At 74.1% G+C, this 109,449-nt stretch carries 113 protein-coding genes and 1 pseudogene (2 of these 114 running past the window's edge); 58 read left to right on the top strand and 56 right to left on the bottom strand.

Annotated elements, in window-relative coordinates; genetic code table 11:
• The 5 genes from ACIBQZ_RS14715 to adhE all read right to left on the bottom strand — a co-directional run.
• Positions 1-173, bottom strand: partial view of a cyclic nucleotide-binding domain-containing protein gene (locus ACIBQZ_RS14715; RefSeq protein WP_396089101.1) — the 5' end (the start) only. It extends 337 nt beyond the left edge of the window; 173 of the gene's 510 nt are visible here — the first part of the coding sequence; the start codon lies at positions 171-173; its stop codon lies off the left edge, out of view.
• A gap of 56 nt (positions 174-229) precedes the next feature.
• Positions 230-637: an Hsp20/alpha crystallin family protein gene (locus tag ACIBQZ_RS14710; RefSeq protein WP_396089100.1), complete on the bottom strand. Its 408-nt coding sequence runs from the start codon at positions 635-637 to the stop codon at positions 230-232.
• Between the two features lie 86 nt (positions 638-723).
• On the bottom strand, positions 724-999 hold the full coding sequence (locus ACIBQZ_RS14705) for a DUF1876 domain-containing protein (protein ID WP_396089099.1): 276 nt from the start codon (positions 997-999) through the stop codon (positions 724-726).
• A gap of 37 nt (positions 1,000-1,036) precedes the next feature.
• Entirely contained in the window at positions 1,037-1,954 is a 918-nt protein-coding gene (locus ACIBQZ_RS14700; RefSeq protein WP_396089098.1) for a universal stress protein, read from the bottom strand.
• A gap of 93 nt (positions 1,955-2,047) precedes the next feature.
• On the bottom strand, positions 2,048-4,687 hold the full coding sequence (gene adhE / locus ACIBQZ_RS14695) for a bifunctional acetaldehyde-CoA/alcohol dehydrogenase (protein WP_396089097.1): 2,640 nt from the start codon (positions 4,685-4,687) through the stop codon (positions 2,048-2,050).
• Between the two features lie 400 nt (positions 4,688-5,087).
• On the opposite strand from adhE, the gene ACIBQZ_RS14690 reads away from it, so the two are divergent.
• Positions 5,088-6,029 (top strand): ABC transporter ATP-binding protein, encoded by a 942-nt coding sequence (locus ACIBQZ_RS14690; RefSeq protein ID WP_396089096.1) that lies wholly within the window; start codon positions 5,088-5,090, stop codon positions 6,027-6,029.
• Positions 6,016-7,644, top strand: a complete 1,629-nt coding sequence (locus tag ACIBQZ_RS14685; protein ID WP_396089095.1) for an ABC transporter permease — start codon at positions 6,016-6,018, stop codon at positions 7,642-7,644. Before ACIBQZ_RS14690 ends, ACIBQZ_RS14685 begins: the two co-directional genes overlap by 14 nt.
• Positions 7,645-7,662: 18 nt before the next feature.
• On the opposite strand, the gene ACIBQZ_RS14680 is transcribed toward ACIBQZ_RS14685, so the two are convergent.
• From ACIBQZ_RS14680 to ACIBQZ_RS14665, 4 genes are all read right to left on the bottom strand, one after another.
• Positions 7,663-8,190 (bottom strand): DUF2202 domain-containing protein, encoded by a 528-nt coding sequence (locus ACIBQZ_RS14680; protein WP_396089094.1) that lies wholly within the window; start codon positions 8,188-8,190, stop codon positions 7,663-7,665.
• Positions 8,191-8,202: 12 nt separating this feature from the next.
• Entirely contained in the window at positions 8,203-8,436 is a 234-nt protein-coding gene (locus ACIBQZ_RS14675; RefSeq protein ID WP_396089093.1) for a dsRBD fold-containing protein, read from the bottom strand.
• 107 nt (positions 8,437-8,543) lie between these two features.
• Complete coding sequence (locus ACIBQZ_RS14670) at positions 8,544-8,816, bottom strand: hypothetical protein (RefSeq protein ID WP_396089092.1); 273 nt, start codon at positions 8,814-8,816, stop codon at positions 8,544-8,546.
• A gap of 88 nt (positions 8,817-8,904) precedes the next feature.
• The gene (locus tag ACIBQZ_RS14665) at positions 8,905-9,363 is read right to left on the bottom strand and encodes a universal stress protein (protein ID WP_396089091.1); all 459 of its coding nucleotides are present in this window, start codon (positions 9,361-9,363) and stop codon (positions 8,905-8,907) included.
• Between the two features lie 167 nt (positions 9,364-9,530).
• On the opposite strand from ACIBQZ_RS14665, the gene ACIBQZ_RS14660 reads away from it, so the two are divergent.
• Both ACIBQZ_RS14660 and ACIBQZ_RS14655 read left to right on the top strand, forming a co-directional pair.
• Positions 9,531-11,129 carry a glycoside hydrolase domain-containing protein gene (locus ACIBQZ_RS14660; protein ID WP_396089090.1) on the top strand — a complete coding sequence of 533 codons (1,599 nt, stop codon included), beginning with the start codon at positions 9,531-9,533 and terminating at the stop codon, positions 11,127-11,129.
• A 130-nt stretch (positions 11,130-11,259) separates the two neighbouring features.
• Positions 11,260-12,759 (top strand): DUF4389 domain-containing protein, encoded by a 1,500-nt coding sequence (locus ACIBQZ_RS14655; RefSeq protein ID WP_396089089.1) that lies wholly within the window; start codon positions 11,260-11,262, stop codon positions 12,757-12,759.
• Between the two features lie 51 nt (positions 12,760-12,810).
• On the opposite strand, the gene ACIBQZ_RS14650 is transcribed toward ACIBQZ_RS14655, so the two are convergent.
• Positions 12,811-13,281, bottom strand: coding sequence for a Crp/Fnr family transcriptional regulator (locus ACIBQZ_RS14650; protein WP_396089088.1), 471 nt, complete (start codon positions 13,279-13,281; stop codon positions 12,811-12,813).
• A 33-nt stretch (positions 13,282-13,314) separates the two neighbouring features.
• Positions 13,315-13,449, bottom strand: a complete 135-nt coding sequence (locus tag ACIBQZ_RS14645) for a hypothetical protein (RefSeq protein ID WP_396089087.1) — start codon at positions 13,447-13,449, stop codon at positions 13,315-13,317.
• A 205-nt stretch (positions 13,450-13,654) separates the two neighbouring features.
• On the opposite strand from ACIBQZ_RS14645, the gene ACIBQZ_RS14640 reads away from it, so the two are divergent.
• From ACIBQZ_RS14640 to ACIBQZ_RS14630, 3 genes are all read left to right on the top strand, one after another.
• Positions 13,655-14,527, top strand: a complete 873-nt coding sequence (locus ACIBQZ_RS14640; protein ID WP_396089086.1) for a universal stress protein — start codon at positions 13,655-13,657, stop codon at positions 14,525-14,527.
• Between the two features lie 94 nt (positions 14,528-14,621).
• On the top strand, positions 14,622-15,185 hold the full coding sequence (locus tag ACIBQZ_RS14635) for a hypothetical protein (RefSeq protein ID WP_396089085.1): 564 nt from the start codon (positions 14,622-14,624) through the stop codon (positions 15,183-15,185).
• Between the two features lie 79 nt (positions 15,186-15,264).
• Positions 15,265-15,738, top strand: a complete 474-nt coding sequence (locus tag ACIBQZ_RS14630) for a universal stress protein (protein ID WP_396089084.1) — start codon at positions 15,265-15,267, stop codon at positions 15,736-15,738.
• Between the two features lie 64 nt (positions 15,739-15,802).
• On the opposite strand, the gene ACIBQZ_RS14625 is transcribed toward ACIBQZ_RS14630, so the two are convergent.
• Positions 15,803-16,141, bottom strand: coding sequence for a Gmad2 immunoglobulin-like domain-containing protein (locus tag ACIBQZ_RS14625; RefSeq protein WP_396089083.1), 339 nt, complete (start codon positions 16,139-16,141; stop codon positions 15,803-15,805).
• 525 nt (positions 16,142-16,666) lie between these two features.
• On the opposite strand from ACIBQZ_RS14625, the gene ACIBQZ_RS14620 reads away from it, so the two are divergent.
• Both ACIBQZ_RS14620 and ACIBQZ_RS14615 read left to right on the top strand, forming a co-directional pair.
• Positions 16,667-17,560: a class I fructose-bisphosphate aldolase gene (locus ACIBQZ_RS14620; RefSeq protein ID WP_396089082.1), complete on the top strand. Its 894-nt coding sequence runs from the start codon at positions 16,667-16,669 to the stop codon at positions 17,558-17,560.
• Between the two features lie 13 nt (positions 17,561-17,573).
• Positions 17,574-18,089: a flavodoxin family protein gene (locus ACIBQZ_RS14615; protein WP_396089081.1), complete on the top strand. Its 516-nt coding sequence runs from the start codon at positions 17,574-17,576 to the stop codon at positions 18,087-18,089.
• A 6-nt stretch (positions 18,090-18,095) separates the two neighbouring features.
• On the opposite strand, the gene ACIBQZ_RS14610 is transcribed toward ACIBQZ_RS14615, so the two are convergent.
• The gene (locus ACIBQZ_RS14610; RefSeq protein WP_396089080.1) at positions 18,096-19,094 is read right to left on the bottom strand and encodes a zinc-binding alcohol dehydrogenase family protein; all 999 of its coding nucleotides are present in this window, start codon (positions 19,092-19,094) and stop codon (positions 18,096-18,098) included.
• 192 nt (positions 19,095-19,286) lie between these two features.
• On the opposite strand from ACIBQZ_RS14610, the gene ACIBQZ_RS14605 reads away from it, so the two are divergent.
• From ACIBQZ_RS14605 to ACIBQZ_RS14590, 4 genes are all read left to right on the top strand, one after another.
• A complete protein-coding gene (locus ACIBQZ_RS14605) occupies positions 19,287-19,508 on the top strand; it encodes a DUF1918 domain-containing protein (RefSeq protein WP_396089079.1) in 222 nt (73 codons plus the stop codon).
• Complete coding sequence (locus ACIBQZ_RS14600; RefSeq protein WP_396089078.1) at positions 19,505-20,395, top strand: universal stress protein; 891 nt, start codon at positions 19,505-19,507, stop codon at positions 20,393-20,395. The genes ACIBQZ_RS14605 and ACIBQZ_RS14600 overlap by 4 nt, the downstream gene beginning before the upstream one ends.
• 48 nt (positions 20,396-20,443) lie before the next feature.
• Positions 20,444-21,442 (top strand): Acg family FMN-binding oxidoreductase, encoded by a 999-nt coding sequence (locus ACIBQZ_RS14595; RefSeq protein WP_396089077.1) that lies wholly within the window; start codon positions 20,444-20,446, stop codon positions 21,440-21,442.
• A 76-nt stretch (positions 21,443-21,518) separates the two neighbouring features.
• Positions 21,519-22,733 carry a hypothetical protein gene (locus ACIBQZ_RS14590; protein WP_396089076.1) on the top strand — a complete coding sequence of 405 codons (1,215 nt, stop codon included), beginning with the start codon at positions 21,519-21,521 and terminating at the stop codon, positions 22,731-22,733.
• Here the strand turns inward: ACIBQZ_RS14590 and ACIBQZ_RS14585 are convergent.
• The gene (locus ACIBQZ_RS14585; protein ID WP_396089075.1) at positions 22,715-23,608 is read right to left on the bottom strand and encodes a universal stress protein; all 894 of its coding nucleotides are present in this window, start codon (positions 23,606-23,608) and stop codon (positions 22,715-22,717) included. The two genes, ACIBQZ_RS14590 and ACIBQZ_RS14585, sit on opposite strands and share 19 nt — an antisense overlap.
• Before the next feature lie 206 nt (positions 23,609-23,814).
• Between ACIBQZ_RS14585 and ACIBQZ_RS14580 the strand changes: the two genes are divergently transcribed.
• Positions 23,815-24,264, top strand: coding sequence for a nitroreductase/quinone reductase family protein (locus ACIBQZ_RS14580; protein WP_396089074.1), 450 nt, complete (start codon positions 23,815-23,817; stop codon positions 24,262-24,264).
• Here ACIBQZ_RS14580 and ACIBQZ_RS14575 read toward each other — a convergent pair.
• The 4 genes from ACIBQZ_RS14575 to ACIBQZ_RS14560 form a co-directional block, all read right to left on the bottom strand.
• Entirely contained in the window at positions 24,248-24,979 is a 732-nt protein-coding gene (locus tag ACIBQZ_RS14575; RefSeq protein ID WP_396089073.1) for a GAF and ANTAR domain-containing protein, read from the bottom strand. The two genes, ACIBQZ_RS14580 and ACIBQZ_RS14575, sit on opposite strands and share 17 nt — an antisense overlap.
• Positions 24,980-25,073: 94 nt before the next feature.
• Positions 25,074-25,922 carry an esterase/lipase family protein gene (locus tag ACIBQZ_RS14570; protein ID WP_396089072.1) on the bottom strand — a complete coding sequence of 283 codons (849 nt, stop codon included), beginning with the start codon at positions 25,920-25,922 and terminating at the stop codon, positions 25,074-25,076.
• Between the two features lie 294 nt (positions 25,923-26,216).
• On the bottom strand, positions 26,217-27,719 hold the full coding sequence (locus ACIBQZ_RS14565) for a long-chain fatty acid--CoA ligase (protein ID WP_396089071.1): 1,503 nt from the start codon (positions 27,717-27,719) through the stop codon (positions 26,217-26,219).
• 29 nt (positions 27,720-27,748) lie between these two features.
• Positions 27,749-29,236, bottom strand: coding sequence for a wax ester/triacylglycerol synthase family O-acyltransferase (locus ACIBQZ_RS14560; protein WP_396089070.1), 1,488 nt, complete (start codon positions 29,234-29,236; stop codon positions 27,749-27,751).
• 120 nt (positions 29,237-29,356) lie between these two features.
• On the opposite strand from ACIBQZ_RS14560, the gene ACIBQZ_RS14555 reads away from it, so the two are divergent.
• On the top strand, positions 29,357-30,247 hold the full coding sequence (locus tag ACIBQZ_RS14555) for an alpha/beta fold hydrolase (RefSeq protein ID WP_396089069.1): 891 nt from the start codon (positions 29,357-29,359) through the stop codon (positions 30,245-30,247).
• 9 nt (positions 30,248-30,256) lie between these two features.
• On the top strand, positions 30,257-30,619 hold the full coding sequence (locus ACIBQZ_RS14550) for a helix-turn-helix domain-containing protein (protein WP_396089068.1): 363 nt from the start codon (positions 30,257-30,259) through the stop codon (positions 30,617-30,619).
• A gap of 51 nt (positions 30,620-30,670) precedes the next feature.
• On the opposite strand, the gene ACIBQZ_RS14545 is transcribed toward ACIBQZ_RS14550, so the two are convergent.
• From ACIBQZ_RS14545 to ACIBQZ_RS14535, 3 genes are all read right to left on the bottom strand, one after another.
• Positions 30,671-30,952 (bottom strand): hypothetical protein, encoded by a 282-nt coding sequence (locus ACIBQZ_RS14545; RefSeq protein WP_396089067.1) that lies wholly within the window; start codon positions 30,950-30,952, stop codon positions 30,671-30,673.
• A gap of 80 nt (positions 30,953-31,032) precedes the next feature.
• On the bottom strand, positions 31,033-31,407 hold the full coding sequence (locus ACIBQZ_RS14540; RefSeq protein WP_396089066.1) for a TM2 domain-containing protein: 375 nt from the start codon (positions 31,405-31,407) through the stop codon (positions 31,033-31,035).
• Positions 31,404-32,456 (bottom strand): hypothetical protein, encoded by a 1,053-nt coding sequence (locus ACIBQZ_RS14535; protein ID WP_396089065.1) that lies wholly within the window; start codon positions 32,454-32,456, stop codon positions 31,404-31,406. Before ACIBQZ_RS14535 ends, ACIBQZ_RS14540 begins: the two co-directional genes overlap by 4 nt.
• 200 nt (positions 32,457-32,656) lie before the next feature.
• On the opposite strand from ACIBQZ_RS14535, the gene ACIBQZ_RS14530 reads away from it, so the two are divergent.
• From ACIBQZ_RS14530 to hypE, 10 genes are read left to right on the top strand one after another with little or no spacing between them, the layout of a single operon-like run.
• Positions 32,657-33,814 carry a 4Fe-4S dicluster domain-containing protein gene (locus tag ACIBQZ_RS14530; RefSeq protein ID WP_396089064.1) on the top strand — a complete coding sequence of 386 codons (1,158 nt, stop codon included), beginning with the start codon at positions 32,657-32,659 and terminating at the stop codon, positions 33,812-33,814.
• On the top strand, positions 33,811-34,290 hold the full coding sequence (locus tag ACIBQZ_RS14525) for a cyclic nucleotide-binding domain-containing protein (protein ID WP_396089063.1): 480 nt from the start codon (positions 33,811-33,813) through the stop codon (positions 34,288-34,290). Before ACIBQZ_RS14530 ends, ACIBQZ_RS14525 begins: the two co-directional genes overlap by 4 nt.
• Positions 34,287-35,144, top strand: coding sequence for an FAD/NAD(P)-binding protein (locus ACIBQZ_RS14520; RefSeq protein WP_396089062.1), 858 nt, complete (start codon positions 34,287-34,289; stop codon positions 35,142-35,144). The genes ACIBQZ_RS14525 and ACIBQZ_RS14520 overlap by 4 nt, the downstream gene beginning before the upstream one ends.
• A complete protein-coding gene (locus tag ACIBQZ_RS14515) occupies positions 35,144-35,956 on the top strand; it encodes an oxidoreductase (protein WP_396089061.1) in 813 nt (270 codons plus the stop codon). The genes ACIBQZ_RS14520 and ACIBQZ_RS14515 overlap by 1 nt, the downstream gene beginning before the upstream one ends.
• Positions 35,953-37,251 carry a Ni/Fe hydrogenase subunit alpha gene (locus tag ACIBQZ_RS14510; protein WP_396089060.1) on the top strand — a complete coding sequence of 433 codons (1,299 nt, stop codon included), beginning with the start codon at positions 35,953-35,955 and terminating at the stop codon, positions 37,249-37,251. The genes ACIBQZ_RS14515 and ACIBQZ_RS14510 overlap by 4 nt, the downstream gene beginning before the upstream one ends.
• Positions 37,248-37,730, top strand: coding sequence for a hydrogenase maturation protease (locus tag ACIBQZ_RS14505; RefSeq protein WP_396089059.1), 483 nt, complete (start codon positions 37,248-37,250; stop codon positions 37,728-37,730). The genes ACIBQZ_RS14510 and ACIBQZ_RS14505 overlap by 4 nt, the downstream gene beginning before the upstream one ends.
• A 3-nt stretch (positions 37,731-37,733) precedes the next feature.
• On the top strand, positions 37,734-40,064 hold the full coding sequence (hypF, locus tag ACIBQZ_RS14500) for a carbamoyltransferase HypF (protein ID WP_396089058.1): 2,331 nt from the start codon (positions 37,734-37,736) through the stop codon (positions 40,062-40,064).
• A 5-nt stretch (positions 40,065-40,069) separates the two neighbouring features.
• Positions 40,070-40,348 carry a HypC/HybG/HupF family hydrogenase formation chaperone gene (locus ACIBQZ_RS14495; protein WP_396089057.1) on the top strand — a complete coding sequence of 93 codons (279 nt, stop codon included), beginning with the start codon at positions 40,070-40,072 and terminating at the stop codon, positions 40,346-40,348.
• A complete protein-coding gene (gene hypD, locus ACIBQZ_RS14490) occupies positions 40,345-41,463 on the top strand; it encodes a hydrogenase formation protein HypD (protein ID WP_396089056.1) in 1,119 nt (372 codons plus the stop codon). The genes ACIBQZ_RS14495 and hypD overlap by 4 nt, the downstream gene beginning before the upstream one ends.
• Complete coding sequence (hypE, locus tag ACIBQZ_RS14485; protein WP_396089055.1) at positions 41,463-42,524, top strand: hydrogenase expression/formation protein HypE; 1,062 nt, start codon at positions 41,463-41,465, stop codon at positions 42,522-42,524. Before hypD ends, hypE begins: the two co-directional genes overlap by 1 nt.
• Positions 42,525-42,543: 19 nt before the next feature.
• Here the strand turns inward: hypE and ACIBQZ_RS14480 are convergent, their stop codons facing one another.
• Both ACIBQZ_RS14480 and ACIBQZ_RS14475 read right to left on the bottom strand, forming a co-directional pair.
• Positions 42,544-44,211 carry an alkaline phosphatase D family protein gene (locus ACIBQZ_RS14480; RefSeq protein WP_396089054.1) on the bottom strand — a complete coding sequence of 556 codons (1,668 nt, stop codon included), beginning with the start codon at positions 44,209-44,211 and terminating at the stop codon, positions 42,544-42,546.
• Positions 44,208-46,496 carry a heavy metal translocating P-type ATPase gene (locus ACIBQZ_RS14475; protein ID WP_396089053.1) on the bottom strand — a complete coding sequence of 763 codons (2,289 nt, stop codon included), beginning with the start codon at positions 46,494-46,496 and terminating at the stop codon, positions 44,208-44,210. The genes ACIBQZ_RS14480 and ACIBQZ_RS14475 overlap by 4 nt, the downstream gene beginning before the upstream one ends.
• Positions 46,497-46,684: 188 nt before the next feature.
• Between ACIBQZ_RS14475 and ACIBQZ_RS14470 the strand changes: the two genes are divergently transcribed.
• Positions 46,685-47,383: a DUF2202 domain-containing protein gene (locus tag ACIBQZ_RS14470; RefSeq protein WP_396089052.1), complete on the top strand. Its 699-nt coding sequence runs from the start codon at positions 46,685-46,687 to the stop codon at positions 47,381-47,383.
• On the opposite strand, the gene ACIBQZ_RS14465 is transcribed toward ACIBQZ_RS14470, so the two are convergent.
• Both ACIBQZ_RS14465 and ACIBQZ_RS14460 read right to left on the bottom strand, forming a co-directional pair.
• Positions 47,361-48,410, bottom strand: a complete 1,050-nt coding sequence (locus ACIBQZ_RS14465) for a hypothetical protein (RefSeq protein WP_396089051.1) — start codon at positions 48,408-48,410, stop codon at positions 47,361-47,363. The two genes, ACIBQZ_RS14470 and ACIBQZ_RS14465, sit on opposite strands and share 23 nt — an antisense overlap.
• A 43-nt stretch (positions 48,411-48,453) precedes the next feature.
• A complete protein-coding gene (locus ACIBQZ_RS14460; RefSeq protein WP_396089050.1) occupies positions 48,454-48,960 on the bottom strand; it encodes a GyrI-like domain-containing protein in 507 nt (168 codons plus the stop codon).
• A gap of 169 nt (positions 48,961-49,129) precedes the next feature.
• Here ACIBQZ_RS14460 and ACIBQZ_RS14455 point away from each other — a divergent pair, with 169 nt between their 5' ends.
• Complete coding sequence (locus ACIBQZ_RS14455) at positions 49,130-49,492, top strand: VOC family protein (RefSeq protein ID WP_396089049.1); 363 nt, start codon at positions 49,130-49,132, stop codon at positions 49,490-49,492.
• 89 nt (positions 49,493-49,581) lie between these two features.
• Here ACIBQZ_RS14455 and ACIBQZ_RS14450 read toward each other — a convergent pair.
• The 8 genes and pseudogenes from ACIBQZ_RS14450 to ACIBQZ_RS14415 all read right to left on the bottom strand — a co-directional run.
• Positions 49,582-49,884, bottom strand: a pseudogene (locus ACIBQZ_RS14450) (hypothetical protein); the annotation flags it as partial.
• A 112-nt stretch (positions 49,885-49,996) separates the two neighbouring features.
• Complete coding sequence (locus ACIBQZ_RS14445) at positions 49,997-50,326, bottom strand: hypothetical protein (protein ID WP_396089048.1); 330 nt, start codon at positions 50,324-50,326, stop codon at positions 49,997-49,999.
• A gap of 103 nt (positions 50,327-50,429) precedes the next feature.
• The gene (locus ACIBQZ_RS14440) at positions 50,430-51,071 is read right to left on the bottom strand and encodes a hypothetical protein (RefSeq protein ID WP_396089047.1); all 642 of its coding nucleotides are present in this window, start codon (positions 51,069-51,071) and stop codon (positions 50,430-50,432) included.
• A gap of 61 nt (positions 51,072-51,132) precedes the next feature.
• Positions 51,133-51,876 carry an SDR family NAD(P)-dependent oxidoreductase gene (locus tag ACIBQZ_RS14435; protein WP_396089046.1) on the bottom strand — a complete coding sequence of 248 codons (744 nt, stop codon included), beginning with the start codon at positions 51,874-51,876 and terminating at the stop codon, positions 51,133-51,135.
• 74 nt (positions 51,877-51,950) lie between these two features.
• The gene (locus ACIBQZ_RS14430) at positions 51,951-52,571 is read right to left on the bottom strand and encodes an SRPBCC family protein (protein ID WP_396089045.1); all 621 of its coding nucleotides are present in this window, start codon (positions 52,569-52,571) and stop codon (positions 51,951-51,953) included.
• Complete coding sequence (locus ACIBQZ_RS14425) at positions 52,568-53,605, bottom strand: zinc-dependent alcohol dehydrogenase family protein (protein WP_396089044.1); 1,038 nt, start codon at positions 53,603-53,605, stop codon at positions 52,568-52,570. Before ACIBQZ_RS14425 ends, ACIBQZ_RS14430 begins: the two co-directional genes overlap by 4 nt.
• 107 nt (positions 53,606-53,712) lie before the next feature.
• Positions 53,713-55,107, bottom strand: coding sequence for a serine hydrolase domain-containing protein (locus tag ACIBQZ_RS14420; protein WP_396089043.1), 1,395 nt, complete (start codon positions 55,105-55,107; stop codon positions 53,713-53,715).
• A 16-nt stretch (positions 55,108-55,123) separates the two neighbouring features.
• Complete coding sequence (locus tag ACIBQZ_RS14415; protein WP_396089042.1) at positions 55,124-55,738, bottom strand: HPP family protein; 615 nt, start codon at positions 55,736-55,738, stop codon at positions 55,124-55,126.
• 213 nt (positions 55,739-55,951) lie between these two features.
• Here ACIBQZ_RS14415 and ACIBQZ_RS14410 point away from each other — a divergent pair, with 213 nt between their 5' ends.
• Positions 55,952-56,536: a hypothetical protein gene (locus ACIBQZ_RS14410; RefSeq protein WP_396089041.1), complete on the top strand. Its 585-nt coding sequence runs from the start codon at positions 55,952-55,954 to the stop codon at positions 56,534-56,536.
• An 88-nt stretch (positions 56,537-56,624) separates the two neighbouring features.
• Here ACIBQZ_RS14410 and ACIBQZ_RS14405 read toward each other — a convergent pair whose 3' ends face one another.
• Both ACIBQZ_RS14405 and ACIBQZ_RS14400 read right to left on the bottom strand, forming a co-directional pair.
• A complete protein-coding gene (locus ACIBQZ_RS14405; protein WP_396089040.1) occupies positions 56,625-57,131 on the bottom strand; it encodes a pyridoxamine 5'-phosphate oxidase family protein in 507 nt (168 codons plus the stop codon).
• 13 nt (positions 57,132-57,144) lie between these two features.
• Positions 57,145-57,672, bottom strand: coding sequence for a universal stress protein (locus ACIBQZ_RS14400; protein WP_396089039.1), 528 nt, complete (start codon positions 57,670-57,672; stop codon positions 57,145-57,147).
• A gap of 174 nt (positions 57,673-57,846) precedes the next feature.
• On the opposite strand from ACIBQZ_RS14400, the gene ACIBQZ_RS14395 reads away from it, so the two are divergent.
• The 3 genes from ACIBQZ_RS14395 to ACIBQZ_RS14385 all read left to right on the top strand — a co-directional run bounded on the left by ACIBQZ_RS14395 (position 57,847) and on the right by ACIBQZ_RS14385 (position 60,684).
• Positions 57,847-59,193, top strand: a complete 1,347-nt coding sequence (locus tag ACIBQZ_RS14395) for a wax ester/triacylglycerol synthase domain-containing protein (protein ID WP_396089038.1) — start codon at positions 57,847-57,849, stop codon at positions 59,191-59,193.
• A gap of 360 nt (positions 59,194-59,553) precedes the next feature.
• Positions 59,554-59,760: a DUF1918 domain-containing protein gene (locus ACIBQZ_RS14390; protein ID WP_396089037.1), complete on the top strand. Its 207-nt coding sequence runs from the start codon at positions 59,554-59,556 to the stop codon at positions 59,758-59,760.
• A gap of 33 nt (positions 59,761-59,793) precedes the next feature.
• Positions 59,794-60,684, top strand: a complete 891-nt coding sequence (locus ACIBQZ_RS14385; RefSeq protein ID WP_396089036.1) for a universal stress protein — start codon at positions 59,794-59,796, stop codon at positions 60,682-60,684.
• 17 nt (positions 60,685-60,701) lie between these two features.
• On the opposite strand, the gene ACIBQZ_RS14380 is transcribed toward ACIBQZ_RS14385, so the two are convergent.
• From ACIBQZ_RS14380 to ACIBQZ_RS14355, 6 genes are all read right to left on the bottom strand, one after another.
• The gene (locus ACIBQZ_RS14380; protein ID WP_396089035.1) at positions 60,702-61,340 is read right to left on the bottom strand and encodes a phosphoribosyltransferase; all 639 of its coding nucleotides are present in this window, start codon (positions 61,338-61,340) and stop codon (positions 60,702-60,704) included.
• Positions 61,341-61,353: 13 nt separating this feature from the next.
• On the bottom strand, positions 61,354-63,042 hold the full coding sequence (locus ACIBQZ_RS14375; protein WP_396089034.1) for a SulP family inorganic anion transporter: 1,689 nt from the start codon (positions 63,040-63,042) through the stop codon (positions 61,354-61,356).
• A gap of 48 nt (positions 63,043-63,090) precedes the next feature.
• Positions 63,091-63,564, bottom strand: coding sequence for a hemerythrin domain-containing protein (locus tag ACIBQZ_RS14370; protein ID WP_396089033.1), 474 nt, complete (start codon positions 63,562-63,564; stop codon positions 63,091-63,093).
• 59 nt (positions 63,565-63,623) lie between these two features.
• A complete protein-coding gene (locus ACIBQZ_RS14365) occupies positions 63,624-64,880 on the bottom strand; it encodes an MAB_1171c family putative transporter (RefSeq protein ID WP_396089032.1) in 1,257 nt (418 codons plus the stop codon).
• Positions 64,873-65,400 (bottom strand): hypothetical protein, encoded by a 528-nt coding sequence (locus ACIBQZ_RS14360; RefSeq protein WP_396089031.1) that lies wholly within the window; start codon positions 65,398-65,400, stop codon positions 64,873-64,875. The genes ACIBQZ_RS14365 and ACIBQZ_RS14360 overlap by 8 nt, the downstream gene beginning before the upstream one ends.
• Before the next feature lie 68 nt (positions 65,401-65,468).
• Positions 65,469-65,939: a hypothetical protein gene (locus tag ACIBQZ_RS14355; protein ID WP_396089030.1), complete on the bottom strand. Its 471-nt coding sequence runs from the start codon at positions 65,937-65,939 to the stop codon at positions 65,469-65,471.
• Positions 65,940-66,112: 173 nt separating this feature from the next.
• On the opposite strand from ACIBQZ_RS14355, the gene ACIBQZ_RS14350 reads away from it, so the two are divergent.
• Complete coding sequence (locus tag ACIBQZ_RS14350) at positions 66,113-68,119, top strand: hypothetical protein (RefSeq protein ID WP_396089029.1); 2,007 nt, start codon at positions 66,113-66,115, stop codon at positions 68,117-68,119.
• 188 nt (positions 68,120-68,307) lie between these two features.
• Entirely contained in the window at positions 68,308-69,294 is a 987-nt protein-coding gene (locus ACIBQZ_RS14345) for an aldo/keto reductase (RefSeq protein WP_396089028.1), read from the top strand.
• A gap of 10 nt (positions 69,295-69,304) precedes the next feature.
• Here ACIBQZ_RS14345 and ACIBQZ_RS14340 read toward each other — a convergent pair whose 3' ends face one another.
• A complete protein-coding gene (locus tag ACIBQZ_RS14340; RefSeq protein ID WP_396089027.1) occupies positions 69,305-69,916 on the bottom strand; it encodes an AAA family ATPase in 612 nt (203 codons plus the stop codon).
• Positions 69,917-70,063: 147 nt separating this feature from the next.
• Between ACIBQZ_RS14340 and uidA the strand changes: the two genes are divergently transcribed.
• Both uidA and uidB read left to right on the top strand, forming a co-directional pair.
• Positions 70,064-71,839: a beta-glucuronidase gene (gene uidA, locus ACIBQZ_RS14335; protein ID WP_396089026.1), complete on the top strand. Its 1,776-nt coding sequence runs from the start codon at positions 70,064-70,066 to the stop codon at positions 71,837-71,839.
• A 4-nt stretch (positions 71,840-71,843) separates the two neighbouring features.
• Positions 71,844-73,232: a glucuronide transporter gene (gene uidB, locus ACIBQZ_RS14330; RefSeq protein WP_396089025.1), complete on the top strand. Its 1,389-nt coding sequence runs from the start codon at positions 71,844-71,846 to the stop codon at positions 73,230-73,232.
• Between the two features lie 2 nt (positions 73,233-73,234).
• Here uidB and ACIBQZ_RS14325 read toward each other — a convergent pair whose 3' ends face one another.
• Complete coding sequence (locus ACIBQZ_RS14325; RefSeq protein ID WP_396089024.1) at positions 73,235-74,569, bottom strand: mannitol dehydrogenase family protein; 1,335 nt, start codon at positions 74,567-74,569, stop codon at positions 73,235-73,237.
• Positions 74,566-75,987 (bottom strand): glucuronate isomerase, encoded by a 1,422-nt coding sequence (gene uxaC, locus ACIBQZ_RS14320; protein ID WP_396089023.1) that lies wholly within the window; start codon positions 75,985-75,987, stop codon positions 74,566-74,568. The genes ACIBQZ_RS14325 and uxaC overlap by 4 nt, the downstream gene beginning before the upstream one ends.
• 97 nt (positions 75,988-76,084) lie before the next feature.
• Between uxaC and ACIBQZ_RS14315 the strand changes: the two genes are divergently transcribed.
• Complete coding sequence (locus ACIBQZ_RS14315) at positions 76,085-77,332, top strand: lactate racemase domain-containing protein (RefSeq protein WP_396089022.1); 1,248 nt, start codon at positions 76,085-76,087, stop codon at positions 77,330-77,332.
• On the opposite strand, the gene ACIBQZ_RS14310 is transcribed toward ACIBQZ_RS14315, so the two are convergent.
• Complete coding sequence (locus ACIBQZ_RS14310) at positions 77,233-78,333, bottom strand: LacI family DNA-binding transcriptional regulator (protein ID WP_396089021.1); 1,101 nt, start codon at positions 78,331-78,333, stop codon at positions 77,233-77,235. The two genes, ACIBQZ_RS14315 and ACIBQZ_RS14310, sit on opposite strands and share 100 nt — an antisense overlap.
• Positions 78,334-78,438: 105 nt before the next feature.
• On the opposite strand from ACIBQZ_RS14310, the gene larE reads away from it, so the two are divergent.
• The 4 genes from larE (at position 78,439) to ACIBQZ_RS14290 (ending at position 82,642) form a co-directional block, all read left to right on the top strand.
• The gene (gene larE / locus ACIBQZ_RS14305; protein WP_396089020.1) at positions 78,439-79,260 is read left to right on the top strand and encodes an ATP-dependent sacrificial sulfur transferase LarE; all 822 of its coding nucleotides are present in this window, start codon (positions 78,439-78,441) and stop codon (positions 79,258-79,260) included.
• A complete protein-coding gene (gene larB / locus ACIBQZ_RS14300) occupies positions 79,253-79,933 on the top strand; it encodes a nickel pincer cofactor biosynthesis protein LarB (protein ID WP_396089019.1) in 681 nt (226 codons plus the stop codon). Before larE ends, larB begins: the two co-directional genes overlap by 8 nt.
• On the top strand, positions 79,930-81,156 hold the full coding sequence (larC, locus tag ACIBQZ_RS14295; protein ID WP_396089018.1) for a nickel pincer cofactor biosynthesis protein LarC: 1,227 nt from the start codon (positions 79,930-79,932) through the stop codon (positions 81,154-81,156). Before larB ends, larC begins: the two co-directional genes overlap by 4 nt.
• 61 nt (positions 81,157-81,217) lie before the next feature.
• Positions 81,218-82,642: a glycoside-pentoside-hexuronide (GPH):cation symporter gene (locus ACIBQZ_RS14290; RefSeq protein ID WP_396089017.1), complete on the top strand. Its 1,425-nt coding sequence runs from the start codon at positions 81,218-81,220 to the stop codon at positions 82,640-82,642.
• Positions 82,643-82,778: 136 nt separating this feature from the next.
• On the opposite strand, the gene ACIBQZ_RS14285 is transcribed toward ACIBQZ_RS14290, so the two are convergent.
• Complete coding sequence (locus tag ACIBQZ_RS14285) at positions 82,779-83,564, bottom strand: ABC transporter permease (protein ID WP_396089016.1); 786 nt, start codon at positions 83,562-83,564, stop codon at positions 82,779-82,781.
• A complete protein-coding gene (locus tag ACIBQZ_RS14280; RefSeq protein WP_396089015.1) occupies positions 83,561-84,541 on the bottom strand; it encodes an ATP-binding cassette domain-containing protein in 981 nt (326 codons plus the stop codon). Before ACIBQZ_RS14280 ends, ACIBQZ_RS14285 begins: the two co-directional genes overlap by 4 nt.
• A 75-nt stretch (positions 84,542-84,616) precedes the next feature.
• Here ACIBQZ_RS14280 and ACIBQZ_RS14275 point away from each other — a divergent pair, with 75 nt between their 5' ends.
• Positions 84,617-84,961, top strand: coding sequence for a PadR family transcriptional regulator (locus ACIBQZ_RS14275; protein ID WP_396089014.1), 345 nt, complete (start codon positions 84,617-84,619; stop codon positions 84,959-84,961).
• On the top strand, positions 84,943-85,518 hold the full coding sequence (locus ACIBQZ_RS14270; protein ID WP_396089013.1) for a hypothetical protein: 576 nt from the start codon (positions 84,943-84,945) through the stop codon (positions 85,516-85,518). Before ACIBQZ_RS14275 ends, ACIBQZ_RS14270 begins: the two co-directional genes overlap by 19 nt.
• Positions 85,519-86,882: 1,364 nt before the next feature.
• Here the strand turns inward: ACIBQZ_RS14270 and arsM are convergent.
• Positions 86,883-87,632 (bottom strand): arsenite methyltransferase, encoded by a 750-nt coding sequence (gene arsM, locus ACIBQZ_RS14265; protein WP_396089012.1) that lies wholly within the window; start codon positions 87,630-87,632, stop codon positions 86,883-86,885.
• Positions 87,633-87,704: 72 nt separating this feature from the next.
• Between arsM and ACIBQZ_RS14260 the strand changes: the two genes are divergently transcribed.
• Positions 87,705-88,097 carry an ArsR/SmtB family transcription factor gene (locus tag ACIBQZ_RS14260; RefSeq protein WP_396089011.1) on the top strand — a complete coding sequence of 131 codons (393 nt, stop codon included), beginning with the start codon at positions 87,705-87,707 and terminating at the stop codon, positions 88,095-88,097.
• Here the strand turns inward: ACIBQZ_RS14260 and ACIBQZ_RS14255 are convergent.
• A complete protein-coding gene (locus ACIBQZ_RS14255) occupies positions 88,084-89,154 on the bottom strand; it encodes an alpha-hydroxy acid oxidase (protein WP_396089010.1) in 1,071 nt (356 codons plus the stop codon). The two genes, ACIBQZ_RS14260 and ACIBQZ_RS14255, sit on opposite strands and share 14 nt — an antisense overlap.
• Positions 89,155-89,254: 100 nt before the next feature.
• On the opposite strand from ACIBQZ_RS14255, the gene ACIBQZ_RS14250 reads away from it, so the two are divergent.
• From ACIBQZ_RS14250 to ACIBQZ_RS14230, 5 genes are read left to right on the top strand one after another with little or no spacing between them, the layout of a single operon-like run.
• Complete coding sequence (locus ACIBQZ_RS14250; protein WP_396089009.1) at positions 89,255-90,439, top strand: hypothetical protein; 1,185 nt, start codon at positions 89,255-89,257, stop codon at positions 90,437-90,439.
• Positions 90,436-91,287, top strand: a complete 852-nt coding sequence (locus tag ACIBQZ_RS14245; RefSeq protein ID WP_396089008.1) for a 3-hydroxyacyl-CoA dehydrogenase family protein — start codon at positions 90,436-90,438, stop codon at positions 91,285-91,287. Before ACIBQZ_RS14250 ends, ACIBQZ_RS14245 begins: the two co-directional genes overlap by 4 nt.
• Positions 91,288-91,298: 11 nt before the next feature.
• Complete coding sequence (locus tag ACIBQZ_RS14240) at positions 91,299-91,553, top strand: phosphopantetheine-binding protein (RefSeq protein ID WP_396089007.1); 255 nt, start codon at positions 91,299-91,301, stop codon at positions 91,551-91,553.
• Positions 91,534-92,676, top strand: a complete 1,143-nt coding sequence (locus tag ACIBQZ_RS14235) for an acyl-CoA dehydrogenase family protein (RefSeq protein ID WP_396089006.1) — start codon at positions 91,534-91,536, stop codon at positions 92,674-92,676. Before ACIBQZ_RS14240 ends, ACIBQZ_RS14235 begins: the two co-directional genes overlap by 20 nt.
• A 14-nt stretch (positions 92,677-92,690) precedes the next feature.
• On the top strand, positions 92,691-93,713 hold the full coding sequence (locus ACIBQZ_RS14230; protein WP_396089005.1) for an HAD-IIIC family phosphatase: 1,023 nt from the start codon (positions 92,691-92,693) through the stop codon (positions 93,711-93,713).
• Positions 93,714-93,720: 7 nt separating this feature from the next.
• Here ACIBQZ_RS14230 and ACIBQZ_RS14225 read toward each other — a convergent pair whose 3' ends face one another.
• Positions 93,721-94,338 (bottom strand): GNAT family N-acetyltransferase, encoded by a 618-nt coding sequence (locus ACIBQZ_RS14225; RefSeq protein ID WP_396089004.1) that lies wholly within the window; start codon positions 94,336-94,338, stop codon positions 93,721-93,723.
• Positions 94,339-94,504: 166 nt separating this feature from the next.
• Here ACIBQZ_RS14225 and ACIBQZ_RS14220 point away from each other — a divergent pair, with 166 nt between their 5' ends.
• The 8 genes from ACIBQZ_RS14220 to ACIBQZ_RS14185 are packed head-to-tail and all read left to right on the top strand — an operon-like array spanning position 94,505 to position 102,310.
• A complete protein-coding gene (locus ACIBQZ_RS14220; RefSeq protein WP_396089003.1) occupies positions 94,505-94,681 on the top strand; it encodes a hypothetical protein in 177 nt (58 codons plus the stop codon).
• Between the two features lie 4 nt (positions 94,682-94,685).
• The gene (locus ACIBQZ_RS14215; RefSeq protein WP_396089002.1) at positions 94,686-95,993 is read left to right on the top strand and encodes a hypothetical protein; all 1,308 of its coding nucleotides are present in this window, start codon (positions 94,686-94,688) and stop codon (positions 95,991-95,993) included.
• Positions 95,990-97,537 carry an L-tyrosine/L-tryptophan isonitrile synthase family protein gene (locus tag ACIBQZ_RS14210; RefSeq protein WP_396089001.1) on the top strand — a complete coding sequence of 516 codons (1,548 nt, stop codon included), beginning with the start codon at positions 95,990-95,992 and terminating at the stop codon, positions 97,535-97,537. The genes ACIBQZ_RS14215 and ACIBQZ_RS14210 overlap by 4 nt, the downstream gene beginning before the upstream one ends.
• Complete coding sequence (locus ACIBQZ_RS14205; RefSeq protein WP_396089000.1) at positions 97,538-98,365, top strand: polysaccharide deacetylase family protein; 828 nt, start codon at positions 97,538-97,540, stop codon at positions 98,363-98,365.
• A complete protein-coding gene (locus tag ACIBQZ_RS14200; RefSeq protein ID WP_396088999.1) occupies positions 98,358-99,533 on the top strand; it encodes a glycosyltransferase family 4 protein in 1,176 nt (391 codons plus the stop codon). Before ACIBQZ_RS14205 ends, ACIBQZ_RS14200 begins: the two co-directional genes overlap by 8 nt.
• Positions 99,526-100,635 carry a hypothetical protein gene (locus tag ACIBQZ_RS14195; RefSeq protein WP_396088998.1) on the top strand — a complete coding sequence of 370 codons (1,110 nt, stop codon included), beginning with the start codon at positions 99,526-99,528 and terminating at the stop codon, positions 100,633-100,635. The genes ACIBQZ_RS14200 and ACIBQZ_RS14195 overlap by 8 nt, the downstream gene beginning before the upstream one ends.
• Before the next feature lie 17 nt (positions 100,636-100,652).
• Complete coding sequence (gene dapF, locus ACIBQZ_RS14190) at positions 100,653-101,444, top strand: diaminopimelate epimerase (protein ID WP_396089138.1); 792 nt, start codon at positions 100,653-100,655, stop codon at positions 101,442-101,444.
• Complete coding sequence (locus tag ACIBQZ_RS14185) at positions 101,441-102,310, top strand: hypothetical protein (protein WP_396088997.1); 870 nt, start codon at positions 101,441-101,443, stop codon at positions 102,308-102,310. Before dapF ends, ACIBQZ_RS14185 begins: the two co-directional genes overlap by 4 nt.
• Here ACIBQZ_RS14185 and ACIBQZ_RS14180 read toward each other — a convergent pair whose 3' ends face one another.
• The 6 genes from ACIBQZ_RS14180 to ACIBQZ_RS14155 are packed head-to-tail and all read right to left on the bottom strand — an operon-like array spanning position 102,311 to position 108,015.
• Positions 102,311-103,375, bottom strand: a complete 1,065-nt coding sequence (locus ACIBQZ_RS14180) for a glycosyl transferase family 90 (protein WP_396088996.1) — start codon at positions 103,373-103,375, stop codon at positions 102,311-102,313.
• Positions 103,372-104,454 carry a glycosyltransferase family 2 protein gene (locus ACIBQZ_RS14175; protein WP_396088995.1) on the bottom strand — a complete coding sequence of 361 codons (1,083 nt, stop codon included), beginning with the start codon at positions 104,452-104,454 and terminating at the stop codon, positions 103,372-103,374. Before ACIBQZ_RS14175 ends, ACIBQZ_RS14180 begins: the two co-directional genes overlap by 4 nt.
• Positions 104,451-105,335, bottom strand: coding sequence for a TauD/TfdA family dioxygenase (locus ACIBQZ_RS14170; RefSeq protein WP_396088994.1), 885 nt, complete (start codon positions 105,333-105,335; stop codon positions 104,451-104,453). Before ACIBQZ_RS14170 ends, ACIBQZ_RS14175 begins: the two co-directional genes overlap by 4 nt.
• Positions 105,332-106,528 carry a 2OG-Fe(II) oxygenase gene (locus ACIBQZ_RS14165; protein ID WP_396088993.1) on the bottom strand — a complete coding sequence of 399 codons (1,197 nt, stop codon included), beginning with the start codon at positions 106,526-106,528 and terminating at the stop codon, positions 105,332-105,334. Before ACIBQZ_RS14165 ends, ACIBQZ_RS14170 begins: the two co-directional genes overlap by 4 nt.
• Before the next feature lie 3 nt (positions 106,529-106,531).
• A complete protein-coding gene (locus ACIBQZ_RS14160; protein ID WP_396088992.1) occupies positions 106,532-107,146 on the bottom strand; it encodes a glycosyltransferase family A protein in 615 nt (204 codons plus the stop codon).
• Positions 107,128-108,015 (bottom strand): hypothetical protein, encoded by an 888-nt coding sequence (locus ACIBQZ_RS14155; protein WP_396088991.1) that lies wholly within the window; start codon positions 108,013-108,015, stop codon positions 107,128-107,130. Before ACIBQZ_RS14155 ends, ACIBQZ_RS14160 begins: the two co-directional genes overlap by 19 nt.
• 215 nt (positions 108,016-108,230) lie before the next feature.
• On the opposite strand from ACIBQZ_RS14155, the gene ACIBQZ_RS14150 reads away from it, so the two are divergent.
• Positions 108,231-109,449: the 5' portion of a B12-binding domain-containing radical SAM protein gene (locus tag ACIBQZ_RS14150; protein WP_396088990.1), read on the top strand. Its footprint extends 308 nt past the window's final position; 1,219 of the gene's 1,527 nt are visible here — the first part of the coding sequence; it begins with the start codon at positions 108,231-108,233; its stop codon lies off the right edge, out of view.

Raw genomic sequence — 109,449 nt, 5'->3', positions numbered from 1 at the left:
CCGGAGCCGAGCAGCAGGAAGCTGTCGGCCGGCTCGTCCTGCCGGAACAGCCGGTGGCCCGTGGGCCGCAGCACCGGGCTGCCCTGCAGCGCCAGCCGGTGCAGCCAGCCCATGGGCAGGTCGCCGAGCAGCGGGTGCAGGACCAGTTCGTCAAAAACGGTCAGCGGTGCCATCGTGTCTCCCTGCCTGGGGTGCGGGATCCGGCGGCAACCGGATCCCGCGGCATCCGTCAGGTCTTGTCGGCCTTCTTGGCGACCGAGATCGGAATGGTCTTGGCGGCCGGGCCGGCCTCGCCGACGAGCGCGCTGATCTCCAGGATCCCGTCGTGGTACTCGGCGCTCAGCGTGTCCGCCTTGGCGCCCACCGGCAGCGGGATCGTGCGGTAGAAGGTGCCGTACCGGAACTCGGAGTGGCCCTTCTCGATGTGCTCCTCCTTGCGTTCCACCTGCAGCCGCAGGTCTCCGCCGGCGAGGCTGACCTGGACGTCCTTGGCCGGGTCGATGCCGGGAAGCTCGGCGCGCACGAGGTAGCGGTCGCCGTCGATCTTCTCCTCGATCCGGATGTCGGGGCCCAGCAGCCAGGACAGGCTGAGGTCGAACGGGCTGCCCGCGGCACGGAATCTGGTGATCGTGGACATCTGTCACCTCCTTGTGACGTGGTTACGACTCCATCCCAGCGCCGGTGACGCGGGCGTCACCAGAGCCGGACGGCCCGGCCCCGCGGTCAGGAGGTCAGGTGGGAGGGCCGGTGGGTGAGCCGCTCGATGTCGCCGGCGGTGGCCTCGAGCAGCTGGTGGGCCAGGTCGGCCAGGGCGCGGGCGACGGCGAGCTCGTCGCCGATCTCGGGCACCTCGCGGTCGTCCGGACGGCGCCGGGCCACCCCCTCGGCCCGCAGCGGCGCCGGGGTGCCGCTGTAGAGCCGGGCTACGGCGTGGGTGCGGCGCTCGTCGTCGTGCTCGTTGATGTCGATCTCGACACGCCAGGTTCGGGTATGGGCCATGACAGCACCTTCTTGCGGTCGTGTTGGATACTACCGGTCACGGGGCCTGTTTTCCGGTCGTGAGCGCCTGTTCCCGGGTCGGCCGGGCCTGCCAGCCCAGCGGCACCAGCAGCACCGGGCAGACGGTGCCCCGCATCCCCGAGCTGCCGAGCGAGCCGTAGACGAGCTCGGCGAAGCGGCCGGTCCGCCCCATCCCGGCCACCAGCAGGCGGCTGCGCCGGGCGGCCCGCTGCAGCGTGTAGCCGACGTCGATCTCCTGCACGATCAGCCGTTCCACGACCACGTCCGGGTAGGTCCAGGCCCAGCCGGCCAGCGCCTCGGCGAGGTGGCGGTCGGCCTGCGCCCGATCGGGCGGCTGGCCGGCGCCGGCCGGCGCCGCCGGGTCGGGACCCGGGGACTCCATGTGCAGGGCCACGAGGTTCGCCCGGTACCGGGCCGCCTCCTCGTAGGCACAGGCCACGGTCGAGGTGGACCGCTGATCACCGGAGGCGGCCAGCACCACGGGGCCGTGCGGCGGCGTGGTGCCGCGGTGCACCAGCACCGGGCAGGCGCTCTGGTGGGCCAGGTAGGTCGCCGTCGACCCCCAGCTGGGCTGGGCCGGCGCGTCGTCACGATGGCCCACCACCAGCAGGCGCGCGGTGGCCGATCGCTTGGCCAGCACGGCGGACGCCCGGCCGCTGAGCAGCTCGGTGGTGACCCGCAACCGGGGTTCCTGGTGCACGGCCCGCCGTGCCGCGAGCTCCAGCAGGTGCCGGCTGTCCGCCTCGGTCGGCAGCGGGCTGCGGTGCTGCGCGGACCCGCTGTACCGGCTCGGCCAGACGTGCACGATCACCAGTGGCGCGTCGCGTCGGATCGCCTCCGCGACGCCGAGATCAACGACGGTCGGGTGTTCCCGGGCCCGGTCGATACCGACCACGACGGGAAACTGCTGCGAGTGCGACACGACGGTGTGCATAACTGGACGGTAGGCGCGGCCGGAAGCGGGCAGAACGGCCGATGGACCGGGATGGCCGGGACCTTTGTCCGCAGCCATCCCGGTCCATCCCCTTCACTTGCCGTAGTACGCGGCCCGCATGAGCTCCTGCATGTCGTCGAGCATCGGCATCCGCGGGTTGGCCGGCGCGCACTGGTCCTGGTAGGCGTTCAGGGACTGTTGCGGCACGGCGTCCAGGAATTCCCGCTCGTCGACGCCGGCCTGCTGGAACGAGTCCTGGATGCCGACCTCGCGGCGCAGCTGCTCCACCGCGGCGGCGAAGGACTCCACGCCCTCCTCCGGGGTGGCGGCGGAGAGCCCGAGCATCCGGGCGATGTCCTGGAACCGCTCCGGGGCCCGGTAGCTCTCGTACTTGGGCCAGCCGGTGAGCTTGGTCGGCACCGTGCCGTTGTAGCGGATCACGTGCGGCAGCAGGATGGCGTTGGTCCGGCCGTGCGCGATGTGGAACGTGGCGCCGAGGGTGTGCGACATGGCGTGCACGATGCCGAGGAACGCGCTGCCGAAGGCCATGCCGGCGATGGTTCCGGCGTTGTGCATCTTCTCCCGGGCCTCCGGGTCGTGCGGGCCGTCGGTGACCGCCCGGCCCAGGTAACCGAAGATCATCTTGATCGCCTGGAGCGCGAGCCCGTCGGTGAAGTCGTTGGCGTAGACCGACACGTACGACTCGACGGCGTGGGTCAGCGCGTCGAAGCCGCTGTCCGCGGTGATCGCCGGCGGCAGGTCGGTGGCCAGCACCGGGTCGACGATCGCGACGCTGGGCGTCAGCGCGTAGTCGGCCAGCGGGTACTTCTTGCCGGTCGCGCCGTCGGTGATGACCGCGAACGGGGTGACCTCCGCGCCGGTGCCCGAGGTGGTCGGGATGCACACCAGCCGGGCCCGCTCGCCCAGGGTCGGGAACGTGAAGGCCCGCTTGCGCACGTCGAAGAACTTCTCCCGCATGTCGGAGAAGACCACCTCCGGGTGCTCGTAGCGCAGCCACATCACCTTCGCCGCGTCCATCGCCGAGCCGCCGCCGAGCGCGACGATGGTGTCCGGCCGGAAGGAACGCATCAGCTCGGCGCCCCGGTCGACGGTGGCCAGGCTGGGCTCGGGCTCGACGTCGTCGATGATCTGCAGGGCGACCCGCTCCGGCCGGTGCTGCAGCACGGTGATGATCCGGTCCACGTAGCCGAGCCGGGTCATGGTGTGGTCGGTGACCACGGTGACCCGCTGCACGTCGGGCATGTCGGCCAGGTAGCGGATCGCGTTCGGCTCGAAGTAGATCTTCGGCGGCACCTTGAACCACTGCAGGTTGTTGCTGCGCCGGCCGATCCGCTTGATGTTGATCAGATCCACCGCGCTGACGTTGTTGGACACCGAGTTGCGCCCGTAGCTGCCGCACCCCAGCGTGAGCGAGGGCAGGAACGCGTTGTACATGTCGCCGATACCACCTTGCGAAGCCGGTGCGTTCCAGATGATCCGGACCGCCTTGACGTGCCGGCCGTACGCCTCGGCGACGGCCTCGTCCTCGGTGTGGATGACCGCGCTGTGCCCGAGGCCGTTGAACTCCACCATGCTCGCGGCGTAGCCGAAGCCCTGCTCGGTCGAGTCGGCGCGGAGCACGGCCAGCACCGGGCAGAGCTTCTCCCGGGTCAGCGGCTCCTGCGGGCCCACCCCGCTCACCTCGACCAGGATGATCGAGGTGTCCGGCGGCACGGTGATCCCGGCCCGCTCGGCGATCCACGCCGCGCTCTGGCCCACCACGTCGGCGTTGAGCTTGTCCCCGGCGCAGTCCACGCTGCCCGCGGCCGCGCCGAAGATGAGCTGCTCGATCTTGGCCTTGTCCTCCGCGGTGGCCCGGTAGGCGTGCAGCCGGGCGAACTCGGCGAGCGCGGCGGGGTAGATCTCGGCGTCGATGATCGCCGCCTGCTCGGAGGCGCACACCATGCCGTTGTCGAACGACTTGGACAGCACCACGTCGTGCACGGCCCGGCCGAGCTTCGCGGTGCGGTGCAGGTAGGCGGGCACGTTGCCGGCGCCGACGCCCAGCGCCGGCTTGCCGGCCGAGTAGGCCGCGCGCACCATGGCGTTGCCGCCGGTGGCCAGCACGACCGAGACGCCGGGGTGGTTCATCAGGGCGCCGGTCGCCGCCACGGACGGGCTGCCGACCCACTGGACGCAGTGCTCCGGCGCCCCCGCCGCGATCGCCGCGTCACGGACGATCCGCGCCGCCTCGGCGCTGCACTGCTGCGCGGCCGGGTGGAACGCGAAGATGACCGGGTTACGGGTCTTCAGCGCGAGCAGCGCCTTGAAGATCGTCGTGGAGGTCGGGTTGGTGACCGGGGTGACCGCGCACACGACCCCGACCGGCTCGGCGATCTCGACGATGCCGTTGATCTCGTCCCGGGCGATCACCCCGACGGTCTTGAGCCCGGCCATGTGGTGCGGCACGTGCTCACACGCGAAGATGTTCTTGACGGCCTTGTCCTCGAACAGGCCCCGGCCGGTCTCCTCGACGGCCAGCCGGGCCAGCTCGGTGTGCTTGCTCAGCGCGGCCACCGAGGCCTTGGCGACGATCGTGTCGATCTGCTCCTGGGTGAACCTGTCGTATGCGGCCAGGGCCTCCAACCCGTGCTCGACCAGCGTGTCGATCGTGCTGTCGATGTCGTCCGGCGCCTCGATGGGCACTCCGGTGACAATGGCGGTGTCGGCCATGGCGGCATTCCTCCGGTTCGGGAGCGGGCGCGTACCGCCCGTTCACGATCCACTCTTGCGAACGCCGCGTGATCACACCCGACCGCAACGACCCCACCTGGTGGGCCGTTGGTCCCGCACCGGGCACATCCGGCAGCCGGGCGGCGCCCCGCCCGGCTCGGTCGCCGGTAGCGCGGAGAGCTCGTGCCGTGGGCCCCGGGACGAGGGGGCAGCCGGATTCCGGGGCCGCTGCGGCGACGAGCCCTCCTGCCTCGATCATCTCCGCGGCCGCCCCACGGTGACAGGGCTGTGCGGCCCGGGTGCCGGGCCGCACAGCCCTATCGGTATCCGGCCGGCGGCGGTTGGCTGAAGGTAAGGCAGCCGGTGCGGTGCCGGTCGCCACGAGCGCCTGGACGGCGTCATGACTATCCCCGGAACCGATACCCGCGAGCCGGCCATCGTCGTCACGGATCTCACCCGCCGGTACGGGACCCTGCTCGCGCTGGACCAGGTCAGCTTCACCGTCGAGGTGGGGCAGATCGTCGCGCTGCTGGGGCCCAACGGGGCCGGCAAGACCACGGCGGTGGAGATCCTCGAGGGCTACCGGCCGCGGGACGGCGGGCAGGTGTCGGTCCTCGGCTTCGATCCGGCCGACGGCGGGCGCCCGTTCCGGGAACGGATCGGCATCGTGCTGCAGACCGCCGGGTTCGAGGAGGAGTTCACCGTCGGCGAGCTGCTCCGGCTCCAGGTGTCGCTGTACCCGCGCCGGTACGACCCGGACGAGCTCGCCGAGCTGGTCGGCCTCGCCGACCGCCGGCGTACCCGGGTCAAGGCGCTCTCCGGCGGGCAGCGCCGCCGGCTGGATCTCGCCCTGGGCCTGGCCGGCCGGCCCGACCTGCTCTTCCTCGACGAGCCCACCACCGGCTTCGACCCGGCGGCCCGGCACCACGCCTGGGACCTCATCGACCGGCTCCGCGGGCTGGGCACCACGATCCTGCTCACCACGCACTACATCGAGGAGGCCGAGCGGCTCGCCGACCGGGTGGCGGTGCTGCGCTCCGGGCGCCTCATCGCCTGGGGCCGGCCGAGCGAGCTGGAGGCCCGGTGCGGGCTGCCCAGCCGGCTGTCGTTCCGGCTGCCCGCCGGCTTCACCGTGGACCTGCTGCCGCCGCTGTCGGGCACCCGGGACGGCGACGGCGCGGAGGTTGTCGTCCACACCCACCAGGCGCTGGCCGACACCCGGCTGCTGACCGACTGGGCCGCCGCGAACCACCTCGACCTGCCGACGCTGACGCTCACGCCGCCCGGCCTGGAGGACGCCTACCTCAGCCTCACCGGGGAGCCGGCAGATGACCACCGTTGAGCACGCGCACCCGGCGACGTGGCCGGTACGGACCATGACCGCGCACGCCCTGCGCGGCTTCACCCGGTCGCCGCTGTCGACGTTCTTCACGCTCGTCTTCCCGCTGGCCTTCCTGGTGATCGTGTCCGCGATCGTCGGCAACGAGACGACCGACGCCGGCGTGCCCGTGGCGCAGTTCCTGGTCGCGCCGTTCGCCGTCTTCGGGGTGGCCGAGGCCGCCTTCGTGGTGCTGGCGACCGACACCGCCGGGCTGCGCGAACGCGGCGTCCTGATGCGGCTGCGGGGCACGCCGGTGCCCGTGGGCACGGCGCTCACCGCCCGGGTGGCGGCGACGGCCGTGGTGTCGGCGGCGGCGGTGACGCTGCTGACCACGGTCGGCGTCGGCCTGTACGGCGTGGAGATCATCTGGCGGAAGGTCCCGGCGCTGCTGCTGACGCTGGCGCTGGGCATCGGGTGTTTCGCGGCGCTCGGGCTGGCCCTGGTGGCGCTGACCCGGACGGTGCTCATCGTGCAGACGCTCACCCAGGGCCTGCTCATCCCGCTGGCGTTCATCTCCAATGTCTTCATCGTCGGCGCGGACCTGCCGGTGTGGCTGGACCGGATCGGCGGGGCGCTGCCGCTGCGGCATTTCGCCGACGCGATGGCGCAGACCTTCGACCCGTACGGCGGCTACGGCTTCCGCCGCGGCGACCTGCTGGTGCTGGCGGCCTGGGGGCTGGCCGGCGCCGCCGTGGCGCTGTGGCGGTTCGGCTGGATGCCGCGCGGGTCCGGGTCCACCGGGGCGGTGGCCACGCCGGCGCCCGTAGGGGCGACGGCACCGGCCGCGCCCGCGCCGCACCGGGTCGACGCCGGCCGGCGTAGCGCCGCGGCCCTGCTGACCACCCAGGTCCGGTACGCGCTCACCAGCCAGTGGCGCGACCCGCTCTCGGTCTTCTTCGCGGTGGTCTTCCCGGTGCTGCTGCTCGCGCTGTTCCCCACCGTGTTCGGCGCCGGCCCGGTGCACGGGCTGACCTCGGCGCAGTACCTGCTGCCCGGCATGACGGCGTACGCGATCGCGGTCGCGGGCTACGTGAACATGCCCGAGGACGTCGCCCAGGCCCGCGGCAAGGGCGTGCTCAAGCGGCTGCTGGGCACCCCGCTGCCGCTGCGCTGGTACCTCGCCGGCCGGATGTCCGCGGTGCTGGTGGTCTCGACGCTGGCCTCGGTGCTGCTCGGCGTGGTCGCCGTGCTGTTCCTCGACGTCCGCCTCGACCCGGCCCGGCTGCCGGCCGTCGCCGTCGGTGTGGTGCTCGGGGCGTGCTGCTTCGCCGCGCTCGGGCTGGCGGCCGTCGCCCTGCTGCGCTCGGCCACCTCGCTGGTCGCGGTCACCCTCGGCACGCTGCTGCCGCTGAGCTTCGTGTCCGACGTCTTCCCGGTGGGCGACGCGCCGCTGCCCGGCCCGCTGGCGGCGATCGGCGCGCTCTTCCCGCTCAAGCACCTGATGGCCGCGCTGCTGGCCGCCACCTCCCCGGACGGGCCGGGCAGCGGCTTCGCCGCCGGCCACCTCGCAGTGGTCGCCGGCTGGACCGTGGCCGGCCTGCTCGTCGTGCGGCTCCGCGGCCTGTACCGCGGCTGACCACGGCGTGCGGGCCGGTTACCGGGCGCTCCAGGCCTGCACGATGCGCAGCTGGCGCAGCGACGAGGCGAGCAGCTGGAAGTACACGTTGCGCACGTCCGGTGCGGTCAGGCCCGGCAGCGTCGGCTCCAGCATCGTGACGGTCTCACTCAGGGTCGCCGCGATCACCTGCAAGGCCGCCGACCGGCCCGCCCGGCCGCGGGCCCGCAGCCGGTCGTAGTCACGCTGCGCCGCGGCGTCGGCGAACACGCCCGGCGCCAGGTGCGTGCCCGGGTCACCCGCCGCGTAACGGTCCAGCAGCAGCCGTACGGCGATCAGCTCGCGGGTCTGCGCCCCGACCAGCTCGGCCGGGAACGGCGTGTACGCGTCGGCGAAGACGGCCAGCAGGTCGTGCACGATCTTGATCCGTACCGCCAGGGCGCGCAGGTGGGCCCGCTGGACCGGGTCGATCGACCCGGCCGGCTGGTCGACGACCTCGACGCCGCAGAACCCGGCCCGGTCCCGCCAGGGCGCGTCCAGCACGGACGTGGTGCTCCGGTCCGCCATGGCGGACTCCTCTCAGGACAGCATCCGCCGGTGGCGGTGGGTGAACTGCTCGAGGTCACCGGTGGCGACGTCGAGCGCCTTGTACGCCAGGTCGGCGAGCGCCCGGGCGGTGGCCGGCTCGTCGCTGAGCTTCGCCGCCTCCTGATCGGACGGCTGCCACCGCAAAGTCGTCTCCCGCCGGGTGCGGCCGTCGTCCTCGTGCTCGATGATCCGGATCTCGACCGTCCAGGTACGCGTGCGGACCATGGCGGCACCTCCTCGGGGCGACGGCGACCGGTCAGCCCGGCCGGCGCCTCTGTCCATCTCAGCGCGGGCCGCCCAAGGTCTGCAGTGCCATAGGTCCCGAACCGGGCTCAGCTCTCCGGGGGCATCGGCAGCGGATGCCGGTCGACGTCACGCTCGGCCAGCCGCTGCATGGCGCGGCGGTACTGCCGGCCGCTGATCTGATCGGCCAGCAGCTGCCGGACGAGGGCGCCCTCCAATGACTCCGGCGGCTCCGGCCGGGCCGATTCCGCCTGCTCCGCCGTGCCGGGCCGGTCGCCGGCCGCCGAGTCGCGCACGGCCGACCAGGTGGTCACCACGAGGATCACCGCCATCGAGATCGTCAGCAACGCCAGGAAGACCATCCCCATCACCCCCTCGCGATCATCATCGGGACCGCCGCGCCGCGATCGACAGGGCCCGAGGTCCCGTCGGGGCGGGCCGGACGCCGGATCAGCTCCGGCCGCGGACCACCACCACCGGGCAGTGCGCGTGCTGCGCGCAGTGCTGGCTGACCGAGCCGAGCAGGGTGCCGGCGAAGGCGCCGTGCCCGCGCGAGCCCACCACGAGCAGGGCCGCGTGCGCCGACATGTCGATCAGCGCCTGGGCCGGGTGACCGGGCACCACGTTCTCCAGCACCGGGACGTCCGGCTCGTCGGCGCCCAGCGCCTCCTGGACCGCGTGGCTCAGGATCTTGCCCGCGGTCCCCGCGAAGTCCTCGTACGGGACGACCGCCCCGATGCCGTAGTAGGCCGGGTACTCCCAGGTGGTCACCGCCTGGACCCGGCCGCCCGTACGCCGGGCCTGGGCCAGCGCCCAGCGCAGCGCCGCCTGCGACGACGGCGAACCGTCCACTCCCACCACGATGTCGGTGTCCCGGACATCGCTGTTACGTGCGTCCTGTGGCGCCATCACGCGCCTCCCCTCGATCCAGGCGGCCCCTGTCCACCGTGCGCCCGGGGCGGGATCGTCGACCAGGGTCGAAATCCCCGCCGCCGGCATGACGGGTCCTTCGGCCCTGCCCGCGCCGCCGCCGGGCGCGGTGCCATCGAGGCATCCCAACCGGAAGCAGGTCGACCATGGAAGGAACAACCGACACAAGACGTCGCCGCATCACCACCACCCTGCTCCGTGCCTTGACCGTGGTGGTGACTGCCGTACCCCTGACGCTGGCAGGCACGGCCGCCGAGGCCGCACCCGCCCCCGAGCCCGGCACCTTCACCGGGTACGGCTTCGACGCCTGCACCGCGCCCGCGAGCGCGACGATGACCGCCTGGCTGGCGTCGCCGTACCGGGCGGTGGGGATCTACTTCGGCGGCAACAACCGGGGTTGCACGCAGCCGAACCTCACCGCGGACTGGGTCGCCACGCAGCAGGCGGCCGGCTGGCACCTGATCCCGCTCTACCTGGGGCCGCAGGCGTCCTGCACCACCTCGACCAAGAAGAACCTGATCGACAACGCCCAGGCCGCGGCGCAGGGCCGGGCCGCCGCCGAGGACGCGGTCGCCCAGGCCACCGCGCTGGGGCTGGCGCGGGAAAGCGTGCTGATCTATGACATGGAGGCGTACCGGACCGACGACACCGCCTGCCGGACCGGGGTGCTGGCGTTCCTGAGCGCCTGGACGGCCCGGCTGCACGACCTCGGCTACCTGTCCGGCTTCTACAGCAGCATGGGCTCGGGCGTGGCCGACCAGGTGGCGTCCTACAACACCGTCGGGTACGCGCGCCCCGATTACCTCGACTTCGCCCGCTGGGACAACGTCGCCACGGTGACCGACTCGGCCCTGCCGGCCGGCTACTGGGAGCCGCAGCGCCGGATGAAGCAGTACCGCGGCGGCCACAACGAGACGTGGGGCGGCGTCACCATCAACATCGACAACGACTACCTCGACGTCGCACCGCTGCCGCCGGCCCAGTTCGCCGACTTCACCGGCAACGGCTGGACCGACGTGCTGGCCATGACGATCAGCTCCGGGATCCTGTTCATCTACCCGGGCAACGGCAACTACATCGACGCCGCCGCTCTCGCCAAGATCGGTGGCGGCTGGCAGGCGATGAACGCGATCGTCCGGATCGGCGATCTGGACCGGGACGGCCACGAGGACGTGGTGGCCCGGCAGAGCTCCACCGGGGAGCTCTGGTTCTACCCCGGCACCGGCACGGCGCTGGGCCCGCGCAAGCTTCTCGCCACCGGCTGGGGCGGGCTGCGGGAGATCTCCGGCATCGGCGACTTCGACCGGGACGGCTACCCCGACGTGCTGGCGGCGCGCAGCAGCGACGGCAAGCTGCTGCTCTACCCCGGGCAGGCGGGCGCGACCCTGGGCACCGCGGTGGTGGTCGGCACCGGCGGCTGGAACACCATGACGGAGCTCGCCGGCGTCGGCGACTTCACCGGTGACGGCTATCCGGACCTGGTGGCCCGGCTCACCTCCACCGGCGTGCTGTACCTGTATCCCGGGCGTACCGGTGGTTTTGCCGCCCGCCAGCAGATCGGCACCTCCTGGACCGGCATGCGGGACCTGGTCGGGGTCGGCGACTTCGACCGGGACGGGCACACCGACCTGGCGGCCGTGCAGAAGTCCACCAGCCGGCTGCTGCTCTACCGCGGCACCGGCACCGGGCTGCGCGCGGGGGTGCAGATCGCGACCAGCTTCGGCGGGCGTTCCCCGGTCTCCTGACCGGCGCGCCGAGCACCGGCCCGGGCCGTCCGGCCCGGGCCGGACCTTTGCCGCCGGGGGTCGGGACGTCGGCCTCTGCCCGGCCGGGACGGACCGGGGTCTGCTCGGGGTGAATCCCTCAGGAGGTGTCATGAACCGCTATCCGTTGCGGGTCGAGGCACGTCGTGACGAGACCCTGAGCCGGTGGCTGTGGCTCGTCAAGTGGGCGTTGCTCATCCCGCACTTCCTGGTCCTGGCTGTGTTGTGGGTCGGCGTGGTGGTGCTCACCCTGGTCGCCTATCTCGCGGTCCTGCTCACCGGCAGGTACCCGCCCGCGATCCGGTCGTACAACCTCGCGGTGCTGCGCTGGAGCTGGCGGGTCAACTACTACGGCTACCAGGCGCTCGGCACCGACCGGTATCCGCCGTTCACGCTCGCCGACGTGCCGGACTATCCGGCCCGGGTGCGGCTCGCCGAGACCGGCCCGCCGCCGCGCTGGCTGCCGCTGGTGGCCTGGCTGCTGGCCGTGCCGCACATCCTGCTGCTCGCGGCGCTCGGCGGCGCGGCGAGCTGGACCTTCGACACCGGCGACGGCACCACCACCTCGGCACCGCTCGGCCTGGTGACCGTGGGCGTCCTCATCGCCGGGCTCAGCCTGCTGTTCACCGCCCGCTACCCGCGCGGGCTGTACGACCTGCTGGTCGGCGTGGGCCGGTGGAACCTGCGGGTGATCGCGTACCTCATCCTGCTCACCCCGGACTACCCGCCGTTCCGCCTGGACCAGGGTGACGACGAGCCCGACGACGACCCGCCCGGGCCGGCCCGGGCCGGCGATCCCGCGGCGGCACCGGCCGCTCCGGACGGCCCGATCACCCCGGCACGGCCGGACGGTCCCGCGCACGGCTCGGTGGCCGGCGCCGTCATCGCCCTGGTGGCCGGCGCGGTGCTGCTGATCCCGGCCGCCGGGCTCGGCGCGGCCGGCACGGCCCTGCTCGTCTTCGACGGGATGCGCGACAGCTCCGGGTACGTGACCAGCCCGGTGGTGCGCGCGAGCAGCTCCACCGCCGCCATCACCGCCGACGGCATCACGATCGAGGGCGGGGACTTCTGGGCCCGCAACCTCGCCGACGTCGGCGGCGTCCGGATCACGGCGTCGAGCACGACCGGCAAGGCCGTGTTCGTGGGCATCGCCCGGCAGTCCGACGTGGAGTCCTGGCTGTCCGGCACCGCGCGGGACAGCATCGTGAACGTCGATGACGGCGTGGCCGGCTACGAGCGGACCACCGGCGCCGTGCGGGCCGTGCCCGCGCCGACCGGGCAGGACTTCTGGCTGGCGGCCACGACCGGCACGGACACCACGACCCTGGAGTGGCAGGCGACCGAGGGCAACTACACCGTCGTGCTGGCCAACGCCGACGGTTCGGTGGACCTCGGCACCCGGGTCCGGGGCTCGGCGCAGATCCCCGACCTGACCGCCCTCGGTGGCGGCGTGCTGGGCGCCGGCATCCTGCTCGGCCTGCTCGGCATCGGACTCATCGTGCTGGGCGGCGTCGCGCTGGGCCGCCGGCACAGCGAGCCCCCGTCCGGGGCGGAACCGCCTCCGCCGTCTCCGCAGCACTTCCCGCCGCCGCCCGCGGTCATCGCGTCGTAGCGGCACGACGGAGAGACCCGTTCCGGGTCTCTCCGTTCCGGCTGCGGCTGATCAGTGGGCCGGGTACGCGTACAGCTCCACCAGCCGGTGCCGCGACGCCTGCAGGCGGCTGCCCATGACGGCGAGGAACCGCGTGGTGAGCTCACGGCCGAGCTCCGGCTCCTCGGCCAGCAGCCGGCGCACCCCGGCGACGTCGAACTCGATGGCGTGGCAGTCCTCCGCCACGATCGCGCCGAGCGTCCACCGGTTCGGCGGCAGCAGCCAGGACCAGCCGACCACGCTGCCGGCGCCGACCCGTTCGATGACGATGTCACCGCGCCCGGCCACGTGGAAGTCGAGCGCCACGACCCCGGTACGCAGCAGCCAGAACCGGTCTGCCGGGCCGCCCTCCCGGAACAGCCGGTAGCCGGTGTGCCGCAACACCGGGCGGCCGTGCACCGCCAGGCGCTGCAGGTGTTCGCCGGGCAGGCCGGCCAGGAAGGGATGCACGACAAGTTGATCAAAGACGGACAACGCGGCCATGACGGCCCTCCCGGTGGTGGCGCTGCCGGTGGGTCAGTGCCGGCGTGGACGATGCGGTGCGGTGCCGTGTTCCGGCGGCCAGACCCGGTCGATCAGGTCCTCGAGCACCGGCCCGGCGACGATCAGCATCGCCAGCACGACGAGGATCACGAGGATGAGCCACGACATGACGGCACCTCCCAAGCTTTCCGACTGGCCTTGATCATCGCTCCGGCCGGCCGGGGGCCGGCAGAGTCCGGGGCACCCCCGGCGCGGGACTTTCGGCCCGTGACAACGGATTCGGGCCGCCCGTCCTGCGCGGGCGGGACCTGACGCCCTTACCCCCGGGCCGGAGCGGCCGGACCATCGGGGAAAGAGCCGGAAGGGGTCTGTCATGAGCACCAAGGAGATCCTCGTAGGCACCGACGGCACACCGGCGAGCCAGGCCGCGGTGCAGTGGGCCGCCGCCGAGGCCGAACGCCGTCACCGGGTGCTGCGCGTCGTGCACGTGTTCGACTGGGAGTGGCGGTCGGCCCGGTACGACAGCGGCACCGAGTACATCGACGTGTCCCGCCAGCTCGCCGACGCCGTCGTCGCCGACGCCTCGGCCCGGGCGCGGGCGGTCGCACCCGCCGTCCAGGTGAAGGTGGCCACCCTCATCGGCAGCCCGGCACCCGAGCTGCTCAACGCCGCCGCCGACGCCGACCTGATCGTCCTGGGCAGCCGGGGCCACGGCGGCTTCGCCAGCCTGCTGCTCGGCTCGGTGGGCCAGCGGGTGGCCACCCACGCGGACTGCCCGGTGGTCGTCGTGCGCGGCCGCGGCGCTGTCGGCGAGGGTCCGGTCGCCGTCGGGGCGGACGACTCCCCCACGGCCGGACTCGTGCTCGGCACGGCCTTCGAGGCCGCCGCCGGCCGGGACACCGGGCTGACCGTGGTGCGCGCCTATCCGCCGCCGCCCCCGCTGTGGATGGCGGGAGTGCCCGTCGTCGACTTCACCACGCCCCAGGACGACGCCGACGAACGGCGCCGGCTGGAGGAGCTGCTGACGCCGTGGCGCGACCGGTACCCCGAGGTGAAGGTCGACGTCACGATTTCGCACGGCAGCCCGGCGGCGGTGCTCACCGGCGTCTCGCACCGCGCCCAGCTGGTGATCGTGGGCAGCCACGGGCACGGCAGCATCGCCGGCGCGCTGCTCGGCTCCACCGGGCTCCAGCTGCTGCACCACGCGGACTGCCCGGTGCTGATCGTGCGGTCCCGGCCCAAGTAGGGCCGAAGGTCCCGGGCCGACCGGTACGCCGCCTCTCCACCCCACGCCATCCACGGCGCTGAATAGACGTGTCACATGAGGATCCAGAAAGGACGTGGAAGCCATGACCGCCGCCACCCACCACAACCCCACCAGAGAGAACGTCGCGGGTACCGCGGCCGAGACCACCGCCGAGAAGGCCACCCGCTACGTGCTCGCCGGGCTCCGGCTGGCGCTCGGCTGGGTCTTCCTCTGGGCCTTCCTGGACAAGCTGTTCGGGCTGGGCCGGGCGACCCCCGCGAAGAACGCCTGGATCGACGGCGGCAGCCCGACCAAGGGCTTCCTCGGCAACGCCGTCAGCGGCCCGTTCGAGGGCATGTACCACAACATCGCCGGCGCCGCCTGGGCCGACTGGCTGTTCATGATCGGCCTCGCCGGGATCGGCATCGCGCTGCTGCTCGGCGTCGGCATGCGGATCGCCGCCGCGGCCGGATCGCTGCTGCTGGTGCTCATGTGGACCGCCGTCCTCCCGCCGGAGAACAACCCGTTCATGGACGACCACCTGATCTACGCGGGCGTCCTGGTCCTCCTCGCGCTCACCGCGGCCGGCCACACCCTCGGCTTCGGCAAGTTCTGGAGCAGCCTGCCCATCGTGCAGCGTCTCCCCTGGCTCAAGTGAATCCGGCAGCGAGCGTGGGGCGGCATCCGACACCGGGTGTCGCCCCACGCGTCTTCACCCGTACGAAGGAGGAGTAGTCATGAAAAGCACCTACCTGATCGTCGTCGGAGTCGACGGGTCGGAGGGCGGGCGCCGCGCCCTGGAGTGGGCGGCCGGCGAGGCCGCCACCCGCGGCGGCGCCGTGCAGGCGGTCGTCGCCTGGTCCTGGGACGGCATGGAGTACGGCCCGATCGCCGCCACCCGCCCGCAGGAGGAGGCCGAGCGCGCCGGCCGGCTGCTGGACCGGGAGATCAAGGCGCTGGTCGCCCGGCACGGTTCCAGCCTGCCGGTTGCGGGCGAGGTCGTCGAGGGCCGCCCCGCGGACGTGCTCAGCGCCGCCGGGCGCGCGGCCGACCTGCTCGTGCTGGGCAGCCACGGGCACAGCCGGGTCCGGCACACCGTGCTCGGCTCGGTCAGCGAGGAGTGCATCCGCAAGGCCGCCTGCCCGGTGGTCGTGATCCCGGTTCCGGTCGAGCGGCAGGAGCCGGCAACCACGCCGGTGCTGACGCAGTGACGTGCCGCGACGAGGCCGGGCCACCTCGGTGCAGGTGGCCCGGCCTCGCCACGTCATCGTCCGCTCAGCCGAAGGCCACCCGGATCGCGGTCACCTTGGTCACCGACCCGTTCAGCGCCGAACGCTCGCCGGCCAGCACCCAGCCGGTGCCGGAGCCGGGCGCGGTGAAGCTCACCGACCCGGTGAACGGACGCAGCACGTCACCGCCGCCGACGACGGAGCCGGTGCCGAGCTGCCGCACGGTCGTCCCGGTCACCTGCACGACGCGTACCGTCACCACGCCCTCGAAGGTCAGCGCCGCCCCGGTCACGGTCACCGGCGAGGTGATCCGGGCCGGCTCGTCGGGGCTGATGGCGCTGCGCGGCCGGTCGACCCGGATGGTCTCGGTGGTGGCGTCCAGCACGGTGAACGTGGTCCGGCCCGCTCGCGAACTGGCGCAGGGTGCCGTCGAGCTCGGCCAGCAGCGCCGCGCTGCCGGCGCTGGAGCTCGCGTTGGGGATCGTCGCGCGCAGGTCCCGGAAGTCCGCGTAGGCCACCCGCCGCTGATCCGGATGCCGTTCAGCATGCCGGCGGTCGCGGCGGAGAAGTGCGACCAGTAGCACGCCTGCCTTGCGCTCGCTCGCCGTCGGCCCGGCCAGCAGCTGCCGCAGCGACGCCTCGGCCACCCGGACGGTGCGGGGCCCGGTCCGCCGGACCGCGACCACCCGGGACGGGTCGGCGCCGGCACCCTTGTGGAAGAACACGGTGACGGTCATCGTGGCGGACGCGGTGGTCGACGACGGTGCCGGTGAGGAACACCCCACCGCCGCCATGTCGCACGGCTCGTCCGCCAGGGCCGAACGCCATCCTTCCCGCCGCACGGGCCGTCGGACTCTGGTGCCTGCGCGCCGCGCTGACGAGCGTGGACGGTGAAGGAAAGGAGACTGTCATGACGGCACGGCTGAGGCTCTCGAGCTGCGGGCTCAGCGCGGGCAAGAAGGCCCGGTTGCACCGCATTCTCTACAAGCACGGGCTCGGCAACGGCACGGCGTTGTTCCTGCCGTACGACCAGGGCCTGGAGCACGGGCCGCGGGACTTCTTCGCCGACCCGATCGCCGCGGACCCCAGGTACATCATCCGGCTGGCCCTGGAGGGCGGCTTCAACGGCATCGCCATCCAGATCGGACTGGCCGAGAAGTTCTACTGGGACTACGCCGGCGAGGTCCCGCTGATCCTCAAGCTCAACGGCAAGACCGACATCCCGGCCGACGACCGCGCGCTCTCGCCGCTGCACGCTTCGGTCGAGGACGCCGTACGGCTCGGCGCGGACGCGGTCGGCTACACCCTCTACGTCGGATCGCCGGCCCAGGACGCCGACTTCGCCCAGTACCGGGTCGTGCGCCAGGACGCGCAGCGGCTCGGGATGCCGCTGATCGTGTGGGCGTACCCGCGGGGTGAGGCGATCGAGCACAAGGGCGGCAAGGACTCGTTCTACGCGGTGCACTACGCCGCCCGTACGGCCAGCGAGCTCGGCGCCGACGTGGTCAAGGTGAACTTCCCGCACCCGGAGAAGCACGCCGACGTGCCGGCCGCGTACACCGCGGACTTCAGCAGCCAGCAGGCCATCGACGCGGTCGTCCGGGCCGCGAACCGCACCATGGTGCTGGTCTCCGGCGGCTCCCGGGCCGGCGACGACGTGATGATCACCAAGGCGGAGGAGTCCATGTCGGCCGGCGCCACCGGCCTCATCTTCGGCCGCAACGTGTGGCAGCGCGACCACGACGAGTCGCTGCGCTTCGTCGACCGGCTCCGCGAGATCCTCGCCAAGTATCCGACCGCGTGAAGGAGGGGCCGTCATGCAGGCGCTCGTCGTCTACGAATCGATGTTCGGCAACACCGAGCAGATCGCCCGGGCGATCGCCGACGGCCTGGCGGAGCGGTGCGAGGTCACCCTGGCCGACGTCAGCACCATGCCGCCCGCGCTCGGCACGGACCTGCTGGTGATCGGCGGGCCGACGCACGCGTTCGGCATGAGCCGGCCGTCCACCCGCGAGTCGGCCGCCCAGCAGGGCACGGTCCGGCCCGGCGCCACCGACGTCGGCATCCGCGAGTACCTCGACTGCTCGCCGCTGCTGCCGGGCATCGCGGCGGCCGCGTTCGACACCCGGATCGACAAGCCGTTGCTGCCGGGCTCGGCAGCGCGCCGGGCGCAGCGCCAGCTGCGCCGACTGGGCTGCCGCATCGTGCTGCCGGCGCAGAGTTTCCTGGTGCGGTCGTCGGCCGGGCCGCTCGAGGTGCACGAGGAGAAGAACGCCCGGCAGTGGGGCGCGACGCTGGCGGCGACCGTCGCGGCGACGCAGCCCGCGACCTGAGCGCGCTCAGGTCAGCAGGACGGCCGCGCCGTTGACGCGGTCCGCGGCCAGGTCGGCGAGGGCGGCGCCGGCCTGCGCCATCGGGTACGGGGTGACCGCCACGGTCAGCTTGTGGCCGGCGGCGAAGTCGAGCAGCGCCCGCCCGTCCTCGCGGGTGTTCGACGTGACGCTGCGCAGGGTGCGCTCCTGGAACAGCTCCCGCTCATAGTTCAGCGCCGGGATGTCGCTCAGGTAGATCCCGGCCACCGCCAGCGTGCCGCCCCGGTCGAGCGCCCGCAGCGCCACCGGGACCAGGTCACCGACCGGCGCGAACAGCACGGCGGCGTCGAGCGGTTCCGGCGGCGCATCGGATGCCCCGCCCGCGGAGGTGGCCCCGAGCTCCAGCGCCAGCTCCCGCGCCCGCGCCGACCGGGTCAGCACGTGCACCCGGGCGCCCTGCGCGAGCGCCACCTGCGCGGTGAGGTGCGCGGAGGCGCCGAAGCCGTAGATGCCGAGCCGTCCGCCCGGCGGCAGCTCGGCGCGGCGCAGCGCGCGGTAGCCGATGATCCCGGCGCAGAGCAGCGGCGCGAGCTCGGCCACGGAGTAGCCGTCCGGCAGGGCGTAGGCGAAGTCCGCGCGCACCGTCGTGCAGTCCGCGTAACCGCCGTCGGCGTCCCAGCCGGTGTACCGCGACCGCGGGCAGAGGTTCTCCGCCCCGGCACGGCAGTAGCGGCAGGCGCCGCACGTCTCGCGGAGCCAGGCGATGCCGACCCGGTCGCCCGGCCGGAACCCGGTGACCCCGGCCCCCGGCTCGAGCACGTGACCCACCACCTCGTGGCCGGGGACCACCGACGGCCGGCGCACCGGCAGCTCCCCCGCCGCGACGTGCAGGTCGGTGCGGCACACCCCGCAGGCCTCGACCGCCACGAGCAGCTCACCCGGCGCCGGCCGCGGCACCCGCATCGGCACCCGCCGCAGCGCCCGGGCGATGTCGGGGCCCGGGGACCGCACCTGCCAAGCCTGCACGACGACCACTCCTCCCCGGCGCCTACCGGTCCATCCTCGCGCTCCCCGGCCCGCCGGGCCAGGCCCGGATGAAGCGGGACCAATGGCCCTTTCTGCTGCCTGCGGCCCCGGCGATGCTTTCCTTGACGCCCATCGGAGCCCGGTGGGCGCCCCCACCGGCCAGCAACCGGACGCACCCAAGGGAGGCTCGCCATGCACGCTCACATCGGTGACCGGCTCGTCCTCGAGGGCACGCACCTCGGCGACGGGCGCCGCACCGCCGTCATCACGGCCGTGCACCACGGCGACGGCACCCCGCCGTACGAGGTCCGGTGGCTCGACGACGGCCGGGCCTCCCTCATCTTCCCCGGGCCGCAGGCCCACATCGAACCGGCCGCACCCCGCAGCCGCGGGGCGGCCCAGCCGCCGTCATGACCGCCCTGGCCGGCGCCCCCGTGGTGGCCGGCGTCGACGGCTCCCGGCGCAGCCTCGACGCGGTCGAGGTGGCCGCCGCCGAGGCGGTGCTCCGGCGCCGTCCGCTGCGGCTCGTGCACGCGTTCGCGTGGCCGACGCTCGGCACCGCGGTCGCGCCCGGCCTGGCCGGGCCGTCGCTGCGGGCGTTCCGCGACGCGGCGCACGAGATCGTGAACGAGGCGCTGCTGCTCGCCGCCAAGGTCGCCCCCGACACCCGGATCACCGCGGAGATCCTGAACGGCGGACCCGCCCAGATCCTGCGGGACGAGACCAGGCGGGCGGTCCTGCTGGTCCTCGGTGATCGCGGGCTCGGGGGCTTCTCGGAACTGCTCATCGGCTCCGTCGCCGCGCAGACGGCCACCCACGGCTCGTGCCCGGTGCTGGTCGTACGCGGCGACCGGCACAGCGCCGGCCCGGTCGTGGCCGGCGTGGACGGCACCGCCGGGTCGGCGCGGGCCCTCGACTTCGCCGTCGAGGAGGCCGCGCTGCGCGGCACCGACCTCGTCGCGCTGCACGCCTGGGGCGGCACCTCGATCACCGAGCTCAACGACACCCTGCCGATGTCCTACGACTCCTGGTCCGGCGACCGGGAGGAGCGGCGGGTGCTGGCGGAGGCGCTGGCCGGGGTCGCGCAGCGGTATCCCGACGTGCCGATCCACCGCGAGGTGATGCACGGTTCCGCCCGCCGGCTGCTCGTGGAGCGGTCGCGGTCCGCCCAGCTCGTGGTGGTCGGCACCGGCGGCCACACCGGCGTGGCCGGGCTGCTGCTCGGCTCGGTCAGCCAGCACCTGATCCACCACGCGGCCTGCCCGGCCGTCGTGGTCCGACCCGACGCCTCGCACCCCTGACACCCGGAACTCCCGGCAGGGACAGGCCCAGAGCAGGAGGTGGTCAGCATGACCACGTCGTCCGGCCGGGTGACCGGCAGTGAAGCACGCACCGTCCTGGAGTCGGCCGCGCGCGCGTCCCTGCGGGCGCCCTCGGTGTTCAACACCCAGCCGTGGCGCTGGCGCATCACCGGCCACGCCATGGAGCTCCGGACCGAGCCCGTCCGCCGGCTGGAGGCCACCGACCCGGACGGGAACCTGCTGATGCTGAGCTGCGGCGCGGTGCTGCACCACGCGCGGATCGCGCTGGCGGCCGCCGGCTGGGCGGTCACCGTGGTGCGCCTGCCCGACCCGGACGACGGGGACCTGCTGGCCGTGCTGACCCTCGCGGGCCGGCAGCCGGTGGACCCGGAGGACCTGGCGCTGGCGGCGGCGATCGAGCACCGGCACACCGACCGGCGCGCGTTCGGCACCCGGGAGGTGCCCGGCGCGGCGCTCGAGGAGCTGCGCCGGCTCGTCGAGGACGAGGGCGCCCGCCTGCACATCGTCCGCCAGGACCAGCTGGCGATGCTGGCCGTCACCACCGATCTGGCCGCCGCCGCGGAGCTCGACGACCCGGAATACCGCGAGCAGCTGCGGCGGTGGACCAACCGGCCGCCGGAGAGCGGCGACGGGGTGCCGCCGGCGACCGCGGTGCAGCCGGGCCTGCGGCCGGTGCCGGTGCGTGACTTCGACCCCGAGGGCGGGCACGCGATGGCCGCCGGCGAGGGCCGGGACCAGGGCGCGGCGTACGTCATCGTGTTCGGCATCGGGTACCGGCCCGTCGATCTGCTGCACGGCGGCGAGGCGCTCTCGGCCCTGCTGCTCAAGGCCACCGCCGAGGGACTGGCCACGGCGCCGCTCAGTGACGCCGTCGAGGTGACCTGGCCCCGTCACCTGCTCCGCTACCTGCTGGCCGGCCAGGGCGAGCCGTACGTCGCCGTGCGCCTCGGCTACGCCGGCTCGGCCGAGCCGCTGCCGCCGACGCCCCGCCGCGACCCCGGCGACATCATCGACGTCGGCCAGTAAACCCACGACGGTCACGGCCGCCCGCTGGCGGTGCTGCCCGCGCGGGCTTTCCTCACCTCCAGTTGAGAGGACGGTCATGAACAGCTCTTCCGGGACGAGTCCGGGCCGGTTCCGGGTCGTCTCCACCCTGGCGCTGGCTTCTTCGCTGGGTTTCCTGGTCCTCACCGGACCGGCGGCGGCGACACCGGCGGCCGGGCCCGGCTGGTCCGCGGCGGTGACGGCGCTGGACCCCGGTTGCCAGCCGGACGTCTCGACCGCCGCCGCCACCGCCGGCCCCGACGGACGGGTTCACGGGTTCGCCGGCTACGTCCGCGGCACCTGCACCGACGATCCGCTGTGGTACTTCCAGGGCCGGGCCGGCCGGTGGGCGCAGGCCCGCAGCCCGTACCACGGTGACGTGCTGGCCACCGCCGCCGACAGCACCGGCAGCTGGCTGCTGTACCTGGACTCGGCCGGCTACGACCGGGTGATGCTGGGCCGGCGTACCCGGGCCGGCGGCTGGGCCGCGCCCCGGACGATCTCGACGCTGCGGGGCTCGGCGGTCGGCAGCGGTGTGCAGGGCGCGGCCCTGGTGGCCCGCGGCGGGCGCTGGTGGGCGGTCTGGGCCCAGGCGCTGCCGGACCCGGACTCCTCGTCGCCCGCGACCCGGCTGTTCCAGGCCGGGACCCTCGGCGGACCCCGGCCGGCCCGGCCGATCACCACGCCGCCGGCCGGGAGCCAGGAGACCAACCCGGCGCTGGCGCTGCTCCCCGGCCGGGCGGGCGGCGCGGTCCTGGTCTGGGCGCGCGACGTGCGGGGAGCCGCAACCGGTACGCAGAACGACGAGCTGCGGTTCGCCACGTCAGCACCGGACGGCCGCTGGCGGGCCACAGTCTCCGTTCCCGCGGGCCCGGGCCCGGCCGCGCTGCACCCGGTGCTGTCCCGGGCCGCGGGGACGACCTGGCTGGCCTGGCAGCGGCAGGGCCTGGACCCCGACGGCCCGGCCGACAGCGCGGTGCTGATCACCCCGCAACCCGCCCGGCCCCGCGAGCCGGCGGTGTTCACCGCCGCGGGTGGCGCCCCGGTCATCGCCGCCGGACCCGGCCGGGTCGACGTGGCCTGGCCGTCCGCCGACCGCACCGGCATCGTGCTGGCCACCCGGGCGGGCGGCGGCTGGTCCACGCAGACGGTGCGGCTGTCGAACGCGGCACGCTCCCTGCGGCCGCTGGCGATCACCGCGGCCGGCCGCACCCGGACCCTGGTCGTGCAGAGCCGCTCGGCGGCCGGCCGGATCTACGCGGTGACCGGGTGACCGGCGGGCGGGACGTCCTCGTGCGGCACGACCAGGACCGGCCGGTGCGAGTGGTGCAGGGTCGCCATCGCGACCGACCCCAGCAGGACCTCGCGCATCAGCGACCGGCCCCGGGACCCGACGACGAGCGCCGCCGCCTTCCGGGTGCGGGCGTAGCCGACCAGCGTCTCGGCGACGGCCGACGCCGAACCCTCGTGCCGGCTGTCGAGGTGGATCACGGTGACCTTGCCGCCGGTGGCGTCCACGTCGTCGGCCGGTTCCGCGGTGGCCCGGTCGACGGCGGTGAGCAGCAGTTCCCGTACCGGGAAGAGGGATCGGGCCGCGGTGAGCGCCTGCCGGGCGCCCGGCGATCCGTCCCAGCCGACCACCACCGGGCCGCCGGCCAGGGCGGCCGTCTCGGCCGACAGCAGCGGGTGCGGCACGACCAGCACGGGGCGCGGGCTGTAGTGCACCACCATGTCGGACACGCTGCCCAGCAGCGCCTTGGTGCCGCCCAGCCCGCGCGAGCCCAGCAGCACCAGGTCGGCGTCCAGCTCGGCGGCGAGCTGACCGAACTCGAGCCCCTCCCCGCCGTAAGTGCGCCGCACCACCGCCTCGGCCTCCCACCCGGCGGCGCGGGCCAGGGTCACCCCGTTCGCCGCCAGGCGTTCGGCCTCGCGCTGGCCCTCGCGCTCGACCGCCGCGACGAACTCGTTCAGCTGTCGCCGGCCGGTCCACAGCCGCCGGCGCAGCGGCTCGCTGGCGAACGGCGGTGTCCACAGGTGGGTGATCCACGCCAGGGCGCCGGGGAACAGCGCGGCGCCGGCCTCGATCGCCGCGGTGGACTGCGGTGATCCGTCGTAGCCCAGGATCAGTCGGACTGGTGTGATCGTCATGGCCGGCTCCTGACTGTGCCCGTCGACGAGGCCCTGCTGCTGATGACCTCTCCTCCAGCCTCCTCCTCGGCGGCCCCGGCCGCCCAGGGCTTTCGACACTTACCCGGCCGGCGGACCTGTGTTCCGGGCAGGGTCCATCGCCTCTGCCGGGCCGGGGCACCGGAGATGTGCACTGGGACGGGACCACCGGTGACCTGGAGGCGACGATGAGGCGCGGTGAACGGCTCAGGATGCGGATCGAGCACACCATCGACACCCGGACCGTCCGCTTCGGCGCCTGGGTGCTGCGCCGGACCCGCGGCCGGGCCGCCCGGCTGTGGCACCGCCGGGCCCTGGTGCTGACCACCCGAGGCCGCCGGTCCGGGCGGGAGCGCACGGTGCCGCTGCAGTACTTCCCGGACGGCGAGAGCATGATCGTCGTCGCGGCCAACAGCGGGCTGCCGGCCCCGCCCGGCTGGTACCTCAACCTGCTGACCGAGCCCCGGGCCCGGGTCGAGGTCGAGGGCCGGACGCTGACCGTACGCGCGGAGCGGCTGAGCGACGCGGAAACGGCCACGCACTGGCAGCAGGTGCTCCGGGCGGCGCCGGACTACGCCCGGTACCCGCGGCGGGCCGGCCACCCGCTGCCGCTGATCCGGCTCACCCCGGTGCCGTAGCGCCGGACCGCCGCCGCCCTTCCTCGGGCACCTCGCCGGTGAGCTCGATGTCGGCCGCCACGTCGCGGACCTTGCGGTGCTGCCGCTGGGCGCACCGGCGCAGCACGTCGAACGCGTCCCGCGAGGTCACCCGGTGCCGCGCCATGATGATGCCCAGCGCGATGCCGATCGACCGGCTGGAGCGCAGCGCCTCCCGCAGCTCAGCGCAGCTCCTCCGGCAGTCCGCCGCGGCCAGCGCCAGGGCGGCGTGTGCCGCCAGCGGGCCCGCCCGGGCCACCGCGGTGGCGCCGAGCGCGTCCGGCCGGCTCGCGTACAGGTTCAGGGCGCCCAGCACGTCGTCGCCGGCGGCGAGGCGGACCGCGAGCATGCAGCGGATGCCGGCCTGCCGGGCGGCCTGCCGGCCGAACTCCGGCCATTCCTGGTCGCCCAGCAGGTCGTCGATCCGGCAGAGCGGGCGGCCGTGGACGGCGTCGTGGCTGGGGCCGGCGCCGAGGTCACGCTGGATCTCGCCGGCCAGGACGGCTGCCCGGCCCGTCGCCGCGGCCGTGACGATGCCGCCGTGCCGGTCCAGCAGCGAGAGCGCCGCCTGCTCACAGCCGGGCACCAGCCCGGTGGCCGCCGCGGTGATCCGGCCGCGGACCGCTTCGGCGTCGGGCAGGTACAGCGAGCCGGCGAGGCGGGCGAAACCCTGTGCCAGTTCCTCGTCCGCGCCCACGGTGTGCACCTCCCCGACCGGTTCCGCACCTTGACGATCACGCGGCGCGCGGACCGGGGGTAGAGGAGGACGGCCCGCGGTGCCCGGCCGGCTGTCAGTCGGGCACCGGCGGGAAGAGCGGCCGCAGGAACCCCGGCGGCCGGAACGGCTGCCACGAGTCCTCCGGCTGGGCCAGGCGGTCGGCGATCGCCCACAGCACCGCGGGGTGCTGGCCCAGGCCGAAGTGGCTGCTGACGGTGGCGATGTTCTCGTGGCGCTCGCGCACCGGGTGCAGCGAGGCCCGGTACGACACGATGCCGTCCCAGCGCGACAGGATGGACGTGGCCGGCACCGGCAGCGGCGGCTGGACCAGCTCCGAAGGCGGCAGCAGATGGTCGGGGACGTGCCGGTGCACGTGCCGGTTGTAGTACGCCATCGCGTGGGTCTGGGCGGGGTGCGAGATGCGGATCGGGCTGCCCAGCGTGATCACCTGCCGGACCCGGCGGGGATGGGCGCGCGCCGCGGCGTGTGCGTAGATGCCGCCCAGGCTCCAGCCGACCACGCTGACCCGCCCGCCGTGCCGCTCGGCGAGCTCGACGACGAGGCGGGGCACGTGTTCGACCACCTCGGCGGTGGGGCCCCGGTTACGGCCCAGGTTCCAGCCGTACACCTGGTAGCCGAGCCGTTGCAGCGCGCGGCGCAGCACGATCGTGGAGCCGTTCCCCCCGCCGAGCCCGGGCAGCACGAGCACGGGATGCCCGTCGCCGCGCGGCGCGGCCCGCAGCACCGTGCGGCCCACGGCGCTCAGCCCGGAGCTGCCGATGGCGCGCCCGGCGTCCGTGCAGAACAGCAACCAGTTCGGCGGGTTTTCGTGGGGTTCGGGCGCGCGGCCCGGGTGGGCGGCACCGGGCCGCCACGGCTCGCCGCCCGGAACGGGATGGTCGGACACGGGTGAGGTCACCATGCTGCCGCCTCTCGCGGCGCGCCGGCCTGCGCAGTGGGCTCTGGCCTACCGGACTATCCGAGGTTAACTCACGATCACCGGCACCGGCAGCCCCCGCACGACGGACCCACCGACGGGCGCTCCTCGAGCCCTGTGGCGGGAGGAGCGAGCGCCGCGGGCTTTCGCCGCCGTGGCCGGTCACCCGTTCCGCCACCCGGGGCTTTCACCCCGGTACCGGTGGGTCTCCTTCATCGTGCACCCGGGCGCGGCCCGCGACCAGAGCCGTTGGTCCCTGGTCGGCGGGACGCGCGACGCTCAGGTGAGCAGCTTCTTGAGGACCTTGCCGGCCCCGCTGAGCGGCAGGTCGTCCCGGAACTCGACCAGGCGCGGGTACTTGTACGCGGCCAGCCGTTCCCGGCAGTACGCGATGATCTCGTCGGCCGACGGGTCACTGCCCGGCCGGGTCACCAGGAAAGCCTTGACCTCCTGGCCGAGCCGCGCGTCCGGCACCCCGACCACGGCGGCCTGGGCGACGGCCGGGTGCCGGTGCAGGACCTCCTCGATCTCCCGCGGATACACGTTGTACCCGCCCCGGATGACCAGTTCCTTCTTCCGGTCGACGATGAACAGGTAGCCGTCCTCGTCGGCGTAACCGAGGTCGCCGGTGTGGAACCACCCGTGGCGGAACGCCTCCGCGGTGGCCTCCGGCTTGCCGTGGTAGCCGCGCATCGTGTGGTAACCCCGGGTGACCAGCTCGCCGACGTGGTCGCGCCCGGGCGGCAGCGGACGGTCCTCCTCGTCCCACACCTGGACCTGCACGCCCCAGACCGGCCGGCCGACGCTGTAGACGCGGCGCTCGTCGGGCCCCTCGTTGAAGGTGATCGTCGAGGCGGTCTCGGTCATCCCGTACCCCTCCAGGATCGGGACGCCGAAGCGCTGCTCGAACGCGTCGAGCACGGTGGCGGCGATCGAGTCCCCGCCGGAGACGCAGACCCGCAGCGAGGACGTGTCGTAGCGGTCCAGCTCCGGGCAGGCCAGCAGCGCGCCGAACATGGTGGGCACGCCGTCGAAGATGGTCGCGCGGTCGCGTTCGATCGTGGCCAGCACCTGCTGCGGGACGAACCGCGACACCAGCGACAGGCAGGCGCCGAAGCGGATGCCGATGTTCATGGCGCTGGACATGCCGAAGACGTGGAACAGCGGGAGCACCGTGAGAATGACGTCGTCCGGATCGATCGTGAAGAGCCGGCCGGGGATGTCAGCGTTCATGTAGAGCTGGAAGTGGGTCAGCTCCGCGCCCTTGGGCCGGCCGGTGGTGCCGGAGGTGTAGACGATCGCGGCGGTGTCGCCGGGCTCCGTCTCGTACAGGGTGACCGGCTCGGTGACCGGCGCCATCAGGTCGGTGAACGGGTGCACCGGGTCCTCGGCGGGGCCGGCCACGTACACCTCGGTCAGGCCGCATTCGGCGGCGGCCTTCGCCGCGTCCGCCAGCGTGCCGGCCCAGGTGATCAGCAGCCGGGTGCCCGAGTCGGCGAGCTGGTACGCCACCTCCGGCGCCCGCAGCAGCACGTTGAGCGGCACCACCACCGCGCCGGCCTTGAGGATGCCGTAGTACGCGACCGGGAAGTCGGGCACGTTCGGCAGTTGCAGCGCCACCCGGTCCCCGGGGTGGATGCCCCGGGCGCGCAGGCCCTCGGCCACCGCGTCGGAGCGGGCGTCCAGTTCGGCGTACGTCATGGTCGCGCCGTTGTGGATCAGGGCGGGCGCGGCCGGGCGGGCTTCCGCCGACTCACGCAGGATCACGGCAAGGTTCAACATCGTCGGCTCCCTTCCGGCGTTCGGGCTGCTCAGGACAGTGGCGCGCGAGCGGGGGTGCTGGTGCTGCGGCGGCGCGCGGGCTGCCGCTTCGGCTTCGGCTCCGGCTCCGGCTCGGCCGGTCGGCAGGCGTCGTGCAGGGCCGCCACCTCGGCGGTGAGGTATCCGGCGAACCGGTCGGCCTCGGGCACCGACGCGAAGTCGGTCGTGACGCCGAAGGTGGCCTGACCGCCGTAGGTGAAGATGGCGACGCCGATGCGGATCCGCTCGGCGATCGGCACGTACGGCAGGATCTCGCGGATCGGCCGCCCGAGGATGTAGAGCTGCTGGGCGGGACCGGGCACGTTGGTGGTCACCGTGGTGATGGCGTGCTGGGGCAGCCGCAGCGCGGTCCGGATGATCAGCGACACCGGCGTGAACGGCTCCCGGTCGGCGAGCGCCACCAGGGCGGCCGCCGCCTCCACCTCACCGCCGGCCCGCAGCTCCAGGACCCGCTCGTGCACGGCCCGCAGCCGCTGCTCCGGGTCGTCCAGCTCCACCGGCAGGAGCAGCAGCATCGACGCCACCCGGTTGTCGAGCAGGCCCTCCTGGTCGCGGCCGCGCACGTTCACCGGCACGAGCGTGCGGATGCTGCCCGGCACCGGTTCCTCGCCGCGATCCAGCATGAGCCGGCGGAACGCGCCGGCCGCGGCGGCCAGGTAGACGTCGTTGATGGTGACCGACCGGGCGGCGGCGACCGCGGCGATGTCCGCCAGCGGGGTCCGGGCCACCGCGTACCGGCGGGCCCGGCCCAGCCGGCCGGACAGCGAGGTCGGCGCGGTCGGGATCAGCCCGCCGGCCAGCGCGGTCAGGCCGCGGGCCGTGTCCCGCAGCCACCGGGTCGCGGTGGCCGGCGAACGCACCGCCCGGGCCACCACGCGGGCCTGGTCGAACGGGATCCGGGCGAGCTGGCCCAGCGCGTCCAGGGACAGGTCGAGCGATCCGGCGCCCGGGCCCGGCTCCCAGTGGTCCGCCACCGGCCGGTGCGGACGGGTGCCGGCGTCGCAGATGAGCCGGTAGAGCTGGTTGCCCGACACGCCGTCGATGAGACAGTGGTGCACCTTGGACAGCAGCGCCCAGCGGCCCTCGGGCAGCCCCTCGATGAGCCAGTCCTCCCACAACGGCCGTTCCCGGTCCAGCCGCTGGGTCATCACCCGCCCGACCAGCCGCTGCAGCGCGGCGTCGTCGCCGGGCTCGGCCAGCGCGGTGCGGCGCAGGTGGAAGTCCAGGTCGAAGTCCGGATCGTCCACCCAGACCGGCCGGCCCAGGTTGAACGGCACCCGGCGGACCTTCTGCCGGTAGCGCGGGACCAACGGCAGCCGGCCCCGGATCGCCGCGGCGAACTCGGCCTGGCTGGGTGCCGGTCCGTCCAGCACGGCTATCGATGCGATCGCCAGCGAGGCGTGCGGGTCCTCGTCCTCGGCGTCCAGAAAGGACGCGTCCAGGGGGCTCAGGTATTCCACGGCTTCCTCCTCGGTCACGGCTCTGCACCCACCGTCACCGTGCGCCCCGCGACGGCCCCGGAGCCAGGGCCGGACGACCCGCAGGCGGGACACGTCCGGCCCTCGGTGCCCGGCGCCCGCGGCGGGCAAGCTGGAGGCATGACCGAAGGTTTCGCCCGGCACGGTGCGGTGCGGATCGCCTACGCGGCCGAGGGGCCGCCCGACGGCGAGCCGCTGCTGCTGATCATGGGCCTGGGCCTGCAGATGCTGTTCTGGCCGGAGTCGTTCCGGGAGCTGCTCACCGGCGCCGGCTTCCGGGTCGCCCGGTTCGACAACCGCGACGTGGGGCTGTCGACCCACCTCCGCGAGCTGGGCGTGCCGGGCCCGCTGGCCTTCGCCCCGCACCGCGGGCCCGGCTACCGGCTGGCCGACATGGCCGGCGACGCGCTGGCCGTGCTGGACGAGCTGGGCTGGGAGAGCGCCCACGTGGTCGGGGTGTCGCTGGGCGGCATGATCGCGCAGACCCTGGCCGGCGCCCGGCCGGACCGGGTCCGGTCGCTCACGTCCATCTCCTCCACGCCGTCGCCCCGCATCGGCCGGCCCCACCCGCGTGCCATGGCGGCGCTGCTGCGCCGGCCGGCGTCCAGCCGGGACGCCGCGGCCCGGCAGGTCGTCGACATCTTCCGGGTGATCGGCTCCCCCGCCTATCCGCACGAGGAGGAGTGGCTGCGTGACGTGGCCGGGCGCTCGTACGACCGGGCGCACGACCCGGCGGGCATCCGCCGGCAGCTCGCGGCGCTCGTGTCCGCCGAGGACCGGCGGCCGATGCTGCGGACGCTGCGGCTGCCCACGCTGGTGATCCACGGCGACGCCGACCCGCTGGTCCGGCTGCCGGGCGGGCTCGCGACCGCCCGGGTGCTGCGCGACGCCAAGCTCGTCGTGCACACCGGCATGGGGCACGACCTGCCGACGGCGCTCCTGCCGGGCATCGCCGAGGAGATCTCCGCGGTGGCGCGCCGGGCGTACGAGGCGGGCCCGGCCACGCGGTAAGCTGCGACGGTGACGGACAGCTCCCGGACACCGTTGCACGTCGGCGAGATCATCCGGAGCCGGCGCGAGCTGGCCGAGCTGTCCATGCGCCGGCTCGCCGCGATGGTCGGCATCTCGGGGCCGTACCTGTCGCAGATCGAACGCGGTCTGCGCGCGCCCTCCGACCGGGTGCTGCACGCCATCGCCTCGTCGCTGCGCACCACCGCGGACGCCCTCGTCGACCAGGCGTCCCCGGAGCCCCCGGCGCCCGTCGCGGTGCTCGCCGCGATCTCCGCGGACCCCGACCTGACCGCGCGCCAGCGCCAGGCCCTGGTGGAGGTCTACACCGCCCTGCGGGAGACGACCATCGCCCGCCGCCGGCGTGGCCGGTAGCGGGCACACGAGGACCGGCCCGGGTGCTGACACCCGGGCCGGTTCCGCCGATCACCGAAGGACTTGCCGTGCCGTCTTGACGTAGGCGGCGCCGACGTCCTCGATGAGGCCGGCGCTCAAGGAGAGCGCGCTCTTCGCCCACGGGTACGGGGCGACCTTGGCGACGTCCTTCTCGAACGCGACAACGTCCGCGACGCCGCGCTCGTAGACGTTCACGGCGAGCGTGCCGACCTCGCGGCCGATCCGCCGGGTCCGTTCCCGCCGCGGCTCCGTGTGCAGCGCCGGCTTCGCCGGGCCGGTCTCACGAGCCGGCTTGGTGCTGGTGGTGGTCATGACAACCTCCCTCCGACCATCGACCTACTTAGCACGTTAGCCGCGCACTGCTAACAGCGTCAGGGCCGGGCGCCCCCTCCTCACCGGTGACCCGCGGCCCGATCCGCGCGGGACCAACGGCCCGGGGGCAGGTCCTCGACGATGCCGCAGCGGGCCATGATCGCGGCGCGGCGGGAGCGGTTGACCGCACGGACCCGGCGGCCCACGAAGAACACGTCGAGCAGCGTCCACCCGCCGAGCCCGCCCAGCGTGAACAGCATCGCGATCGACCGGCCGGTGTCGCCGAGGTAGAAGCGGTGCCCGCCCAGGATGCCGACCACGCACCACAACGCGTACGCCACCCGGGGATCCTTCTTGACGGACTCGTACTCCGCCTCGGCCTTCAGCACGCGGAACCGCTCCCAGCCGGGCAGGGCGGCGGCGTCGCGGGAGGGAAGAGACGCACCCTGGCTCATCGGCGCAACGATAGCCCGGACCCGGCGAGCACCACGGCCACGGTGGCCACGGCGACGAGCAGCGCCGCGCCGCCGATGGCGATGCGGGGCGGGCCGGTGGACCGGTCGGGTTCCCCGGCCGGCGCGACCTCGTCGCGCGGCTGCTTCGACCGCCGGGCGGCCAGCACCGCCACGGCGACCAGCAGCAGCCCGGCCAGCAGCAGCGCCAGCGCCGCGCCGATGGTGCCCGGGAAGTACCGGGTGACCACCTCCGGCACGACCAGCAGCGTCCCCACCGAGCCGACGGCGAGCACCACCAGGTCCCGGATCAGCACCGCGGCGGCGATCACCAGCGCCACGGTGCCCACCGCCGGGACCGCCCCCCAGCCCTCACCCGCGATGGCCACGGCCCCGGCGACCGTGCCCAGCGCGCCGAGGGTACGGCCCAGCGACGCCGGCCGGACCACGGTCCCCCAGGCCAGCAGGCCCCACACCAGCCCGGTGACGCCGACCGCCACGCCCGGCAGGCTCCCCGCCGAGGACAGGTGCGTGACCAGCGACGCGGCGAGGGCCGCCGACAACACGAAGACAGCGACGTGCTGGACCGGGTGGCGGTGCAGGAACCACAGCACCCCGGCGCACGGCAGCACCCCCAGCGCCGCGAACGACACCGCGGTCCGCCCGCTCCACCCCAGCGGGTCGTCGGCCAGCAGCACCAGGAAGCCGAACAGCGCGGCGCAGGCCATGAGCCACAGCACCGCCCGCAACCGCCGGGCGGTGCCACCCGAGCGCCCCGGCACGACCGCGCCGGCGGCCACCAGCGCGACCGCGGCGCCGCCCACGATCCCGAGCCGGCCGGCCGGGCCCAGATCCGCCCAGTACCAGCCGGTCGCCAGCGACATCGCCACGATGACGAGCGCGCCGCCGAGATAGCCCACGCTCTCCGCCACCAGCGACCCGCGCCGCCCGGACGACGCCAGCTCGGCGCGCATCCGGCCGGCCTGCGCCGCGGTGAGCACACCCTCGGCCGTCCAGCGGTCGATCAGTCCGGTCAGCTCCGTGTCTCTCATCGCCGTCACCACTGTTCCGTCTCCCCCACCATCCACCGTCGGGCTTCCGGCGCTTTCCGGACAGGGGCGTCCGGCCTCCACCCGCCGGCCGAACGCCACCGAACCGGCCACGGCGGGACCTTCGCCTCTGGCCGCTCCTGCTGCCGGCCTCTAGCTTCGGCGTGGACGCCCGGCTCACCGACGAGCGCTGAGGAGGCGCGATGACGCCGCAGATCCGTGAGCGAACCGAGCCACCGGCCCTGATCGAGGCGACGGCGCTGCCCCGCCTGTTCGAGGTGCTGCGGACGCGTGGCTACACCGTCGTGGGTCCCACCGTCCGCGACGGCGCGATCGTGGTCGCCGAGCTCACCTCCGCCGGCGAGCTGCCGTACGGGATCGGGGTCGACGCCGACGCCGGCCGGTACCGGCTGCGCGACCGCGGCGACCGGGCCGCGTTCGGCCACTCCGCCGGGCCGCAGTCGTGGAAGAGCGTGCTGCATCCGGCCCGCGCCCCGCTGTGGTCGGCCGACCGCTCCCCCGACGGCACGGTCACCGTGCACGAGCCGGCGGAGCAGCACCGGTACGCCCTGCTCGGCGTCCGCCCCTGCGACCTCGCCGCGATCGGCGTCCTGGACCGGGTCCTGACCGGCGGCCGGCACCGCGACCCGGTCTACGCGGGCCGCCGGGACGGCAACCTGATCATCGCCGTCGAGTGCACCGAGCCCGGCGCCACCTGCTTCTGCGCCTCGATGGGGACCGGCCCGGACGCCGGTCACGGCTTCGACCTGGCGATGACGGAGCTGGTGGACGGCGACGGCCACCGCTTCCTGGTCCGCGCGGGCACCGCGGCCGGCGCGGAGGTGCTGGCCGAGCTGCCCCGGCGCCCGGCCGACGACGGGACCAGCGCGCGGGCGCGGGAGGCCGTCGCGCACGCGGCGACCCGGATGACCCGTTCGATGCCCGGCCACGGCCTGCCGGACCTGCTCGCCGAGAGCCGGGAGTCGCCGCACTGGGACGACGTCGCGGCCCGCTGCCTCACCTGCGGCAACTGCACCATGGTGTGCCCCACCTGTTTCTGCACCACCACCGAGGACGTCACCGACCTCACCGGCGACCACGCCGAGCGCTGGCGGCGCTGGGACTCCTGCTTCGACCTGGACTTCTCGTATCTGCACGGGGGCAGCGTGCGGACCAGCGGCCAGGCCCGGTACCGCCAGTGGATCACCCACAAGCTCGGCACGTGGCACGACCAGTTCGGCTCGTCCGGCTGCGTCGGCTGCGGCCGGTGCATCGCCTGGTGCCCGGCGGGCATCGACATCACCCAGGAGGTGGCCGCGCTCTCGCAGGCGGCCGGCGACGGGACGGCGGCGCCCTCATGAGCGCCGACGTCCTCGCCCTGGTGGCGGGCCTGCCGGTGGTCGCCGGCCTGACCCGCGAGCAGCTCCGGTCGCTGTGCGCGGCCGGCCGGCCGGCCGGGTATCCGACGGGCGCGCGCATCTTCGCCGAGGACACCACCGCGGACCGCTTCTGGCTGCTCACGAAGGGCTCCGCGGCGCTGGACCTGCGAGTGCCGGGCCGGGGCCCCCAGGTGATCGAGACGCTGGTCGCCGGGTCCGTGCTGGGCTGGTCCTGGCTGCACCCGCCGTACCGCTGGCAGTTCGGTGCGGTGGCCCGGGAAGAGCTCGACACCGTCGTGTTCGACGCCGGCGCCGTCCGCGACCGCTGCGACGCCGACCCGGCCTTCGGGTACGCGGTGCTGCGCCTGTTCATCCCCGTGCTCACCACCCGCCTGCACGCGACCCGCCTGCGGTTGCTGGACCTGTACGCCACGGCGGCGCAGGCCGGGCAGCCATGAGCACGGCCACGGCCCCGGCGGTGGCCGGCCCGGCGGTCCCCCAGCCGTACCGGGTGGTCTCCCGGCGGGCGGACACCGTCGACACCGTCACCGTCGAGCTGGCCCACGACGCGGGTCCGCTGCCGGCCTTCGCCCCCGGCCAGTTCGCGATGCTCACCGCGTACGGGATCGGCGAGGTGCCCATCTCGCTCAGCGGCCTGCCGGGGCCGGGCGACGACCGGGCCCGCCGGCTGACGCACACACTGCGCGCGGTCGGGGCGGTGACCCGGGCGCTGCACGCCGCCGCGCCGGGCACGGTGATCGGCGTCCGCGGCCCGTTCGGCACCGGCTGGGACGTCGCCTCGGCCGCGGGCCAGGACATCGTGATCGTGGCCGGCGGCATCGGGCTGGCCCCGCTGCGCCCGGTGCTGCAGGCCGTGCTGTCCGACCGGTCCCGGTTCGGCAACGTCGTGCTGCTGGTCGGCGCGCGCACCCCGGCCGACCTGCTCTACCCCGATGAGCTGCTGCGCTGGGGCACGGCCGGCGTCCAGGTCGGCATCACCGTGGACCGGCCCGCGGACGGCTGGAGCGGGCACGTGGGCGTGGTGCCCGGGCTGCTCCCGCTCGCCCGCTTCGACCCGGCCCGCAGCGTGGCGTTCGTCTGCGGTCCCGAGGTGATGATGCGGTTCACCGCCCGCGCGCTGCTGGACCGGGGCCTGCCGGCCGCGCGGGTGCGGGTCTCGCTGGAGCGCTCCATGCGGTGCGGGGCGGGCTGGTGCGGGCACTGCCAGCTCGGCCCGCTGCTGGTGTGCCGCGACGGCCCGGTCGTCGACTACACCGTGGCCGGACCCCTGCTGACGGTACGGGAGCTGTGATGACACCGACCCTCGCTGTCTGGAAATTCGCCTCCTGCGACGGCTGCCAGCTCAGCCTGCTCGACTGCGAGGACGAGCTGCTCGCCGTCGCGGGCCGGGTCCGGATCGCCCACTTCCTGGAGGCGAGCCGGCGGGTGGAGCCGGGCCCGTACGACGTCTCGCTGGTCGAGGGCTCGATCACCACGGCCGCGGACGCCGAGCGCATCCGGCGGGTCCGCGAGGTCTCCCGCACCCTGGTCACCATCGGCGCCTGCGCCACCGCGGGCGGCGTGCAGGCGCTGCGCAACTTCGCCGACGTCGACGAGTTCCGGTCCGTGGTGTACGCCCACCCGCAGTACGTCTCGACCCTGGCCACCTCCACCCCGATCGCCGCCCACGTCGAGGTCGACTACGAGCTGCACGGCTGCCCGATCGACCGGCGCCAGCTGCTCGAGGTGATCACGTCCCTGCTGGTCGGGCGCCGGCCGGACCTGCCCGCGCACAGCGTCTGCTTCGAGTGCAAGCAGCGCGGCAACGTCTGCGTGGTGGTCGCGCACGGCACGCCGTGCCTGGGCCCGGTCACGCACGCCGGCTGCGGTGCGATCTGCCCGGCGTACCAGCGGGGTTGTTACGGCTGCTTCGGTCCGATGGAGACACCCAACGCCGCCGCGCAGGCCGGCCTGCTGCGGGCCACCGGCATGTCGGCGGCCGACATCGAGCGGGCCTACCGGACCTTCAACGCCGCGGCGCCCGCGTTCATCGAGCTGTCCCGGGTCACCGTGGGACCACCGCCGGGTTCCGGACCCCGCGACACCGGATCGGAGGAGCGATGACCCATCGTGCCGATCGGATCCTGGACGTGCGGTCGCTGGCCCGGGTGGAGGGCGAAGGGGCCATGCACGTCAGCGTGCGCGGCGACACCGTCGAGGAGGTGCGCCTGGACATCTACGAGCCACCCCGGTTCTTCGAGGCGCTGCTGCGCGGGCGGCGGCACACCGAGCCACCGGACATCACCGCGCGCATCTGTGGCATCTGCCCGGTCGCGTACCAGATGAGCGCCTGCGCGGCGATCGAGGACGCCTGCGGGGTGACCGTGGCGCCGGCGGTCGCCGACCTGCGCCGGCTGCTCTACTGCGGCGAGTGGATCGAGAGCCACACGCTGCACATCTATCTGTTGCACGCGCCCGACTTCCTCGGTTACCCGAGCGCGCTGGAGTTGGCCAAGGACCGTCGCGACCTGGTGGAGCGCGGCCTGGCGGTCAAGAAGGCCGGCAACGACATCGTCGAGATCCTGGGCGGACGGGCGATCCATCCGATCAACGTCCGGGTCGGCGGCTTCTACCGCACGCCGTCACCGCCGGAGCTGGCGCCGCTGCGCGCACGGCTGCGCATCGCGCTGGACCAGGCGCTGGAGACGGTCCGGTGGGTCGCGGGTTTCGAGTTCCCCGACTTCGACCACGATCACGAGCTGCTGGCGCTCGTGGAGCCCGGGCGCTACGCCATCGAGTCGGGCACGGTCGCGACCACCGGCGGCCTCACCTTCACCCCGCGGCAGTTCGAGGAGCACGTCATCGAGGAGCAGGTGCCGCACTCCACCGCCCTGCACGCGCGGCTGGCCGGCCGCGGCACCTACGCAGTCGGGCCGGCCGCCCGCTACACCTTGAACCAGCGATGGCTCTCGCCGCTGGCCCGGCAGGCCGCCGACGCCGCCGGCCTGGGCGCCGACTGCCGCAACCCGTACCGCAGCATCGTGGTCCGGGCGGTGGAGGTCGTGTACGCCCTCGACGAGGCGATCCGGCTGATCGACCGGTACGAGCCGCCGGCCCGGCCCTTCGTGGCGGTCCCGCCCCGGGCGGCGGTCGGCTACGGCGCGACCGAGGCCCCGCGCGGCATCCTGTTCCACCGCTACGGCCTGACCGCCGACGGCCTCATCACCTCGGCGCGCATCGTCCCGCCGACCTCGCAGAACCAGGCGTCCATCGAGGACGACCTGCGGCGCTTCGTCGGCGGCCGGCTGGGCCTGGACGACGAGCGCCTCACCTGGCAGTGCGAGCAGGCGATCCGCAACTACGACCCGTGCATCTCGTGCTCGACGCACTTCCTCGAGCTCACCGTGGAGCGCCGGTGACCAGCCGCGGCGCCGGCCGGCGGGTGGTGATCGGCGTCGGCAACGAGTACCGCCGCGACGACGGGTTCGGCCCGCTGGTGGTCAGCGGGTTGATCGGGCGGCAGGCCGCCGACCGCCGGCTGGCGGAGGTGGAGCTGCGGTTCAGCGACGGCGAGCCGACCCGGCTGCTCGACCTGTGGACCGGCGCCGCCGTCGCCGTGGTCGTCGACGCGGTCCTGGACGACGCCGGCCACGCGGGCCGGCACCACGAGCTGGTCCTGGACGCCCTGGACGCGCTCGGCGCCGGCGGCCCGGCCGGCTCGCACGCGGTCGGGCTGGGCAGCACGGTGGCCCTCGGCCGGGCGCTGGACCGGCTGCCCGGCCGGCTGGTCGTGCTCGCGGTCTCCGGCACCGACTTCGGCTTCGGCCAGGGGCTCACCGCGCCGGTCGCCGCCGCGGTCCCACCCGTCACCGAACGCGTCTGCGTCCTGGTGGGCTGAGCGATGACCGGCCTCGTCGACCCGCCCGGCGGCCGCCGCTGGCACGTCCTGGTCCGCGGCACCGTCCAGGGCGTCGGCTTCCGGCCCTTCGTCCACCGGGTGGCCACCCGGCTGGCGCTGGACGGCACCGTCCGCAACCTCGACGGCAACGTGCTGATCGAGGTCAACGGCGGCCGGCCGGCGGTCGCCGAGCTGATCAGCGTCCTCCGGGAGCAGGCGCCGCCGAACGCCGTGGTGGCCGACGTGACCGTCACCGCGGCCCCGGCGGGCGGGCCGCGAGCCGGCTTCACGGTGCTGCCGAGCACGGCCCGGGCGGCGGCGCCCGCCCACGGGTTCACCGGCCTTCCCGTCGACCTCGCCGTCTGCGACGACTGCCTGCGCGAGCTCTTCGACCCCGCCGACCGCCGGTACCGCTACCCGTTCATCAACTGCACCGCCTGCGGTCCGCGCGCCACCATCATCGACGAGCTGCCGTACGACCGGACGCGCACCGCGATGGCCGGGTTCGCGATGTGCGCGCGGTGCGCCGCCGAATACCACGACCCCGGCGACCGCCGGTTCCACGCCGAGCCGATCGCCTGCCCGCAGTGCGGGCCGCGGCTGAGCTGGCAGGGGCCGGCCGGGTCCGGCCCGGTCGGTGCGGACGCCCTGGCCGCCGCCGTGCAGGCGATCGGCGCCGGCCGGATCGTGGCGCTCAAGGGCCTCGGCGGCTACCAGCTCGTCTGCGACGCCACCGACCCGCAGGCCGTCGAGAAGCTGCGGACCCGCAAGCGGCGGCCCCGCAAGCCGCTCGCGGTGATGGTCGCCGACGTGCCCGCCGCCGAGCGGCTCGGCGAACTGACCGCCGCGGACCGCGCGCTGCTGGTCACGCCGGCCCGGCCGATCGTGCTCGTCCCCGCCCGCCCCGGCGGGCCGCCGGCGCCCGCGGTGCACCCCGGCACCGACCGGCTCGGGGTCTTCCTGCCGGTCACCCCGCTGCATCAGCTGCTCGTCCGGGCGCTGGCCCGGCCGCTGGTGGTGACCAGCGGGAACCGCTGCGACGAGCCGACCGCCATCGGGAACGCCGACGCCGTCGCGCGGCTGTCCGGCATCGCCGACGGGTTCCTGCACCATGACCGGCCGATCCGGGCCCGCTACGACGACTCGGTCGTGGCCGCGGTCGCGGGGGCGCGCAGCACGATCCGGCGGGCGCGCGGGTACGCCCCGCAGCCGCTGCCGCTGCCGGTCCGCGCCGACCGCCCGGTGCTCGCGGTGGGCGCGCAGCTCAAGCACACGTTCACGCTGGCCCGGGCGGACCGCGCGCTGGTCGGCCCGCACGGCGGCAGCCTGGACGACCCCGACGCCCTGACCGCCTTCCACGACACCCTCGCGCAGCTGTGCCGGCTGCACCGGTTCACGCCGGACATCGTCGCCCACGACCTGCATCCCGGCTACGCGTCCACCCGCTACGCCGCACAGGCCGTGCCCGCCGACCGGCGCGTCGCCGTGCAGCACCACCACGCCCACGTCGCCGCGTGCGCCGCGGAGAACGGCGTCGAGGGGCCGTTCATCGGCGTGGCCTACGACGGGCTCGGCCTCGGCGCCGACGGCACGCTCTGGGGCGGGGAGATCCTGCTCGCCTCGTACACCGGCTTCCGGCGGGTCGCCCGTTTCAGCACGGCGCCGCTGCCGGGCGGCGAGGCGGCGGTGCGCCGCCCGGCGCGGATGGCCCTCGGCCACCTGTACGGCAGCGAGTTCCCGCTGCCGGCGACGGCGGCCCCGGCGCTGCTGGCCCGCGTCGGCGACCGGGAACACGACGTCCTCCGCCGGATGGTGGAACGCGGGGTCAACAGCCCCCGGGCGTCCAGCGCCGGCCGGTTGTTCGACACCGTCGCCAGCCTGCTCGGCGTCTGCGACGACGCCGGCTACGAGGGCGAGGCCGCGATCATGCTGGAGGCCGCCGCCGCCGGGGCTCGGACGGCGCCGGCCGCCCTGCCCTGGCGGCTCGCCGACGTGGACGGCATCTGGGTCTACGACTCCGCCGTCACCCTGGGCGCGCTGCTGGACCGCGCCGCGGCGGGAGAGCCCGTCGCGGCCCTCGCCGCCGCGTTCCACCGCACGATCGTCGACGTCACCGTGGCGCTGTGCGAGCGGGCCGCGGAGGCGAGCGGCGTCCGGGTGGTGTGCCTGTCCGGCGGCTGCCTGCAGAACCGGATTCTGGCCACCGGGATCCCCCGGGCGCTCGCGGCCGCCGGGCTGGACGGCCGCCTGCACCGCGAGGTTCCCGCCGGGGACGGCGGCATCAGCTACGGGCAGGCGGTCGTGGCCGCGGCCCGCATCGGGAAGGGGCGCTGATCACCGTGTGTCTGGGGATTCCGGGCCAGGTCACCGAGGTGTACGAGCGCGACGGCCTGCGGATGGGCACGGTCGACTTCGGTGGCCTGCGCAAGGAGGTCTGCCTGGCCTACGTGCCCGGCACCGAGGTCGGCGGGTTCGTGATCGTGCACGTCGGCTTCGCGATCACCGCCGTGGACGAGGCCGAGGCCGAGCGCACGCTGACCGTGCTGCGCGCGATGGGCGACGCCGTGGCCGCCGAGCTCGGCGAGCCGCTGCCGGCCCCGGAGGGCGGGCCGCGATGAAATACCTCGACGAGTACCGCGACCCCGCTCTCGCCGGGGCCCTGCTCGCGGAGCTGCACCAGGTCGCGACCCGGCCGTGGACGCTGATGGAGGTCTGCGGCGGGCAGACCCACACCATCGTCCGGCAGGGCATCGACGAGCTGCTGCCGGCCGGCATCCGCATGATCCACGGTCCGGGCTGCCCGGTCTGCGTCACCCCGCTGGAGACCCTGGACCGGGCGCTGGCCATCGCCGCCCGGCCGGACACGATCCTCACCAGCTTCGGCGACATGCTGCGGGTGCCCGGCTCGGCCACCGACCTGCTGTCGCTGAAGGCGCGGGGCGCGGACGTCAGGGTGGTGTACTCCCCGATGGACGCGGTGCGGCTGGCCCGGCAGCGGCCCGACCGGCAGGTCGTCTTCCTCGCCGTCGGCTTCGAGACGACGGCGCCGGCGAACGCCATGGCCGTCCTGCACGCCGAGGCGCTGGGGCTGACGAACTTCAGCATGCTGGTCAGCCACGTGCTGGTGCCACCGGGCATGACCGCGATCCTCGACGCGCCGGGCTGCGCGGTGCAGGCCTTCCTGGCCGCCGGGCACGTCTGCGCGGTGATGGGCTGGACCCAGTACGAACCGCTGGCCGCGACCTACCGGGTGCCGATCGTGGTGACCGGGTTCGAACCGCTCGATCTGCTGGAGGGCATCCTGATGGCCGTGCGCCAACTCGAACAGGGCCGGCACGTGGTGGAGAACCAGTACGCTCGGGCCGTGCACCGCACCGGCAACGGGCCCGCGCAGGCCGCGATCGAACGGGTCTTCCGGATCACCGACCGGGCCTGGCGCGGCATCGGGACGATCGGCGCGAGCGGGCTGGCGCTGAGCGACGCGTACGCCGCGTTCGACGCCGAGATCCGCTTCGACGTGGGCCGGCTGTCCGCCGTGGAGGATCCCGCCTGCATCGCCGGCGAGATCCTCACCGGCGCGAAGGTCCCGACCGACTGCGCGGCGTACGGCGGGTCCTGCACGCCGCGCTCGCCCCGGGGCGCCCCGATGGTCTCGAGCGAGGGCACCTGCGCCGCCTACTTCACCGCCGGACGCCGCCCGGCGGCTCCCGCGGGCGGACGGGGTGACCGGTGATGACGGCCCCGGACCCGGCCGCGCTGACCTGTCCGGCGCCGCTGCGGGAGGTCGAGCGGGTGCTGCTCGGGCACGGTTCGGGCGGCCGGCTCTCCGCCGAGCTGATCGGCGACGTCCTGGTGCCCGCGCTGGGCCGGGCGGCGCCGCCGGGCCCGCTCGAGGACGCCGCGGTGTTCACCGTCGGGGACACGGACCTGGCGATCAGCACCGACGCGTACGTGGTGAGCCCGCTCTTCTTCGCCGGCGGCGACATCGGCAGCCTGGCCGTGCACGGCACCGTCAACGACCTGGCGATGCGGGCCGCCATGCCGCTGGCGCTCACCGTCGCGTACGTCGTCGAGGAGGGTTTCGCCCTGGCGGACCTGCGCCGGGTCGCCGCCTCGGTGGGCGCCGCCGCCTGCGCCGCCGGGGTGCCGGTGGTCACCGGCGACACGAAGGTGGTCGGACGCGGCGCCGCCGACGGCCTGTTCGTGGTGTCGACCGGCGTGGGCCGGCGGCTGCCCGGTGCGGCCCCCTCGGCGGCCGGCGCCGCGGCGGGTGACGCCGTCCTGCTGTCCGGGCCGATCGGCTGCCACGGCACCACGGTGCTCAGCGCGCGGGAGGGGCTCGGTTTCGACGCGGAGATCGGCTCGGACACCCGGCCGCTGCACCGGCTGGTCGAGGCGATGGTGGCGGCCGGCGGCACCGCCGTGCACGCGTTGCGCGACCCCACCCGCGGCGGCATCGCCTCGGCGCTGAACGAGATCGCCCGGGACTCGCACATCGGCGTCGAGGTGGTCGAACGTGACCTGCCGGTGCCGGAACCGGTGCACGCGGCCTGTGAACTGCTCGGCCTCGACCCGGCCCAGGTCGCCAACGAGGGCTGCCTCATCGCGTTCGTCGCGCCGGACCGCGCCGACGAGGTGCTGGCGGCGATGCGCTCGCGGCCCGAGGGCCGCGAGGCGGTCCGGATCGGCACCGCGACCGGGGTGGACCCGGGCCGGGTCGTGATCCGCACCGGCGTCGGTTCCCGGCGGGTGCTGGACATGCTGGTCGGTGAGCAGCTCCCGCGCATCTGCTGACCGGGCGCCGCCGGCCGGCTCAGCCGGGCGGCGGCGCCGGGAAGGTGGTGCGGTACGAGACCAGGACGTCGTTGCGCCAGGTGCGGCCGGCCAGCTCGACGCCGACCCGGGACGTCGCGTCGTCGGTGATCGTGATGGTCCCGAACTGCCCGCCGCCCGGGAACGTGCCGTGACTGTACGGGCCACCCTTGACGCTGCCGGGCCGGTCGAGCGCCCCGGCCTGCAGCACCGGGAATCCCGGGTAGCCGGACCCGCTGTAGCCGCTGTGGCTGCCGTCGTCCAGCGCGATCATGTGGGCGTCGCCGGCGATCATGATCAGATTGTCGATGCGGGCGGCGGCGACGACGTCGGCCAGGGCGCGCCGTTCCCGGGGGTAGCCGCCCCAGTCGTCGGCCCCTCGCGCCGGTGCGGCGATCCACGGATCCGGGTTCACCCACACCACGACCGCGTGGGTGCGGGCGGCGGTGACCAGCTCCCGCTCCAGCCAGGCGAGCTGCCGGGCGCCGAGCAGCGAGGTGCCGGTGCGTTCCGAGCGGTTGTCGGTGAGCACGAACCGCACCCGGCCGATGGTGAACGCCTGGTACACGGCCTGGCCGGGCTCCGGCTGCGGGTAGTGCGGCACGTAGGTGCCGTACGCCCGGCGCGCTGCGGGCCGGGTGGCAGCGGCGGCGTCGGCGTCGTTCGGGCCGTAGTCGTGGTCGTCCCAGACGTAGGCGACGGGCACCGACCGGTACAGGGCCGCCTGCGCCGGGGAGGTCAGCGTGCGCCGGTACAGCTCGCCGAACGTGGCGACGTCGTTGCGCGACGGGTTGCCGTAGTGCAGGTCTCCGGCGTTGATGTAGAGCAGCGGGGCAACGGCACGGATGGCGTCGAAGACGGCGCCGCTGGAGCCGGTCCGGGCGCAGGAGCCGACCGCGACCGTGAACGACGCCGGCCCATCCGGCATCGTGCGGAACCGGCCGGCGCCCCGGGCCCGGTCGGCGACCGCGTCGACCTCGATGACGTACCGGTAGGCGGTGGCCGGTCGCAGCCCGGTCGCCGGCAGCCGGACGACGCCGTCGTCGCCCACCGGCACCGCCGTGGCCGGCGGGACGGCGCCGGGCCGGTCGGGGGTGATCAGGAGGCGGGCGCGCCGGGCGGGCCGGACCACCTCGGCGACCACGGTCGCCGAGGTCGTGGTGACGGCGCCGGCCCAGGTCCACACCACCCGGTCGACCGCCGGCGCGGCCTGCGTGGACACCGGGTGGGCGGGGCCGAACCAGCGGGTGTGGACGCGCGACGCGCCGGCCCAGGTGCCCGTGAGCAGCACCGCGGTCGTGGCGGCGAGGGCCAGCACCCGGCGCCCGCTCCGGCCGTGCCGCCAGCCCAGCCACAGGCCCACCGCCGGCGGCAGGAACACGGCGAGCACCAGCACGCTGACCGCCGGGTGATAGGCCAGCGCCGCGAGCACGCCCAGCCCGTTGCCGGCCACGGCCACCAGCACCGCCGCGACTCCCTGCCCGCGGCGCGGCAGCAGCCCACCCACCAGGGCGAGGGCCAGCAGGGCGAGCTGCGCCGGCAACTCCGTCCGCGCGGCGAGGCCCTCACCCTCCGGGTTGCGCGGCACCCCGATCGTCACCGCCAGCACGGCGAAGCCGCCGACGGCCAGCAGCAGCCAGATCCGGCTCGCTCGCCGGAGCGTGGTCATGGCGTGCTGGGATCGGGTACGAGGCTGAAGGCGCCCTCCTCCTCCTGCGCGTTGTGCAGCCGCAGGATCGCGTACAGCCCGTAGAGCAGCCGCCGTACGTCGGTGACGTCCTCCGCCTCCGCCTCCAGGACCAGGTCGTCCACCGTCCGGCGGAGCCGCCCGATCTGGTGCTCGATCTCGGCGTGCGTACGGCTCAGCCCGCTCGTCGCCTCGACCCCGCCGAGCGCCCGCGCCATGATCGGCAGCAGCTCGGCCTCCTCGGCGTGCTCGTGGGCCAGCAACCGCACCTCGAGGTGCTCCAGCAGCTCGCGCACCGGCCCCAGGTCGTACGGCGGGTGGTGCAGCGCGTCGGCGACCGTGCGGACCTGCTCGACCAGGACGCGGACGTCGCGGTGCTCGGCGTACAGGCGGCGGGCCGTGGCGATGTCGGCGGGCGGGAGCACCACGGTGTGCGACGGCGCCGGCAGCAGGGCGGTCAGCGCGATGGCGATGGCGGCGACGTCGATGCCCTCCTGGAGCAGCGCGCCGGCCGCGGGTGGCAGGTAGCCCGCCGCCGCCGCCAGCATCGCCGCGGCCGACAGCCCCATCCCGACACCGACCGCCCAGCCGGCGATGATCCGGCAGCGCCGGGCGGTCAGGATCGCGTCGGCCAGCGCGTCGAGCCGGTCGACGGTCAGCACCACGTCGGCGGCCTCGGCCGAGGCGGTGGCCCCGCGGGCCGCCAGGGCGACCCCGACACCGGCCGCCGCCAGCGCCGGCGCGTCGTTGATGCCGTCGCCGACCATGATCGTCGGGCCCGCCTCCTGCTCCGCGCGGACCAGCGCCAGCTTGTCGCCGGGGTCGCAGTCGGCGTGCACGGCGTCGACGCCGACGATCCGGCCCACCGCCTCCGCGGTGTCCGCCCGGTCGCCGGTCACCAGCACCACCCGGGTGATCCCGGCCGTGCGCAGCCGCCGGATCATGCGGGGCGCCTGGGGCCGTACCGGATCCTCCAGCAGCAGCACGCCGGCCGGCGCGTCGTCGATCGCGGCGAAGACCGTCAGCGACCCGTCCAGCGCGGCCCGCCGGCGGGCCTGGCGCACCCACGCCGGCGGCGGACCGGAGACGATCCACGCCGCCTTGCCCAGCCGCACCCGGTGGCCGTCGACCACGCCCTCCACCCCGTAGCCGTGGCGCTCGCGGACCTGCTCGGGCGCCGCCAGCCGCAGGCCGCGGTCGTGGGCGGCGGTGACGATGGCGCCGGCCAGGACGTGGGCGGAGCTCTGGTCCAGGCTCGCGGCCAGGCGCAGCACCTCACCGGCGGACGGGCCCACCCCGGCCGGGGTGACCACGTCGGTGAGGACCGGCCGGCCGGCGGTCAGCGTGCCGGTCTTGTCGAACAGCAGGACCCGGCCGGCGGCCAGCTGCTCCAGCGCGGCGCCGCCCTTGACCACGACCCCGCTGCGGGCGGCCCGGGAGATCCCGGACATGATCGCGATCGGTACGGCCAGCAGCAACGGGCACGGCGTGGCCACCACCAGCACCGCCACCGCCCGCACCGGATCACCGGCGACCGCCCAGGCGGCACCGGCCAGCACCAGCGTGGCCGGCACGAACGCCAGCGCGAACCGGTCAGCGATCCGCACGAACGGCGCACTCGCCGCCTGCGCCTGCGCCACCAGGCGCACCACACCGGCATACGTCGACGCCTCCGCGGTCGCGGTGGCCGTCAGCCGCAGCGGCGAGCCCGCGTTCACCACCCCGCTGCGGAGGTCCTCGCCGGCCCGGCGCTCCACCGGCAGCGGCTCACCGGTCAGCGCCGCCTCGTCCAGCACCGCCGGGCCGAGCAGCCGGCCGTCCACCGGCACGATCTCGCCGGAGCCGACGACCAGCCGGTCACCGACCACGACCTCGGCCACCGGCACCTCGACCGGTCCCGAGGCGGTGTCCCGCCGGGCCGTCCGCGGCGCCCGGGCGGCCAGCGCGCTGAGCTCCCGGCGGGCCCGGGCCGCGGCGCGGGCCTCCAGCAGCACGCCGCTGGCCAGCATGACCGCGATGACCGCACCCGCGAACGCCTCGCCGACGGCCAGCGCGCCCACCAGCGCCAGCCACGCGATCACGTCGACGGTCGCCGCCCGCCGCCGCGCGGCCGCGATCAGCGACGCCGTCGAGTAGACCAGGCCCAGCACCGCCGCGGCGATCCACGCCGCGTCCGCCGCGCCCGGGGCGTCCGCCGCGGCGAGCGCCAGCCCCGCCAGGGCCAGCACCGTCGTCGCGGCGAACAGGGCCTGCTCGCGTCGCTGCATGACGTCCTCCCGGCACCGGCGACGGAACGCGCGTCCGCCCGGCGCCCTTCCACCGTGCGGCAGCGGCAAGATCCTCGGCAGGGCCGCAAGACCCGTTCCGGCGTCGCCATCCCGCCTCCACACCGCATCCACACCTTCCGCACCACCCGGCGCGACGATGCGGGAAGAGCACGAACCTGGGAGGAATCATGAGAACCACGACCACCCGCCGGACCGTTGTCCTGGTCGCCGCCGGCACCCTCGGGCTGGCCGGGATCGTGGCGGCCGGACCGGCCCTGGCCGGCGCCGACCTCTTCCCGGCCACCCGCACCACGCTGGGCCAGCCCGGCCCGGGCGACGGCAGCGGCTACGGCACCGGGATGGGCATGGGCGCCGGGATGGGCATCGGCATGGGCGCGGGGATGGGCGCGGGCGGCTGCCTCGGCGCCGGCCTGACCGCCCCGCAGGGCACCCTGACGGATCAGCAGAAGACCACCCTGGCCGCGATGGCGCAGGAAGAGAAGCTCGCCCACGACCTCTACACGACGTTCGCCGACAAGTACCAGCTGCCGGTCTTCGCGCACATCGCCGCGTCGGAGACCACACACCTGAGCGTCGTGCGCACCCTGCTCGACCGCTACGGGCTCAGCGACCCCACGGCCGGCGTCGCCGCCGGCACGTTCAGCGACCCCACGGTGCAGGCCACCTACGACCGGCTGCTGGCCCGCGGCACCACCGGCCGGGCCGCCGCCCTGCGGGTGGGCCAGGAGGTGGAGCGCACCGACATCGCCGACCTGCGGAAGGCGCTCACCGGTCTGACCGCCCCCGACGTCACCCAGGTCTACCAGCACCTGGTGGCCGCCTCCCAGCACCACCTGGCCGCGTTCACCGCGTGGGCGGCCCGCTGACCGAGCGGCCGGCGCCCGGCAGGAAGAGCGCCGCCGTCGCGGCCTCGCCGGTGGTGTCCGGCACGGTGCCGATGATCGCGCCCCGGTTGTTGAGATCGGCCGCGCTGTTCGGCACGCCCGCGGCGGACAGGTCACGGAAGACCCCGCGCCGCCACAGGAACGCGTGGTCGTCCGCCGAACCGGGCGCCACGTTGCCCGCGCCGAGGATCACGCCGCGGTCGTCGACGGCGGTCGCCCCGCCGGCGTTGCCACCGGGCAGGTTGCCGAGCAGTTCCAGCCGGGCCTGCCGCCACCGGGCCGCCTGGGACGACTCGGCGAGGAACACGGCTCCCACCACGTCACCGCGGTCGTTGATCGCCCGCGCCTGGCTGCCGTACGGCGTGCCGGGCAGGAACGTGGTCGTCCCGTGCTGCCACACGTACGCGGCGGACGGGCCGTCGTCACCGGGCGCCCGCCAGCCGGCGATCTGCCCGCGGTTGTTGATGTCCTCGGCGAACACCTCACCGGCCCCGGGCACACCCAGGTCGGTCATCCGGCCGGCACGCCACACGAACGCGTGCAGCGAACCGTCGGCGGTCGTGCTCGCGCCGACGATCGCCCCGTGGTCGTTGATCGCCGTGGCGAAGCTGGCCGTGCCGCCGAGCGTGCCCAGATCGGTGATCTCGCCGTGCTGCCAGCGCACCGCGTGGGTGGTGGCACCGCGCCGGCTCTGCCCGGCCACCGTGCCGGACCGGTTGATGTCCGCGGCGATCCCCCAGCCGCCGTCGACGCCGTCCAGCGTGCCCAGGTCGGCCATCCGCCCGTCCCGCCAGCGGAACGGGTGCGTCTGCCCGCCGGCGGTGGCCGACCGGCCGACGACCTCGCCCCGGTCGTTGAGCGCGAGCGGGGTGCTGCTCGGCCCGCCGAGCGTGCCGAGCAGGACGGTGCGGTACCCCACCGCCGGCGGGCCGCCCAGCGCGGGCGCGCCGACGAACGCCACCCCGGCCACCAGCGTGGCCACGGAGCCGATCCGCGTGCAGGTTCTCATGATTCGCACTCCTTCCCCACCCGGGCCTTTCCGGTGCGGCGGGTCAGGGCAGCGGATAGACGACGCGGGTGCGGTACTCGGTCTCGTTCACCGCTCCGGGCCCGGCGAGGTATTCCTCCCACATGACCGTGGGCGGGTGCAGCTTGCGCTGCGTGAACCAGTTGCCCAGCCCCGCGTACGCCTGCGTCAGGGTCTCGTAGGGGCCGACGTGCACCGCGCGTACCGCCGGGCCGCCGGGCAGCACCTCACGCACCAGCGCGTCGGTGGACGGCGGCTCCTCGGTCACCGGGAACCCGACCGTCACGTCGAAATGGTGGTCCTGTTCGTGGCGGTACACCGCGACCGGCGGACCCGCCGGGTGGGTGCCGGCCCGGGCGAGCTCGCCGGCGACGGCCGGGATCGCACGGGCGAAGAAACCGCTCATCTCGTCCAGCCCGACCCGCTGGCGCAGCCCGAGGATCGTGCGGGGTTCCAGGGTGACTCTCTCGACATGGTCAGTGCCGGTCGCGTTCATCGTGACCTCTCCCTCGAAGCGTTGCTGCCACCTCATCTCCACGCTCCCGCGCGCCGGCCGGCGGCGACAGAGCAGAAGGTCCGCCGGCGGCCGGACCTCCGCCGGGCGGCTCCCGGACGGGAGGACCTGCGGCCCTGGTCCGGCCGGTATCCACGGCGGACAATGCGGGCGAGGGGGCGTCAGGAATCAGATCGGGGTGATCACCATGGCGCATCCGGTGGTGCACTGGGAGATCGGCGGCAGGAACCTGGCCGGGCTCCAGGACTTCTACGCCAAGGCGTTCGGCTGGTCCATGCAGGAGGCGGGCGCGGACTACCGCCTGGTGCAGGCGGCCGAGGGCGGGTTCGGCGGCGGCCTGATGCGGGCGCACCCGCCGATGCCGCCGTACGTGACCGTCTACGTGCAGGTCGAGGACCTGGCGGAGGCGCTGAGGTCGATCGGCGAGCTCGGCGGCACCACGCTGGTGCCACCGACCGCCATCAACAAGACGGCGTCCTTCGCCCTGTTCCGCGACCCGGAGGGCAACACCGTGGGCCTGCTCCAGGCAGTCGGGCCCATCGCCGGTTGAGCCGGCGGCCCGAGGTCCGGCGCGACGGCCTCGCCGCCGCGCCGGATCGGTCAGGGCACGCCCGCGGGGCGGTACACCGCACCGGCTGATCAGCCGACGGCGGCCCTGGGCTTCCATGAGGTGCGTCGGGGCCGATCGTGGAGTGCCGCCCTTCCGGTGCACCAGAGGAGGACCTCGACGGGGTCTCCGGCCGGTGCGTCGGGAAAGAGCCGCCGCAGCACGGCGGCGCAGAGCGACGAGGGCGGCTGCCAGGTGACTCGCAAGCCCTCGGCGATGTCCCGCGTGTGCATGAGGATCTCGTTGACGCCGAGCGCGGCGAACCCGGTCCGGCCAGCGCTTGATCGACATCTGGCGATCCCATCACCCGCACCCGGCGAAGCATGCCACAGCCGGCGCTGCCCGGATCTCGTCCGGCTCGGTGGAGACCGGCCGGCGGTTCTGACACCGCCCACGATCAAGCGGGGTCAGAACCGCCGGCCGAAGCCACCCGGGCGACCGAACGGCTCAGCCGATCATCAGGGCGCGGGGGCCCGCGTCGTAGCGGCGGCGGATCCGGCGCAGCCGGGAGCGGAGGCGCTCCTGCATCAGGTCGGTCGCCTCCTGCAACGTCGCACCGACCGCGTGGACGTGCACGCCGATGCCGTTGACGTCGACGTGGGCGTCGACCCGATCGCCGGGGGCGGCGGCGTCGAGGGTCAGCGAGGTGCGCAGGACCGGGCCGGGTGCGTGGTGCAACGCCGCGGTCAGCTTGCCGACGGCGTACTCGGTGGCCTCCGGGCCGACGTGGCCGTGGGTGTGCACCTGAGGACTGATGACGTGCTCGAAGCTGGTCATGACGCCTCCTCCGCTCGTCCGGCCGGGCCGGCCGGGGCACTCCTCATGATCAGGTGGTGGCCGAGGGGCCAGTAGGGTCCAACGACCCGTGCCGCGACGGACCTCAGGGCATCAGGCGGCGCAGGGCCACGCCGGTGACGGCCGAGGTCACCGCCGCCATCAGCAGGCCGCCGGCGGCCCCGATCGCGGCGACGAGCACGATCGGCTGCCCGGGGTGCCACAGCGGCATGGTGAAGACCAGGAAGACCGCCAGGCCGGCCAGCCAGGCCAGCGCCGTGGTCACGATCCAGCTCGCCGAGCGGGGCAGCACCGTGCGCAGCACCAGCCATTGCGCCGTACCGATGGTGGCCAGCAGGGCGACACCCAGCACCAGCCCGCCGAGCGCCAGCACGGCGGCCGGCAGCTCGGCCCACCGGTCGGCCAGCGTGGAGGGCAGCATGCCGATGACGTACGCCAGCACGGCGCCACCCGCCGTAGCCAGGACCCACCGCCGCGCCGGGAGCCCCGGCAGCGCCTGCCGCAGCACACTGGCCTGGGCGAGCCCGAGCGCCGTGCCCTCCACCGCGCCGGCCGCCAGGATCACGCCCAGCGCGGCGAGGGTCGACCAGCCCGCCGTGACCGCGCCGGCGACGGCCGGCACGGAGAAGCCGAGGAACTCGCCGATCGTCACCACGAGCAGCCAGCGCCGGAACAGCGGTCCCCCGCGCAGCACGGCCGGCCTGGCCTGCGGTTCGGCGTACACCATGGTCCTGTCCTTTCGTGCTCGCGCCGGGCGGGCCGCCGCCCGTCCGGCATCCCGGAGCTGCTCACTGCGCGGTGTAGCCGCCGTCGGTGAGCAGGTACGAGCCGGTGGTGTTGGACGCCTTGTCCGAGGCGAGGAAGGCGGCGAGCTCGGCGACCTCCGCGGACCGGCCCATCCGGCCGATCGGGTGCAGGGCGCTGACGCCCGCGATGACCTCCTGGTCGGCGGCGGCCAGCAGCGGCGTGTCGATGAAGCCCGGGCCGATGCTGTTGACCCGGATGCCCTGCTGGGCGTAGTCGATGGCCGCGGTCTTGGTCATGCCGACCACGCCGTGCTTGGCGGCGACGTAGGCCACCGCCTGGCCGAAGCCGACCGAGCCCAGGATCGACGCCATGTTCACGATCGACCCGCCGCCGCCCGCCAGCATCGCCGGGATCTCCGCGCGCATGCAGTAGAAGACGCCGTTCAGGTTGACGTCGATGACCTGGCGCCAGCCGTCCAGCGGGTACTCGCCGGCCGGCGCCTGCGGCCCGCCGATGCCGGCGTTGTTGACCGCCACGTCCAGCCTGCCGAACATGTCCACGGCCGCCCGGACCATCGCCTCGCACGCCGCCGGGTCGGACACGTCCACGGTGTACGGCACCGCCGCGTCGCCGATCTCCTTGGCGACCCGGCCGGCGGCGTCCGCGTCGAGATCCGCGACGATCACCTTGGCGCCCCGCGCGGCGAGCAGCACCGCGGTGGCCTCCCCGATGCCCGACCCGGCGCCGGTCACCACCGCCACCTTGCCCGCGAAGTCCTGATCCATGATCTCTCCTCCGTTCCCCGGACCCGGCGGCCCGGTCGGCCGGCGGCTCGGCGAGCCGCCGAGGGTCGCGCCGATCAGCCGACGGGCGTGCCCTGCGCCCGGTCCCGGATGCCGATCAGCATCTTGCGTTCCATCACCAGGCTGCCCGGCTCCATGATCAGCCGGTCCGCCAGCTTCCGGGCGGCGGAGGCGGCGGCGCCCTCGGCGATCCGGTTCCGGCTGATCAGGCGGGTGCGACCGGACCGCTCGGCGAGCGAGAAGATCCACACCCAGCGGCCGTCCTCGGACCGGAACACCAGCGTCCGTTCCGGGTCGCAGATCGCCACCCGCATCCCCGGCCCGCCGTTGCCCATCGGCAGCACGTCACCGACGGCCAGCTGCTGGAATTCCGGCAGGATCCGATCGGCGCTGTGCATCCCGAGGCCGAACAGGTTCTCGATCCAGTCGTACGTGTAGGCGCCGCCCCGGCCGCTGCCCATCTGCACCAGCCACGGCCAGACGCGCTCCGGCGGCGCGTCGATGGTCACCGCCCGGGTGCTGAGCATGTCCGGCTCCGGCAGCAGCTCGTCGCCGGGCAGGGTCGCCTCGGCCTCCTCCGCCGTCGCTCCCCAGGTCAGGTACCAGCGGCGCAGGGCGGGCGCGTACACCGCGGCCGCCAGCGCGAGGCCCCCGCCGAACCAGGCTGTCCTGCTCATCGCGACAGCACCACCTTGAGCGCACCGGTCTCGCCGGGCCGCGCGAAGGTGTCGTACGCCGTCATGATGTCGCCGAGCGGGAACCGGTGGGTCACCATGTTCCCGGTGGCGAGCTGCCCCGCCACCACCATGTCGAGCAGCTTCGGCGTCGAGTACGTGTCGACCAGCCCGGTGGTGATGGTGATGTTGCGGATCCACAGGTCCTCGAGGTGCAACGTGGCCGGCTTGCCGTGCACGCCGATGTTGGCGACCCGCCCGCCGGGGCGCACCAGCGAGGTGCACAGCTCGAACGTCGCGGGCGTGCCGACCGCCTCCATCACCACGTCGGCGCCGAGCCCGCCGGTCAGCGACTTCACGACCGTCATCGGGTCGGCGTCGGCCAGCACGGTGACGTCCGCGCCGAACACCTTGGCGGCCTGCAGGCGGCTCTCCGCCTTGTCGATCGCCACGATGTGCGCCGGGGAGAACAGCCGCGCGGTGAGGATCGCCGCGAGACCGATCGGGCCGGTGCCGACCACCACGACGGTGTCACCCGGGCGTACCCGGCCGTTGAGCACGCCGACCTCGTACGAGGTGGGCAGGATGTCGGCGAGCAGCACGGCCGCCTCGTCGGACACCTGGGCCGGCAGCCGGTACGTCGACAGGTCGGCGAACGGGATCCGGGCGTACTCCGCCTGCACCCCGTGGATCAGGTGGCCGAGGATCCAGCCGCCGCCGCCCAGGCACTGCCCGTAGCTGCCCTCGCGGCAGAACCGGCAGATGCCGCAGGCGGAGATGCAGGACGCCAGCACCCGGTCGCCCTCGGCCAGCCCGCTCACGCCGCTGCCGGTCTCGACGACGGTGCCGACCGCCTCGTGCCCGAGCACCCGGCCGGGCTCCACCTCGGGCACGTCACCGCCGAGGATGTGCAGGTCGGTGCCGCAGATGGTGACCGCGTCGACCCGGATGACGGCATCCCGTGGGTCGGTGATCACCGGGTCCGGCAGGTCGGTCCAGGAGCGCTTGCCCGGGCCTCCGTACACGAGTCCTTTCATGACGCCTCCTCCTCTTGTCCTGTCTCCGACGTTGCCTGTCGGGCGGACCGCCGGGCAGGGCCGTCCGGCCCTACTGAACGGGACCGGGTCCGTGCGAAGCGGCGGTTCTAGCCCTGCACGAACGACAACGGGGCAAAGTCCAGGTAGATCGCGGTCCGGCCGGTGCCGGGCGGCCGGCTGAAGACGACGCGGCCGGTGCCGATGCCGAACCAGGGCAGCTCGATCCGGAAGACCTCCGGGTCCCGGTCGTCGTCGGGGTGCAGGACGAAGCCCCGGCGCAGCGCGGGTATCGGGCTCAGCGCCCGGATCACCAGCTCGCCGCGCCGCACGACAACCTGCACGGCGGGGCCGACGGCGAGCCTGGCCGGGTCCGTCCGGTGCGCGGTGAACCGGTACCACCCGCAGAGGTCGCCCCACGTCTCCGGGCGCTGCGGCAGGTCGGTGCGCACCGTGGCGGCCGGGACGCCGAGCAGCCGCCGCATCAGGTTCGCCGTCTCGGGCCCCAGCCAGTGCATGCCGCGCTTGGCCCCGTTCGCGAACGCGAGCACCGCCACCCCGGCGGCGGGCGCGAGCAGGATCTGCGCGTCGAAGCCGGGCAGAACCCCGTCGTGCTCGACGGTACGGTGGCCGCCGAGCTCGCCGCGGAAGAACGCCAGTCCCATCCCGGGGATCCGCGGATCCGGCTGGTACTGCGGCGCCGTCATGGTGGCCACCGTGCCCGGGGCGAGGACGGCGCCACCCCCGCCCAGCAGTGCGGCGACGTAGCGCGCCATGTCCCGCGGCGAGGACAGAACGGCGCCGCCGCCCACCGTGACGACCTCGTAGCCGGTGATCGGCACGGGCCCGCGGGCGCGCAGCTCGTAGCCGGTGGCCAGCCGTCCGGAGCACGCCAGGTCCGTGCTCGTCATGCCCAGCGGCGCGAAGATGTGCTCGCGGAAGTAGCGGTCCAGCGGCTCCCCGCTGACGTCCTCGACGATCTGGCCGAGCGTGGCGAACCCGTGGTTGGTGTACGCGAACGAGGTGCCCGGCTGCACGTCGACCCGCAGCCGACCGCCGTAGAACTCGGCGAGCGACGGCACCGGCCGGCCGGCCGGCACGGTCTCGCCCAGGTCCCGCATCCGCAGCAGGCCGGACGGGTGCAGCACCTCCCGGATGCCGGCGGTGTGGGTCAGCAGGTGCCGCAGCGTGACCGGGCGGAAGCCGGCCTTCGCCGGGACCAGCCGGTACGCGCGCAGATACGCGCCCACCGGCGCGTCCAGGTCGACGAGTCCCCGTTCCCACAGCTGCAGCACCGCGACGGCGGTGAACGTCTTGGTGACCGAGGCGATCCGGAACACGGTGTCCTCGGTGACGGGCGTGCCCGTGGCGATGTCGGCGAGCCCCGCGCCGTGGAAGGACTCCAGGGCCCCGCCGCGGACCGTGCCGACCGCGAGGCCCACCACCGGCCGGCGGTTGCGGATCCGGTCGACCTCGGCCGCCAGCTGGATCTCGTCGACGGGCATGCCGGTACCCCTCCGGTCAGGACGCCGCCGGCGCCGCCAGCTTGACCGCGGAGACGCCGGCCACGGTACGGGTCAGCACGGTGACCACCGTCCGCTCGGTCTCGTCGTCGAAGTCGCCCGCCACGGTCGCGACGCCACCCTCGACGGTGGCGGTCCACCGGCGCCGGCCGTCGGCGTACTCGTCGAGCCGGTGCTGCACCTCACGGGTCAGCAGGCCGTCGCTGCGGACCAGGGCCCGCAGGATGTCACGGCGGCTGATGATGCCCACGACCGTGCGGGCGTCCAGCACCGGCAGGCTGCGGACGTCGTTCTGCAGCATCACCTCGGCCACCTCGGCCACGTCGGTCCGCGGCGTGGTGGCCAGCGGATACGCCGACATGACCTGGACGACCATGGTCTGCCGGTCGACCGGATCGAGGGCCGGCACCGTCTCGGCGCCGGTCGCCGGGTCGGCCGGGACCTGATGCCGCAGCAGGTCACCCTCGCTCACCATGCCGACGAGCGCCCCGTCGGCGTCGACCACCGGGAGCGCGGTGACCGAGCGTGCGGTCATCAGCTCGGCGGCGCTCTCGACCGACGCGTTCTGCCGGACCGTGTGCACCGGACTGGTCATGATGTCTCGCACGCGCATGATGTCACCCCAGGTGTCGTCGTCCCTCCCAGCCTCGCGCCCGCCGCCTTCGCGGGTCAGGGCCGCAGGTCCCGGTGGCGCGGGCGAAGCGTCCCGTACCGGGCCGCCGCCGGACCGGGTCTTCGGTCCGGCGGAGTCGGGCGATCGGACCCGGGTGCTCGCGCCGCGGACCGGGCATCGTCGAGGTGTTGACATCTACTTCAGGAGGAAACGATGACAACGTCCGGCCGCCTGACCGCGGCACACCTCGAGCACGTCGAGGCCCCCGGCGCGATGCTCACCAAGCCGGCCGCCCGGGCACTCGCCGTCTTCCGGATCTCCCTCGGGTTCGTGTTCCTGTGGGCGTTCCTGGACAAGACCTTCGGCTGGGGCTTCGCCACCACGTCCGAACGCGCCTGGATCAACGGCGGTTCCCCCACCAAGGGCTTCCTGTCGTCGGTGGCCGTCGGCCCGTTCGAGGGTTTCTTCCACTCCATCGCCGGTGACCCGTGGGCCAACTGGCTGTTCATGCTCGGCCTGCTCGGCATCGGCCTGGCGCTGATCGCCGGCATCGGCCTGCGGATCGCGGCCGGCGCCGCCACCGCCATGATGGCCCTGATGTGGATCGCCGAGTGGCCGCTCGCCCGGCACACCAGCAGCGGCGAACCGACCTCGTCCACCAACCCGATCACCGACTACCACTTCCTGTACGCCGTCGGCGCCATCGTGGTCGCCTTCACCTACGCGGGCCACACCTGGGGCCTCGGCCGCTGGTGGGCGCAGCTGCCCTTCGTGCAGCGCCACCGCTGGCTGATCTGACGACCCGGCCGGCGCCCGCACCCGGGCACCGGCGGCACCGCGAAGCCGCCCGAGCGGGACCTCACCCGGGCGGCTTCTCCGTGCCCGCTCAGTCCACCGGCACGCGGTTGCGGGCCAGGGCCGGGTCGCGCATCTGGCGCAGGGAGACCCCCAGGCCGTACGTGACGAACTCCCCCGCCGGGCGGATCTCGATCACGGCCGTGGAGCTGCGGAGCTCCGCCGGCAGCACGGCGGACAGCTGCGCCGGCAGGTCCCGGCCGGCCCCGGGCGGATGGACCAGCGCCGTCCCCCGGAAGCTCACCGCGGCGGGCGGGATCGGGAACAGCACCGCGAGGATGCCGCCCCGGCGGACCGGCACGGTGACGGCGACGTGCCCGTCGGCCGCGATGTGCCGGGCCTTCCAGCTCTCCGGGGCGACGGCCACGTACAGCCGGTGATCGGCGACGGCGTAGAGCACGCCGCTCGACCGGGGTTCCCCGGCGGGGGTGACGTGGCTGAGCACCGCGAACGAGGCCTTGGTGAGCGCCCGCCACACCTGGGCGGTGGTCAGTGTCGGTGCGGCACGGCCGACTGCGGCCGGTCCGGTGGTGGGCATGGTGATCTCCTCCTCATCCGGCGGGGGCGCGGTGCGGGACCACGGCGATCGGGCACCGGGTACGCGCGACCAGCTCGCGCGTGGTGTCGCCGAGCAGACCCCCGGGGCCCGGCAGGCTGCCGGCCCCGAGCACCAGCAGTGAGGCCGAGGCGCTCAGCTCGGCCAGCGCCTGCACCGGGTCGGCGGCGTGCAGGACGTCCCGTTCGACCTCGTTCGCCTCGTCGGGCGGCAGGCTCTCGCCGATCAGGTGCGCCAGCATCCGGACGGCGCCCCCGAGGTCCCGGTGGCAGGCGCGGTGGTGGTCGCAGTCGGGCGGCCGGCAGTCGGTCCAGACGTACACCGTCCGCAGGGCGACCCCGCGGCGGCGTGCCTCGGCCCGACCGTAGGCGGTCAGCGCGGCGGCGTTCCCGTCGTCGTCCAGCGCCACCAGCACCGGTCCCGAGCTGTGCCCCGGTGCGTCGGCGCGCCCGTTGCCGGGCGCATCCGAGCCGGCGCCGACGACCATGACGCCGAGACCGGCGCCGTCGTCCGTGGATCCCATCAGTACTCCCCTGTTCCGAAAATCCTTCACTTCCGAGCATCCTCGGCTCCGCGCCGCCGAACCCGGGTCTCCGGCACCGCTCCGGCGGGACCAACGGCCTGCTCCGGCGCGGGGCGAGCCCGGAAGGGCCGGACGACTCTGGCCGCGCGGACCGGCCGCGGGCAGGCTCGCGGCATGGGCGTCGATCGCGCGAGCAACTCCGATCTGGCCTTCCTCGCGATGGACGGCGGCAAACGCCCGCTGCAGTTCGCCGCGGTGCTCCTGCTCGACCGGCCGCTCGACCCGGGCGTGGCCGAGCGGTTCCTCGCCGGGCGCACTGCCGCGGTGCCGCGGCTGCGCCAGAAACTCGTCCGCACCCCGCCTGGCTGCGGCCGGCCGATCTGGGTGGACGACACCGCCTACGACATCCGCCGCCAGCTGACCCGGATCTCCTGCGCGCCGCCGGGCGACGAGCAGGCCCTGCTGGATGCCGCGCTCGCCCTGCTCGCCACGCCGCTGCCCCGGGACCGGCCGTTGTGGCGGGCCGCGCTCGTCGACGGGCGGGCCGGCGGTGCCGGGGCCGTCGTCCTGGTCCTGCACCACGTGCTCACGGACGGCCTGGGCGGGCTCGCGTTGCTCGCCCGGCTGCTCGACCCGCGCGACGAGCCCTCGGCGGTCGCCGAGCCGCGCCGGCCGCCGGCCGTGCCGCGGCTCGCGGCCGACGCCATCCGTGGCCGGCTGCTGGCGGTGCGGCGGCTGCCCCGCACCTGGCGCCTGCTGCGCGCGTCGATGACCGCCGGCGGCGGCCTGCTGCCGACGCGCGCCGCGCCGTGCTCCCTGCTGCGGCCGACCGGGCCGCGGCATCAGGTGGTCGCGGCGCACGCGGACCTCCGGCGGCTCCGGGCGGCGGCGCACGCGCACGGCGGTACGGTCAACGCCGCGCTGGTGGCCGCCGTGACCGGCGCGCTGCACCGGCTGCTGACCACGCGAGGTGAGCGGCTCGAACGGCTGGCCGTGGTGCTGCCCGTGGCCGGCCGCTCGACCACCACCGCCGACCGGCTCGGCAACGAGGTGAGCCCGTTGCTCATCGACGTGCCGGTCACCGGGACCCTCGGCGACCGGATCAGCCGGATCGCCGGCACCGTGCGGCAGCGCCGCGACCTCGCGACCGGCCCGCCGCCGATCGGCCTGCTGGGACCGCTGTTCCGGGCGGCCGCCGCGCTGGGCGGCTACCACTGGTTCATGAACCGGCAGCGCCGGGTGCACACGCTGGTGAGCTATGTGCGCGGCCCGGAGCAGCCGGTGCGCCTCGCCGGCGCGACGGTCGACGCCGTGGTGCCGATCAGCATCGGGGAGAGCGGCAACATCAGCATCAGCTTCCTGGCCCTGTCCTACGCGGGCACCCTGACCGTCACGGCCGTCGCCGACCCCGACCGCTGTCTCGACCTGGCCGTCCTGTCCGCAGCCCTGCGGGCCGAACTGGACGCGGTGGTGTCGAGCACCCCACCGCCGGACCGGTCGGAGGGGCTTGTTCCTCGGTGACAGCCGGCGGCCTGCGACACACCACGAACGGCCCGAGGCACGGGTCGAAGCCGGGGAAAGGCCGCCGGGGCTCCGCCGGGCGCTGCCCGTCCACCAGGCACAGGCCGGCCACGGCGACCACAAGAACGGTGAGCTTTGCCATGGGATCCTCCACCCCGAGGATCACCCCGCGCGGCCGCGCCGGGCAGGGCCGAAGGGCCCGAGTGCCGCCCGGGGCCGCACCCGCGCCGGCGGCCCGGGACCTTCGGCCCTGCCCGGCGGACGCATGGCGCGCCATCCTGGGCGTGATACCCACCGGCCGCCGAGCACGTCGTCGCGGCCGCGTCCCGGCAACGATCATGTGAGCACCCGGAGGACACCATGATTGCGCACGTAGGCGATCGGATCGTCGTGGAGGGCAAGCACCTCGGCGACGCCCGGCGGCAGGGAGTCATCCTCGAGGTCAGCCACGCGGACGGCGCGCCGCCGTACCGGGTGCGGTGGCTCGACGACGGGCGGGCGACACTGATCTTCCCCGGCCCGGAGGCGCACATCGAGCCGCCGGAGCCACCGGCCGAGGACGCCTGAGCGCGGCGCGGCCCGGAAGAGGGGAGCACGCCCATGACCACCATGACCGGCGCGCCCGTGGTCGTCGGGGTCGACGGCTCGGCACGTGCCCTGGCGGCGACCGAGACAGCCGCCGCCGAAGCCGCCCTGCGGCACCGGCCGTTGCGGATCGTGCACGCCTTCGTGTGGCCCACGGTCGGATCGGCGATCCCGCCCGGCGATTTCGGGCCGTCGCTGCCCGCGTTCCGCGAGCGGGCCGACGAGATCGTCGCGGAGGCCGTCCGGGTCGCCGGCAAGTGCAGCCCGGGAATCGCCGTGACCAGTGAGGTGACGACCGGCGCCCCGGTGCCGGTCCTGCTCGCGGAGAGCCGCCGGGCGCACCTCATGGTGCTCGGCGACCGCGGGGTGGGCGGCTTCGCCGGGCTCTTCCTCGGCTCGGTCGCGATGCAGCTGGCCACCCACGGCGAGTGCCCGACGCTGGTGGTGCGCGGCGAGCAGCCGTCGGCGGGACCGGTCGTGGTCGGCGTCGACGGCTCCGCGGTCTCCGCGCACGCCTGCACGTTCGCCGCCGAGGAGGCGTCGCTGCGCGGCGTGGGCCTGGTCGCCCTGCACGTGTGGCGGGCCCCGGTGATCGGCACCCCCGGCGGCACCATGCCCCTGGTGTACGACGTGGACCTGCTCGAGGAGGAGGAACGCCGGGTCCTCGCCGAGAGCACCGCCGGGCTGGCGGAACGCTACCCGGACGTGCCGATCCGCCAGGAGATCATCCGGGGCGCGCCCGGCCACGAGCTGGCCCAGCGGTCCCGTTCGGCGCAGCTGATGGTGGTCGGCTCGCGCGGGCACGGCGGGTTCACCGGCCTGCTGCTGGGCTCGGTCAGCCAGCACCTGATCGGTCACGCCGGGTGCCCGGTGGTGGTCGCCCGCCCGCAGGACCCGCCCGGCTGAGCCGGCGTACCGCCGCCCTACCGGTCCGCCAGCAGGGCGGCGACCTCCTCCTCCGTCGTCGGCTCGAAGTCCGCGTACCAGGCGCCGACGGCGCCGAGCTCCGCCGGCTGCTCCAGGACGATCACCTCGTCGGCCTCCCCGGCCAGCAGCGCCGCCGCGCCGGGCGCGGCGACCGGCAGGGCCAGCACCACCCGGGCCGCCCCGCGGGCGCGGGCCACGTGACAGGCCGCGCGGGCGGTCGCGCCGGTGGCGGCGCCGTCATCGACGATCACGACCGTACGGCCGGCCCAGCCCGGCCCGGGACGACCCGCCCGCAGGTTCCGCAGCCGCCGCTCGACCTGGGCCGCCGCCACGGCCGTCGCCTCCCGGAGCTCACCCGGCTCGACGCCGGCCGCCCGCACCACGTCGGGGTTGGCGACCCGGACGCCGTCCTCGCCGACCGCGCCGAGGGCGAGCTCCGGATACCGCGGCACGACGATCTTCCGCACGACGATCACATCCAGCGGCGCGCCCAGGGCACGGGCGACCGGGGCGGCGACCGGCACCCCGCCGCGGGGCAGGGCCAGCACGACGGCGTCGGCGCCGGCCAGCTGTGGCAGCGCGGCGGCCAGCCGGCGTCCGGCGTCGGCGCGGTCAGCGAAGGCAGGCATGGTCATCGCGCTCCTCTCGTCAGCGGATCCGGGCCCACTCGCGGTACGCCTCGACGGCCGTGGGCAGGGTGGGATAGATGCGCTCCGGCCCGACGGCGGCGCTGAGCCCGTACGCGTCCAGCGCGGCGCGCAGGTCCTGCTTGACCCGGGCCAGCGCGAACACGATGCCCCGGCCGGTCAGCTCCGCCCGCAGGTCGTCCAGCGCGCCCAGGCCGGTGGTGTCCACCTCGACGTTGGCCTCCACGTTCAGGACGAACCAGGCGACCGGCTCGGGCTGGGCGTCGACCGCGGCCAGCGCGCGGCGGCGGAAGTCCTCGGCGTTGGCGAAGAACAGCGGCGAGTCGTACCGGTAGACGAGCAGGCCCGGCACCAGCGTCGCCTCCGGGTAGTCGTCGACGTCGTGCATGCCGGCCAGGCCGGGCACAAAACCCTGGACGGCGTCGTGCGGCCGGGCGACCCGGTGCAGCATCTCGGCGACGGACAGGCCGACGGCCAGCAGGACGCCGTACAGGATGTCGAAGACCAGCACGCCGCCGAGCGCGGCCAACGCCAGCAGCAGCTCGGTGCGGCGGAACGCCGCCAGCCGGCGGAACCCGGACACGTCGACCAGGCGGGTCGCGGCGTACACGACGATCGCCCCGAGCGCCGCGGCCGGGAAGTGGGCGAGCAGCGGCCCGGCGAACACCAGCACCGCGACCACGGCGGCCAGCGCGACCAGCGAGTAGAGCTGGGTCCGCCCGCCCGCCGCCACCGCCAGCGCGGTGCGGCTGCCGCTGCTGCTGACCGGGAAACCGTGCGTCACCCCGGCGCCCAGGTTAGCCGCGCCCATGGCCAGCAGCTCCTGGTTGGCGTCGACCGGGTCACCGCCGCGCACCGCGAACGCCCGGGCGGTCAGCACCGTGTCGGTGTACCCGACGACCAGAACGCCCACCGCGGGCAGCAGCAGGTGCCGCAGGTCGTCGAGATCGGGCAGCGCCGGGCCGGGCAGCCCGCGCGGCACCGCGCCGACGACATCGATGCCGTGCCGCTGGAGGTCGAACGCCACCACCGCGACGGTGGCCAGCGCCACCACCAGCAACGGCGTCGGGAGCCGGGGGAACAGCCACTGCCCGGCGAACAGCAGGGCCAGCACGGCCGCGGCGAACAGCGCGGTCCCCGGCGCCATCCGGTCCAGGTTCCGGACGAACGAGGCCAGCTCGGCCGGGATCCCGTCGCCGTCGACGGGGACGCCGGTGAGCTTGCTCAGCTGCCCGACGATCATCGTCACGGCCACGCCGGCCAGGTAGCCGATCAGGATGGGTTTGGACAGCAGGTCGGCGACGAACCCGAGCCGCGCGGCGAACGCCACCAGGCACAGCAGCCCCACCACGACGGCGAGCGCACCGGCGAGCACGGCGAAGCGCGCCGGGTCGCCGCCGGCCAGCGGGGCCACCGCCGCGGCCGTCATGAGCGCCGTCGTGGACTCCGGCCCGACCGAGAGCAGCCGCGACGAGCCGAGGATCGCGTACAGGATCAGCGGCGCGAGGATCGCCCACAGGCCGGCCACCGGCGGCAGGCCGGCCAGGCCGGCATAGGCCATGACCTGGGGTACGAGGTACGCGGCCACGGTCAGCCCGGCGAGCGTGTCACCGCGCAGCCAGGACCGCTCGTACCCGTGCAGGGTCACCAGGCCGGGCAGCAACCGCGTCGCCCACCGTGGCATGCCCATGCCCGATCTTCGCATCCCGCGGCCCGCGGCGGGGTCGCCGGACGCGGCTCAGGCGGTCGGGGCCGGCAGCGCCGATCCGACGCCGGACCGGACCGCGTCGACGGCCTCCCACTGCTCGGGGCTGAGCCCGGCGAGCGCGGCGGGGAACACCCCGTCCTGTTCCTTCAGGATGTGCTCGCGCAGCAGCTCGGCGGTCTGCACCAGCCGGTCCGGCCAGGCCGGGTCGGCCGGGGTGCCGCCGGCCGCCTCGCCGAGCACCGCCTCGATCCGGCGGTGGTCGGCGTGCAGCGCGGCCACCTGGTCCGGGAAGTCGTCGACCAGCGCCGGGAACAGCCCGCGCTCCTCGACCGCCGTGTGCGGTTCCAGGACCGTGGTGATCGCGCGGGCCAGCGCGGCCAGCTCCGGGACGTCGTGCAGCCCGTGCGCGGCCCGGATCCGGCTGATCAGCCCGACCACGGTGTCGTGCTCCCGGGTCAGTTCGCCGATCGCCTCCACCGCCTGGCAGCCGCAGTATTCGCACACGCCACTCAGCTCCCGCCGCCGTCTCCCGCCGGCCCATTGCCGGCACCTGTCAGAGTCGCCTACCCGAAAGCCCCGCGGACAGGGCCGTTGTACCCCATTTGCCGCGGTCGCCGCCCGGCAACCGGGGGCAGCTGCGCGGCGACCGCGATCAGCCACGCCACCTCCGTGCCCGCGTCACCGGCGGTCGCCGCCCGGGGTGACGGCAGGTCGACGATCTCGGTGTCCCCGGCTGCGGGCGGGTCCGAGCCGGCCGCCGCCACCGCCTCGGCCACCACCCGGGCTTCCACGGCCGCCTCCAGCCGTTCCCCGGTCAGGCCGAGGCGGGTGGCCGCCGCGCGGGCCTCGGCGGCGACCCCGCGGTTGGTCCACGGGCACAGCTCCGCGTAGCCGTCGAGGATCTCCGTGGTCATCCTGATCAGCCGCATCCGGGCGCCCGACAGCGCGCCGGGCCGGCCCCGCGGCCTCGGCCAGTCGCCGAGGGTGACCTGCGGCGCCGCACCGGACACCAGCACCCAGAGCGGCCGGAGCCGCCGGCACGCCCGCCAGGCCTGCACGTGCTCGGCGAGCTGGTCCAGCCGCAGCCAGCGCCCCCAGGCCAGGATCATCACGCCGATCACCAGCGCCAGCACCGCGACCGCATAGGTGCCGAAGGTGAGCCGGTAGAGCGCCGCGGAGACCGCCGGCCGGTCGCGGACGGCCAGGTTGGCGAGCTTCAGCCCGACGTTGACGAAGTTGAGGAGACAGCCGGCCGCGATCATCCGCAGGGCGAGCCGCACCGGGCCGCGGCGGGCCACCCGGGCGTACCGGGCGCAGAGCCGGCCCACCTGGGGCAGCCACCACAGCATGTAGCCCAGGTAGACGACGAGGTACGGCGCCGGCGGCGGATGCACCGAGGCGTAGTAGTCCCCGCCCCGCACGAACGGGTCGTCGGTCCGGTACGGCGCCGGCGTCAGCGCGTACGCCCCGATCAGCGCCGCCGCGCACGCCACCATGATCAGGTACTGGTTCCGGACCCGCCGGCGCGTCGCCGGGCCGGGGTGCAGGGTGTGCAGCAGGAAGGCGTGTCCGGTGGCGACGATGGCCACGGCCAGCACGTTGCCGACCAGCCGGCAGACGTCGAGCAGGCCGAGCAGCTGGTCCACGCGCGCACTGACCGGTTGCAGCGACACCGCGAAGGCGCCCATCGCGAGCGTCACCCCGAGCAGCCGGCGCAGCCGGTCGTGGCGGTGGTGCACGAGGTCCCACAGCTTGCCGACCGCCAGGCCGAGGCTGATCAGGGCCGTCGCGGCGCCCGCGGCGAGCAGGACGTCAGCCACTCTCGTCCGTGCTCTCCAGCAGGCCGGTCAGGCGTTGCAGGGCCGCCTCGTCGCCGTCGGTGGCCTGCGACGGCGGCCAGGACCAGTCGGTGATGCGCTGGGCCACGAGGGTTCCGAAGATCTCCGCCCGCCGCTCGGGCAGTTCCTCGTAGGAGCTGCGGGAGCGGAACGCGGGAGCGGCCACGGCCGCCGGAGCCACGTCGTCGAAGAGCATGTGGCCGTACTCGTGCCCGACGATCACGTGGCGCCGCACCGGCGAGGCGGCCGCGGGGTAGAAGACGTAGTCCGCGTCGCGGCCGGCCACCCACAGCCCGTGCGGGCCGCCCGCGGGCAGCGGCCGGGCGAGCAGGTGCACGGGACGGCCGCGGTGCGCCTGCATCGCCTCGTGGAGCCGGTCGGCGGTGAACCGGCCGCGCAGGCCGAGCCGGTCCAGCCCGCGCCGGGCCTGCCCGATCAGCTCGGGGAAACCGTCCGGGCGGCGCCGGGCCGACGGCCTCGGTAGCCACCTTGGCACTCGCATCACCGGCCCCGCCTCACCGCGTCACCCCTACCGGCCGGGCGTCGCGGCCCGGGCCGTCGCGCGGCAGTCTAGCCGACCCCACCATCCTTTGTAGATGTGTCGGGCCCGGCCGGCTGGTGCCGCTGCCGTGCCGCCTGCTCCAGCAGCACCACCTGCTCGACCATGGCGGCGACGGCGGCCTTCCCGGCGGCGGACATCTCGGCCTCGCCCATCCGCATCGCGACCGCCTGGATCGCCGGATCGCCGAGGGCCCGGGCGAGCCGCCGGTCGGTCTCGCTGTCGTCACCCTCGTCCTGGGTGAAGTAGGCCAGGCTGACCCCGAAGAGGGTGGCGAACGCCTGCATCTCGGAGCGGCGCGGGTCGGCCTCGCCACGGCGCAGCTTGCCGACGTGCGTGTGGGAGACCGGACACCCCAGCCGCGCCAGGGCGGCAGCCGCCGCCCGCGTGCTGTACAGCCGCCCGTCACCGGCGACGACCGTCCGGAACAGCTCGTCCAGCCGGTCGGCGAAGGTGCGGTGCGCGTGCCGGTCGCCAGTCACCGTGCGAACCCCTCCCACCCATGTCAATGACAAGTTACATCGTACGGCTCCCTGGAATCAACTGTTGACACGCATCGATGCCCTGCCCACTATGGAGCCCGACGTTGGCAGCGCGTTCCATAGTGGAGCTGCCTGTTTACATTTGATGAGGGGAAATCATGAGGATGGGCACGTTGGGCCGTGCTGTCACGGTCAGCACCGCGCTGGTGGTGGGCGCCGCGGGCGGAACGGTGGTGGCCGTCCTCGGCGCCCCGGTCGCCGCCGCGGCATCCGGCGTCGGCGGGGCGATCACCCGCTCGGAGACGTTGCAGCGGTCGCAGTACTGGGTCGACCGCGGCTTCACCTACACCCAGACCGGCCCGTGGGCGCCCGATCCGCAGGGCCGGACCTACCGGCGGGACTGCTCCGGCCTGGTGTCGATGGCCTGGCACCTCTCCGACTCACGCAGCACCGCGACCTTCCGGAACTGGGGTGGCAAGTTCGACCTGCCCAGCCTGCACGACCTCAAGGCCGGCGACGCGGTGCTGCGGGTCGGGCACATCGAGCTGTTCGCCCGCTGGATCAACGAGAACCGGCACGAGGACGGCGCCCTGGTGTACTCGTTCAACAACAACGGTGAGACCGTCCAGAACCCCAACGCCGTCAACAACTACGGCAAGCTCGGCAAGGACACCTGGAGCGAGCTGACCACGTACACCCCGATCCGGTACCGCAACATCGCCGACGACGGCCCGCCGCCCGGCAGCCCGGACAACTCGGTGCTGCGCGAGCCGAACGGCGCGATCAGCCTGGTGGTCGGCGGCGTGCCGTTCCACCTGACCCCCGCCGAGTACGCCGAGCTCGGGTCGCCGCCGGCCAGCGCGGTGCCGGCCGGCACCTTCGCGAGCATGCCCGGCATCATCGCCAACGGCACGTACGTGCGGACCACCGCCGACGGCGCCATCTACGTCATCGCCGGGAGCGCGAAGTACCACCTCAGCCCGGCCGAGTACGCGGCGCTGGGCGGCCCACCCGCCCGCAACGTGCCGGCCCGGCTCGTCGCCGGGCTCGGTGCCGTGCCGGCCGACAACACGTTCCTGCGCGACCCCGCCAGCACCGCGATCTACCAGGTGGTCAGCGGCGCCAAGTACCACCTCAACCCCGCCGAGTACGCCGGCCTGGGCAGCCCCGCGGCGACCAACGTCCCGGCCGGCTTCATCAACCGGGTGACCGCGTCGGTGCCGGTCGACTCGGTGTTCCTGCGCGACCCCGGCACCACCGCGATCTACCAGGTCGTCGGCGGCGCCCGCTACCACCTGAGCCCGGCCGAGTACGCCGCCCTGGGCGGCCCGGCCGCGATCAACGTGCCGGCCGGCTTCATCAACCTGACCGCGGCGGTGCCCCGCGACGGCAGCTTCATCCGGGACATCACCGACGGTGCCATCTACCAGATCGTCGGCGGCGCCAAGTACCACCTGTCCCCCTCGGAGTACAGCGACCTGGACAGCGCACCGTCGACGAACGTGCCGCACGGCCTGATCCTGTCGATCACCCGGACGCTGCCGTCCACCGGTTTCGTGCGCAACCAGGACAGCGGCGCCATCTACCAGGTCATCAACGGCGCGAAGGACCACCTGACCCCGGCCGAGTACGTCGCGCTCGGCAGCCCCGCCGCGGTCAACGTGCCGGTCGGCCTCCTCGACCGGCTCGGCGCGGTGCCGGCGGACAACTCGTTCCTGCGCGACCTCAGCGACACCGCGATCTACCAGATCGTGGGCGGGGCCAAGTACCACCTGACCCCGGCGGAGTACACCGCGCTCGGCAGCCCGGCCTCGGTCAACGTCACGCACGGTTTCGTCGCCGCGGTGACCGGCACCCGGCCGGCCGGCTCGCTGGTCCTCCGCGACCCGGTGTCCACCGGCATCTACCAGGTCGTCAACGGCGCGAAGTTCCTGCTGAACCCGGCCGAGTACGCCGCCCTGGGCAGCCCGGCCGCGATCAACGTGCCGGCCGGCCTGCTGGCTCGGCTCGGCGCGACGCCGGCCGACGGCACGCTGCTGCGCGACAAGGTCAGCACGGCGATCTACGCCATCACGGCGGGCCGGAAGGACCACCTGACCCCGGCGGAGTACGCGGCCCTGCCCGATCAGCAGTACACCGACGTGCCGGCCCGCTTCCTCGCCACCTTCCCCGACGCCTGATCCACCGGCCCGGCCGCCGCCGGCGCGAGGACCGCTCCTCGCGCCGGCGGTCGGTCGTGCGCGCTGGCAGGTAATGACAGAGCCTCCCTGATCGGGCCGGGGCGGGGTTACCGTTCATCGGCTACCCCCGCACCCTCAACGCGATCCGCGTGCTCAACGAGGTCACCGGAGAGTAAGGAGTTCCACCCGTGCAGAAGCGCATTCTCGGCAAGGATCTTGAGGTCTCGGCGATCGGCTTCGGCGCGATGGGGATGAGCCAGAGCTACGGCCCCGGGCCGGACCGGGCCACCAACATCGCCCTGCTGCGCACCGCCGTCGAGCGCGGCGTCACGTTCTTCGACACCGCCGAGGTCTACGGGCCGTTCGTCAACGAGGAGCTGGTCGGCGAGGCCCTCGAACCCGTACGCGACCAGGTGGTCATCGCTACCAAGTTCGGCTTCGCCTTCGACGCCGACGGCAGGCAGACCGGCCTGTCCAGCCGCCCCGAGCACCTCGGGCGGGTCGCCGACGCCTCGCTCAAGCGGCTGCGCACCGACCGGATCGACCTGTTCTACCAGCACCGGGTCGACCCCGAGGTGCCCATCGAGGAGGTCGCCGGCGCGGTCCGGGACCTCATCAAGGCCGGCAAGGTCAGGCACTTCGGCATGTCCGAGGCCGCCGCGGCCACCGTCCGGCGGGCACACGCCGTGCAGCCGGTGACCGCCCTGCAGAACGAGTACTCGCTGTGGTGGCGCCGGCCCGAGGCGGAGATCCTGCCGCTCTGCGCCGAGCTGGGCATCGGGCTGGTGCCGTACAGCCCGCTGGGCAAGGGCTTCCTGACCGGCACGATCGACCAGCACACCGCCTTCGCCGACGGCGACATCCGCGGCAGCATCCCTCGCTTCGACGCCGACGCCCGGCGGGCCAACCAGGCGCTCGTCGACCTGCTCGGCGCCGTCGCGGCCCGCCGGCACGCCACGGTCGCCCAGGTCGCGCTGGCCTGGCTGCTGGCCCGGCAGCCGTGGATCGTGCCGATCCCGGGCACCCGCCGGCCGGCCCGGCTGACCGAGAACATCGGCGCGGCCGAGGTCGAGCTGACCGCCGAGGACCGGCACGAGCTCGACACCGCGACCGCGACGATCGAGGTGCGCGGCGCCCGCTACCCGGATCACCTGGAACGCATGACCAACCGCTGACCGGGGAGGGTCAGGGGCTACCCGCCGCCTTCACCCGGCTGGCGTGCACGATGATGTCCGCGCAGGCGTCCGGGTGCAGCGTGCCGGTGTTCAGCACCAGGTCGTAGCGGGTCGGCTCGCGCGGGTCCCAGCCGTACAGCTGGATCGACATGTCGGCCCGGATGCCGTCCTCGCGGCGCTGCCGGCGGGCCGCCCGCTCCGGGGTGATCCCCGCCGTGCGGGCCGCCCGCTCGACCCGGGCGGCCACCGGCGCGTCCAGCCGCACGTGCAGCGCGCCCGGCCAGGCCGCCAGGATCAGCGCCCCGTTGCGGCCGACGATCACCCCGCCCGGGCGGGCCGCCTCGGTGACCCAGCGGGTGTTCCGCAGGATCAGCTCATGGTCGTCGCGCTGGGCCATCGCCACGGCCGGTCCGTCCAGGGCCGCGTACGACCCGCCCATCGCGGCGAAGACCCGGGACAGGATCCCGTCGTCGTGCTGCTGCGGTGACTCCAGCTGCTCGGAGGAGAACGCCTGGGCGTGGAACGCCACCCCGAGCGCCTCGGCCACCCGGGGTCCGACCTCCTCGGCGCCGGACCCGTAGGCCTCGAAGAGCGTCACGACCGGCGGCACAGCGGATGACATGTGACCTCCCACCCGAGCAGGGCTGAGCCACTCCATCGTGCGCCGCCCCGGCCCGGCGGGCAACAGATGGCAACACGTTGACCCCGATGTCCCGGAGCGCGCCCAATGGAGTAACAACCCGGAAACACATGACCATGGAGGACCGTCGTGCTTCGACCCCAGGACACCGCCACTCGTGAGCGCAAGCGCCTCGACGGCCTCTGGCGCTTCGCCCTCGACCCGGCCGGCGAGGGCCGCGCCGCCCGGTGGTTCGCCGGCCCGCTGGCCGACGCCCGCGAGATGGCGGTGCCGGCCAGCTTCAACGACATCGCCGCCGACCCCGCGGTCCGCGACTACTTCGGCGACGTCTGGTACCAGACCGTGGTGCGGGTGCCGCGCGGCTGGGACGGCCGGCGGATCGTGCTGCACTTCGAATCGGCCACCCACCGGGCCACCGTCTGGGCCGGCGACGCCGAGGTGGTCTCGCACGAGGGCGGCTACACGCCGTTCGCGGCGGACATCACCGCCCATGTCAGCGCCGGCGAGCAGGTCCGGGTCACCGTCGTGGTCAACAACACGCTGAGCTTCCAGTCCATCCCCCCGGGCGTCATCGAGCAGACCCCGGCCGGCCCGCGGCAGCGGTACTGGCACGACTTCTTCAACTACGCCGGCCTGCACCGCCCGGTGTGGCTCTACCAGACCGCCCCGGAGCACCTGACCGACGTCACCGTGGTGACCGGCCTGGACGGCGCCACCGGCACGATCGGCTACACGACCGCGGCCACCGCCGGCGCCGCCGAGACCAGTGTGGTGCTGCGCGACGCGGACGGCCGGACGGTGGCCGAAGCCGGCGGGGCGAGCGGGACGCTGACGGTGCCGAACGTGCACCGCTGGGCGCCCGGCGACGGCTACCTCTACGACCTCGAGGTGCGGCTCACCGCCGGCGGCGAGCTCGTGGACAGCTACCACCAGAGTGTCGGCGTCCGCACGGTCAAGGTCAGCGGCAACCGGTTCCTGATCAACGGTGAGCCGTTCTACTTCACCGGCTTCGGCAAGCACGAGGACCTGGCGGTGATCGGCAAGGGCCACAACGACGCGTGGATGGTGCACGACTTCGAGCTGCTGGAGTGGATCGGCGCCAACTCGTTCCGGACCTCGCACTACCCGTACTCCGAGGAGGTCCTCGACTACGCGGACCGGCGCGGCATCGTGCTCATCGACGAGACCGCCGCGGTCGGGCTCAACATGGGTCTCGGCGGCGGCATCTTCGGCGCCCAGGGCTATCGGACCTTCAGCCCGGACACCGTCAACGACAGCAGCCGCGAGGTGCACGCGCAGGCGATCCGGGAGCTGGTCGACCGGGACAAGAACCATCCGAGCGTGGTGCTGTGGTCGATCGCCAACGAGCCGGAGAGCGACACCGAGGGCGCGGAGGCCTACTTCCGGCCGCTGTTCGCGCTGGCCCGGGAGCTGGACCCGAGCCGGCCGGTGGGCTTCGTCAACGTGATGCTCGCGCCGCACGGCAAGTGCCGGGTGTCGCAGTTCGCCGACGTGCTGATGCTCAACCGCTACTACGGCTGGTACACCCACACCGGCGACCTGGCCGGCGCCGAGCAGGCCTGGGAACAGGAGCTGCGCGGCTGGGCCGGCGACGGCAAGCCGATCATCATCACCGAGTACGGCGCGGACACCTACCCCGGCCTGCACTCCATCGGCGCGGAGCCGTGGAGCGAGGAGTACCAGATCGCCTACCTCGACATGAACCACCAGGTCTTCGACCGGGTCGACGCGGTCATCGGCGAGCAGGTCTGGAACTTCGCGGACTTCGCCACCACCTCCGGGGTGATGCGGGTCGGCGGAAACAAGAAGGGCGTCTTCACCCGCGACCGGCAACCCAAGGCCGCGGCGCACGCGCTGCGGCGGCGCTGGCGGAAGGACATCTGACGCCATGAGTGCCACGACTGCCGTACCCGCTGCGATCCCCCGCAAGCTCGGCCCGCTGCAGTTCGTGGGCTACGCCGCGGGGGACGCGGCGAACAACCTGGCGTTCTCGATGACGTCGTTCTTCCTGCTGATCTACTACACCGACGTGGTGGGGATCAGCGCGGCCGCCGCTGGCACGCTGTTCCTGGTGATCCGGCTCTGGGACGGCTTCGCGGACATCTTCGCCGGCCGGACCGTCGACCGGACGATGACCCGGTGGGGCAAGTTCCGCCCGTTCTTCCTCTTCGCCGGCCCGCCGGTGCTGCTGCTGAGCGTCGCCACGTTCACCCTGCCGGGGCAGGTGTCGGGCAGCGGCGCCAAGCTGCTGGTCGCGTACCTGACGTACGGGCTGCTCGGGCTGGCGTACAGCCTGGTGAACATCCCGTACGGCTCGCTGGCCGCGGCGATGACCCAGCAGCCCGGCGAGCGCGCCAAGCTGGCCAGCTTCCGGATGATCGGCACCGCGCTCACCACGATCATGCTGGCGTTTGTCGTCTCGCCGCAGATCCAGCAGTACAAGGGCGACCCGGACGGCTTCCAGCGCTCGCTCATGATCACCACGGCGATCTTCGCGGTGGCCGGCATCGCGCTGTACCTGTTCCTGTTCGCCACCGCCCGCGAGTCGGTGCAGCGCGACGTCGAGCAGGTCAGCGCCCGGCAGAGCTTCGCCACCCTCAAGGGCAACAAGCCGCTGATCATGCTCTGCCTGGCCTCGCTGGCGTTCCTGACCGCGCTGTTCTCGCTGCAGACCGTGCAGGTGTACTACGCCCGGGACGTGCTGGGCAACGCCAACCTGCTCACCGCGCTGACCGTGCTGAGCGTCGGGGCGATCTTCGTGGTCGCGCCGCTGGTGCCCCGGCTGGTCCGGGCGATCGGCAAGAAGACGGCGTTCCTGTCCTTCGGCGGCATCGGGCTGCTGGCCGGCGTCGGCATCGCGGTGTCACCGCCGTCGACGCCGTGGGTGTCCATGACGTTCTTCGGGATCATGGGCGTCTCCACGGCCGGGCTCAACACGCTCATGTGGGCGCTGGAGGCCGACACCGTCGAGTACGGCGAGTGGAAGACCGGGGTCCGCACCGAGGGCATCACGTACGCGCTGTTCTCCTTCACCCGCAAGCTCGGCCAGGCGGTCGGCGGCGCGGTCGCCGCGTACGCGATCGCCCTGGGCGGCTACGCCGGCGGCGCGGCGGTCCAGGACGAGACCGCGCTCAACGCCATCCGGTACGCCTCCGGCCTCATCCCGGTCGTGTTCATCCTGATCGGCATGCTGATCTTCTTCCGGTACCCGCTGACCGAGCAGACGTTCACCACGATGGTCGCGGAGACCCAGGCCCGCCGCCTGGCGCAGCAGTGACCTCACCCGCCGAGGACGTCCGTCAGCTCCGCCATCAGGGCGTGGTCGGCGGCGAGGCCCGGGTCGAGCAGCGTCAGCACCTGGCGGGAGGCCGCGGCCGGTGAGCCGGCGGCCGCGGCCAGCACGGCGTCGGCGGCGGCGTCCCGGACCGGCGCGCCCGCGCCGCGCAGGTGGGCGATCCAGGCCGCGACGGCGCCGACCGCCCCGGCGGGCATCCGGCCGGCGGCCCGCTCCGCGCGCAGCACGGGCAGGATCCGGACCGGCAGCTTCAGCGAGCCGTCGGCGGCGATCTGCGCCAGCCGGTGCTGGATCCGCGGGTTCGACCACCGCTCGATCAGCGCCACCCGGTACGCGGCGATCTCCTCCCCCGGCAGCGGAAGGTGCCCGGCGGCCTCGTCCCACCACTGCTCCAGCCGGCGCCGGCACTCCGGGTCCGTCACGGCCTGCGCGACGGTCTCGTGCCCGCGCGCGCTGCCGGCGTACGCGAGCAGCGAGTGCCCGCCGTTGAGCAGCCACAGCTTGCGCTGCTCGTACGGGGTCACGTCGGCGACGAACCGCGCGCCGGCGGCGTCCCAGGCCGGCCGCCCACCGGGGAAGTCCCCGCTGATCACCCACTCGGCGTACGGCTCGGTGACCACCGGCGCCGCGTCGGCGCGGCCGGTCTGCCCGGCCACCGCCCGGGCGTCGTCGTCGGTGGTGGCGGGCGTGATCCGGTCGACCATCGTGGTGACGAAGGAGACGGTGGCGCGGATCCAGCCGGCCAGGTCCGGGTCGAGCCGGGTGGCGAAGTCGGTCACCACGCCGGCGGTGACGCCCCCGTTGTCGGGCAGGTTGTCGCAGGACATGATCGTGAGCGGGCCGGCGCCCGCCGTCCGCCGCGCGGCCAGGCCGGCGACCAGGCGGGCCGGCACGGTCGCCACGGCCGCCCGCGGATCGCAGCGCAGCGCCGCCAGGTCCGCGTCCAGCCGGCTGTCCGGGCCGCGCACGTACGCGGCCTCGGTGACGGTCAGCGTGAGGATGCGGACCTCGGGCCGGGTCAGGTAGTCGTACCAGCTCGCGAGGTCGGCGCCGGGGTGCGCGGCGACGACGCTGCCGATGACCTCGCAGACGTCGCCGTCGGCGGCCCGCCGGATCAGCGTGTACAGGCCGTCCTGGCCGGTCAACGCGTCGGCGAGGGCGGTCGAGCGGCCGGTGAAGGCGGCGATGCCCCAGTCCGCGGCGTCCGGCGCGTGGGCGGTGTACCAGGCCTGGTGGGCCCGGAAGAAGTTGCCGAGCCCGAGGTGCACGATGCGCACCGGCGGCGCCGCCGCGGTGCGGGTCAGCCGCGCGGCGCTCACAGCTTGAACACCTTGCGGGGCTGGCCGGCGACCAGGCCGGCCAGGCTGTCGTGCGCCTCGTCCTCGTCGAGGCGGTGCTCGGCGACCAGCCGGGCGAGGAAACCGGCGTCGAGCCGGCGCGACATGTCGTGCCGGGCGGGTATCGAGCAGAAGGCCCGGGTGTCGTCGATGAACCCGGACAGCCGGCTCAGCCCGGCGATCTCGGTGACCGCGCCCTGGAACGCCCGGATCGCCGTCGGGTTGTCCAGGAACCACCACGGCGCCCCGGCGTACACCGACGGGTAGAAGCCGGCCAGCGGGGCGATCTCCCGGCCCAGCACGTCGGGGTCCACGGTGAACAGCACCAGGTGCAGGTCCGGGTGGGTGCCGTAACGCTCCAGCAGGGGTTGCAGGGCGCGGGTGTACTCGACCGCGACCGGGATGTCGTGCCCGGTGTCGGGGCCGTAGCGGGCCAGCGTCGGCGGGTGGTGGTTGCGGTGGATCCCCGGGTGCACGGTCATGACCAGACCGTCCTCGCAGGACATCCGGGCCATCTCGAGCATCATGTGCCGCCGGAACGCCGTCGCCTCCGCCGCGGTGATCTGCCCGGCGAGCGCGCGGCCGTAGAGCCGGGCGGCCTCGGCCGGGTCCAGCGGCGCCACGACCGCGTCGGCGTGACCGTGGTCGGCCGAGACGGCGCCGTGCGCGACGAAGTACCGGCGGCGGTTCTCCAGCGCGGCGAGGTAGCCGGCGTAGTGCCCGGTGTCGGTGTCGGCCATGGCGCCGAGGCGCTTGACGGCGTCCGCCCAGCCCGGCGCGGCCGGCTCCAGGTACCGGTCCGGGCGGAAGGTGGGCGCGACCCGGGTGGTGACCGCCGGGTCGGCCGCCAGCGCGGCGTGCGCCGCCAGGTCGTCGGCGGGGTCGTCGGTGGTGGCCAGGAAGCTGATGCCGAACCGCTCGAGCAGGGCCCGGGGCCGGTGGCCGGGCTCCGCCAGCGCGGCGGCGACCTGGTCGTAGAGGGCGTCGGCGGTGGCCGCGCTGGGCCGCCGGGTGACCCCGAAGATCTCGGCCAGCTCGGTCTCGAACCAGAACCGTACCGGGGTGCCGCGCAGCAGCTGCCAGTTCTCGCAGAGCAGCCGCCAGGCGGCCCGCGCCCGGTCCTCGGGCAGCGGGCCCGCGCCGACGCCGAGCGCGTCCAGGGACACACCGCCGGCGTGCAGCAGCCGGGTGACGTAGTGGTCGGGCTGGATCAGCAGGCTCGCCGGGTCGGCGAACGGCTCGTCGTCCAGCAGGACCCGCGGGTCCACGTGCCCGTGCGGCGACACGATCGGCAGGTCACGGACCGCGGCGTAGAGCCGCCGGGCGACCGGGCGCACGCCCGGGTCGGCGGGCAACAACCGGTCGGGGTGCAGGGTGAGAGGTGCGTTCTCGGTCGCCATGGCTCCAGCCTCGTCCCGGCCGGCCCCGGCGGCAATCGGTTGCCATGTCTTGCCGTGGCTGCTTGCGCCCGCCCCGCTCCCGGCGCAGGGTGCAGGTATGAACAACACCGTGGTGGGCGCGGACCGCATCGGCGGCCCCGGCGAGATCCTCGACGACGCGCAGGTCCGCGAGTTCGTGCTCCGTTGCCTGGCGGGGGCGGAGCTCGACGGCCGCAGCGTCTGCGTGATCGTGCCCGACGCCACCCGCAGCTGCCCGCTGCCGCTGCTGCTGGCCGCGGTGCACGAGGCCCTCGACGGGCGGGCCACCCGGGTCACCGTGCTGGTGGCGCTCGGCACCCACGCCGAGATGACCGAGGCGCAGCTGCGCCTGCACCTGGGCGGGCCGTACGCCGGCTGCACCGTGCTCAACCACGAGTGGTGGAAGCCCGAGACGCTCGTGACGCTGGGCGACATCAACGCGGACCGGGTCGCCGAGCTGTCCGAGGGGCGGCTGAGGCAGCCGGTCCGGGTGGCGCTCAACCGGGCCGTGGTCGAGCACGACGTCTGCCTGGTGGTCGGCCCGGTCTTCCCGCACGAGGTGGTCGGCTTCTCCGGCGGCAACAAGTACTTCTTCCCGGGCGTCGCGGGCCAGGAGATCATCGACTTCTCGCACTGGCTGGGCGCCCTGATCACAAGCGCCGACATCATCGGCACCCGCGGGATCACCCCGGTGCGGGCGCTGATCGACCAGGCCGCGTCGCTGATCCCCAGCCGGCGCCTGGCGCTGTGCCTGGTGGTCCGGTCGGGCACCGGCGAGCTGCACGCCGCGTCGTTCGGTCCGCCCGAGGCGGCCTGGGCCGCGTGCGCCGACGTGTCCGCGCAGACCCACGTGCGCTACCTCGACGCCCCGGCCCGCCGGGTGGTGTCCGTGGTCCCGGTCAAGTACGACGACATGTGGACCGGCGCCAAGGGCTTCTACAAGGTCGAGCCGGTGGTGGCCGACGGCGGCCAGGTCATCGTGTACGCCCCGCACATCACCCGGATCTCGGCGATGCACCCGGAGATCGAGCAGATCGGCTACCACTGCCGCGACTACTTCCTGAAGCAGTGGGACCGCTTCTCGCACCACCACTGGGGCGTGCTCGCGCACTCCACCCATCTGCGCGGCGCCGGCACGTACGACCCCGAGCAGGGCGAGCGCGGCCGGGTCACGGTGACGCTGGCCACCGGCATCCCGGAGGACGTGGTGCGGGCGGCGAACCTGGACTACCTCGACCCGTCCTCGGTCGACCTGGACCTGCTGGCCGCCGAGGAGGACACGCTGGTGGTGGCCCAGGCCGGGGAGGTCCTGTACCGCCTGCGCTGAGCGGTCGAGGCGCGGACGACCAGCCGGCACGGCAGGCTCACCGGCGCCTGCGAATGCGGCCGGGCGCCCCGCACGATCGCCAGCAGGTTGCCCACCGCGGTGCGGCCCATCGCCAGCAGCGGCGCGGCCACGGTGGTCAGCGGCGGCGTGACCAGCTCCGCGGCGAAGATGTTGTCGAAGCCGACCACGCTCACGTCGCGCGGGACGCTCGCCCCGAGCGCCGTCAGCGCCCGGATCGCCCCGATCGCCACCAGGTCGTTGTAGGCGATCACGGCCGTGGTCGGGTTGGCGGCGAACTCCACCGCCGCCCGGGCGCCGCCCGCGACGGTCGGCGGGAACGGCCCGATCCGCCGGGTCTGGAGCTCCAGCTCCAGCGCCGACTCGCGCAGCGACCGCCACCGCATGCCGTCGGACCAGGACGCCTCCGGCCCGGCCAGGTAGGTGATCCGCTGGTGGCCCAGCTCGGCCAGGTGCTCGACCGCGCGGCGCATCCCGCGGGGGATGTCGGTGACGACACACGGTACGTCGTTGACGGCCCGGTTGAGCACGATCACCGGCCGCTGCTTCGCGGTCATCCGGATCGCCGAGTCGGGCATCCGGGTGGTGGCCAGCACGATGCCCTCGACCGCCGACACCGCCCGGTCCAGGGCGGTCCGCTCGTGCGTGCCGGACTCCTGGGTGTCGGCCAGCAGGATGGTGTAGCCGGCCTCGGAGGCGGCCGTCTGGGCGCCCCGGATGATTTCGTTGTAGAACGGGTTGGTGATGTCCGAGATGGCCAGCGCGATCATCGAGGTGCGCGCGGTCGGCAGCGCCCGGGCCAGCGACGTGCTGCGGTATCCCAGCTCGGCGGCGATCCGGTGGATGCGCTCGCTGGTCTCGAAGCTGACCCGCCCCGGCCGGGAGAACGCGCGGGATACGGTGGACGTCGCGACCCCCGCCGCCCGGGCGACGTCGTCGATCGTCGGCGACCGGTGCGGCCGGCCCGGCCCGGCTTCCGCCACAGCGCACCTCCGGCTCCGAGGGCGATCCACACCGACGCTAGTGACCGGCACCACTTCCGGCAACCGCTCCCGGCGGGATGCCCGGGACGCGACGAGGGGACAGCCATGATCGACACGGCAGGCGTGACGGACCGGCTCGCCGGCATCGGCCGGCTCGGCGTTGCCTTCTCCGGCGGGGTCGACTCCTCGGTGCTGCTGGCGCTGGCCGCCCGGGCGCTCGGCGCCGACCGGGTGATCGCGATCCTGGGGGTATCGCCGAGCCTCGCCGACGACGAGCGGGCCGCCGCACACCAGGTGGCCCGGCACATCGGCGTGGCGGTGGTGGAGGTGGCCACCCACGAGGGCGACCGGGCGGCGTACCGGGCGAACGGGCCGGACCGGTGTTTCCACTGCAAGGACGAGCTGTTCACCCGGATCACCGACGAGGTCGTCACCGCGCACCGGCTGGACGCGGTCGCGTACGGGGAGAACGCCGACGACGCCCGCCGCCCGGACCGTCCCGGCGCGCGGGCCGCCGTCGCCCACCGGGTGCTGCGACCGCTGGCGGAGGCCGGCCTCGACAAGGCCGCGGTCCGCGCCGTCGCACGCGCCCTGGACCTGCCGTGTGCCGACAAGCCCGCCGCGCCCTGCCTGGCCTCGCGGATCCCGCACTTCGCCGACGTCACCCCGGACAAGCTCCGGCAGATCGAACGGGCCGAGGCCGCCCTGCGCCGGCTGGGCTTCGCCGACCTGCGGGTGCGCCACCACGGCGAGATCGCCCGGATCGAGCTGCCGCCGGCGGACCTGCCGCGGGCCGTCGCCGAGCCCCTGCGCGGCGCGATCCGCGACGCCGTGCTGGCGGCGGGCTTCCGGTTCGCCACCGTCGACCTGGCCGGGGTGCAGTCGGGCGCGTTCACCCTGCCGCTCGTCCGGGCCGCCCGTGCCTGACGACGTGGCCGGCTTCGCCGAGCTCGACCTGGGCCGGACCGCGCGCCGCGGCTACCCCGAGGCGGTGTACTGCGCGGGCAAGTCACCCGGGCAGGTCGGCGCCATCGCCGCCGCCGTGCGCGCCCGGCCCGACCTCGTCACGCTGTTCACCCGGGCCGGCCCCGAGCACGCCGCGGCGGTGCTGCACGAGCTCCCGGACGCACACCACGACGCCGACGCGGCGCTGCTGGCCTGGCCGCCCCGGCCGCCGGAACCGGCCGGCGGGCTGGTGGTCGTGGTCGCGGCCGGCACCTCCGACCTGCCGGTCGCCCGCGAGGCCCTGCAGACGGCGCGCTACCTGGGCCGCCGCACCGAGCTGATCGTCGACGTGGGGGTGGCCGGCCTGCACCGGGTGCTGGCCCGCCTCGACGACCTGCGCCGGGCCCGGGTGGTCGTGGTCGCGGCCGGCATGGACGGCGCCCTGCCCAGCGTGGTCGCCGGCCTGGTGGCCGTGCCGGTGGTCGCGCTGCCCACCTCGGTGGGGTACGGCGCCGCCTTCGGCGGTCTGGCGCCGCTGCTGGCCATGCTGAACGCCTGCGCGCCGGGGGTCGCCGTGGTCAACATCGACAACGGGTACGGCGCCGGGCACCTCGCCGCCCAGATCGCCGCCCCGGCGCCGGCCGGTGACGCGTGACGGGCCACCGGCACGCCTGGCTCGACGCGTCCGCGGGCGTCGCCGGCGACATGCTGCTCGGGGCCCTGGTCGACGCGGGCGCGGAGCTGCCGGCGCTCCAGTCCGCCGTGGACGCGGTCGTGCCGGGCGCCGTCCGGCTCTCCTCGGCCCCGGTCACCCGCGCCGGCCTGCGGGCGGTGCGGGTACGCGTCGAACCGCTGGTCACCGACGCGTCCCGGCGTACCTGGGTCACCATCCGCGATCTCCTGGCCGGCGCCGCCCTGGCGGACCGGATCCGCGACCGGGCCACCGCGGTCTTCGCCCGGCTGGCCGACGCCGAGGCGCACGTGCACGGCATCCCGGCGGACGACGTGCACTTCCACGAGGTGGGCGCGTGGGACTCCATCGCGGACGTCGTCGGGGTCTGCGCGGCGCTGGAGCAGCTCGGCGTCGCCACGCTCAGCGCGGGCGAGGTCGCGGTCGGCGCCGGCCGGGTGCGCACCGCGCACGGCGACCTGCCGGTGCCGGTGCCCGCGGTGGCGCAACTGGCCCGGGGCTGGCGGGTCCGCGCCGGGGGCACCGGCGAGCTGGCCACGCCGACCGGGATGGCGGTGATCCGCGCGCTCGCCGCCCGCGACGAGGACCTGCCGCCGATGCGGGTCGAGCGGACCGGGGTCGGCGCCGGCGGCCGGGACACCCCGGAACGGGCCAACGTGGTGCGCGTCGTCCTGGGCACCGCCGCACGGGCACCCGGCCCTCCCGCCGAGCCGGCGGTGCTGCTCGAGGCCAACATCGACGACCTGGACCCGCGGCTGTGGCCGGAGATCCTCGCCGGCCTGCTCCGGTCCGGCGCGTCCGACGCCTGGCTGGTGCCGATCACCATGAAGAAGGGCCGCCCGGCGCACATCCTCAGCGTGCTGTGCCACCCCGGCACCGCCGGGACGCTGCGGGAGCGGATCTTCCGGGACACCAGCACGCTCGGCGTCCGCGAGAGCGAGCTGCGCAAGTACGCGCTGCCCCGGGCGTTCGTCGACGTCGAGGTGGCCGGTGGCACCGTCGCGGTGAAGGTGGGCCACGACCACGGCGTCATCGTGCAGGTGATGCCGGAGTTCACCGACGTCGCCGCGCTGGCCGCACGGCTCGGCCGCCCCGAACGGCAGGTGCTCGCCGAGGCCGCAGCCGCCGCAGCAGCAGCCGGGCTCACCGTGGGCACCACGCTGCCTGCGCACGCCCGCCCCGCCTGACCCAGGGCAACAGGTGGCAAGTGATTGCCGCCCCTCGATGCCGGGCCGGATTCTCAGCGTCATGAGACTTTCGGTCAGATCGATCATCGGCTATGGCGCGGGCGACGCCGCGAACAACCTCGCCTTCACTCTCGGCACCGCGTTCCTGCTGCTCTACTACACCGATGTGGTGGGCCTGCCGGCCGCCGCGGTCGGCGCCATGTTCCTGGTCGTGCGGCTGTGGGACGCGTTCGCCGACCTGTTCGCGGGCCGCGTCGTCGACCGCACGATGACCCGGATGGGCAAGTTCCGGCCGTTCATCCTGCTCGGCGCCGTACCGCTGCTGGTCCTGAGCGTGCTGACGTTCGCCGTGCCGAAGGGCTGGTCCGGCGGCGCGCAGCTGCTCTACGCGTACCTGACCTACGCCGTGCTCGGCCTGGTCTACTCCCTGGTGAACGTGCCCTACGGCTCGCTGGCCAGCGCCATGACCCAGCTCTCCCGGGAACGGGCCAAGCTGGCCACGGCCCGCGGCCTCGGCGCGGCCTCGGCCGGCCTGCTGCTGACGTTCATCATCGCCCCGCAGATCCAGTCCATCACCCGGGACAAGACCCTGTCGGCAGCGGTACGCGCGGAGCAGCTCCAGTCGGTCTTCCTCACCACGACGATCCTGTTCGTCGGCGTCGGCGCCGCCCTGTACTTCCTCACCTACAAGTGGTGCCGTGAGGTGGTCGTCCGGGTCCAGCCGCGGGTCTCCATCCGCGAGACGTTCGGCACGCTGCGCACCAACAAGCCGCTCGGCATCCTGTGTGGATCGAGCTTCTTCTACCTGATCGGCCTGTTCGCCGTCGGCGGCGCCACCGCCTACTACGCGATCTACGTGCTGGGCGACGCCCGCTACATCATCTGGATGACGCTGGTGACGGTCGTGGTCCAGTTCGCCACCGCGCCGTTCATCCCCCGGCTGGTCGCCCGCTTCGGCAAGAAGAACCTCTACCAGTACTGCGGCCTGTTCACCGTCGCGGGCGGCGTGGCCCTGTTCTTCACCCCGGGCAGCCTGCCGCTGCTCGCCCTGCTCTTCGTCGCCGTCAAGGGCTTCGGCGTCCAGCTGATCAACACCCTGATGTTCGCCCTCGAGGCCGACACCGTGGAATACGGCGAATGGCAGACGGGCCGCCGCACCGAGGGCGCCACGTACGCCATCTTCTCCTTCACCCGCAAGATCACCCAGTCGATCGGCGGCGCCCTGGGCGCCTTCGCCCTGGCCCTCGGCGGCTACGTCAGCACCCTCGGCCCGGCCGCGGCACAACCGGAGACGGCCATCATCGCGATCAAGGCGTCCCTGGGCCTGATCCCGGCGGCGGCGGCTGTCCTGGCGATGCTGGTCTTCATCCGCTATCCGCTGACGGAGGAGCGCTACAGCGCCATGGTCGCGGAAACCGACGCCCGCAAGCTGGCCCTCCTCGAAACGCCGACGATCAGCCGCATCCCGGTCCCCGCAACGGCATGAGATCCCCGAACAGCGGCAGCAGTCGGTGCCGGCGCTCAGCGCGCCGGCACCGCCTCGCCCGTTCCTTGCCCGCTCCGGGCGTTCCGCCCGGTGCCGGCACGACGACGTTCCGCCCGGCGCCGGCGCGACGACCGGCTCAGCCCGCCGAGGCCCGCCGGTAGCGGATCACCGCCGCCGGCACCACGATCGCGAGCACCCCACCGAGCCAGACCAGCGCCGCCCCCGCCGCCCCGGCGGTCGGGCCGCCCAGGCACAGCGCCCGCAGCGCGTCGACCCACACCGTCACCGGGTTGACCGTCGCGAACGCCTCCAGCCAGCCCGGGAACGTCGCGATCGGGACGAACGTCGAGCTTGTGAAGATCAGCGGGATGACCGCCAGCAGGCCGCCGATCCCGGCCGACTCGGCGTCCCGGACCACCAGGCCGAGCAGGGCGAAGGTCCACGAGAACGCGACGCCGACGGCGAGGGCCAGGCCCACCGCCGCGAGGGCCGCCGCCGGGCCGGCGTGGAACCGGAAGCCGATCGCGTGCGCCACCCCGGTCATCAGCGCCAGCACGAACACGTTGCGCAGGGCGTCCGCCGTGACCCGGCCGGCCAGCACCGCGGCGCGGGCCGTCGGCAGCGCGCGGAACCGGTCGATCATGCCGGTGGTCAGGTCGTCGGCGATCGCGACGCCGGTCTGCGACGCGCCGAACGCGATCGCCAGGACCCAGATCCCGGGCAGCGCGTAGTCGATGTAGCGGTCCACGCCGGGCGGGTGCACCGCACCGCCCCAGGCGTACGTGAACAGCAGCACGAACAGCACAGGTTGCGCCGTGGCGAACGCGATCAGCGTCGGCACCCGCACCAGCCGGCGCAGGTTCCGGCCGGTCACGGTGGCAGTGTCGGCCAGCAGCCGCCCCGGCAGGTCCACGGCGGTCATCGCTGCCCTCCTGAGGGGACGGTCAGGGCCGGCTCGCCGGTCAGCGCGAGGAACACGTCGTCCAGGCTGGGCCGGCGCAGCGTCAGGTCGGAGATCCGCAGCCCGGACGCGGCGAGGCGGGCGGCGACCTCGGGCAGGATGCCCGGCCCGTCGCTGACCGGCAGCACCACCAGCCCGGTGCCCGGATCCACGCTGGGCGCCGCGGCGCCCAGCCCGGCCATCGCCGCCGCCAGCGGCCCCGGATCGTCGCCCGGCCGGGCCCGCAGTTCGAGGCGGTCGCCGCCGACCCGGGCCTTGAGCTCGTCGGAGGTGCCGGTGGCGAGCACCCGCCCGCGGTCGAGCACCACGATCCGATCGGCCAGCTGGTCGGCCTCCTCCAGATACTGGGTGCTCAGCAGCACGCTGGTGCCGGCCGCGGTCAGGCCGCCGATCAGCCGCCACAGGCCGAGCCGCCCGCGCGGGTCCAGGCCGGTCGTGGGCTCGTCCAGGAACAGCACCGCCGGCCGCGCGACCAGCCCGGCCGCCAGGTCCAGCCGGCGGCGCATCCCGCCGGAGTAGCCGCGCACCGTCCGGTCCGCCGCGCCCTGCAGGTCGAACAGCTCCAGCAGCTCGCCGGCCCGCCGCCGGGCGGCGGCCCGGCGCAGGCCGGAGAGCCGGGCGATCATGGTGAGGTTCTCCCGCCCCGTCAGGTACGCGTCAACCGCGGCGTACTGCCCGGAGAGCCCGATCACCCGGCGCACCGCGGGCGCCTGGCGGACCACGTCCAGCCCCGTGATCCGGGCGTGGCCGGCGTCCGGCGGCAGCAGGGTGGTCAGGATCCGGACCGCCGTGGTCTTGCCGGCGCCGTTGGGGCCGAGCAGGGCGAGCACCTCACCGGCGGGCACCCGCAGGTCCACACCGGCCAGTGCGGTCACCGTGCCGAAGCGCTTGACCAGCCCGTACGCGTCGATTGCCGGCTGTGCGCCCACCGCGACCACCCGCCTATGACTAGGTAAACTACCTATGGGGCGGACAGTAGCATAGCTACTTATCGGAGGGCTAGACTGCGCCTCATGAAGGCCGGTGCGCAGGAGCTCAAAGGACACCTGGACGTGCTGCTCCTGGCCGCCCTGGCCGGCGGGCCCCGGCACGGGTATGCGGTCAAGGAGGCCCTGCGCGAGGGCAGCGGCGGCCGCTTCGACCTGCCCACCGGCACCATCTATCCGGCCCTGCACCGGCTCGAGGACGCCGGCCTGATCAGCGGGTCGTGGTCCGCGGTCGACGGCCGGCGCCGGCGCACGTACCGGATCACCGCCGCGGGCGAGCGGCGCCTGCACGCCGACCGCGGCAACTGGCACGAGTTCGCCACCGCGATGACCGCCCTGCTGGAGCCCGGGCCATGGCCGGCCACCAGCTGATCGACGCCCACGTCGCGGCCCTGGCCCGCCGGCTGCCGGCCGGCCCGGTCGACGAGCTCGCCGACGGCCTGACCGAGACCTGGCAGCGGCACGTCGCCGCGGGCCTGGCGCCGGCCGCGGCCGCGCACGCCGCGATCGCCGAGTTCGGCACCCCCGACCAGATCACCGAGGCGTTCGTGGCGGAGTCACCGGGCCGGCGCACCGCCCGGATGCTGCTGGCCACCGGCCCGCTCGTGGGCGCCTGCTGGGGCGCCGCCCTGCTCACCTCGGACGCCCGGTCCTGGCCGGTGCCCGCCCCCGCGGCGGCACTGTTCGCGGCGACGCTGCTGGCCGTGGTGGCCACCCTGACCGCGGCGGCGACCAGCCGGCACAACTACCGCCGCACCCGCCTCGGCGCGGCCGGCGGCTGCGGCCTGATCGCCCTGGACACGACGATGCTGCTCACGGCCCTGCTGCTCGCACCGACCACGGCGGGCCTGCTGCTCGCGGCGGCGCCGGCCAGCCTGGCACGCATCGCCCTGACCCTGCGAGCACTACCCGCGGCCCTCACCCGATAGCCACCGGACGCCGCAAGCGATCCCCGCGGCCTCACCCGACGAGACCCAGCGCCGCCAGCACCACCCACAGCCTCACCCGACGAGACCCAGCGCCGCCAGCACTACCCGCGGCATCGCCCGACGAGACCCAGCGCCGCGAGCACCACCCGCGGCATCGCCCTACGAGACCCAGCGCCGCGAGCACCACCCCGCGGCATCGCCGTGGCGGCGCAGGGCACTACCCGCGGCATCGCCCTACGAGACCCAGCGCCGCCAGCACCACCCGCGGCATCGGCGTGGCGGCGCAGGGCGGTGAGGCGCCGGGTCGCCCCCGCAGCGGCACCACCAAGATCCATCTCGCGGTCGATGGCCGCGCCCAGCCCCTGTCGGCGCTGCTCACGGCTGGTCAAGCCGGCGACAACCCGCGCCTGTCCACTGCGCCGGACGCGATCCGGGTGCGCCCCGGCACGCCGGGGCGACCCCGCCAGAAGCCCGCCATGCTCATCGCGCCGACCAGGCCTACCCCAGGACCCGGCCGCGAACGGCGACAACGCGGTATCCGCCACCCCATCCCGGTCGACTTTCGTCATTTCATCGCCGTCGCAGCCTCAGCGACAGCCTCCCCGCAGATCTTGATGAGCTAAAACGTTCCAGAGTCTTTTGCGTGGTTGGTGTATCGGGCGATGGCAATAGCCCGCCGGAGTGACGTGGGCCGCGCGCCGACCGCCACCGACGCGCAAGATTTCGATCTTGTTGATGTGGGGTGAGCTCCGAACCTTAAGTCCACAAGATCGACAATTCGCTGCTCGCTTCGTGACTTTTACGCCCTTTGTTACCTTAGGATTCCTGCGATGTGAGAATCCTGCTCAATATGTGGGCCAGTGCCGCGGGTTCGGCGGTGGGCAGGCCTCCGGCAATGCTTGGCGCGGCCGTTTCGGCGCGGCAGAAGCGTGTCGCCCGTCCGGGGGATGGCGATCGATCATCACAACAGCCATGCAAAAGACTCTCCAGCCACACCGCACCGCAACAAGGTCCACCACTCGCACCCCTTTCCTCCTGAGATGACCCCTCAACCTCCACGACCGCCAATCCCGCATACCGGACGAACCCGGCAACGGGCTGGATCAAGGAGGACCGTGATCCAGAAATGAGTCCTCTTCTTGGCTGCCCGACGTCTCGCTGTCAAGCGCCCGCGGTGGGGACGCTGTCGGGACTTCTGGCGCCGAATTCCCGTTTTGTCAGGTTGGCCGGATCACTCAGCTGGGCTATTGCGGAGCGTCCACCAACCACCCAAGAAGAAGATTCGAATGGCGAACGCCAGGATCCCGGAACGCATCGACCGCCAGGGGCAGCCACGGCGCGCCCTCACCGGACCGGCACGGCGGTCAGGCGGTCGGCTTGGTCGCGCGGATGATCGCCGAGGACATCCCGTCGGCCACCGTGTGGGTGGGCGTGATGGCGATGTCGGTGAAGCCGGCCGCCGCCAGGCCCGCCCGGTACTCCCCCGTCGACAGCGCGCCCGCGATGCAGCCCGCCCAGCCGCCCCGCTCGGCCCGCTCCGCAGCCGTGAGCCGGTCGTCGGCCACGATGTCGGACACCCCGATCCGGCCGCCGGGCCGCAGCACGCGGTTCATGGACGCGAACACCGCCGGCTTGTCCACCGACAGGTTGATCACGCAGTTGGAGATCACCACGTCGATGCTCGCCGGGGGCAGCGGGATGTCCTCGATGCGGCCCTGGACGAACTCCACGTTGGGCACCCCGGCGGCGTTGCGCCGGGCCAGCTCGAGCATCTCCGGGGTCATGTCGAGGCCGTACGCCCGGCCGGTGGGCCCGACCCGGCGGGCCGAGAGCAGCACGTCGATCCCGCCGCCGGAGCCCAGGTCCAGCACGGTCTCGCCGGGGTGCAGGTCGGCCACGGCGGTCGGGTTGCCGCAGCCCAGGCTCGCCGCGGCGGCCGCGGCCGGCAGCCCGGCACGGTCGGCGGCGTCGTAGAGGCCGGAGCCGAACGCTTCCGGCGTCGCGGCGGTACCGTCGCAGCATGTCGCCGTCGCGCAGCAGTCGCTCGCGGGAACGGCCCGCGCCGCGGCGGCATAATGGTCGCGGACCTGCTCAAGGATGTGATCGGTGGTCATCGTTCCTCCCGACGTCGGTACTGATACAACAACTATTACACGGACCAGTTGTAAAGTGGTAGAGGCGGACCGATGACCAGTGACCGACCCACGCTGCCGGTTCTCGATCAGCTCACCTGCGCGCCCCCGCTGACCGACCGGCCGCAGCTCGACGCCGAGCAGGCGGCCGGCATCGCGGCCCTGTTCAAGGTGCTGGCCAACGACACCCGGCTGCGGCTGCTGCACGCGCTGGCCCGCCGCGGCGAGGTCCGGGTCGGCGACCTGGCCACCGAGCTGGGGATGAGCCAGCAGGCGGTGTCCAACCAGCTCCAGCGCCTGGCGGACCAGCGCATCCTGGCCACCCGGCGGGCCGGGAACAGCATCTACTACCGGATCGTCGACCCCTGCGTGCCCGCCCTGCTGGAGCTCGGCTGGTGCCTGCTGCCCACCCAGCTCCCGGCGCGGAGCCCGGTCAGCGACGGATGACGGCGGCGGCGTTACGCCGGGCGTCCGCCAGGCCGGCAAGACCGCACGTCTGCAACGCGACGCGCAGCTCCTCGACGAGCAGGTCGGCCGCGTCGGCCACACCCTGTTCCCCGCCGGCTGCCAGGGCCCACAGCACCGGCCGGCCCAGCAGGACGGCGTCGGCGCCCAGCATGATCGCCTTGAGCACGTCGGTGCCCCGGCGGAAGCCGCTGTCCACGAGCACCGGGACCCGGCCGGCCACCGCAGCGGCGATCTCCGGCAGGATCGCGATCGTCGACATCGTGGTGTCCAGCTGCCGGCCGCCGTGGTTGGACACCACGATCCCGGCCACGCCCAGGTCGAGCGCGGGCGCCACGTCGAGCGGATTCAGCACGCCCTTGAGCAGCACCGGCAACCCGGTGCGGCCGCGCAGCCACTCGAGGTCGCGCCAGGTCACCGACGGGTCGAGCGCGGCGCCGGCGACGGAGTGGACGGGGTTGTTGTGCACCACCACGGCGCTGCGCCCGAAGTTGGCGGCCGTCACGCCCGGCGGCAGCACGAAGCGGTTGGTGATGTTCCGGTCGCGCTTGCCGGGGACCGGGCAGCCCAGCGTCACCAGCACGCACCGGTAGCCGGCCTCCTCGGCCCGGCGCACCAGCCGCTCGGTCAGCGCCCGGTCCCGGAAGATGTAGGTCTGCAACCAGAGATCCCCGTGGCCGGAACGCTCGGCGATCTCCTCCAGCGCGATGCTCGACATGGCACTGACCGCCATCGGTACGCCCGCCGCCCGCGCCGCCCGCGCCGTCGCCACCTCACCCTCGTCGTGGACCATCCGGTGGAACGCCGTCGGGCCGAACCCCAGCGGTACGGGGAACGACCGCCCGAGCAGGCCCACCGACAGGTCCGGCGTGCTGACGTCCCGCAGCGCCAACGGCAGCAGCCGGATCGCGGCCAGGTCCCGCCGGTTGGCGCGCACGGTGATCTCGTCCCCGGCCCCGCCGTCGATGTAGTCGGCGATCCCCGCCGGCAGCCGCTCACGGGCCAGTTTCCGGTAGTCGTCGATCCGCACCGGAGCCATGGACACCTCCCTGGGCTCACCGAGCGTATCCACGATTGCCTTCAGAGTTACCGGTTTCTATAGTGAGCCCGAGGATGCCCACCGAGGGGAGGCGTCTCCCGTGGTCGCCGACTCCGTACCGCTGCGGGCTCTGTTCTTCGTTTTTGACGGTGGCATCGGCGTGGGTCATCTGCGGCGGCTCGCGTGTGTGGCGCGCCGCCTCCAGGGCCGCTTCGCCTGCCTCGTGGTCACCGGCCAGCGGGCCGCCGCGCCCTGGTTCGTGCCCGAGGAATGCGAGTACGTCCACCTGCCCAACTGGGAAAGTCTGCTGGAGTCCAAGGCCGGATACTGGGGCCGGCGCCCGTTCCTGACGCTCGACGTGGCGGAGGCGACCCGGCTGCGCGGCCACATCCTGGCCGGGGTCGTGCGGGCGTTCCAGCCGGACGTGATCTTCGTGGACCACCTGCCGCTCGGCGCGCACGACGAGCTGGCCGGGATCATCGCGCGCACGCCGTGCCGGAAGTACCTGGTGACCCGGGGCGTGCTCAACGGCACCGAGGACCTGCGCCGGCTCATCCTCGGCGGCCGGGCCGGTGAGTACCTGCACACGCACTACCACCGGGTGCTCGTCGCGTGCGACCGCAAGGTTGTCGACTTCACCCGGCAGTACAACATCGCGCCCGGCGTGCGCCGCAAGACGGTCCACACCGGATACGTCACCGAGCGGCTCCCACCGGAGGCGATCAAGCAGACCCGCGACGACCGTGGCCTCGCCGCGGGCGACACCTGGGTGGTGGCCTCGGCGGGCGGCGGCCAGCTGGGCGAGGAGCTGGTCGAACGGTGCCGCACGCTGGCCCGGGCCCGCCGCGACGTCACCTTCGACGTGGTCCTCGGCCCCCGGTCCCGGCTGCCCTGGGCCGACCCGCACCGCAGCGTGCTGACCGAGGGCAACCTGCGCCTGCACCGGGAGACCCGGGAGATGCCGTACCTGCACGCGAGCGCGGACCTGGTGGTCACCTCGGGCGGCTACAACTCGCTGCTGGAGACGCTGCAGGGCAACGCGCGGATCGTCTGCTTCCCGAAGCGCCCGGACCACCGCGACGAGCAGTACCGGCACACCGCGAGCCTGCGGCGGTGGGTCGACATCACCGTGTCGACGGACTATGCCGAGCTGCCCGCGCTCGTCGACGAGGCGCTGGCCGCGCCGCGTACCGGAGCAGCCCCCGACCGCCGCCGGGAGCTGGACTTCGACGGCGCGGCCGCGATCGAGCAGGTGGTCGTCGACGACCTGAGGGTGGGCCCGTGAGGGACATCGGTGTGGTCGGCGCGGGCACGATCGGCGTGGGCGTGGCGCAGACGCTGGCGCAGACCGGGCACCGGGTGGTGCTGGTCGACGTCGCCGGCGACATCCTGGACCGGGCCCGCCGCGACATCGGGCGGGGCCTGCGGCTCGCCGCCCTCTTCGACGCCGCGGCCCGCCGGGAGGGCCACCCGGAGATCCTGGCCCGGATCACCTTCACCACCGACTACGACCGGCTGCGGGACGCCGAGCTGGTGGTGGAGAACAGCACGGAGGACTGGTCGGTGAAGGAGGCCGTCTATCCGGTGCTCGACCGGACCTGCCGGGCGGAGTGCATCCTGGCGGCCAACACCTCGGCCGTACCGATCGGCCGGCTGGCCGCGCTGACCGCGCGGCCGGACCGGGTGATCGGGATGCACTTCATGAACCCGGTGCACCGCAAGCCGGTGGTCGAGGTCGTCCGGGGCCGGCAGACCAGCGAGGAGACAGTGCGGGCGGCCCGGTCCTTGCTGGACCGGCTGGGCAAGCGGGCGATCGTGGTGCGGGACCGGCCCGGCTTCGTGTCCAGCCGGGTGCTCATGCTGACCATCAACGAGGCGGTGTTCGTCGTGCACGAGAACGTCGCGTCCCCGGCCGACGTCGACGAGATCTTCGTGCAGTGCTTCGCGCACAAGATGGGCCCGCTGGCGACCGCCGACCTGATCGGGCTGGACACCGTGCTCCGCACCCTCGACGTGCTCACCGAGAGCTACGCGGACAGCAAGTTCCGGCCCTGCCCGCTGCTGCGGCAGATGGTCGACGCCGGCCGGCTGGGCCGCAAGACAGGCCAGGGCTTCTTCGAGTACGGCGACTAGCGGGGACCCCGATGGACGTACGGAGCAGGATCAGGCGCTACCTCGACAAGGCGATCACCGAGGAGTTCCGCGACGAAGACGACATCTTCGCCCTCGGCGTGGTCGACTCGCTGTTCGCCCTGCAGCTGGTGACGTTCGTCGAGAGCGAGTTCCCGATCACCGTGGAGCTGCCGGACCTGGACATCGACAACTTCTGCTCCGTCGACGCGCTGACCCGGCTGGTCCTCGGCAAGCTGGAGGCCGGACATGAGCGTCCGGCTGACTGACGGCCAGCTCGGCCACCGCGACCGGGCGCGGGAGTTCGCCGCCGCGTCGATCACGCCGTGGGCCGGCGAGATCGACCAGCGGCAGAGCACCCCCGAGCACGTGCTGGCGGCGATGCGGAGCAGCGGCTACCTCGGCGCGGCCCTGCCCGAGCGGTGGGGCGGGGGCGGTCTCGACCCGGTCAGCTACGGCCTGGTGACCGAGGAGATCGGCAGGGCCTGCTCGTCGGTGCGCAGCCTGATGACGGTCCACAACATGGCGGCCCAGGCGATCTTCCGGGCCGGCGACCCGGACCAGCGCGCGGAGCTGCTGCCCCGGCTCTGCACCGGCGAGCAGCTCATCGCCTTCGCCCTGACCGAGCCGAACGCGGGCAGCTCGGTCGACGTGCTGGAGACCGAGGCGGTGCCGCACGGCGGCGGCTACCGGGTGAACGGCGTCAAGAAATGGACGACCTACGGCCAGATCGCCGACCTCTTCCTGGTGCTCGCGCACTGCGACCACCGGCCGATCGCCCTGGTCGTGGACCGGCACAGCGACGGCCTGACGGTGACCCCGGTACGGGACCTGCTCGGCACCCGCGGCTCGATGCCGGCCGAGCTGCGCCTCGACGACGTCGTGGTCCCCGCGGCCCGCCGCCTCGGCCCGGCCGGCACGGGCACCGGCTTCGTGGCCCACACCGCCCTCGACCACGGCCGGGCCTCCGTCGCCTGGGGCAGCACCGGCATCATCCAGGCCTGCCTGGACGCCTGTGTCTCGTACACCCGGCAGCGCCGGCAGGGCGGGCACGCGCTCAAGGACTACCAGCTGGTCCGCCGGCACCTGACCGACATGCTGGTCGCGTACACCGCCGCCCGCGCGCTCTGCCACCGCAGCGCCTGCCTGCGCCAGGACGGCGACCCGCGGGCGGTGATGGAGACCTCGATGGCCAAGTACTTCGCGGCCGGCGCGGCGCTGCGGGCCGCCACCGACGCGGTCCACCTGCACGGCGCGAACGGCTGCGGGCCGGACTACCCGGTGGGCCGCTACCTGCGTGACGCCACCGTCATGGGCATCGTCGAGGGCACCGCCGAGATCCACCAGATCTCGCTGGCGAACTACGCCTTCCAGCGGCCGTACCGGGACTAGGGATCGGGGCGGTCTTGTTGATCAAATGTGTGGTCTGGGACCTCGACGAGACGCTGTGGCGCGGCACGCTGGTCGACGGTGACGAGCCCGTGCTCACGCCCGGGGCCGGCGAGGTGGTGCGGGAGCTGGACCGTCGCGGCATCCTGCAGTCCATCGCCAGCCGCAACGACCACGAGCCGGCCTGGGCGCGGGTGGTGGCGTTCGGGCTCGACGAGTTCTTCCTGCACCCGCAGATCTGCTGGGCCGACAAGTCCCGGTCGGTCCGGGCCGTGGCCGACCGGCTCGGCATCGGGCTCGACGCCGTGGCCTTCGTCGACGACCAGGCCGTCGAGCGCGACGAGGTGCGTCACGCGCTGCCGATGGTCACCACCATCGACGCCGCCGACCTCGGCGGGCTGCTCGGCCTGCCGGGGATGCGCCCCCGCTTCGTCACCGCCGAGTCGCGGATCAGACGCACGATGTACGTCACCGACGAGGTGCGCAAAAGGGACGAGAGCGAGTTCCCGGGCACCCGGGAGGAATTCCTCGCCACGCTCGGCATGCACGTGACGATCCGGCCGGCCGGCGAGCCGGACCTGCGCCGGGCCGAGGAGCTGACGGTGCGGACCCACCAGCTCAACACCACCGGGCGGCCCTACTCGTACGAGCAGCTCTGCGCGCTGACCCGCTCGCCCGACCACCTGCTCCTGGTGGCCGGCCTGACCGACCGGTACGGCACCAGCGGCACGGTCGGGCTGGCCCTGGTCGACCGGGGCCCGCACGCCTGGCTGATCAGGCTGTTCATCACGTCGTGCCGGGTCGTGTCCCGCGGGGTCGGCGGCATCATGATGACCCACATCCTGGAGTCCGCGCAGCGCCGGGGCGTGTCGCTGCGCGCCGAGTTCGTGCCCAACGACCGCAACCGCCTGATGTACCTGACCTACAAGTTCCACGGCTTCCGGGAGATCGGGACGGACGGCGGCACCGTGCTGCTGGAGCACGACCTGGTGCACATCCGGCCGCGCCCGCGCGGGGTCACGGTCCACACCCCCGGATAGCACCGGCTCAGCCGACCGCGATCGCGTCCGCCGGGTAGCCGAGCCGGCCCAGCAGCCGGTCGCGCACGTCCGGCCACTCGCCGCTGATGATGCTGAACAGCACGGAATCCCGGACCCGGCCGTCCTTGTAGATCAGGTGCCGGCGGATCACCCCCTCCTCGACGGCGCCCAGGATCCGCATCGCGGCCCGCGAGCTCAGGTTGCGCGGGTCGGTGATCAGCTCCACCCGGTTGACCGCCAGCACGTCGAAGGCGTACGTGAGCGTCAGCAGCCGGACCTCCGGGTTGATCAGCGTGCCCCGGGCGTCCGGGGTGTACCAGGTCGACCCGATCGCCAGGCGCCGGTGGTCCGGGACCATGTCGTAGAAGCGGGTCGTGCCGACGACCCGGTCGCCGTCGCGCCGGCGCACCGCGAACGGATAGTGCTCATCGGCGCGGCGCCGCGCCATGGTGTAGTCGAACCATTCGTCGAAATCCTCGCCGGCGCCGTTGTAGTTGATCGGGAAGTACGTCCAGATCGACTGATCCTCGGCCGCGGCCAGCCGCAACGGCTCCCGATGATCGTCATTCAGCGGCTCCAGCAGCACGCGGGGTCCCCGGAGCGGACCGGGCGCGGCAAAGCTCATCGACCCTCCCCTTTCCGGTGCCTTTCAAGATCCCGAAAGGCCACCATTGGACCCGAGCCCGAAAGCCGACAGATGGCGTCTCAGGGTCGGCTCCGATGCTACGTTGAGGAGGTTTCCCGGGAAACAGCCATCGCTAAACATCCCAATTCCCACAACGGAGGAAAAGATGGACAAGTATTCGTCCGCGATCCAGCCGGCGGCCAGAACCCGCGTGCTGAAGATTGCGCAGGAGCGCTTCGCCTCCACCGACGAGGCGCGGGCCGCCCTCACCAAGGCCATCGCGGACATCTCCGACGATCAACTGCGCTTCGCGCGGGGATTCAACATTCTCGTCATGGCCTGATCCCATGGGCACGGCCGCGCTGGAGGATCTGGTCTCCGACGAGCTGCCGCCGGACAGCCCCGGCATCAATCTCCGATTGGCGTACGAAGCATATCCGCGGTGGCTGGAAAGACTGGGTCAGCCGGAACCGATGCGGTCGTTCCTGGCGAACTGCACGTCGACCGTGCCGTTCTACCGGCGTCTCTTCGCCGGCGACGTGCCCCCTCTGCGGCGATTCCCCGTTGTCGGCCGGGCCGATCACGACGCCGATCGCCGGCAATTCGTCAGTGTTCCGTTCGACGACCTTCTCGCCAAGAAAATGGCGATTCATACGAATGGCACGCTCGGGCCCAGCCTGCGGGTCGCGTGGGACCTCCCGACACTCTTCGAGTTCAATCACGCGAGCTATCTGCGGTTCTCCACGGCCCTGCCGGAATTCCTGACCTCGCTGGTCCCGGGCGCGCCCTCGGTGTTCGTGGTCTCGGACCTGCCCGGCGACCGCCGCTTCTCGCTGGTGATGCCCGCCCTGGAGGGGACGGTCCTGCGCCGGCTGGTGCTCAGCCGCGACGCCGCCACCGACGAGGCGCTGGTCCGCTATCTCCGCGGCGCCCCGGTCGCGCTGCTGCACGGCAAGCCGTCCGTGCTGCTGCGCCTGATCGAGCTGGACGCCCTGCTGGCCCCGGAGCGGCGGATCACGCCGACGGCCGTGGTGTGCAGCGGGGAAAACCTCTACCCCGACGACCGCGACCGGCTGGCGGCCTGGTTCGGTTGCCCGGTCGCCGACGCGTACGTGGCGAGCGAGTCCGGGATGATCGCCCTGGAGTGCCCGCACCGCACCGGCCTGCACGTGCAGGCCGATGCGCTGGCCGTCGAGGTCGAGACGGCCGACGGCAGCACCGCCCCGGTGGGCACCGGCCGCCTGCTGATCACCAACACGATCAACTGGCGGCACGCCTTCGTCCGCTACCGCCTCGGCGACCGGGCAACGGTGACAACCGGCGCCTGCGCCTGCGGGCACGACGGCCAGACCATCGTGGCCCTGCCCGGGCGCGAGCGCGCCGCGTACGGCACCGGCGGCGAGCCGATAGCGGCCGCCGACCTGGCCGCCGTGATCGAGGCCGCCGGCGCGGGCGCGGTCCGGCAGTATCAGGTCGCGCCCGGCGACGACCGGCAGATCGTCGTCTCGTGGCTGCCCGAGCCGTCCGCCGACGAGCGCCGCACGTCGGCCGCCGTGGCCGGCAGCCTGCGCAAGCGCTTCCCGGGCGCCCGGTTCGCGGTGCGCCGGGTTCCCGTGATCAACACGCCAGGGGGTAAATTGCGGCGGTTCCTATGAGCCACGGCCCCGTTGCCCCGGCGCTCGGCTACACCGCCGGCCTCGATCGGATCGAAGAGGCCGTCATCAGCGCGCACTGCATGCAGGGCCTGGCCCGGGACGGCCGGCTCGCGCTCTACGACGACGACCGGTTCACCGCGAGCGCGCTCACCATCACCGCGGAGGCCGTCGAGCAGACCCTGATCCCGGCGCTGCTGCGCGCGTGCGAGGCGTTCTCCCGCGAGCGCGCCGAGGCCGCCACCGCCCGCGCCCGGGAACAGTACCGGGCCTACGGGCTGGGCGATCCGCGCGAGGTCGGCCCCGCCCAGGTCGTCACGGAGGTCCTGTTCGACCGCCAGTACCAGCGGGGCACGCGGCAGACCTGCTCGCGGGAGCTGCTCTGCCGCACGGTCGCGGCGCACGTCGACGCCGACCGTCCGATCAGGATGGTCATCCCCGCGCTGCCGTTCAAGTTCTCCTCGCCGCTGCGCACCCGCGGCCGGCTGCCGGACCTCGCCGAGCTGAACTTCCTGCTGGAGCTCTACGAGATCGCGGCCACCGTCGAGCTGGTCTACCGCGCCGCGCGGCCCGGGCTGACCGGCCGGCTGGCCGGGTTCACGGTGGTCTCGGACGGCAGCCGGTTCAACCGGATCGTGCACGAGCCGGACAGCGCCGTCGACCGCTACCGGGCCGGCCTGCAGCGGTGGGTGCGGCGGCTGGGCCTGGACCAGTACATCACGCTGGTGGACTACCGGTCGCTGCTGCGGGAGGCGTTGCCGCCGGCCGCGCGGGAGGTCAAGGCCGCGATCGCCGCGGACGCGCGGATCGAGTACGCGAAGGTGCTCTGGCCGGTCCTCGACCCGTACGAGCCGGCCACGATGCTGCGCACCGCCGCCGCCGTCGAGCCCGACCCGGAGTACGCCAACCCCGAGGGCCGGTTCGTGTCGCTGCTGAAGTCGCTGGTGTTCACCGTCCACTACCGAACACTCGACCGGGTCCCACGGCTGAGCGCCCCGGCCTACCGCGCCCTCTACCGCGAGCTGACCGCGCATCTGTTCGAGCCGTACGCCGTGCTCTCCCCCGCCGAGCTCGCGGAGGCCGGCGCGGCGCTGGCCACCGCCGCCCGGTTCGCGCCGACCGACGCGACCCGGGAATACCTGCGGCAGGCGATGCTCCGGGAGGCCTGGGCCACCGCGATCGACTACCTGGCCGAGATCAAGAGCGACCGGGAGCTGGCCGAGGACCCCATCCTGACCTGCCTGCCGGGGCAGGTCCGGTGGACGATCCACGCCAAGCCGGGGCAGCTCGCGATCGCCACCGCGACCGCGAACGGGCTGCGCGTCCAGGCCTGGGCCGGGGTCGCGGTCTTCAAGCTCACCAAGCGGAAAGAGATCAAGCTGTGCACCCTGCCGGTGCTCGCCGTGGAGGGCGCCGGCGCGGTCCCGGTGCGCGTCGCCGGTGCGGAGCAGCCGCTGTTCTACCTCCACCCCGACCTCCCGCACGCGGACGCCGCCGCCTTCCTCGGCGCCCTGGGCGGCTCGCTGGCGCGCAGAAGGGTGTCCTAGATGGCCGGCCTGACCCATCTGCTGCACGGCTGCGTGCCGTCGTGGCACCCGTCCGTGCAGACCGAGCGGAACTACGTGCCCGAGGAGGCCCTGAAGCGGCACCTCGACGAGCGCCGCGTGCCGTACCGGAGCATCGCCGGCGCCGCGGACGGCGACGTGCTCACGATCGACGACTCGACGTGCGGGGCGGCCCGGGCCTGCCGCCTCGCCCGCGCCGCCGGGCACGAGGTGACGCTCTTCGTGAACCCGGCGCAGATCGACCGCCGCCGCACCTACTGGTTCAGCAGGTTCGACGTGATCATGGACCAGCGCCGGGCCGGCTCCGCGGTGTTCGACGGCCGCGAGTTCGAGCTGCGGCCCGGCCGGGCCCTGCGCGCGTTCCGGCTGGCCGTCAAGGCGCGGCTCATGCCGCTGCCCGAGGAGGCCACCGACGACCTGCTCGACGAGGTCGCCGGGCTGCTGCGGCCGGCGTCGGAAGCGGTGCCCGAGCACGCGCGGACGATGACCGTCGACGATCTGCGGGACCTGGTCGCCCGGGATGTGCGGATCGGCAGCCACGGCTGGGACCACCGCGACATCGCCGCCATGACCGAGGCGGAGCTGGTCGCCGACCTGCGCGGCGCCCAGGAGTGGTTCCACGACCGGCTGGGCTCCCGCCCCGAGCACTACGCCGTCCCGTACGGCCTCGCGCCGCTGACCGGTCGCGCCGCGCGGGAGGTGCCCGGGCGCATCCTGCTGGCCCACGCCGGGCTCGCGGACGGCTTCCTCGGCGACCGGCAGTGGAACCGCCGCGACCTGACCACCCCGCTGCAGGCCGGCCATGGCTGACCCGGCCGTGCACATCGCCACCAGCCGGTTCGCGCCCCACGGCGGCGGCCTGGAGCGATGGACCGGCGAGCTGGCCACCGCGCTCGGCGACCGCGGGCTCCGCCCGGTGGTGTACGCGTGCGAGGACCCGGTCGACCCGCGGCAGCACCGCGGCCGGCCGTTCGAGATCGTGGACGTGGCGAGCCTGCGCGCGCCGTGGGAGGCCCCGCTGCACGCCGCCGGCCTGGAGCGCCGGCTCTTCGAGCAGGAACGCTCACGGCTGAGCTTCGCGTGCCTGCGCACCGAGCTCGGCAAGCGGCTCGGCGCCGGTCCCGCCGTGGTGCTGTCGACCTTCGCCACGACCGTCGGCTTCACCGCGCACCTGGTCACCGAGGCGCTCGGGCTGCCGCACGTGCCGCTGCTGGCCGGCACGGACTTCACCCGGGGCTTCCGCAACAAGATCGATCGGCTGGCGCTGCTGGAGGTCTGCCGCGCGGCCCGCGTGGTCGTGGGCAAGAGCACGGAGCAGGTCCGCGAGCTGCGCCGCCACCTGCCCGGCACGGCGTTCGAGGTGATCGAGACCTCGGTGGAGCCGCCCGGCCGGCGCCGGCACCGGCCCGCCGGACCGGGGATCGGCATCTTCTCCGACGGCGGGTTCAGCTTCAAGAAAGGTACGGGCGTGCTGCTCGACGCCTTCGCCGCGCTGCGGGCGGGTGGGGTCGACGCCCGGCTGACCGTCTGCGGCACCGACCAGGGCGGGCAGGAGGACTACTGGGCCGCCCGCCGGCGCCGGGCCGAGCAGGAGGCGGGCCCCACGGTGTGCTTCCCCGGCCCGCTCGACCGCGCCCAGATCGTCGACCGGCTCCGCGCCTCGGACATCTACGCCTCGGCGACCCTGGGCGAGGGCTCGTCGGCGGCGCGCGCCCTGGCGTTGTGCCTGGGCGTGCCCATGGTGACCACCCGCTGCGGCGAGCTCGCCGACGAGGCACCACCCGGGCACCTCCGGCTGGTGCCGGTGGCCGACGCGCCCGGCTTCCACGAGGCGCTGCGCACGCTGGCCGGCGACCTGCTCGGTGGCCGTCTGCGGATCGACGACACCGCGGTCGACGGGTTCCGCCGCCGCTTCGCCCCGGACCGCGAATGGGCGGCCTGGGCCGGCCTGCTCCGGAAGGTGGCCGCCGATGGGTAGCCCGCGCGTCCTGCTCTTCTGCCATGACGGCACCGGCCTCGGCCACCTCCGGCGGATCTCCCGGCTCGCCGGCGTGCTCCAGGAACGCTTCTCGACCCTGGTGGCGTGCGGCATGCGCGAGGCGGGCTGGATCGTGCCGCCGCAGTGCGGTCTGGTGAAGCTGCCCGACTGGGAGGGCATCGACCGGTGGCGGGCCGACCGGGCCGGCCGGACCCCGTGGATCGAGCTCTCCCGGGAGCAGGCCACCCGGTTCCGCGCGGAGGCGATCCGGGACGTCGCCCGGCTCTACCGGCCCGACGCGATCATCGTCGACTACCTGCCGTACGGCCAGCGGCGCGAGCTGGACGTCCTCTTCGGCACCCGGGACAGCCTGCGGTACTTCCTGCATCGCGGCACCACGGACACCGCGGACCGGGAGGCCCTGCGCGGGGCCGCGACCCAGGAGATCGCCGACACGTACGACCGGATCGTGGTGGCCGCCGATCCGCGGGTCGTCGACCTCGCCGCCGAGGACGGCTACTGCGCGGACGCCCGGGCGAAGCTGGCGTACGTCGGGTTCGTGGCCCCGGCGCCCGGCGCGGCCGGGGACCGGTCCCGGACGGTCGTGTGCTCGGGCGGCAGCGGTCATCAGGCCGAGGAGCTGATGCGCCGCTGCGTGTCCGTGGCGCGTGACCATCCCGACATCACCATGACGGTCGTGCTCGGCCCCCGGTCCCGGCTGTCCCCGGCCGAGCTCACGATCCCCGCCAACTGCGCGGTGTATCCGACCCGCGAGGACCTGCCGGAGCTGCACCGGACCGCGGCCGTGGTGGTGTCCAGCGGCGGCTTGAACTCGCTGCTGGAGTCGGCCCTCGGCGGGGCGCGGCTGATCGTCCACCCCAGCCGCACCGGCGACGAGGACGAGCAGCGGCGGTTCGCCGACCGGCTGGCCCGCTACCACCCCGTGCAGCGGCTGGAGAGCCTGGACGCGCTGGCGGGCGCCGTCCGGGCGAACTGGTCGGCCGCGGCCGCCGGCCCGGTGCCGGCCCTGGCCCTGCGGACGGACGGGGCGGTGGGCGTCCGCACGTTGCTCGAGAAGGACCTGGCGGGTGCGCTCCGATGAGGATACCGGTGGCCAAGATGCACGGGGCGGGCAACGACTTCCTGCTGTTCACCGGCCCGCTGCCGGCGGACCTGCGGTTGCCGCCGCTGATCGCGTACGCGTGCGGCCGGCGCACGGGCCTGGGCGCCGACGGCGCGCTGTTCCTCGATGCGGAGTCGCCCGGCGCGCCGCTGCGGGTGCGGTACTTCAACGGCGACGGCAGCGCGGCGAAGATGTGCTTCAACGGCGCCCGGTGCGCCGCCCTGCGGGCCTGCCAGCTCGGCTGGCGCCCGGACGCGATCCTGCTGCGGACCGGGTACGGCGAACTGCACGCGACGGCCCGCGCGGACGGCGAGGTGTGCCTCGCGTTCGCCGGCCCGGCGGTCGTACCCGCGTGGGTGCCGCTGCCGCCCGGGCTGGGTGTGCCGGGCGGCTGGTCCGCGCCGATCGCCGACCCGCACTTCGTGGCGCACGTCGGCCGCCGGCTGCTCGACGACCCCGACTTCCCCCGGGTCGCCGCGGCGATCCGCGGCTACCAGCCGGCGTTCCCGGCCGGCACCAACGTGCATCTGGTCAGCGGCGAGCGCGGCACGTACCGGATCCGGAGCTACGAGCGCGGCGTGGAGGCGGAGACCCTGGCGTGCGGCAGCGGGTGCGTCGCCGCGGCGCTGACCCTCGGCGATGATCGGCCGCTGGCCTTCCGGACCGCCGGCGGTTTCACGCTGCGCGTCGAGCCGGGCCCCGGCACGTGGCGGCTGACCGGGCCGGCCCGGCTGATCGCCGAGGCCGACCTCCAGGTCGACCGGCGGGCGCTGGGGATGTCCCGATGAGATCCGTCGTCTTCGTCACCCACGAGGAGCACCGCTACACCCACGAACTCTTCGCGCGGGTGATGCGCGACGACCACGACCTGCCGGTGCACGTGGCCGACTACGCGGCGCCCGGGCGGGTGCCGGTCGCCGACGCCCTGGTGGTGCTCTGCGACCTCGAACGCTTCGCCGCCGCGGACCGCCCGAGGCTGGTCGAGGCCGAGGACGAGCTGCGCCGGCGCGGCGCCGGCCGCGTGCTCAACTCGCCGTCGCGGGTGAAGACCCGGCTCGAGCTGCTGCGGCACCTGGCCGAGGTGGGCCTCAACGAGCACCGCGCGGCTGCCCTGGACGGCGGCCAGCACCTGCGGTATCCGGTCTTCCTGCGCGGCGACCGCGACCACGACGGCCCGCGCACGGCCCTGCTGCACTCGGCCGCGGAGGTGCGCGCGGCCGTCGCCGCCGCCGGCCCCGGCGGGCCGGACCTCGTCGTGGAGTTCGCGGACTGCCGGCGGCGCCCGGCGGACCTGTTCCACAAGTACGGCGCTGTGGGCTGGTGCGGCCAGGTCATCCCCCGGCACCTGTTCTTCTCCCCGGACTGGTCGGTCAAGCGGCCCCGGCGCACCACGGACGAGCAGATCGCCCGCGAGGCCGCCTACATCGCCGCGAACGAGCACGCCGCCCGGGTGGCCGAGGTGTTCGCCGAGGCCGGCATCGACTACGGCCGGATCGACTTCGCCGCGCGCCCGACCGGCGGCATCATCACGTTCGAGATCAACACCAACCCGGCGATCCTGGACGAGGGCGACCTGGTCAACGAGCGCCGCCGGTACGTGACCAGGACGTTCCTGACCTCGATGAGCGCCGCGTTCACCGCCGCCCTCGGGTGATCACGGCTCGGAGAACTCCCCGCACAGCGTGAGGACCTGGGCGAAGTAGGCCTCCAGCGCCGGCGGGGTCAGCACCCGCCGGGCGAAGCGCCGGCCGTTCTCCGCGATCTGCCGCGCCCGCTCGGGGTGGGCGGCCAGCCACTCGTAGCGGTCGATCAGGTCGGAGAAGTCGAACGCCACCGGCACGTAGTGCACCCCGGGCCGCAGACCGGGATAGAAGAACTGGGTCCACCGGTGGTGCAGCAGCAGCACCGCCCCGGACGCCAGGATCGTGGCGGTGCGCTTCCAGGCGGCGCCCACCCCGTCGAGCGAGATCAGATACTTGTACGGCACGAAGCCGGCCGCGGGGAGCGTCTCGGCCGGGGCGCCGTACTCCTGCTCCAGGAACCCGCTCAGCGCGGCGTCACCGACGTCGTAGTTGCAGAGCCGCGCGTCGAGGACGTCCGGGTGCTGGAGCGCCAGCCGGCACAGCTGGAACCGCGGAAAACTCCGGTAGTTCGCCGGCGTCGGGTAGTCCGGACCGGACAGGCTCCCCCGCCACATGATCACATCGCGCCGCCGGTCGAACGGATGCGCCCGTACCGCCTCGCCGATCTCCCGGAGCTCGGCGCCGTACCGGTTGTCCTGCATGAAGAAGTCGGGCATGAGGATCGCCGGCAGGCTCACCGGATCGGTCGCCGACCGGTCGCAGCGCAGCAGCGGCACGCGCCGCAGGTGGCCGGCGTACGCCGGCTCCAGGTGCGCCGGGACGTGCAGGGTGTCACTGATCAGCGCGAAGAACTCGGCGCGGCCCCGCACCGCCGGCAGCGCCCGCCGCAGGAACGGCACGAAGCACCGCCCCAGCCGCCAGCGGGAGATCGGCTTGTCCACCACCACCCGGATCTCCGGCTCGCCGGCGCCGATCCGGCAGCGCACCAGCAGCGACGGCTGGGTCAGCGCCCCCGGCGCGGTCACGAAGGCCTCGAACGCGTCCAGCGCCGCGCCCCGGATGCGGTTCCTGGCGAGGTCGCCGAAGCTGTCCCGCAGAGCCGCGGTGATCGCGTCCGGCGGCGGGTCCCCGGTCATCGGTGCTCGGTGAGCACGTTGATCCGCTCCAGCCGCCGGGCGAGCGGGCCGGCCACGGCATCCGGCACGTGGGCGCGCAGGCGCACCAGCCGGGTCATCCGGGCCCGGCCGGCGTAGAGCCGGATCACGGCCCGGGCCCGGCGGGACGACCGGCGCAGGTACCTGTTGCGGCGCCAGCGGGGGAACTCCCGGTCGAGGAAGCCGTGGGTCGCGGCGATGAACTCCAGCTTCAGGGCCAGGTCGCCGCGGCGCTTGAACAGCCGCGGGTAGCGGTGCAGGAAGTGCCGGACGCAGACGCACTCCAGCTCGTCGCGGAGCCCGTCCAGCCGGCCGGTCCGGCGCAGGTCCTCGGTCACCAGCTCGAACGCCCGCACCACGTCCAGCGTGCGCCGGGAGAACCCGCGCACGGTCGTCCGGCGGTAGTGGTACAGCGGCTCCTCGACCACCCCGATCCGGCCGGCCCGCGAGCACGCCTGGAAGACCAGGACCAGATCTGCGTACAGGCCGCTGTTGCCGGCGAAGGAGGACAGCTCGGGGAACTCCAGGCCGTCCAGCAGGTCGCGGCGGAACAGCTTGGCCCAGGGGAACGGGGAGAGGTGCACGAACGCGTACGCGTGGTCGCGCAGGTTGAAGTCCTGACGGTCCAGGCGGGTCCCGACCGTCTCCCGGGTCACGCCGTCCTCGTGCACGTGGTAAGCGCCACAGAGGACCACGTCGTCGTCGCCGCGGACCGCCCGCGTGTGCAGCTTCTCGCACATGTCCGGCGCGAGCACGTCGTCGCTGTCCAGGAACACCACGTACGCGCCGGTGACGTGCTTCAGCGCCTCGTTGCGGGCACGATTGGCCCCCTGGTTGCCGGTCCTGAGCACCACCACCCGGTCCGGGTAGGCGTCCCGGTACTCCGCCAGCACCGCCGCGGAGCCGTCGGTGCTGCCGTCGTCGACCGCGACGACCTCGATGCCGGACATGGTCTGCCGGACCACGCTGTCCAGGCACGCCCGCAGCGTGCGCTCGGCGTTGTGGACCGGCACGACGACGCTGAGCGGATGGCCCGGCCGACGATCTCCGCCTCCGCTCACGCCCCCTCGCCCGGGCCGCGGCGGAAGACCTTCGTCCGCAGCACCAGGCGCCGGGACCGGCCGCGGTCCGGGACCCCGGTACGCGCGTGCAGCGTGCGCCGGTTGTTCATGACGAGCAGCGAGTTGCGGGCCATGGCGAACTCGACGACCTCGGTGGTGGCGGCCAGCGCCCGTTCGAATTCCCGCAGCGCCCGCGCGGTGCGCGGGGGCACCGAGGGGTCGACGCCCTGGCGGAGCCAGCGCAGCTCCTCGCCGGCGAGCACCGGCGCCGGCACCGTGCCGCCGCCGAGCGCCTCCGCGATCCGCCACGGCATCGCCTCGGTCGTCAGGATCCGGACGGTCCCGGCGTCCAGCCGCGGGAACACGTGGGTGCGGATGCCCTCGGCGTCCAGCAGGCGGGTCCGCCCGCCCCCGTTCTGGTCCGGGCGTACGCACACCAGGCAGGTGATGTCGTTGGGCTCCGGCGAGTCGGTGCCGTCGGTGTGCAGGGCCTCGCTCAGCACGTCGGTGCCGCCCTGCACGAGCCGGTCGCGGGCCGGGGACAGCCGCCGCACCAGGGCGGAACCGGGCCGGTGGTACGGGTCCACGACCTCGCCGAGCGCCGCGCCGAGCGCCAGGAACAGGTGGTTCGTGTCGTCGAACCGCAGCCCGGTCACGTACGCGATGTACGGCGGCTTCTCCAGGCAGACCTCGATGTCGGCGAGCAGCACGTCGAACTCGATCGGCGCGGACGCGCGGACCAGGTCGCGCAGCTCCCGCTGCGCGGCCGGGGAGCGCAGTTCCTCGTCCGTCCGGGCGGGCAACGCCGCGGCGCCGGCCCGGAGCACGACGGCAGCCTCGGCGGGCACGGCCGGCATCGCGGCCGGCGTGAGCGTGATCATGTGTCCGTCACCGCCTTCTCCTGGAGCAGGACCCGCTCCAGCTTCTCGAAGTAGCCGTAGAACAGACCCCGGCCCGTCTCCGGGTGCTCGAGGTAGAGCGCGCCGTCGTCCCGGCTGCACGCCAGCAGCAGCGAGCCGGCGTCGCCGAGGCGGGCGCCGTCGGTGGCGCTGAGGAAGCCGAGCAGGTAGTAGCGGTCGACCTCCGCGGCGTCCCCGGCGACCATGGCGGCCAAGCGTCCCCGCCGGAGCTCGGCGCGGGACTCCGGCGGTAGCGCCGACTCGTGGAGCACGGTCAGGTAGGCGTCGTCGTGCTCGCCCAGCCCCGCCATCGCGACCGGGAGCAGGTCGGCCGGCATCCGCGCGCGCCGGCCGTGCGCCCGTACGCTCACCGTCTCGGCGCGCCGGGCGACCTCGGCGGCCCGGCGCAGGTCCTCCGCCGCGGTCGGCACCCAGCGTGCGTGCCGCTGCATGCCCTCGTAGGTCTGGGACGGCGGCCGGTCGAGGCAGTAGTAGTAGACCGCCAGGCTGTTCCTGCGCCTGCCCTCCGGACAGGCCAGCGGCTCGGGGTGGCCGTGGAAGGAGCGCGTGCCGGTCTCGAACAGCACCGCCCGGTTGGCGATGGGCAGGATCCGCTTGCCCGGCTTGCGGTCGGCGGTCCACAGCTCCAGATGACCCTGATACTCCTCGCGCCAGTCGTCGTTCAGGTAGACGATGAGGTTGAGCACCTGGTGGATCCGCCGTTTGCTGTGCGGATGCCGGTTCACGTCGGTGTGGATCATCAGCCGCCCGTGCCGGCCGGTCGAGTGCAGGCCGCAGCCGTGGTGCGACGGGTCGACGATGAGCCCGTCGATCCCCGACGCCGCCTGCACGAACGTGACGAAGGTGTCGGACAGCAGCTGGCCCATGAAGTGCCGGATGAAAGGCGGGAAGCAGCGCTCGTCGGACTGGCCCAGCTTGGTGGCCTTGCCCGCGGTGCCGGCGGCCGTGCGCCCGGGTCCCCAGGGGGTCCAGGCGATCTCGTCCACGCCGGGGAATTCCGCGATCAGCAGCCGGACGATCTCCGCCGGCAGGAAGTCGTCGAACACGGCGTGCGGAAAGGGCTCGGCGGCGCGGAACCGGGCGGCGCCGCCGCTGCCGGCGAGGCGCTGCTCGAGTGTGGTCGCATCGAAGTAGAACGCGGGAATGTGCCGCATCGATCACTCCTTCGTGGCCTGCCTCGTTCCCCGCTGGAAGTTCTCACCCAGGATGTCGTCCAGGTAGCGGGCGGGATAGGCGGCGGTGAGCTCGGCATAGAGGTGGCCGTCCGCCTGGTAGTCGGTGCGGTGCCAGTAGCCGATCGACTGCCACGCCCGCCGGGAGGCGACCAGTTGCAGGCAGTCGATGCTGCCCACGGCGGCCGGCCGGCCGGTCCGCACGACGTCGGTGCCGCGCTTGTGGTTGACGATGCTGAAGATCACGATGTCGGCGCCGTCGCGGCCCAGGCACCCGTCGACCTTGGCCAGGCAGTCCGGGTACAGCAGGTTGTCGATGTTGACGTTCAGGAAGTAGTCACCCTCGGCGACCCGCATGCCGAGCCGGCGCAGCGAGTGCCCCCAGTCGCGGAACCGGGTCTTGCTGTAGATGGTCGTCACCCGGTCGAGGCCGCTCAGGTCGAACTCGGCCTCGTACGGGATCCGCTTGAAGCCGTCGTGGACGAGCACCACCTCGAAGTCCGCGAAGGTCTGCGCGAGGATGGCGGTGATGCCCCGGCGGGCCGACTCCCGGGGCGTGTGGTCGTCGCAGTCGACCACGATCAACGAGAATCTCGGCATGGCCCACCTCGGACGTGCTCCGCCACCGGGCCGAACAGTGTGGTCGTCTCCTCGATGGGCTCGCGCAGCCACGCCACCTCCGGCGGCAGGTCGAGACGCCGCAGGTTGTCGACGTACCGCCGGAGGTAGTCGTGGTATTCCTGGCGATTCGACGGCAGAGTCCGAATCATCGCCAGCGAGCAGGGCGTCTTGTTCGTGGCACTGACCACGACATCCGCATAGGTGTCGGTGAGCTGCTGCTCGTCCGCGTAGACCGAGCCGTCCGCGTGCTCCTTCAGGTGCGCCAGGTGCGGGGAGAGCGCGGTGCGCGCCGGGAGGCCGTAGTTGTTGGTCTGGAAGCGGTAGCGGAACTCCTGCCGGCGCCCGACCAGCACGCGCGCCGGGCGGCCGTCGCGCACGAAGGTGTAGCTGTGGTCACCCAGCCGGACGAGCGGGAAGACCGCGACATCGCAGTCGCCGAACTCGACCGCCGACAACCGGTCGAGCAGGTCGGGTGCGAACAGGTCGTCGTCGTCGAAGAAGAACAGCAGGAATCGCGAGGCACCGGCCCGGAACGGCAGCTCGGACAATTGATCCTCGCCGAGGACAACGGCGCCCCGCACCCGCGCCAGGGTCCGTTCGGATATCTCTTTGAGCGTCTGCCGGCAGCGGAAGAAATTCACCGGCGAGAGATCGTTCCACAAGCGAATGCACAAGGGCAGATCCGCGGGCAGTCCGGGCACGTCGGCCGGCCGGTAGCGGCGCGGATCGATCGGGATCCCGGCCTCGTAGTCGCAGGCGAGACCGCGCCAGTCGGGAGACCGGCGGCGCACCAGGACTATCCGGTCCAGCAGCAGGACCAACCCCTCGGGCAGACGCGCTTCTGGCACCTCAGCTTTCCGTATCCGACCGGCGGCGGCCGTGTCGACTTCCCGACCGGCCGCGGGCGGGCCCGAACCCTTGACCGGCGTTCCCCGGCAAATCTATAGTCCGGAAATTCAGGTAGACGGGCCCTGATGATCGCTGATCCTTCGGGCCGCTCTTCGCACCGGGTCGCGCCCGGTTCCTCCATTCCCACCGATCCTCATGCGGTCGAGGTGTGGCCATGGCTTCACGGAATCCCCGGGTGCTGCTGCTCTACCCGCCCAACCAGTCCCTGCCCCGGACGATGTGCAAGCCGAACGGCTCGCTCGCCTACCCGAGCCTGGCCGGTGCGCTCCGCCGGCACGGCACCGACGTGGGGCTGTTCGACGCCTGCGTGGGTGACGACAGCGACGACCTCGACGAGGCCTTCTACAACTCGCCCACCGAGCTGCCCAGCGGGCTGCTCCGCACCGGCGTGCCCGACGAGCGGATTCTCGCAGCGGTGGCGGAGTACGACATCGTCGGCATCACGTCCATCTTCACCGAGCAGGAGACGATGGTCCTGCGGACCGCGCGGCTCATCCGGGAGCACTTCCCCGGCAAGATCCTGCTCTCCGGCGGCGTCAACGCCCGGTCCCGGCTGTCCCGGTTCTTCGCGGCCGGCTTCACCGCGGTCTGCCTCTCCGAGTCCGAGGAGACGATCACGCGGGTCGTGGACGCCGCCCGCCGGTCCGCGACGCCGGACCTCTCCGCGATCAGCGGCGTCGCGACCGTCCACGACGGCCGGATCCGGGTCAACCCGGTGCGCGCCGAGGAGATCCGGTGGGACCTCGACACGCTGCCGGTGCCCGCGTGGGACCTGTTGCCCAACCGGCGCTACTGGTCGATCGGCCGGCCGCACGGCGGCGCCTTCGACGCCCGGACGGATCTGCGGTACGGGTCGCTGATGACCTCGCTCGGGTGCCCGTTCCACTGCGCGTACTGCCACATCGCCGGCGAGACGGCCGAGCACCCCAGCGGGCCCATCGGCCGGTACCGGATGAAGTCCGACGACCGGGTGCTGCTGGAGCTGGAGACGCTCAAGGGCCTCGGTGTGCGGCAGGTGTTCATCGAGGACGACTCGCTGCTGGCCGACAAGAAGCGCTGCATCCGGCTGCTGGACAAGATCCGGGGCGCCGGCGTGGAGATCCTGGACGTCAACGGGGTCAACGTCATCCACCTGCTCAAGCGCTGGCAGCCGGACCACGAGATGCTGCAGGCGCTGGTGGCCGCCGGGTTCACCGAGATCGTCCTGCCGTTCGAGACCGGCAACCTGCGGGTGATGCGCACGTACGCGAGCAACAAGCTCAACATCGACCGCAGTGACATCCCGGCGCTCATCGCGGCGTGCAAGGACTACGGGCTGCGGATCACCGGCAACTACATGCTGGGGTATCCCGACGAGACCCGGGCCGAGATCG

The organism is Actinoplanes sp. NPDC049599 (assembly GCF_044465625.1).
Taxonomy (GTDB): Bacteria; Actinomycetota; Actinomycetes; order Mycobacteriales; family Micromonosporaceae; genus Actinoplanes.
The sequence above is the reverse complement of the archived record's forward strand: the minus strand, read 5'-3'. Positions and strand labels throughout refer to the sequence as shown.

Bases quoted from the DNA above. Each gene is read 5' to 3' on its own strand.
- ACIBQZ_RS14710 (WP_396089100.1), bottom strand. From the start codon at position 637: ATGTCCACGATCACCAGATTCCGTGCCGCGGGCAGCCCGTTCGACCTC.
- ACIBQZ_RS14705 (WP_396089099.1), bottom strand. From the start codon at position 999: ATGGCCCATACCCGAACCTGGCGTGTCGAGATCGACATCAACGAGCAC.
- ACIBQZ_RS14700 (WP_396089098.1), bottom strand. From the start codon at position 1,954: ATGCACACCGTCGTGTCGCACTCGCAGCAGTTTCCCGTCGTGGTCGGT.
- adhE (WP_396089097.1), bottom strand. From the start codon at position 4,687: ATGGCCGACACCGCCATTGTCACCGGAGTGCCCATCGAGGCGCCGGAC.
- ACIBQZ_RS14690 (WP_396089096.1), top strand. From the start codon at position 5,088: ATGACTATCCCCGGAACCGATACCCGCGAGCCGGCCATCGTCGTCACG.
- ACIBQZ_RS14685 (WP_396089095.1), top strand. From the start codon at position 6,016: ATGACCACCGTTGAGCACGCGCACCCGGCGACGTGGCCGGTACGGACC.
- ACIBQZ_RS14680 (WP_396089094.1), bottom strand. From the start codon at position 8,190: ATGGCGGACCGGAGCACCACGTCCGTGCTGGACGCGCCCTGGCGGGAC.
- ACIBQZ_RS14675 (WP_396089093.1), bottom strand. From the start codon at position 8,436: ATGGTCCGCACGCGTACCTGGACGGTCGAGATCCGGATCATCGAGCAC.
- ACIBQZ_RS14670 (WP_396089092.1), bottom strand. From the start codon at position 8,816: ATGGTCTTCCTGGCGTTGCTGACGATCTCGATGGCGGTGATCCTCGTG.
- ACIBQZ_RS14665 (WP_396089091.1), bottom strand. From the start codon at position 9,363: ATGGCGCCACAGGACGCACGTAACAGCGATGTCCGGGACACCGACATC.
- ACIBQZ_RS14660 (WP_396089090.1), top strand. From the start codon at position 9,531: ATGGAAGGAACAACCGACACAAGACGTCGCCGCATCACCACCACCCTG.
- ACIBQZ_RS14655 (WP_396089089.1), top strand. From the start codon at position 11,260: ATGAACCGCTATCCGTTGCGGGTCGAGGCACGTCGTGACGAGACCCTG.
- ACIBQZ_RS14650 (WP_396089088.1), bottom strand. From the start codon at position 13,281: ATGGCCGCGTTGTCCGTCTTTGATCAACTTGTCGTGCATCCCTTCCTG.
- ACIBQZ_RS14645 (WP_396089087.1), bottom strand. From the start codon at position 13,449: ATGTCGTGGCTCATCCTCGTGATCCTCGTCGTGCTGGCGATGCTGATC.
- ACIBQZ_RS14640 (WP_396089086.1), top strand. From the start codon at position 13,655: ATGAGCACCAAGGAGATCCTCGTAGGCACCGACGGCACACCGGCGAGC.
- ACIBQZ_RS14630 (WP_396089084.1), top strand. From the start codon at position 15,265: ATGAAAAGCACCTACCTGATCGTCGTCGGAGTCGACGGGTCGGAGGGC.
- ACIBQZ_RS14620 (WP_396089082.1), top strand. From the start codon at position 16,667: ATGACGGCACGGCTGAGGCTCTCGAGCTGCGGGCTCAGCGCGGGCAAG.
- ACIBQZ_RS14615 (WP_396089081.1), top strand. From the start codon at position 17,574: ATGCAGGCGCTCGTCGTCTACGAATCGATGTTCGGCAACACCGAGCAG.
- ACIBQZ_RS14605 (WP_396089079.1), top strand. From the start codon at position 19,287: ATGCACGCTCACATCGGTGACCGGCTCGTCCTCGAGGGCACGCACCTC.
- ACIBQZ_RS14600 (WP_396089078.1), top strand. From the start codon at position 19,505: ATGACCGCCCTGGCCGGCGCCCCCGTGGTGGCCGGCGTCGACGGCTCC.
- ACIBQZ_RS14595 (WP_396089077.1), top strand. From the start codon at position 20,444: ATGACCACGTCGTCCGGCCGGGTGACCGGCAGTGAAGCACGCACCGTC.
- ACIBQZ_RS14590 (WP_396089076.1), top strand. From the start codon at position 21,519: ATGAACAGCTCTTCCGGGACGAGTCCGGGCCGGTTCCGGGTCGTCTCC.
- ACIBQZ_RS14585 (WP_396089075.1), bottom strand. From the start codon at position 23,608: ATGACGATCACACCAGTCCGACTGATCCTGGGCTACGACGGATCACCG.
- ACIBQZ_RS14580 (WP_396089074.1), top strand. From the start codon at position 23,815: ATGAGGCGCGGTGAACGGCTCAGGATGCGGATCGAGCACACCATCGAC.
- ACIBQZ_RS14570 (WP_396089072.1), bottom strand. From the start codon at position 25,922: ATGGTGACCTCACCCGTGTCCGACCATCCCGTTCCGGGCGGCGAGCCG.
- ACIBQZ_RS14565 (WP_396089071.1), bottom strand. From the start codon at position 27,719: ATGTTGAACCTTGCCGTGATCCTGCGTGAGTCGGCGGAAGCCCGCCCG.
- ACIBQZ_RS14555 (WP_396089069.1), top strand. From the start codon at position 29,357: ATGACCGAAGGTTTCGCCCGGCACGGTGCGGTGCGGATCGCCTACGCG.
- ACIBQZ_RS14545 (WP_396089067.1), bottom strand. From the start codon at position 30,952: ATGACCACCACCAGCACCAAGCCGGCTCGTGAGACCGGCCCGGCGAAG.
- ACIBQZ_RS14540 (WP_396089066.1), bottom strand. From the start codon at position 31,407: ATGAGCCAGGGTGCGTCTCTTCCCTCCCGCGACGCCGCCGCCCTGCCC.
- ACIBQZ_RS14535 (WP_396089065.1), bottom strand. From the start codon at position 32,456: ATGAGAGACACGGAGCTGACCGGACTGATCGACCGCTGGACGGCCGAG.
- ACIBQZ_RS14530 (WP_396089064.1), top strand. From the start codon at position 32,657: ATGACGCCGCAGATCCGTGAGCGAACCGAGCCACCGGCCCTGATCGAG.
- ACIBQZ_RS14525 (WP_396089063.1), top strand. From the start codon at position 33,811: ATGAGCGCCGACGTCCTCGCCCTGGTGGCGGGCCTGCCGGTGGTCGCC.
- ACIBQZ_RS14520 (WP_396089062.1), top strand. From the start codon at position 34,287: ATGAGCACGGCCACGGCCCCGGCGGTGGCCGGCCCGGCGGTCCCCCAG.
- ACIBQZ_RS14515 (WP_396089061.1), top strand. From the start codon at position 35,144: ATGACACCGACCCTCGCTGTCTGGAAATTCGCCTCCTGCGACGGCTGC.
- ACIBQZ_RS14510 (WP_396089060.1), top strand. From the start codon at position 35,953: ATGACCCATCGTGCCGATCGGATCCTGGACGTGCGGTCGCTGGCCCGG.
- hypF (WP_396089058.1), top strand. From the start codon at position 37,734: ATGACCGGCCTCGTCGACCCGCCCGGCGGCCGCCGCTGGCACGTCCTG.
- hypD (WP_396089056.1), top strand. From the start codon at position 40,345: ATGAAATACCTCGACGAGTACCGCGACCCCGCTCTCGCCGGGGCCCTG.
- hypE (WP_396089055.1), top strand. From the start codon at position 41,463: ATGACGGCCCCGGACCCGGCCGCGCTGACCTGTCCGGCGCCGCTGCGG.
- ACIBQZ_RS14480 (WP_396089054.1), bottom strand. From the start codon at position 44,211: ATGACCACGCTCCGGCGAGCGAGCCGGATCTGGCTGCTGCTGGCCGTC.
- ACIBQZ_RS14475 (WP_396089053.1), bottom strand. From the start codon at position 46,496: ATGCAGCGACGCGAGCAGGCCCTGTTCGCCGCGACGACGGTGCTGGCC.
- ACIBQZ_RS14470 (WP_396089052.1), top strand. From the start codon at position 46,685: ATGAGAACCACGACCACCCGCCGGACCGTTGTCCTGGTCGCCGCCGGC.
- ACIBQZ_RS14465 (WP_396089051.1), bottom strand. From the start codon at position 48,410: ATGAGAACCTGCACGCGGATCGGCTCCGTGGCCACGCTGGTGGCCGGG.
- ACIBQZ_RS14460 (WP_396089050.1), bottom strand. From the start codon at position 48,960: ATGAGGTGGCAGCAACGCTTCGAGGGAGAGGTCACGATGAACGCGACC.
- ACIBQZ_RS14455 (WP_396089049.1), top strand. From the start codon at position 49,130: ATGGCGCATCCGGTGGTGCACTGGGAGATCGGCGGCAGGAACCTGGCC.
- ACIBQZ_RS14445 (WP_396089048.1), bottom strand. From the start codon at position 50,326: ATGACCAGCTTCGAGCACGTCATCAGTCCTCAGGTGCACACCCACGGC.
- ACIBQZ_RS14440 (WP_396089047.1), bottom strand. From the start codon at position 51,071: ATGGTGTACGCCGAACCGCAGGCCAGGCCGGCCGTGCTGCGCGGGGGA.
- ACIBQZ_RS14435 (WP_396089046.1), bottom strand. From the start codon at position 51,876: ATGGATCAGGACTTCGCGGGCAAGGTGGCGGTGGTGACCGGCGCCGGG.
- ACIBQZ_RS14430 (WP_396089045.1), bottom strand. From the start codon at position 52,571: ATGAGCAGGACAGCCTGGTTCGGCGGGGGCCTCGCGCTGGCGGCCGCG.
- ACIBQZ_RS14425 (WP_396089044.1), bottom strand. From the start codon at position 53,605: ATGAAAGGACTCGTGTACGGAGGCCCGGGCAAGCGCTCCTGGACCGAC.
- ACIBQZ_RS14420 (WP_396089043.1), bottom strand. From the start codon at position 55,107: ATGCCCGTCGACGAGATCCAGCTGGCGGCCGAGGTCGACCGGATCCGC.
- ACIBQZ_RS14415 (WP_396089042.1), bottom strand. From the start codon at position 55,738: ATGCGCGTGCGAGACATCATGACCAGTCCGGTGCACACGGTCCGGCAG.
- ACIBQZ_RS14410 (WP_396089041.1), top strand. From the start codon at position 55,952: ATGACAACGTCCGGCCGCCTGACCGCGGCACACCTCGAGCACGTCGAG.
- ACIBQZ_RS14405 (WP_396089040.1), bottom strand. From the start codon at position 57,131: ATGCCCACCACCGGACCGGCCGCAGTCGGCCGTGCCGCACCGACACTG.
- ACIBQZ_RS14400 (WP_396089039.1), bottom strand. From the start codon at position 57,672: ATGGGATCCACGGACGACGGCGCCGGTCTCGGCGTCATGGTCGTCGGC.
- ACIBQZ_RS14395 (WP_396089038.1), top strand. From the start codon at position 57,847: ATGGGCGTCGATCGCGCGAGCAACTCCGATCTGGCCTTCCTCGCGATG.
- ACIBQZ_RS14390 (WP_396089037.1), top strand. From the start codon at position 59,554: ATGATTGCGCACGTAGGCGATCGGATCGTCGTGGAGGGCAAGCACCTC.
- ACIBQZ_RS14385 (WP_396089036.1), top strand. From the start codon at position 59,794: ATGACCACCATGACCGGCGCGCCCGTGGTCGTCGGGGTCGACGGCTCG.
- ACIBQZ_RS14380 (WP_396089035.1), bottom strand. From the start codon at position 61,340: ATGACCATGCCTGCCTTCGCTGACCGCGCCGACGCCGGACGCCGGCTG.
- ACIBQZ_RS14375 (WP_396089034.1), bottom strand. From the start codon at position 63,042: ATGGGCATGCCACGGTGGGCGACGCGGTTGCTGCCCGGCCTGGTGACC.
- ACIBQZ_RS14360 (WP_396089031.1), bottom strand. From the start codon at position 65,400: ATGCGAGTGCCAAGGTGGCTACCGAGGCCGTCGGCCCGGCGCCGCCCG.
- ACIBQZ_RS14340 (WP_396089027.1), bottom strand. From the start codon at position 69,916: ATGTCATCCGCTGTGCCGCCGGTCGTGACGCTCTTCGAGGCCTACGGG.
- uidB (WP_396089025.1), top strand. From the start codon at position 71,844: ATGAGTGCCACGACTGCCGTACCCGCTGCGATCCCCCGCAAGCTCGGC.
- uxaC (WP_396089023.1), bottom strand. From the start codon at position 75,987: ATGGCGACCGAGAACGCACCTCTCACCCTGCACCCCGACCGGTTGTTG.
- ACIBQZ_RS14315 (WP_396089022.1), top strand. From the start codon at position 76,085: ATGAACAACACCGTGGTGGGCGCGGACCGCATCGGCGGCCCCGGCGAG.
- larE (WP_396089020.1), top strand. From the start codon at position 78,439: ATGATCGACACGGCAGGCGTGACGGACCGGCTCGCCGGCATCGGCCGG.
- ACIBQZ_RS14290 (WP_396089017.1), top strand. From the start codon at position 81,218: ATGAGACTTTCGGTCAGATCGATCATCGGCTATGGCGCGGGCGACGCC.
- ACIBQZ_RS14285 (WP_396089016.1), bottom strand. From the start codon at position 83,564: ATGACCGCCGTGGACCTGCCGGGGCGGCTGCTGGCCGACACTGCCACC.
- ACIBQZ_RS14275 (WP_396089014.1), top strand. From the start codon at position 84,617: ATGAAGGCCGGTGCGCAGGAGCTCAAAGGACACCTGGACGTGCTGCTC.
- ACIBQZ_RS14270 (WP_396089013.1), top strand. From the start codon at position 84,943: ATGGCCGGCCACCAGCTGATCGACGCCCACGTCGCGGCCCTGGCCCGC.
- arsM (WP_396089012.1), bottom strand. From the start codon at position 87,632: ATGACCACCGATCACATCCTTGAGCAGGTCCGCGACCATTATGCCGCC.
- ACIBQZ_RS14260 (WP_396089011.1), top strand. From the start codon at position 87,705: ATGACCAGTGACCGACCCACGCTGCCGGTTCTCGATCAGCTCACCTGC.
- ACIBQZ_RS14255 (WP_396089010.1), bottom strand. From the start codon at position 89,154: ATGGCTCCGGTGCGGATCGACGACTACCGGAAACTGGCCCGTGAGCGG.
- ACIBQZ_RS14240 (WP_396089007.1), top strand. From the start codon at position 91,299: ATGGACGTACGGAGCAGGATCAGGCGCTACCTCGACAAGGCGATCACC.
- ACIBQZ_RS14235 (WP_396089006.1), top strand. From the start codon at position 91,534: ATGAGCGTCCGGCTGACTGACGGCCAGCTCGGCCACCGCGACCGGGCG.
- ACIBQZ_RS14225 (WP_396089004.1), bottom strand. From the start codon at position 94,338: ATGAGCTTTGCCGCGCCCGGTCCGCTCCGGGGACCCCGCGTGCTGCTG.
- ACIBQZ_RS14220 (WP_396089003.1), top strand. From the start codon at position 94,505: ATGGACAAGTATTCGTCCGCGATCCAGCCGGCGGCCAGAACCCGCGTG.
- ACIBQZ_RS14215 (WP_396089002.1), top strand. From the start codon at position 94,686: ATGGGCACGGCCGCGCTGGAGGATCTGGTCTCCGACGAGCTGCCGCCG.
- ACIBQZ_RS14210 (WP_396089001.1), top strand. From the start codon at position 95,990: ATGAGCCACGGCCCCGTTGCCCCGGCGCTCGGCTACACCGCCGGCCTC.
- ACIBQZ_RS14205 (WP_396089000.1), top strand. From the start codon at position 97,538: ATGGCCGGCCTGACCCATCTGCTGCACGGCTGCGTGCCGTCGTGGCAC.
- ACIBQZ_RS14200 (WP_396088999.1), top strand. From the start codon at position 98,358: ATGGCTGACCCGGCCGTGCACATCGCCACCAGCCGGTTCGCGCCCCAC.
- ACIBQZ_RS14195 (WP_396088998.1), top strand. From the start codon at position 99,526: ATGGGTAGCCCGCGCGTCCTGCTCTTCTGCCATGACGGCACCGGCCTC.
- dapF (WP_396089138.1), top strand. From the start codon at position 100,653: ATGCACGGGGCGGGCAACGACTTCCTGCTGTTCACCGGCCCGCTGCCG.
- ACIBQZ_RS14185 (WP_396088997.1), top strand. From the start codon at position 101,441: ATGAGATCCGTCGTCTTCGTCACCCACGAGGAGCACCGCTACACCCAC.
- ACIBQZ_RS14180 (WP_396088996.1), bottom strand. From the start codon at position 103,375: ATGACCGGGGACCCGCCGCCGGACGCGATCACCGCGGCTCTGCGGGAC.
- ACIBQZ_RS14170 (WP_396088994.1), bottom strand. From the start codon at position 105,335: ATGATCACGCTCACGCCGGCCGCGATGCCGGCCGTGCCCGCCGAGGCT.
- ACIBQZ_RS14165 (WP_396088993.1), bottom strand. From the start codon at position 106,528: ATGCGGCACATTCCCGCGTTCTACTTCGATGCGACCACACTCGAGCAG.
- ACIBQZ_RS14160 (WP_396088992.1), bottom strand. From the start codon at position 107,146: ATGCCGAGATTCTCGTTGATCGTGGTCGACTGCGACGACCACACGCCC.